Raw genomic sequence first — 115,343 nt, forward strand, 5'->3', positions numbered from 1 at the left:
CTAAAAATGTTGGTTTTACACCATTAATTGACATGGCTTATCAAGGTTTTGGCGCAGGTTTAGACGAAGATGCATACGGTTTACGTCTGATGGCTGAAACAGTCAAAGAAATGATTGTTTGTAGCTCATGTTCTAAAAACTTTGGTTTATACCGAGAACGTATTGGTGCTTGTACCATTATTGGTGAATCAAGCATTGCTGTGGATATTGCTAACTCTGTTTTACTTTACGTTGTACGCGTTATCTACTCTATGCCACCAGCACATGGTGCCGCTATAGTTGAAACTATCTTAAGCTCAGATGAGCTACGCAATGAGTGGTACGCTGAATTGAAAGAAATGCGTGATCGCATCAATGGCAACCGTACCTTAATTGTTGATAAGCTTATTGAAAATGGCGTTACACGTGACTTTAGCTTTATCAGTCGTCAAAAGGGTATGTTCTCTTTCTTAGGTCTTACGCCTGAGCAAGTTCAACAACTACAAGATGAATACAGCATTTATTTAGTCGGTTCTAGCCGTATGAGTATTGCTGGCATTGCCAATAGCAATGTTGATTACTTAGCAGAATCGATTGCTAAAGTGCTTTAGTACATTTTTAAAACCCATGCAGTTGCATGGTAAAAATCTGGCTGAGCTTTTTTTATTCTAATAGAGTAAAATAAGGTTCAGCCTTTTTTATTGGCTGTAATTTACTCCCAAGTTGGCTGATTAATGATTCCTCTTGGTACAACTTAATATGTGATTCAAGGAAACCCCTGTGATTGTTCCCGGTAATTTATTTATTCTTTCGGCGCCAAGTGGTGCAGGAAAATCAAGCCTTATCAATGCATTGCTAAAAACAGATAACCCAGCTTCTACACGAGCCATGCAGGTATCTATTTCTCATACCACCCGAGATGCCCGTCCAGGTGAAAATAATGGCGAACATTATCACTTTGTCAGCGTTGCTGAATTTAAAAAACAAATTAGCCTTAACGCTTTTTATGAATATGCAGAGGTCTTTGGTAACTATTACGGCACATCAGAAGCTGCGATTGATGCACAGCTTGCACAAGGTATTGATGTTTTTCTTGATATTGATTGGCAAGGCGCTCAACAAGTTCGGATGAAAAAGCCAGGCGTGACAACTATCTTTATTAGTCCCCCTTCTCGAGAAGAGTTGGAAAAACGCCTAAGAGGTCGTGGTCAAGACAGCGATGAAGTAATTGCTAGCCGCATGGCACAAGCACAAGCTGAATGTTCACATTATAATGAATTTGACTACGTCATTGTTAATGACGATTTCGATCAAGCATTGCTCGATCTTACTACTGTCGTCAATAATCAGCGCCTTAAATGTCGTCAACAAAGCATCGCGCAGCAAAGCTTATTTAGCAAATTACTGAACATTGAGACAGTAGAGCCGACAGAATAGGCAAAAATCTCTCTTGTTGTATAGGGTATCGCTTGCTTAATTAATGAGTGAGCAGTAAACTACGCAGCTATTTTATAAGTTATTTTATTAGTTGGAGTGCCCAGATGGCTCGCGTAACTGTTGAAGATGCCGTAGATAAAGTCGGCAATCGTTTTGATTTGGTGCTAGTTGCATCACGTCGTGCTCGTCAAATTGCAACGGGTGGAAAAGATCCATTGGTTGAAGTCGAAAATGACAAACCAACGGTAATTGCTTTGCGTGAAATCGAAGCTGGCTTAATTACTACAGACATTATGAATACTTCTGATCGTCAACAACAAATTCAGCAAGATACTGCTGAATTAGATGCTGTTGCAGCGATTGTTGGTGGTCAACAAGACGAATTAAGCTAATATAGATTCTTCTATTTTAAGAAGATATTCATGTAAGCTCTTAAAAGCGCGTGCCTCATTCTGCCTGATATCAGAAAATAGGTTACGCGTTTTTTTATTGCTTAAGTTTAATTTTTCCTTGTAAATAGAACCTAACGCCGCGTATTCTAGTGATAGCCTTCCCTCTAGCCCTTTTAATGCTTTCTGAAGCGTGCGTTTCGAGGTAATATTAGCAACATACTAGGGTATATACTCAAATTACCCCCACTTCCCCCTTCAATTTGGAGTTTTAGGTGTACTTATTTGAACCTTTAAAAGAACTTAGCTCTACTTATCTATCAAAAGTACAAATTGATTTACTCAAACACGCCTATATTGTTGCGCGTGATGCTCATGATGGTCAAATGCGATCTAGTGGAGATCCCTATATAACTCACCCAGTTGCTGTCGCCATTAACTTAGCTCAGATGAACTTAGACCATGAAACACTCATGGCCGCATTACTGCATGATGTTATTGAAGATACCGAAGTTACAAAAGACGAATTAGCTGAACTTTTTGGTCATACCGTCGCAGAGCTCGTTGAAGGCGTCAGTAAGCTCGACAAGCTAAAATTTGATAATAAAGAAGAAATGCAAGCAGAGAACTTTCGTAAGATGGTACTTGCTATGGTGCAAGATATTCGCGTTATTTTAATTAAACTTGCTGATCGTACGCATAACATGCGTACTTTAGGGGCACTGCGACCAGATAAGCGTCGTCGAATTGCCCGCGAAACATTAGAGATTTATGCGCCGATAGCTAATCGATTAGGTATTCATGATATAAAAAATGAATTAGAGTTACTCGGCTTTGAAGCACTCTATCCTATGCGCTCACGTGCACTAAAATCTGCCGTACAAAGTGCTCGAGGTAATCGTAAAGCGATTATTGATAACATTGAAAAAGAAATTGCCGCGCGCCTGGCCGAAAGCGGCATTGATGCGCAAATCATGGGCAGAGAAAAGCACCTCTACTCCATTTATCGTAAAATGCTTAATAAAGAATTAATGTTCAATGAAGTGATGGATATCTACGCTTTCCGCGTTATTGTGCATGATAAAATAGATAACTGTTACCGTGCTTTAGGCGCTATGCACAATCTCTATAAACCGATTGAAACGCGTTTTAAAGATTACATCGCAATCCCAAAAACCAATGGTTATCAATCATTACATACCTCGTTAATCGGTCCTCATGGTATTCCAGTTGAAATTCAAATTCGTACCCATGATATGGACCAAATGGCTGATAAAGGTGTTGCTGCTCATTGGTTATACAAACAAGATGGCGATAATACTGGCACTACGGCACAAATGAAAGCCCGCCGTTGGATGCAAAGTTTATTAGAGCTACAGCAAAGTGCAGGTAGCTCTTTTGAGTTTATTGAAAACGTAAAGTCTGATTTATTTCCTGAAGAGATTTATGTATTCACCCCTGACGGTCGAATTATTGAGCTGCCAATGGGGGCAACGGCAATTGATTTTGCTTATGCGGTGCACACTGATGTGGGTAATTCTTGTGTGGGTGTAAAAGTAGACCGTAAACCATTCCCGATGAGTCGACCTATTGACTCAGGCCAAACTATTGAAGTGATCACCTCAGCCTCAGCAAGACCAAATGCTACCTGGCTAAACTTCGTTGTTACCGCTAAAGCGCGCTTACAAATCAGAACGTATTTAAGAAGCTGTGAAAAAAATGAATCTCACGCGTTAGGTTTACGTTTATTAAGTCACGCGCTTGGTAAAACTAAACTTGAAGATTTGGCAAAAGAAAAAATCGATGAAGTTGTGCAAAAAAGTGGCAATGGTACTTTTGAAGAGTTATTGACCAACATAGGGTTAGGGAATGCCCTTAGTATCGGTATTGCTAGACAACTCACCGACGGTTTTACTGAAGATAACGAACCTACCACAAGTACTAAGGCCAAAATGCCTATCAAGGGTACTGAAGGTATGCTAGTGAGTTATGGTAAGTGTTGTCGCCCTATCCCAGGTGATGCCATTTTAGCTTATCTAAGCCCTGGTAAAGGTTTAATGGTACACCAACAAGGTTGTCGAAATATTAAAGGTCACGACCAAGGCAGCTTGTTCCCGGTAAAATGGGACAGGGATATCGATAAAGAGTTTATCGCTAAGTTACGGGTAGAAATCATTAACCATCAAGGCGCATTAGCATTATTAACTAACGCTGTAGCAAAATGTGGTTCTAATGTTCACAACTTAAATTCTGGTGAAAAAGAAGCTGGTTTATACGTTATAGATATGGAAATTACTTGTCGAGATCGTATTCATTTAGCAGATATTATTAGAAAAATTAAAGTCATGATTGATGTTCAACGCGTCATTCGAAACAAATAACAATTATTGCAGTAGTCCTCAAGGGCTCTTTAAAGATTACGACTAAAGGAAAAATTATGAAAAGCATTATCAGCACAGACAAAGCACCTAGCGCCATTGGCCCATATAGCCAAGCAGTAAAAGTAAATAATACAGTTTATTTATCAGGCCAAATTCCACTGGTTGCTGAAACAATGACGGTTGTTGAAGGTGGTTTTGCTGAGCAAGCAGAACAAGTATTTAAAAACCTAGTTGCAGTTTGTGAAGCAGCGGGTGGTAGCATTAACGATATGGTGAAAGTGAATATCTTTTTAACAGATTTGAGTAACTTCGCCACTGTTAACGATATTATGAGTCGTTATTTTAGCCAGCCTTACCCAGCAAGAGCGGCAATTCAGGTATCTAAATTACCTAAAGATGTTGAAATTGAAATTGACGGTGTTATGGAACTTCCTAGCGTTAACTAATGTATACCCATGTTACTTCAAAATGCCAAATTCAGCTGGAATTAGAAACGCCTTTAGGTGAGGCAGTGATTGAAGAGAATAGTTATTCTATTGTCGAAATCAATAACGTAGCATAAAGCGTTTCTAAACCAGCCCTGCGGGGATACCTGAGCAAAGCACGTTCATCGTTGCCACTCTTTTTAAGGGAACAACCCTTAATAAAAAGAGCCGCCTTGAACATGAGTCGCTCAGATATCCTGAAACTCGCATCTTGATGTATCAAGGGTATTGGCTTTATTAATACTATTTATAATCTTCTCTTAGCTTTATTAAAGGCCTAAGATTAATTATTTCAAAGATTAGCTTTTTACTTTTACAGAATTAACCAAAATGACTCCAGAAAGATTAGAACGCATTAATACCATGTTAGATACTCGCCAGCCAGACTTAACCGTTTGCATGGAAGGTGTCCACAAAACCCATAACTTAGCGGCAGTAGTTCGAACCTGTGATGCTATCGGTGTTAGTGACGTACATGCCGTTTGGAAAAGTGAAGAAGCAGAAGTACGTGGTGGTAGTGCTGCTGGAAGTCAAAACTGGATTGACGTGCATAGTCACCATAAAACAGCCGATGCCATTGCTGCATTAAAAGCCCAAGGCATGCAAGTTCTGGTGACTAATTTATCAGAAACTGCCGTTGATTTTAGAGAAATAGATTACACCCTTCCAACGGCTATTATTTTAGGCCAAGAAAAGTTTGGCGCATCTGATGTTGCGCTAGAGCTTGCTGATCAAGATATTGTTATTCCTATGGTTGGCATGGTGCAATCATTAAATGTGTCTGTTGCTTGCTCTGTCGTGCTTTATGAAGCACAACGTCAGCGTGTTGCAGCAGGTATGTATAATAAACCTCGCCTAAGTCATGAACGTCGTCAACGTACTTTGTTTGAAGGTGGTCATCCTATCTTTGCAGAGGCCTGCCAACGCAAGGGGTTACCTTACCCAGAGATTGATGAGGCAGGTCAAATTGTTGCTAATGAAGAGTGGTGGCAAAAAATGCAAATGAATAAAAGTGCATGGCAACACATTGATGACTAAGCACTAGGAACTGCTATATGGCACTGGAAGCATTAAGTCGATTATCACAAGTTCCCCTGAGTACCCTCAAGGGTGTCGGACCTAGTTTAGCGGATAAACTAGAGAAAATTGGCTTAATATCAGTACAAGATATGCTTTTTCATCTGCCTTTACGCTACGAAGATAAAACACGAGTTACCACTGTACGTGACTTATTAGTGGGTACTTCAACCAATATTATTGGTGAAATAACTGATAACCAAATCACTCACGGAAAACGCCGAATGTTGGTGGTTACTCTCCATGATGGTACTGGTAGTATCCAATTGTGCTTTTTCAGCTTCTCTGCCAGTCAAAAAAATAGCTTAGCTGTTGGCAAAACCATTCGCTGCTATGGTGAAGTAAAACGTGGGCCACGTGGTTACCAAATTGTTCACCCAGAGTATAAATCCCTTGATAATGATATCGCATTAACAGCCGTTGAAGATACATTAACACCTGTTTATCCTAGTACCGATGGCCTGAGGCAAGTATCTCTTCGTAGCTTAACCGAGCAGTCCTTAATTCGATTACAGCGAGGGCAAGTAGAGGAGTTATTACCAGGGGATATTTTCAACGAGCAATATTCTTTGAGTGAAGCGTTAACTATTATTCATCGGCCGCCACCCGACGTATCAGTTGAACAATTAGAACAAGGCCGTCATCCTGCTCAACAAAGATTAATTAAAGAAGAGTTACTTGCTCACAATTTAAGCATGCTTAAACTCAGACAAAACAGTGATGTGCATGATGCAGTATCACTATTGGGTGATGATAAAATTAATCAAAATTTCTTAGCTTCATTACCTTTCTCCCCCACGAATGCCCAAGCGCGCGTAGTCGATGAAATAAAAACTGATTTAGCAAAAGCCCAACCCATGATGCGTTTAGTTCAGGGCGATGTCGGCTCAGGAAAAACCTTAGTGGCAGCGCTGGCCGCTTTAACCGCCATTAGTCAGGGTTACCAAGTCGCATTGATGGCACCAACTGAGATTTTAGCCGAGCAGCATGCTATTAATTTTGCTAACTGGTTTGAACCACTTGATATTAATGTTGGCTGGCTCGCAGGTAAAACCAAAGCAAAAGCTAAACGACTCGCCCTTGAGCATATCGAAAGTGGTGAAATGCAAATGGTGATCGGCACACATGCCCTCTTTCAAGACGATGTGATCTTTAAAAACCTCGTCTTAGTGGTTATTGATGAACAGCATAAGTTTGGTGTGCATCAACGTCTGACATTACGTGAAAAAGGAATTTTCGAGAACAAATACCCTCATCAATTGATCATGACGGCAACCCCTATTCCGCGTACCTTAGCCATGACTGCTTATGCTGATTTAGATACCTCCGTTATTGACGAACTTCCTCCGGGTCGCACCCCAATAAATACGGTGGCTTTACCCGACTTACGCCGCGGAGATGTTATTGAACGGATACGCCAGGGTTGTGTCAACGATGGTCGACAAGCCTACTGGGTTTGCACCTTAATTGAAGAATCTGAAGTATTACAATGCCAAGCGGCTGAGGACACTGCGCTGTTATTGCAAGAGCAATTACCCGAATTAAAAGTGGGTTTAGTGCATGGCAGAATGAAGGCCATTGAAAAGCAGGAAATTATGGACTCTTTCAAAGCAGGTGATTTACACCTACTCATTGCCACCACGGTAATTGAAGTGGGTGTGGATGTGCCTAATTCCAGTTTAATGGTTATCGAAAATCCAGAGCGTTTAGGCTTAGCGCAACTGCATCAATTACGTGGCCGAGTTGGTCGTGGCTCTGTCGCCTCTTTTTGCGTGTTATTGTATAAAGCGCCTTTGTCAAAAACAGCGACTAAGCGCTTAGCCGTGTTACGTGAGAGTAATGATGGTTTTGTCATTGCAGAAAAGGATCTTGAAATCCGTGGCGCCGGAGAATTGCTCGGTACCCGACAAACAGGGCTTGCACTGCTGAAAATTGCAGATCTAGTACGAGATGGTTACCTAATACCCGAAATAAAACAGCAGGCATACTTATTATCGCGCCAGCAACCTGAATGTGCCCAAGCGCTAATACAGCGATGGTTGGGCAACAAAGAACGCTACACTAACGCTTAAGAAAAGCACATAAGACAAAAACGATAAACATAAAAAAACCACTCAACGCGTAAGCGTTTAGTGGTTTCTCTTTGCGGATATTCAGCGACTAGCTCAGGTCACCAAGAAAATTAGTGCGCTTCATCCCAATTATCACCACTACCTGCCTCAGCAATTAACGGCACACTGAGCTCTACGGCATTATTCATTAACGTGACTAACTTCTGCGTGCTTTCTTCAACGATATCTTGATGAATTTCAAAGATAAGTTCATCGTGAACCTGCATGGTCATTTTAATGCGATCATCATTTTGTTCAAGTAACCACTGGTCTACCGCTAACATGGCCTTTTTAATTATATCTGCAGCGGTACCTTGCATTGGCGCATTGATTGCTGCCCGTTCAGCAGCTTTTTTACGCATACCATTTTTAGCATTAATATCAGGTAGATATAATCGACGTCCGAACAAGGTTTCAACAAAACCCTGCTCACTCGCTTGTTGACGAGTGTCTTCCATATACGTTAATACCCCAGGGTAACGTTGAAAATACTTATCTTGATACTCTTGCGCTTGTTGGCGACCAATATGGAGTTGTTTGGCTAAACCAAATGCAGACATGCCGTAAATTAAACCAAAATTAATGGCCTTTGCACTGCGGCGCTGATCGGTAGTAACGTCATCAAGTTCAACGGCAAAAATTTCTGCTGCTGTTGCTCGATGGATATCTTTCCCTTCGCTAAAGGCGGTAACTAAGCCTTTATCATTCGACAGATGCGCCATGATACGTAATTCAATTTGAGAATAATCTATCGCAACTATTTTGTGATCTTTAGGTGCAATAAAGGCCTGACGAATTTTCCGTCCTTGCTCACTGCGAATTGGTATGTTCTGTAGGTTCGGATCGGTTGAAGATAAACGCCCAGTTGCCGTAACCGCTTGGTGGTAAGATGTATGTAAACGATTAGTTTTATCACTAACCATGAGAGGCAGCTTGTCAGTATAGGTCGACTTTAGTTTACTTAATCCTCGGTTTTCTAAAATAATCTTAGGTAAAGGGTAATCAAGTGCTAATTCCTGAAGCACCTCCTCTGCCGTAGACGGTGCACCTTTTGGTGTCTTTTTGATGACCGGGATTTTTAACTCTTCAAAAAGAATTTGCTGTAACTGCTTTGGTGATGACAGGTTAAAGCTTTTACCTGCTAAATTATGTGCTTCAATTTCTAGCTCAGCTAAGCGTTGTCCTATACTTAAACTCTGATCGGCTAAAATATCACTGTCAATCAATACACCTGTTTGCTCCATACGAGCCAGAACAGGTAAAAGCGGCATTTCAATGTCATTGAAAACACTTAACTGTGTGCTTGATTGCGCTAACGCAGGGAAAATAGCCTGATGTAATCGCAAGGTAATATCCGCATCTTCTGCGGCATAATGACCTGCTTTCTCAATATCAATTTGGTTAAAAGTCAGCTGTTTAGCACCTTTACCAGCAATATCTTCGAAATGCACGGTTTTATAATCAAGGTACTTCAGTGCTAATGCATCCATATTATGGCGAGTCGCCACACTGTTATAACAATAAGACTCAATCATGGTATCAAATTCAATGCCTTGCAAGGCAATATCATACTGGCTCAGTACATTAGTATCATACTTAAGATTTTGTCCAATTTTTTTAATCTTAGTGCTTTCAAGTAACGGTTTTAATTGTGCTAACACCCAGTCTTTATCGAGCTGTTCTGGGGCATCTTCATAATCATGGGTTAAAGGCACATAAGCTGCTTTTCCAAGTTCTATAGCAAACGACAAACCGACTAATTCAGCCTTCATATAATCAACACTAGTCGTTTCAGTATCGAAAGCAAATACTTCACTTTCTTGTAACTTTTTAAGCCACTGTTCAAAAAGTGATTTATCTAAAATAATATCATACTGGCTTTTTTCAACGTCAACCGCTGCAATAACCGCTGCTTGTTCATTTTCTGAGTTACCAGATGCAGAGGTTTTGCTATTCGTGCTACTTATTTCATTCCCACCATTAGTTAAATCGGCTAATAAGCGCTTTAATTCAAATTTTTGATACAGTTCAGTCAATGCTGGAATATCAGGCGCTTTCGGGCCCAATTCCGCGGCAGATTGCTCTAATTCAACATCACATTTAATGGTAGCTAATCGATAAGACAATGGTAACTGCTCTAAAGCATCTCGAAGATTCTCACCAATTTTACCCTTCACTTTATCTGCATTGGCGATAACCTGATCTAATGTGCCGTGTTCAGTTAACCACTTAACGGCGGTTTTAGGTCCGCACTTTACCACGCCAGGGATGTTATCAACTTTGTCGCCCATCAAAGCAAGGTAATCAATAATTTGGTCTGGTCGAACGCCAAATTTTTCACTAACCCCTGCAACATCCATTTCTACATCTGTCATGGTATTAATCAAACGAACATGCTCAGTCACTAACTGCGCCATATCTTTATCGCCCGTCGAAATAACAGTTTCGATACCTAGTTCATCCGCTTGCTTTGCCAAGGTACCAATAACATCATCCGCCTCAACGCCGGGAGTTACTATAAGGGGTAAGCCCATAGCAGTAATAATTTCATGCAAAGGAGCAATTTGACTACGTAAATCATCAGGCATGGGGGGGCGATTTGCTTTGTACTCAGGGTACATATCATTACGAAAGGTTTTCCCTTTAGCATCGAAAATAGCGATTATATTGCCAGTAGGGTAGTCTTTTTTCAGACTTCTCAACATGTTCAGTACACCAGTGATAGCACCGGTCGGTTGACCATCTGCAGTTGAAAGTGCTTGCAAATAGGGTACGTGATAGGCTCGAAATAAATACGATGAACCATCGACCAAAATTAAGGGAGATTTTGTGTTATCAGAGTCTTGAGTGGTTGCAGAAGTTGTCATATGAAATACGCGAAGCGACTAAATTAAGCTAAAGATGGCTAAGCATGCCACAAAGCGCAAGTAGGCTCCACTTTATCAGTACGCTTTCTTATTGCTGCTTGTGGATAACCTTGTGATCAAGTACGAAAAACAGCCAGAATTTTGCAGGTAGCAAATCTAGCTTTGTAGTTGTAGTTATTTGGATTCATTAAGAAAAAGCATGATATCTTTGCTTTTAAACTTGCAATGTTTTTATTTTAGTTATTTGTGGATAAATTTATTACCCAGCTATACCGCAGCTGTATAAAAAATCAACTAAAGAAAATATCGAGGTAAGAGATTATCAGAATTTGGCGTGATTACCAGCGCATTATTAAACTTTTTTTACCGATTTTTGACACTTTTAAATAACAAAAAAACATAAGCGAGTAAGGGCAATAGCTAGCAAGAGATCCACCAGTTGAGGAATTATTTCGACGGTGAAAATAATTATTTTCCGATGACAAAATAGATTTCGTTTCCCCTATTATCCTAAGAAAAGAGTGCATCAATATTTTTATCAAAACGACTTGCTCAAAGTTTAATTTAATAATAAGAAGTATTCTTATTTAGCTAGATTAGTATTTTTGTTATATTTATTTCTGAAATATCATATGGCCGTGTCATTTTCCGGTTCTTATACTAAATAAAGTGATTCAATATTATTAGTGTTAACTCGAATCATTGACAGTAAACTGGCCTCAAGCTATTTTTGGTTCTACCTAACCTTATTTAATTAAAGATTAACGAGCACTATTATGAAAAATTTTATTCAACTATCACTACTTACTTTGGCATTAAGCTCTGCATTACTAACCTCGAATCTAGTCAATGCTAATAATATGCCGCAATCAGAATCTCCAGCGAATGCCTCGGTGTATATTATTTCTCCCGCTGATGGTGCAACAGTAAAGGAAACATTTACGGTCACCTTTGGCTTAAAAGATATGGGTGTGTCTCCAGCGGGTATCGAGAAAAAACATACTGGCCATCATCATTTATTAATCGATAAAGACACACTTCCTGCCTTTGATATGCCTATGGGTGGCGATGTTCAGCACTTTGGCGGTGGACAAACACAAACAACGTTAACTTTGCCTAAAGGGCAGCATACATTACAACTTATTTTAGGTGATCATCATCATATTCCGCATAAACCTGCCGTTATTTCAAAAAAAATAACGATTACTGTAAAGTAGCATGCCACTTCGATTCGGTTGCTAATCTAACTGAAGGGTAGTTTTATCAGGATTTGCTAACATAGTAACTGTACGTATTGTTTATTACTGTTTACTTGCTAACAAGAAGTATGCAGTATATGCGCCTTGTAAACTTGCACCATGGAGTTTCCTAACAACGAATAACTTAAATAAGCAAACTCAGTATAATAAATAAGTTATTTGATAGAAAAAACAAAAGATTTAATAATATGTGTGACTCAGTATTAATAAAGGATTATCAATGAATTATATGCTATTGATTGCAACTCTGCTTCTCAACTTGCTTGTTTCTTCATGCGCAAGTATCACCAAACCACAACAAGATAAAGCTATTAATCAAGTATCTGAAGTTCCAATAAACTACAGTCTCTTTCCTAATATAGAAAACGAACAGTTAATTTCAGAAGATGTATTTTTTCTAACGCCGGCACAACAAAAAGAATTTCTTATCGCGGTTGATCAACATATTGCAAACGGCTTGGCCCCGCACAAGGCATTAAGTGAAGTGTTAGCAGAAAGATTAGCTAACTTCACCTACTACGGTGAAACTTATGATGCAACGACTGCGATTAGTTTAAACAAAGGTAACTGCATGAGCTTAGCGATTTTGACAACGGCTTACGCAAAATTACTAGGCCTTGATTTTTCGTATCGAAAAGTAAGCACTCTACCTGTATTTACTAAAAAAGATGATGTTATTTTGTCATCTTCACATGTACAAACAATAGTTTACGATCCCACTTTTATTAAAGATAAAAGTATATTATATCTATCAAGCCCTGCAGTAGTTATTGATTATTTCCCCAGTAAAAACCATCGCTCAGGTAGAAAATTTTCATTAGAAACCTTCCTCGCTATGTATTACAAAAATATTGCTGCCGATGCCTTAGCAGATAAAAATTTAAATAAATCATTCTTATATGCAAATAAGGCTTATCAATTAGATACTGAAAATATTGAAACAATTAACCTGTTAGCTGTTATTCACCGACGCTCAGGCGATCTACAAACAGCAGAGGCAATATATAAAACAGGCATGGACAAAGGACAAATTAATATAGCGCTATTAAGTAATTATATTATGTTACTTAAGTCTCAGCAGCGTATGGGTGAAGTTAACACCTTGCAAGAAAAACTAAACCAACTGGATGACCCCGATCCTTATCAATGGTTAGGAGAGGCTTATACTGCAAAAAGTATTGGCAACATGAAACAAGCAGAAATTTACTTTAAGAAAGCTTTGGAAAAAGCACCATACCTCAACCAAGCATATATGGGGCTTTACAAAATTTATGTCCAACAAAATAAACTAAGAAAGGCCCAAACAATGCTAGTGAAAGCATTAGAGTGGACCTATGAACTGGATGAAAGAAAACTATACAAATATAAGCTGTATAATATTAAACACCACATAGCCGCCAACCATTAACGGCATAATCATCAGCCTGTAATCTTGCCGCTAAAGTGTCACAAACTCTTCTGCCGACGTGGGATGAATAGCAATGGTATTATCAAAGTCGGCTTTTGTTGCACCCATTTTCATTGCCACAGCAAACCCTTGCAATAACTCATCACTACCAAAACCAATGCTATGTAAACCAACAACCTTCTCTGCACTACCAGCACAAATTAACTTCATTCGTGTAGGATCGCGATGCTCTTCTGTGATAGCTTGATAAAGAGCCGTGAATTGTGATTTATAAACGGTAATATTGTCCTCACCGTATTGTGCAATGGCTTCCTCTTCAGTTAAGCCAACAGTACCAATGACAGGATGGCTAAAGACAACGGTAGCAATGCCTGAGTAATCTAAATGCTCTTCTGGTTTATTATTAAATAGACGTTCACATAAACGACGACCTGCAGCAACAGCAACAGGCGTTAATTGTGCGCGGCCTGTGTTATCACCTACGGCATATATGCCGTCAACATTGGTATTTTGATACTTATCTGTTTCGATAAAACCGCGATCATTGGTAACAACACCCGTGGCAGCCAGGTTAATATTATCTGTCGCTGGCTCTCGACCAATTGCCCAGACCAAGGTGTCAACGGGTCCAATGCTTTTGCCATTAGTTAGATGAACAATTAATGTGCCGTCTACTAATTTTTCAATACGCTCTGGCGTACTATGATTATGTAATGTCGGACCATGTTTTGCCATTTGCTCAACTAAGGTATCACTCAGCATGTTATCAAAACCGCGCAAAGGTTTTTCTTTACGCACTAGTAAGTGAGATTTTGTACCTAAAGCATGAAAAACACCTGCTAATTCAACCGCGATATAACCAGCGCCAACGACAGCAACACTCTTTGGTTGCTCCGTTAAAGCAAAGAAACCATCAGAATCGATACCGTATTCGGCACCTTCAATATTAGGAAGCGTAGGGCGTCCGCCCGTAGCAATGGTAATATGATCAGCAGTGATTAACTCACCATTTACTTCAACGGTATTTTTATCAACAAATTTAGCAAAACCATCAATAACCGTTACTTCATTAGCATCAAAACCACGCTGATAAGCCGCATGTATACGTTCAATATAGGCTTCTCGGTTTGCAACTAATTTTGCCCAATCAAACTGAGGGCTGCCTTGAGATAAATATTGTGCAAAACCATAATCACTCGCATATTTCAATGCATCAGATATCTGTCCGGCATACCACATTGCTTTTTTAGGTACACAACCAACATTTACGCATGTACCACCAATATATTTGGCCTCAATAACAGCTGCTTTTTTACCTAATTTTGCCGCACGGTTAGCTGATGCTATACCACCACTTCCACCGCCAATAGCAAGATAATCAAAATGTTGTGTCATAGTTTCACTCATTAGTTAATGTATTGTTTACAGCCATGATACTTCAAAATTCGAGTTCATGGGTATAAATAGAATGTGGGCGCAAATGACACTTTATTCAAGTATCACAAATAATATTAATAACATTTTCAGGAATTAGCGCCTGCATTTATTGGATTAGCTACTAGATGGAACATATTCAGTTTTATCTATCAACAGGTTTTCCATAATTATCTTAGCAGGCCTTGGTTTACTATATAAATACCCTTGAATATAATGACATTGCTTTGCCACTAAGTAATTCAATTGGCCAGCCGTCTCAACACCTTCTGCAATACAATGCAGGTTAAGTCTTTTAGCTAAAACGAGCGTTGTATCAACAATTGCCTCATCGGCTTCATTGATGCCAATACCAGAAACAAAACTGCGATCTATTTTAATAATATCTAGCGGTAATTTTTTTAAATAGGACAATGATGAAAATCCCGTGCCAAAATCATCGAGCGCTAAGGTAATACCTAACGAAGATAACTTACGCATGGTGGTGATGGCATTTTCAGGTTGTAAAATGAGCGAACTCTCTGTGATTTCAAAACGTAATATAGCAGCAGGTAATTGATAGCGCGCCAATAATTTACTTATGAAAGAGACTATATCTGCTTCAACAAAATGTTGTACTGATAAGTTTATTGATACATAAAAGTCAGGTCTTATAGTGTGCCATTCTTTTAGATCTTTACATACTCGCTCAAGTGCCATCTCTGTCATCTTGATAATTAGATTTAGCTCTTCAGCTATTGCAATAAAATCGTTAGGAGGTACTAAATCCGTAGGCGTTTGCCAACGCATCAACATCTCAACGCCCACCGCTTTACCGGAATAAGCATCAATAATGGGCTGGTAGTGGTTAATAAATTCGTCATTTTTCACCGCTAATTTTAATGCTGACTCCAGATTCAAACGCTCCATGGCTTCAACATTCATTTGTGCTGTATAAAATTTAAAATTACCTTTACCAGCCTGTTTCGCATGGTACATAGCAACATCTGCATGGCGTAAAAGTTCGTCTGAGTTAATACCGTCATTTGGGTATAAAGCAATACCAACACTTGCACCAACACTGACTACATTTCCGTCTAAATCAATAGACTGACCGATAGTATCAATAACTTTTTCTGCTATCCGCCCTAATTTGTTTTCATTTGCAAAACTCTCTAGTAATACAACAAATTCGTCACCGCCAATACGTGCTACCGTATCATCAATACGTAATGCGCTCTTTAAGCGTTTAGTGATTTCTTGTAACAGTAAATCACCAAATTCATGCCCTAAGGAATCATTAACTTGTTTAAATCGGTCAAGATCAATAAAAAATACCGCTATCGAGGTATCTCGTCGATTGGAAAAGTCGATGGCATGTTTAATACGTTCAAGCAATAACGTACGATTAGGTAACCCGGTTAAGTGATCATAATTGGCTAACAACCGCAGTTCACTCTCTGCACTTTTCTGCGCACTAATATCCGTTAAAACAAATAAATAATGAAGAGCATTTGTGACAGAACTGAGCCCTACCGTGACATTGATAATAACGTGGTACTCATCCTTGTTAGCGGTCACGATCAACTCTTCCCCACGCCAATGTTCTCCTTCTTTTAACGACAGCATTAATTTACGATAAAAAATTCGCCGCTTCTGACTGACGCCTAAGAGCTTGTCACTAAAATCAAACTCTTCTTCAGGCCAGTCAAAAACAGCGCGCATTGACTGGTTAGCGGTAATCCTAGATATTTTTTCATCAATAATAAAAACCCAATCCTGAGTTTGTTGGAACGCATCACCATAATACTGTGCACGCTCTTCATTAGCGCGAGATTCGGTAATATTAGTATAAGATCCTGTCACCCTGACAGGCTTATTATTGGTGTCTACTGCAACAATTTTCCCTAAATCTTTATACCAGAACCACTGACCATCTGATGTTTTTAAACGATAAGTGCAAGAAAAATTATCTTTCAAATTGGCACTATTAATGAATAACTGCCAGCAATGAATAAAATTATCATAGTCTTCAGGGTGAATAAGCGCTGTATGCTCTTCTAAACTATAAAATAGTGCTTTTTCTCGGTAACCTAAATCTAAAGCAATACGTTTACCAAACATTAAATTTTCATCGGCCTGCCAATCCCATACTTCACTATTACTTCCCGTTAAGGCTAGTTGTAGGCGATTTTCTCGATATTTCACTTTCTCATGAATATCTAGTAACTCTTGCTGCTGAGTTTTACGATAACGATACCAAATCACCATCATTACCATTAGAGCGAGAAAGTACAATAATATCGCTAGTGGCGATCCCCAGGGAGGAAAGGCTACATTGAACTTAATGTTTACGGGCGATGAATATTCTCCGGTATAAGGAGATTTAGCTTGAATAGATAAGGTATGCTTACCTGAGGCGAGGCTTGGAAAGGTGACATGAGCTTCCCTACTTGCTGGGAAGTCAATAGTATCTTGTCCCGTTAAGCGATATTGATAGGTGATACTTTTCTCATTGCCATACGAGAAAGTAGAAAAATCAATACGGATTCCAACATCATCATGGTTAAGATTAATAACAGCATTATTTTCAATAACTAAGGGTAGGCTTAAATCTCGTGATAACACGCCTACAGCAGTTACGTTAACTTGAACATTTTCATTATGGTGTATTTCTTTCAGTTGTAAGGGATCAAAAATACTAATTCCCTCCATAGAACCATAAACAAATGAACCCTCGGCAAGTGATGCATATGCTCTAGCATTAAACTCAGTGGCGCCAAGGCCATTTTTACGAGTGAAATGATTTATATGTTGATTATCTGAGTCCAACATAAATATACCATTATGGCTAGAAAACCATATATCGCCAGAATCATCTGCCATGACACCATAAACATTATTTTCAATAATAGAGTTAGCTTTATGGTAAAAATATCTCTCTTTAAAATCAGGTAACGTTAAACCTATTAGACCTTTGCCACTGTAGCTCAACCAAAGTACTTGATTATTGCCAATGACCCAATTATCTATATAAACATTTTCACCCGCTAATACCCCTCCCAATTGATAAAGTTGTAAAAACTCTCGTGTATTGGCATTGAACCCCCATAGACCATCATTACTGGTGAGTAAAAACCAATGACTATTTGGTAATGAACCCAAGAAATATAATAAACGCTCAGGAGGAAACTGTGCGGTAATTTCATCCAGCGTATCAATTTGATACGTGGTTAGATTAATTTTAAAAAGGCCTTTTTCATTGGTTAACCATAGGAAATCCCCTTCCTTTAAGATATCAAATTGCTCTACTGCCAGCAGTTGATTAATTTCATCATTAAAAGGTAGAGGTATAATTTTGGCTTGTTTTTTATCAAATAACAGTACACCTTGGGCAGTAGAAACCAATAGCAGCTCTGGTGATAAAGTTAGCAATTTATGTATATGACTAGTCGTATAGATATTCTTAGAATCATCATTCACTAAAAGGGGGGTTACTCTTTGCTTAGCTAGATCAATTAAATTCAAACCATTTGAAGTCGCGACCCAAAGCAAATCCTTATTCACACTGTCTGGTAAAGCATGCCAAACTTCGTTATAACTCAAACTCGCAGGATTATTTTTTTTATAACTATAGTTTTTAACTAATTCTTTTTGAGGATCCCATTGGTAAGCTCCTACCGTATTTGAGCCAAGCCAGAAAATTCCACGGTTATCTTTAATCAGTGTTTTTATATTATCATCAGTAATATCATTAAAATAATCGCTAAAGCCAAACAGAAACTCACTATCGTTATTTGTTGTATTAATGGCGTATAAGCCTTTATCAGAGGCTACGTATAGTATTTCTCCATCAAGTAATGTCTGCCAGGGCGCCATATTTTCTATAAGTTGTTGGTAGCTTGATAATTGCGACTCTCCCTTGATATATGCCTTAATCTGCGCGACATTTATAGCAAAAAAACCATCGAAAGAGCCTAAATATAGGGTTTGGTTCTTGTCCGCATGTACGGTATATATATTATTAAATTCTTCTACATTCGAATGTTTGCTAAACTCAGTTGAGATTTTCGGTAACTTTCTCCAGAGCTTCCTCTCAATATCATAGGCAAACACGCCTATCTGAGAACTTATATACATGACACCATCATTCAATGCCATTTTATATAACCTGGAGTCCCCTGCAAATTCTGCCTCTAAATCTATTACTTGCTGATATTCTCCAGTAATTTGATTATAAACACCGAGTGTTTTTGAGGTTAACACCCAAATTTTATTATCATAATCATTAATTAAGTCAGTGATGTAATAATCAAAACCTTGTGTAATTTTTATTGGAATATGCTGGTATATATCTGTTTTGGGGTTATAACTGTATAGTTGTCGACCATCAACATTTAACCAAATCAAACCATTTTTATCTTCTAACAGATTGTATATAGCAACATTTTCAAAGCTATGTTTTGGTCCTGGCAGTTGCCTGACTTTATTGCCATCATAAATATTGACACCGTTTTCAGTGGCTAGCCAAATAAAACCGGTTTTGTCTTGTATAATCGAAGTAACGCTACCTTGCGATAAACCATCCTCAACAGATAGAAGTTCAAGGGAAAGGTTTTCTATTGCAGCATAACTTTTATGTGCGACTAAACCGCCAATAAAAATAACGCCTAAAAAAATGCTTAACGGTAATCGACAGGAAAGAAGTAATCTCTTAAGCATCATCACTCAACAACAGAATTAATTATCAGATTTTATAATGGTCACATAAAGTATAGTTTACGATGGCGTTGTGCAAACAAAAAACAATAAAAACATAAATGCTAACAAGCGGTTTACTTACGCTATACAATAAAATCACACTAATGAGTCATTGAGTAGAATGTAAACAGTGTGCTTTGATAACATCCTAGGATGAATATTTTATAACTATTGTTTTAATAACCTTGAATAAAGCCTACCTAGGTCTTACATCTCTTATAACATAAACTAATTTGTAAGCATTATGACCAATCCATTATTAGTACCTAGCGAATTACCTGCCTTTTCAAAAATTAAGCCTGAACATGTAAAACCTGCTGTTGAGCAATCCATTAGTGATTGTAAAAAAGTTATTGAGCAAGTTCTCACTAATAATGATGCCTTTACATGGGAGAATTTAGTACAACCTATTGATGAAGTGGATGATGTATTATCTAAACTTTGGTCGCCGGTTTCCCATATGAACTCAGTGATGAGTAGCGATGAGTTGCGTGATGCATATGAATCTTGCCTTCCCCTTTTATCTGAATATGGCACCTTTGTTGGTCAACATGAAGGTTTATATCAAGCCTACCTCAGCGTTAAAAACAGTCAACAATTCAACCAGCTTAATGTAGCGCAACAAAAAGTGATCACCAATGCCCTTCGCGATTTTAAACTATCAGGTATTGCTTTAAATAATGACGATAAGAAACGTTATGGTGAAATAGCAACCCGGTTATCGGAACTAAGTTCTAGTTTTAGCAATAACGTGCTCGATGCTACCCACGCTTTTAGTGTAACCATAGCCGATGCAAAAGAACTGACTGGCTTGCCTGATAGTGCTTTAGCGGCAGCAAAAGAACTCGCCACGGCAAAAGAGCAACAGGGCTTTACCTTTACTCTTGATATTCCAAGTTACCTGCCTGTAATGATGTATTGTGATAATGCAGATTTGCGAGAACAACTTTATACCGCATTTGTTACCCGCGCCTCAGATCAAGGGCCTAATGCAAATGAATTTGATAATAGCGCCATCATGGATGAGCTACTCAGTTTACGACATGAATTAGCTAACTTGCTTGATTTTGATAACTATGCCCAACACTCATTAGCCACTAAAATGGCAAAGAATACCAGTGAAGTAATGGCATTTCTTGAAAATTTAGCCATTAAATCACAATCCCAAGGTAAAAAAGATTTTAAAGAGTTAAACGACTTTGCGGCAAGTGAGTTTAACCAAGATAACCTACAGGCTTGGGATTTAGCGTATTACAGTGAAAAGTTAAAACAGAGTCGTTACGCTATTTCAGATGAACAATTACGCCCATACTTCCCTAAAGATAAAGTTGTTTCTGGTTTATTCGAAGTCGTTCATAAGCTTTTCGGCTTATCCATCAAACATCGAGAAGGCGTTGATGTTTGGCATGACGACGTTAACTTTTATGATGTCTTTGATAAAGTGGGTGAAAAGCGAGGCAGTTTTTACCTTGATCTATATGCCCGCGAGAAAAAACGTGGTGGTGCTTGGATGGATGACTGCGTTGGCAGAAGTCAGTTATCCGACGGCTCTATTCAATATCCAGTCGCCTATTTAACCTGCAACTTTAACGGGCCCGTAGGTAACCAACCAGCATTATTTACTCACGATGAAGTCGTTACCCTATTCCATGAGTTTGGTCATGGTATTCATCACATGTTAAGCCAAATAAACGCCAGCAGTGTTGCGGGCATTAATGGCGTTCCTTGGGATGCAGTAGAGCTTCCTAGTCAATTCCTAGAAAACTGGTGCTGGCAACCAGAAGCGCTTGCCTTTATTTCAAGCCATTTTGAAACGGGTAAGCCACTCCCTCAAGAAATGTTAACTAAAATGCTAGCGGCAAAAAATTTCCAATCGGCGATGCAAATGTTACGTCAGATTGAGTTCAGCATCTTTGATTTCACTATGCATGAAAGCTTTGATCCAAAAGCATCTAACAATGAGAAACATATTCAACAAGTGCTCGATAATGTTAGACATAAGTATGCTGTTGTAACTGCACCTGAATTTAATCGCTTTCAACATGGCTTTAGCCATATTTTTGGTGGTGGCTATTCAGCTGGCTACTATAGCTACAAGTGGGCAGAAGTATTATCAGCTGATGCATTCGGTTTATTTGAAGAACATGGTATTTTCGATGAAAAAACGGGTCAGTCATTTTTAACTAATATTTTAGAAAAAGGCGGCAGCGAAGAACCAAGTGAGTTATTTAAAAAATTCAGAGGCAGAGCACCAGAAATTGATGCGTTATTGCGTCACTCTGGCATCGAAGCTTAACTGAGTAAATTAGCCGTATGACACACGAATCATTTAAAGCATTATACCAGCGTGCCGCCGATCGAAAAGGCGGCAAACCGACACTTGAATTATTGCTAGGTAAAAGAATACTGGGAAAAAAATTACTTGATGATAACGCCGCAGAGCAAAGTATTATTCAACTCACGGATGACAGAGTGTTAGCAGCTTTTACCAAACAGATTTTTAAGTCTGGTTTTGTTTGGCGAGTTGTTGAGAATAAATGGCCTGACTTTGAGGAGCATTTTTTTAATTTTAATATCGAAAAAATGCTCATGATGCCTGAGGAAATGTTGGAACGAAAAGCGGCAGATCCCAAAATCATTCGTAATTACAATAAAGTCAAAACGATTAAAGCTAATGCACAAATGATTTTTGATGTCACATTAGACAAAAATATTAGCTTTGCACAGTTTATAAATGACTGGCCAAGTGAAGATATCATTGGCTTATGGGCTTATTTAAAAAAACATGGTCAACGCTTAGGTGGCAATACGGGCCCATACGCGCTTAGATTATTAGGCAAGGATACGTTTATCTTAAGCAGCGATGTTGAGGCTTATTTAAGAACACAGCAAGTCATTGACGGTGGTCTGCAAAGTAAAAAAAGCTTAACAGCTATACAGGCGTATTTTAACAAGTTGCAAAGAGAGAGTGGCTATAGCTTGACCCAGTTAAGCCGTCTCATTGCTTTTGCGAGTGGTGATAATTATGTGCAGATTGAGGGTTAAGTTATAAAGCATAGAGACAATACCAATAGAAAAGATTAACATATTACAAATCTGTAAATAGCATTAATGGAAGATAGCTGTGTTATTCAATTCTGCTGAATTTATTTTTCTATTCTTACCAATTAGTTTATTGCTGTTTTTTTATCTCGCTAAACGCAGGGGTAATGAGGCAGCAATAGCAGGTCTAGTTGCTTCTTCATTGTTCTTTTATGGCTGGTGGAACCCTAGTTATTTAATATTATTGTCAACTTCAATGGTACTCAACTACCAACTAGGTAAACACTTAGGTAGAAACAATAAGAAAAAATTACTTTTTGTGGGTATTTTCCTTAATTTAGCCGCAATCGCTTATTTTAAATATGCTGGCTTTATTGTTTTTAACTTAAATATCATCACTGGAGAAAATTGGGATCTCGGCAATATAATCCTACCTTTAGCTATTTCATTTTTTACTTTTCAACAAATAGCGTACTTAGTAGATTCATATAAAGGTATCACTAAAGAGTATAGTTTTCTGCATTACGCTTTATTTGTGTCATTCTTTCCGCAGTTAATTGCAGGACCAATTGTCCACCACAAAGATATGCTGCCACAATTTTCTAACATTGAACGATACCAAGTAAACAGTACCAACTTCAAAATTGGCTTAAGCATTTTTGCTATTGGTTTATTCAAAAAAACAGTATTAGCCGACGGCATTGCTATGTACGCCAATCCAATTTTTACGCTTGCAGATACAGGGGGCAACGTTGACCTATTTATGGCCTGGGGTGGCACATTAGCTTACACTTTTCAGCTATATTTTGATTTCTCTGGTTATTCTGACATGGCAATAGGTATTGCCCGTCTTTTTGGTATTATATTACCCCTTAATTTTTACTCTCCTTACAAAGCAGCCAATATTTCAGAATTCTGGCGCCGCTGGCATATTACCCTATCTCACTTTTTACGCGATTATGTTTATATTGCTTTAGGCGGCAATCGCAGCGGTAAAATTAAACGTTACAGTAACTTGTTTATTACTATGTTGCTTGGTGGTTTATGGCATGGTGCAGGTTGGAACTTTATTATTTGGGGAGCTTTGCACGGTAGCTATTTGATGATTAACCTTGGTTGGCAAGCGATGAAGCTCAAGTATTCTTTATTTATCACTGAAAGTAAGCTTTATATTTTTAGTGCTTGGCTGATTACATTTATTGCCGTTGTTATAGGTTGGGTCTTTTTTAGAGCCGTTACTTTGGATGGCGCACTGATCATAATTAAAGGTATGGTAGGCTTAAATGGTATTGAAATACCCAATGCCATTCTTGCCCGTACAGGCTCATTTGGCAGTTTTTTGCAGGCGCTTGGAGTAACCCCATCAAATGGAGGAAAAACATTTGTTATGACTTGGTTATGGAATTTTACTCTCTTAATCTTTGTCTTAACACTACCAAATATTCAAGATTTATTTTTCAAAAATAAAGGTACGTTGAATAAGTTTAACTATGAAAATCAAAGTGCTTTTTGGCCTATCAGACAGCTAATATTAGGGTTCTCGTGGACAGACACGCGTCGCTGGGCATTATTTTCAGGCGCTTGCTTAGCGTTAGGTATGTTAACTCTTTCTCAAGTTAGTGAATTCTTATACTTCCAATTTTAGGTCTTACTATAACAATGAAATATATCAGCACATACTTCACTAGTTTCGCTATCGTACTTTTTTCTATCGCTATATTTAATTGGTTTATCGACCCTTTTGGCATGTTTTGGTCACCGCAAATAGAAAGAATTAATCTAATAAAACCTGAAGCAGGTAAACGCTCACGTATTACTAAAGCCTATCAAGTGAATGAGATTAAACCTGATATTTTAATTGTTGGTAACTCACGTGTTGAAATGGGGTTGAGCCCAAATAATAAAAACTTTGACGGTAAAGTCGTTTACAATCAGGGCATGCCAGGGGCTGGTGTAGCCATGCAAGTAGATTATGCACTTGATGCTATCGCTAATAACGACACGATAGAGCAATTGTTTGTTAGCGTAGATTTCCTCGACTTTTTATTAAATGAAAAACAAGTACTCGATTTCAAAACAAAAAATAACCATCATGCACAAACCAATTATGATTTCAGATTAATTTCCCAAGATAAAAGCAATCTTGCTAACATTGACCGCTTGAAAGAAAAGTTAATGATGATATTTTCTCTTGATGCCTTTAGCGCTAGTATCAATACTATTTTTCAACAAAAAAGTTTGACGAGTAGTCTCAACCCTCTTGGTTTCAATAGCGCCCTTTCTTACGTTTCTATTATGAATAGTGAAGGAATAAAACCATTATTCAAACAAAAGCTAGATGAAATATCAGCTAGGTTAACAGGTAAATCATGGGTAATTAAAGTACAAGATACTGCCCCTTATTCACCTACATTTGCTCATTTAGGGAGATTAGCTAAGGTAGCTAAAGAAAAAAAAATACAAATTACTTTTTTTATCAACCCTTATCATTTCAGTTACCTACACACTATATCTGACAATAACCAGTGGCATAATTTTCAGGTATGGAAAAAAACGTTAGTTAGCTATCTTAGTGCTATGCAAGGAGATGAGTTCATTTTGTGGGATTTTAGCGGCGCAAGTGATTTTGTTAATGAAATTGTACCGATAGCTACCCCAAAACAACAAATGCAGTGGTTTTGGGAGCCTGCACACTATAAGAAAGAACTAGGAGATAAACTTTTAGCTCGTTTGTTTTTGAGAGCTGAAAACAGCAATGTTCACTTTGGTGTAAGATTAACGAGAGGAAATATTGAAGGCTTGCTAGAAAAAGATAAAGCAAGCCTCAAAAAACACCTAATACAGTGGAAAAAATTACAAACGTTGACTGAATAAATTAAGTCTTAGTCTGTTTTAAGAAAGCTCTGATAATCAAAGAAACTAGTCAGCTATTTATTATCAGCGGCTACACGACCATACTTATCTTCAAAGCGAACAATGTCATCTTCACCTAAATAGCTGCCTGACTGCACTTCAATCATTTCTAAAGGTAGTTTTCCTGGATTTTCTAGCGCATGAACAGCACCAACAGGAATATAGGCGGATTGGTTTTCAGTTAATAGCACAACTTTTTCATCTATCGTTACTTTCGCTGTTCCTGACACTATGATCCAGTGTTCAGCTCTGTGATGATGCATTTGCACTGATAGTTTAGCTCCTGGCTTTACAGTAATGCGTTTAACTTGGAAGCGTTCACCATTATCTACACTATCATACTTCCCCCAAGGGCGATAAACCTCTCGATGAATTACAGCTTCTGAACGCTGCTCTTTTTTAAGCTGCTCAACTATCTGTTTAACTTCTTGCACTTTATCTTTATTGGCAACAAGAACAGCATCTGGTGTATCAATAATAACCAAATTATCAACGCCAACCGTAGCAATCAGTTTATTTTGACTATGGATATAACTATTAGTTGTTTGCTGAGCGATTACGTCACCTTTCAAAACGTTTTTATCCGCATTTTGTGGGCAAACTTCCCAAAGAGCAGAATATGATCCAACATCACTCCAACCTGCATCTAGCGGAATAACCACGGCTGAGTCAGTTTTCTCCATTACTGCATAATCAATTGATTCACTAGCACAAGCCAAAAAATCTGTTATGTTTGGACGCAGAAAGTCAAGATCTTGTTTAACACCTTTCATCGCTTGCTGACAATGCTCTAAAATATCACCTCTATATTTAGCTAACTCTTCTAAATAGCGCGAAGCTTTAAATAAAAACATACCGCTATTCCAAAGGTAATCGCCAGAAGCTAAATAATCACTAGCAACTTGTGCGTTAGGTTTTTCTACGAACTTTGCCACGTCAAAAGTACTAGGCATTTCTTCACTGCCTTTTTTGATATAACCATATCCTGTTTCAGCGTGAGTCGGCACAATACCAAAGGTGACTAACTTTCCTTTCTGTGCAGCAATAGATGCTTGTTCAACAGATTGATGAAAAGCTTCAGTGTCTTGGATGACGTGATCTGCCGCTAATACTAACAACATCGCGTTTTCGTCTTTTTCTAAGGCATGAATTGCTGCTAATGCAACTGCTGGTGCGGTATTGCGTCCTTCGGGCTCGAGCAATATCGTACTTTTCTCTTGTGATAATTGTCTGACTTGCTCAGCAACTAAAAAACGATGCTCTTCATTACAAATAAATACTGGCTCACCACTGTTTTTGGGTAAGCGCAATAAGGTATCTTGCAACATACTACTATCATTAACGAGTGGTAAAAATTGCTTAGGAAAAAGGGCACGAGAAAGAGGCCAAAGGCGTGTGCCGCTACCGCCACACATAATTGCAGGGAAGATTTTTTCTGGGATCATGTTTATTCCGTATAAGTAAGGCAATGCTTAGATGATACTATAATATGCTAAGATCGCTTTCTTTGAAACCTTGAATATCAGATGGATAGCACAATAGCGCCCCCCATTAGCCTCTATATAGCATCCTTGAATTCTAACCTGCTTAAGGGCAAAGGTTTAGTCCAATTCCTTCAGGTGAATTGAAGCTAACCCAGCTCCATCTGTATTAATAAAGTAAGATAATCGTTCATTATGAAGCTGAATATACTCTGCCATACTCAAGTTATTAATAATCACACCAAAATCGTTTTCAATCTTCTGATTTTCATTGTTTAAAGCCAATGCAATTCGTTTTGCAATTAACTCGTTTACTTCTACGGAGAAATGGCTGCCATCGTACGTATTTTCAACTGTATGAGTTACATCGTTTGCTACCGAAAAATCAATAACCTGGCTTCCAGTTTGAACCAATTGATAAATACTCTGTAAATAGCTATTTAAAATCCCTTTCTTTCGCATATCTTCCATGTGCCAAACACTTAACGGTGGAATATAAAATATATTTTTTTCTGCCCCTATAACCAACAATAACTCATTATACTTATCATTTACTCCAGAAATAACTTTGCCTTCTACAGTTTGTACGAGAGGCTTGTTAGGATTAAATTTTGCAGTGGTATTAATAAAGACAGAAAAATTTTCATCGAACTCTCTTTCAAGAGGAGATAGTCCAGCAAAAAGACGCAGAGAATAGACTAAGGAATCCACCGTTAAATATGATTGCCAAAAGCTATCCGGGTAGGACCTTTTCTTAATAAACCTAGGTATGTTAGTACTTAGCGATGAAAAATAATTTTGCGGCTCAACAGCGATTATAGACGTTGATATAGAAAGGTTTAGAACAGAGTTTGCATAATCAGCATAGTCAGAGAATTCATTTATACGACCCGCTGAAAAAGCTAAATTAAAACATTTATTAGCATCAATTTTAGCTGCTGGAAGTATTGTTGCTCTTGAACTGCCAAAGATCAAACAGTCAACTGTATCCCTTTTTTTAATCAATTGGTTAATTTTCGTCAACCTTTCGTTAAAACCAAAATTTCTCTTAGTTACAGTATTCCCATTAAAGTACCACAAAGGATCAAATATAAGGTTAATTGTAAAAACAGAGGACAGAACCAATAAAACCGTGACAGTAAATAAGGCAAGACTCCGCAAAAAAGTTTTATTCATTAGCTTCTCAAAATTGGAAATATAAAAATTCACTGACTCTATTCATGTTTAAGACACACCATGCAAACAATATCCCACAACACATAGGGAATGTAGCATAGGCAAATGATTTACCAATTTTTTCAACTGATACGTGACTTGAAGACTCAATAGATTTTGGTAAGTTTATTGTGAATATTTTATTTATCATAGCTAAGCTATTAGGTAGATACTTACACGCGAAGAGTAGTGTAACTATCAATAATACCGCGCTATGCCCAGTATCCGAAGGTTTACCGTTGATAATTTGCAATATGGAAACACCCCACCCCTTAAAGTCAAAGATAAATGCTTTCCATATTTCGACGCGAGGAAAGGAATCAAAATTAACCATTCCTTTGAGAATAACAACTGCAACATCTACACTTTCAGCTCTGAAGAAAACCCAAGAAACAATTACCGAAATGAATGTTATAAACCAACAAATATTACTATAGAGACTTCCTGAGAAGCTAATATTCAACTTATTAAGCATAATTCGATATAGTTGATTTAAAATAAGGTAGGAGCCATGTAACCCTCCCCAAATTATAAAGGTCCATCCTGCACCATGCCAAAAGCCTCCAATTAACATAGTTAACAGTAGATTGGTATACCTTCTAGCAACACCATTTCGATTCCCTCCTAGTGCTATATAGAGGTAATCTCTTAAAAATGTAGATAAGGTAATATGCCAACGTCGCCAAAAATCTACGATACTAGTTGCTTTATATGGTGAGTTAAAATTAATCGGTAGCCTAATTCCCATCATCAATGCTAACCCTATAGCCATATCAGAATAGCCCGAAAAATCAAAATATAACTGGAAGGTGTATGCCAAAGCCCCTGTCCAAGCTAAGACTATATCAATGCTAGCGGCTTCTGTTGCTAAATTAAACACAGGAGAAGAGTACATCGCAATACTATCGGAAATAACCATTTTCTTGAATAAACCCAGAGTAAATATGCATAAGCCTATAAAAAACGGCTTTACAGCAAACTTAAAAACCTTCTCTGATTTAAACTGAGGCAATACGTTCTTGTGATGTACAATTGGACCTGCGATTAGCTGCGGAAAGAATGACACAAATAAAGCGTAATGTAGAAAGCTATGCTCTGATGTTTCAAAGCGATATGAATCAACTAAATAAGCTATTTGTTGAAATGTAAAAAACGAAATAGCTAAAGGTAACACTATTTTTTCTATGTAGATATTTGTACCTAACATAGCGTTACCTTGTTCGACAAAAAAGTTCATGTATTTAAAATAAACTAATGCGCCTAAGTTAATAACAATCCCCAAGCCAAGCAGAAATTTTCTAACTTTTAAAGATAATTTACTCTGCAGCTTTATTCCAAATGAATAGTTAAAAGCCATAGAGCCAATTATAAGTAGTAAATAGCTAGCTTCCCACCAACCATAAAAAAAGAGTGAGCTGAAAACTAACCAAGAAATTGGGTAGTCTTTCGACGGTGAATATTTCCCCAAAAGAAAATACACAATGAGTGTAATCGGAAGAAATAAGAAGAGAAATTCAGGGGAATTAAATAACAAAAATCTTCCTTAATATTTTGAGGGGAACTTCACTTATCGTGCTATAAATACATTGAGATCATCAAATAATGTATCAATTTTATTCAAGCTAACTTTAGTCTTAGCCAATTCATATAATGTGACAATTTTTTCTGGATCATCTGTCCATATAAATTCAATTTCACTGCTCAAAGCATTTAAAAATTCTGTTTGATGATTGTCAGTCAGCGCTACATTTGCAACAGATATAAAAGGCTTTTCTTTTCTGATACAGTCACTTGTACTCCCAGTGCCGCCATGACATATAATAAAGTCGGCATCATCGTAAAAACTTTGTAAACTATCTGCGTACCTAATGTACTCACAATTCTTAGGTTCATATTCTCCAGAACCTATTTGACACAGAACCTTTTCGCCAGTAAAAAAACCCTCTCCGACTAGTTTATCTATTTGCATTATTAATATGTCAAAGTTATAGGTCCCAACAGTTACAAAAATCAAAGTATTTTCCCTTTATAAATAGTTTTAGGATATTTATTCTTAATTTCTTTCCATTGAACATAAAAGCGATTAGCTAATTTCAGTCGATATATTATTTTACCTGTTCTTGATAAGTCACTTACCCTAGTTAAACTTTCAATAAATACACGCTTAGCACCTTGGCTAATAGACCAAATAAAAATGGGAATCGCCATTGAAGACGCAACAGAAATGATAATATCAGGCTTGACCTCTGAAACTATTTTTCTCGCGCTCCAAAAGCTTTTTAAGAAGTCTCTAATCCTTACCGAGATGCTTCTTGTTGAAAAGTGAGTGGTTTTAGGAATAATATAACACTTTGAGTCATCTAACTCTTTAAAAACTGATGTTGAGTCTTCAGCTGTAACGTAATAAAGCTCTACCGTTTCTATATTTAAGTTTCTGATTACTTGCTTCATTTGGCCTAAAAATCCACCTCCAGCTAAAATAACAAGTATTTTTTTCTTTTCAAAATTCATTTAGCTTCCAACTGCCTCAGCATATGTTTGTATAGACATTGATACCAAGTCTAAACCTTAGCACAGTTAGCCTTTTAATAAGTAGAATGCAGGCAAGATATTTAGAAAAATACGCCTAAAAATAAAAAAGTTGCCAACACTTTGTACAGCCTAAATACTTATTTTTTATAGTATGGTGCCCGCATTACTGACGTAATGATTCTGAAATTAACAAGCAAAATGTTGTACACATATGTTTTATAATGCAATCAAGATCAGTTTTATTATTTTCCTTACCCTTAGCTGAAGGTATGACACAACTAACTCAATCAAATCATCTATTCTCTCTTCTCAATTGAATCGCACCTTTAAACTTAAAAATAATAGCGATGGTCTTAAAAAGAAAAACTAAGACATAATGGATTGCCAAGTACAGTATTTATTGCTACCACCAAAAGGTGAATTTGTTCTAGTAGCAGCTTCTCCTGATGATAATTATATATTTGCTAGTTGGTTAGAAGGCTACACCTCAAAGGCATATTCTTTTTTCAATACAAAAGGATATGTATTTAACTGCTCAGAAAATATTAAAAAAAAAGCCTAAATGGGTTATATTGAGTCAATAAAAATAACATACAAGTTTTTTATACCTGCAATATCAATAAGGATGAAATGAATTTTTCCCAAATAGCCGCCAAATTTATGGTACACCATTCAACTCAGGATTACTGTTTATGCAGCCATGATCATTTTATATTCAAATATTTTTATAAAACAGGTAATTTAGTTAAGCTTTGTCAGCTTCAACCTATTAATAACAGTTTATTAGCTCGATTCAAAGATTGGTTAGCCCGCTCTTTTATTGCTCGCTCCCTCACTAATAATTTAGGAATTGGGCACGTTATTCAACTACCCTCTGGCACTATATTAGCTCTATATGGAAAAATATATAGATTTGACGGCAGTTCAAAATATGCCAAAATAACTTTCAACTATGCATCCAAAGGGATAGCTTCGCCTTTAAAAAGTGGTGTAGCTGTACACCCTACCTCTGGCAATGCCTATTTTGGCGAATATGTAAACGATTCTCGTACGGTAGTTAGAATATATAAAATCTATAATGATGGTAGAAACATGGAATGTTGCCATCAATTTATCAATGCCGAAATTAAACATATTCACGGAATATTTTGGGATAAATACAGAAAACGCTTATGGATAAGTACAGGAGATAAAGATACTGAGTCCAATTTATATTATACCGATGATGAATTTAACACCGTAGTAAAATATGCTGGCGGGAATCAAACTTGGCGGATGGTATCGATGGCAATTACACCACATAAGTTATACTGGGGCATGGATGCAGGAAAAGATGCGCCTGCCGATGCTTGCAATAAAATAATGAGTTTAGATATTCAAAGTAAGGATTTAAAGCCATTAGCTAACATTGGAAATCCCGCTTACCATATGATCAGAACGGTATCTGGACACATCTACATGGGGACAACCTATGAACCGGGCATGCAACAAGAAACGGAACATGCTGCAGCGCTATGGTTCTCAAAAACAGGTGAGAGTTGGGAAAAATTAAAGACTTTTCCTTATAAAGCTTCTCACCGGAAGGGATGTACAAAATACGCTTACTTATTTTTCCCTACAGGAGTTTCTCCCGATGATATGATAATGCTAACTCCTATTAATACCGTTCAACAAGAGTTTTCTATGATAAAATATTCGCTCAATTAGACATTGGCGAATAGATGTTTACACTTCACTTTGATACGTTTAGTGAATGTAATAATGCTAGGTTTTAAATCTGAGACTCGAAAAAGGGCATTATAAGATGCAGCACGAACAGGTTTGAAGTCATCGCTAGATTCTAACCGAGCAAGCTTATCAGCATAATGATCTTTCCAAATAACACTGCGGAAGGCTCTCTTTTTTGCTACACAGACTCCAAAATATTCCCCTATTTCTTGTAAAACATTGATGCCTGATAATGAGGCTATTTCATGCTGTAAATCGGTACGGCCCACTGTCGGTTCAATCATGATAAATTTATTTTTAATTGGATCTCTTTTATATTCCATTCCCATTAGCCCTGTAAAACCTACTTTTTTACAAAAGCTGAGTGTGATCTCTCTTAGTTCATCACTATACTCTGGAGCCGAAGTACAACTTGCCGTACCTCCTACCTTTAGAGGCCATGAACGTATTTTTCTACCGCAGAAACTTGTTACCTCATCTCCACTTTTTGAAATGAAGCAAAAGTAAAAATAAATATCACTATCCTCACCATTTATCCATTCTTGTAATATCATCCCAGGGTTAACAGGATATATTTCATGATATAGTTTACTGACTTGTTCTGCGCTCTCTACTTTATAACCTTTTTTGAATTGCTTTCCGTAAGCTATATTTTGTTCTAAAGGTTTAAATATACAAGGGAAGTTTAAAGTATCGAGTCTATTTAAATCCGCTATGTTATTAACAGTGAGTGATCTTGGGATAGGAGATCCTACTGATTCAGCTAATGCTTGAAAAGTTGATTTACTTTGCAGTTCCTCCGTATTTTTAGTGGGGATTAAATCAGTAATAAAATATTCATTTAATTGTTCAAGCTTAGTTGCAATTTTTGCCACACAAAGTTCTTCTGTTAACAACATCAAAGGTTTATGTTTTTGCTTGCTACCAAACTCTAAAAGCTGTTCAATAAAAGCGTCACTCGCTGTATTTTTTGATTCCCATCGACTACCATATTTAGAGTGCCATGCAGGCCCCTTTACATTATGACTAACGAGTAAAACGTCACAACAATCACCTAGTGCTCTTAAAGCACCTAGCGCATTTAATCCACTACCAACGACTAAAATATCACATTTACTAATACACATATTTTTCCCTGTTAATTCAAGCAAGTTCTTTTTCAGCTTCAACAATAGTGCTTGCAATGAAATTAATTTCATCTATTGAAACACCCACTAACGGTATCTCTAGCAAACCTGAGTCTGGAGAGCCGTTGTAAGGCTTAGAGCCTGATTGATAAGCAAAGCGCGTGATTATACCTCTTTGATTTAAGTAAGTAGCTAAATTATCAGGAGAGATGACATGACTACGCAAAACTAATCGAGTAAGAAAGCTATTTTCCAAACATAACTGCGGGGCACTTATAGACTTAAATTCACCAATAAGCTTTTTATAATAAACCAAGCTATTAATTATATTTTTCTTATTTTCGGTGAGCTTTTTATACTGTAATAAAGCAATTGCCGCATCTAAATTGGAGATATTAGTTATAGGGCTATAATAGTCCTTACGTTTATTCTTAAGCTTTGTGCTTATCCTACTTATATAATAATCAAGTTTCCTCCACACTCCTTGCAAAAGAAAATACATCACAAAGTGAACAAAGGCTGGCAACCTTGAGACACTGTGTTCTAAATTAGAGGTAAGTTGAGTTAACCTAGGCTGTAGGTTTTTATTGTTGCATAAAAGTATGCCACCGGAGGCTTTTACCCCTGTTGTTATTGTCTTAGATTGACTAAAACTGATTACTCCAGAATCTCCAAAAGTACCGAGCGTTTTCCCTTCGTGATACTCCCCAGCAGTCTGGGCTGCATCATCAATTAAGAAAACACTCCTTTTTTTACAAAGAGAACTTAAAGTGTCTATATCTGCAATCTTTCCATACATATGAACCATCAACACTGCTAAAGTTTGCTTACAAATAGAGGCTTCTACACTGCTTATATCAAGCAATAAGTCCTCGCCAACCTTAGCCTTAACCACCTTTAAGCCTGCACTCTCAATTATATCAATAACACTTTGACAAATATATTGAGGGATTATCACCTCGTTCGCGTCAATTTTTTTTTCTTTCATTGCTAATAGCGAAAAATAAATGCCTGCACGAGCTGAATTCAAAAAGGTTGCATGATTTAAATCGTAGGCTTTTGACAAAAAATGGCTTAACTTGCCCTGATAGTTGCCTAAAATACTTCGCCCAGTTATGAATAACCTTAAACTTAAAAGTATTTCCTTATAACCCCACTGAGCGACATGTAACTTTATTCTAGGCATTAGTTACTACCAGATTAAAAGGCCAACGATTTAATTTTTTTTCTGAAATACCTAGGTCAGTTAAAACACCTTTTAATAAAATAACACCATCGGTTCTGATATAAACAATCCATAAAAAGTAGGTAAGCATCCCTACTATGACTTTAAAGATCAGTGTAAGTAATACTGAGTCAAGTTGAAAAAAGGGTAAGATATAATGTTCGACGCCAAACAACATAAGCGCCATAGTAAGGCAGCCACTAAAAGGGGTTATAAATAATGCTAAATACTTAACTATTGGTAATTCAAAGTGTCTTTTAGCAAGCCAAAGTAAATACAAAACAAGGAAAGGGTAAGTAACAGCCAGTGCAATCGAAGCACCAATTATCCCAGATAAATTTGCGCCAACTATCACTGCAGATGGAATAATAATAGCACAAACAGTTGTATATCTAGCGGTAATATCTGCCCTACCTATTGAGATAAGTGCTTGTGTTAATAAAGGATCAATTGATTTAAATACCCCCATTATACAAAGTAATTGTAAAGGGACAATAACGGCATCCCATTGGCTCCCTAACAATATAGGTACTAATTCATTAGCCGTCAGCATTATCCCCACTAAAACAGGAAAAGTAATTAATGAAATACCTGCTGAAAGCTTTAAAAGTGCATTATTCAGTGCGGTGTAATTATCTTGCAGTTTAGCGAAAAGAGGGGATGCGACCTGGACAATTAAATTAGTAATATGTGCAGTAGGTAATTCTGCAATTGTTTGGGCCATAGAATACACACCTGTTGATTTTTCACCGGTAATTTTCCCAAGAATTAATGTTTGTGCATTGGTATATATATACCAAGTGACGCGTGAGTAAGTAACAGATACACCAAATTTCATTAGATCAAAGGCTTGAACAACATTACCTTTCCTATCTGGTAACCAGCCCGACAACCACATCAAACTAACTGTTTTGAATAGTTGAGCCGCTAATAGTCCATATACCAATGACCACGTTTTATATCCTAAATATGCTAATATTAAAGTGACAATGCATTGTAGTATGATAGAGATGAACTCTACGCCTGATATTATTTTAAAACGCATTTCTTTGACAAGTAATGCATCTGGAACAGACTTTATTGCACCTAACAAAAAACCGAGGGTTATTACTTGTAATAATGCTTCTATACTTGGATTTCCATAAAATTCCGCAGCCATGGAGGCACTAAAGAAAACGCATATATATAGAACGATACTGATGACAATGGCTATATAAAATACACCTGATAACTGTGCTTTTGTTACAACTTTTCTTTGTATAATTGCACTGCCAAGGCCTATATCATTAAAGAATCCAACAAAACCAGCAACAACCATTGCCATCGCCATTAATCCATAGTCTTCAGGCGAGAGTAGTCGGGCTAATATCAAAGTATTAACAAACGAAATTATCCGACCGGCACTTTTACCCAACCCTAGGAAAGCAATACCTCGCAACGTTTGTTTTTTTAAATCTGACATATTTACCTTTCCATGGAATTTAGTATATTAGCTAATTGCTTAGTTTTTTCATATCGAGAGTATTTTTCAATACCTTCACGCCCATTTATTTTCAAACTCATTAACTCTATTAATGCCTTTTCTAAATCAATACTATGAATCCCCATTGAACTCATCTCAACTTCTTTTAACAATAGCCCTGTAGCACCATTATTAGGAGTTAATGCTAAAATAGGCTTGTTTGTACGAATATATTCAAATAGCTTACCTGGTATTTGATTGTTAAATAAAGGCCCTTGAATAATCAATAGAGCACTCGCTTGCATCATTTCTTCTAAAGAATCTTTGTAAGTGATTGACGGTTTGAAAGCTACTAAATCAGTAATGTCTAACGAGGACAATACGCTTTCATATGGTCCTGCGCTAGATAGCCCTCGAAAAACCAACTCAAAATTACTCTTCGATATCTTTCCTTTTCTTTTAAGTATTGAAATGGCAGAAAAAATGGCTTGGGGATCTCTACCGCTTTCATAAACGGCACCACTGTGCAATAGACTAAAGAAGCCTTCCGTCTCATTTTGCTTTTGAGTTAAACTTGCGAAGTTACCCTCATCGTAGCCATTTTCTATCACATGAAAATTAGACAACTTAACATCTGGGTAAAGAGACTGATATAATGTTGAAGCTCTTTTTGTTGTAAATACAACTTTATCTGCATTTAACAGTGTCTTACGTTCAATTCGATGAGCAACAAAATCATAATTTTTTGCATTCTTATCATATCTACTTTGCAAAGGATCTCTATAATCAGCAATCCAAGGCAAACCACTCCACTTTGATAGTTTATAAGCTATATTATGTGTTGTAGACACAGGGTAAGTTGACCAAATAACATCCGGTTGAAGCTCTTGAATTATTTTTTTTCCTAATGGTACAGCCGTAAATTTCCACGTCCACCACCTATCAGGCACTTTCATTATGCTCAGATATTTACCTTTTATGGAAAAGTCTCGAGAGGCATTAAATGCAAAGCTTCTGAAAACATGTTTTATTTCAGGAGAGATCGTCTGGCTATGATCAACTGTATTATGCGCGCCCTCATTTACTGTTAAAATGATGGGTTCCCAACCAAAATCTTTAAGGTATTCTGCAAATTTCAACGTTCTTTGCACGCCGGCACTTTTACAGGGAGGGAAGTCCAGTGCAACCATTAATATTCTTTTTTTCGTCATTCTAGTGTGATTTCATCCTTACCTGTTCTAGGCATGGCATGGTCAGCGCACCAACATTACTAAACCTATTACGCTTCATGCCACATAAGTCTCTACTGACTTCACTCTTAACTTTTTTTATTGTCTTAATATTGCCATCAAATTCACTTTCATTATTCAATAAGACTTCTATCTTACCACCATCTCGACTCCTAATAGGACCATTTGAAAGGTTATTAAAAAGCTTCACAGAACTTGCTTTAAATCGTACATCAATGCCCAGAGTGTTAAATAACGAGTTATGAGAGATAGTGCTGTTACGTGCTCGATTTAGATAAATACCTACATCTTGACTACAATTTAATATAAGGTTATTTCGCATAACTCCATTACTATGCTCACTATCACAGTTCCCATCTCTGCAGAATGAAGGACCTGTGCCTCCCCCGCCAAAAGATAAGCCAATTCGAGTACTATTATCGTTAATAACAGAAGACTCACAATTCACAATATTGTTTTCAACTAAGCCATTATTTCCATTGCCTTTTAAAAATGCAGCGTAGCTTGTAAAATCTCCACCTAACTTGCTGTTATCACCAATATAGTTTTTGCGCATTATAGAGTCATTACCTGCAACAATATCCACTAATGTAACTGAGCTATGCGTTTCTCTAGCTGAAGTATTATAAATACTGTTAGATTCAATTAAAATATGGTCAGGGTATCTTCGATTAGGGATTTTTCCAGAAGAGTTTACTTTGATAGAAGAATTGAAATCAACTATCTCATTATTTCTAATAACTATATTCTTACTTCCTGCGAGGTGAAAAGCATGCTCACATCCCGAATGCTTAGCACACACGCCGGTAATTTTTAAATTTTCTACAATCCAATTATCTCCGGTGATCAAAAACCCTTCAAAGGAGTTCAAATTGATACTAACGTCACCAAACGCTTCTGCTGAAATTCGAATCGGATAAGAAGTCTGTCCAAAAGCTGATAAATACACGCGAGAATAATTGATATTATATTGGCCTGGTGAAAGAATGATATTATCCCCTGCTTCAGCATCTTTTATTGCATTGATAAAGTCCTTAGCGGTACTAACATGTATTTTTCTTAAATAATTTTGGGATACAAGCCTTCGATGATGTGTAATAACCCGTTCATCTAGTTCAGTATCTATAGCTGTGATCTTGGAATTCTCAAACGATGCACCAATGAGCTTTTGACTTAAAACCACATGAGGGACACTAAAATCTTCGCTAGAAATAAAATGTTCCGCAATGTAAGAGACTGGTTGAGCTAGCTTTTGAAACAGAGGAGATGATGTGTTTTCCAAAGAACTCACTACCCTTTTCATAAAAATATCTGCAGGTAAATCATATTGATTGTAAATATACGACCCTATAAATATCCCCAAAACTAAGCATATTGCTAACAACCAGTGAGCAACAACACCCATAACATAAAAATATCGCCCCACATAACCAATTAGTTTCTTCATCATTTATTTGTGAGCCTTTTCAGAGCTAACTTGTTGTACATTCCCTTTTTCTAGTAAATACTTATTGCAGACCTTGGGCAATGAGCCACATTGATACCATACGTTAATTCCTTCAATTTTTGGCAACACACTAGCTGAATTTTCAAATATGATTCCGACATTATCAATTTGAATGGCAACCCTACCTCTAGTCAGTTTGTGCTCAATTGTTCTGCTCTTACTAAACTCATCTATGCTTGGCCTATGGATACTATATAGCTGATGATGAGTTGAATCTGTGGGCAAGTTTATTTCAAAACGCCAACTAGGTGCCTTCTTTGATTTCCTTATACCCAATCCTTTATTAAAGTTTGCTCCATTAAATTGTGCTTCATCACCATCACTCTCTACATAGAATTTAAAGTCTTCTCCTCCTAGAATAGATACATCACTCATTTCACCTATTATTTCAGTGACTAAGTGAGCATTTAAATTCTTCGTTTTAATTATTCTACCTTGAGACTTACTGATACCATTATTTTTCACACCTTTTACCACTACCGCATTAGATACTTGTGGTTTGTTGACCGTATGATATAAGATTTTAGCCTGATACTGCGGATCAGTTGTTTTGATATCATCAAATACAATTAATACATCTTGCTTATGAAGGTAGAGGATTTGTCTTTTCACCTGACTAACTTTGCCATTTTCATCATTTTCATCAAACCAAGAACTATTATAGGCTTTCGTTAGATCCGAGTTTATATAAGAAATTGAGCCATTAGAATAGGAGCCTATAATCCTGCCTCCGGTTAACACTTTGCCCTGAGTTCTTTTTTTAAACCAATCATCAACACTTAAAATAGCACTACCCAAAGGCATGGTTATTCTTTGCCCTCCATCAGCAACATTAGCTCGACGACTTGTAGATATTGAATTGAGTTCATTATTTTTCTGAATTAATATAGTATTTTTTGCAACAGATCTAATGGCATAATTTAAACGATTATCCCCTGAATACTTTCCATACATACTGCTGTTCACAAGTAATGGTGCACTTTTAAACAAAGAAATATGCCCATTATCGTAATGACCATGATGAGTAAATGAATCGCCGCTTCGATAAGAAATAAATGTCTCTTTATCTTCCCAGTTTTGATGAATATAGGCTTGGCCAAAATAGTTTTTTCCAAAAATATCCATAAACGGTAATTCAGACCTATAATTTGTTTCTGATGATTCATTCAATAAATACTGACTATTAACATCTTTAAAGAGAGGCCAGCCCCAACGATAATCAGAAAAGTAATTCGCCCTCCCATGCTGTTTCGCAATGGAGTCAGACAATCCATAGAATATTTTCTTCTCTGTTAACTGCCCAATAAGATCTATTACACGACTAGTTTCGTCTTTTCTATCAATACGTGGGCCTTCATCTCCTAGCGGCTCAATAGTTAAGTCTGGGCGTGTCGCATATATATGCCATTTACCTATTCGAACCAGTAAACGATTCAACTTAGGATGCCAATAATCCTCTTCCATTCCATTTAAATATCCAGATATCGCAAGAACAATATAAAAAGCTCTAGAGTTCACCCAATAATTATAGCCTTCTGGCCAGGCCTCAGTGATACTAAGTGCTTCAATCATCGAATAAAAATGCGGGGCGGTAGCTGCCAGCAAATCATCAGAAACACTGTCAAGAGCCATTAATGTTATCCACATTTGAGCTGTTAACGTTGCCCTTCCGTGCCATAAAGATGGGCTAGAGCTATTTAATAATACAAGGTAGTGTTTTACAGCTTTTTCAAGTTTCTTATTTATTCGCGCCCTGTTTTCAGTAGAAAACTCTATCTGTGTTTTCAAGGAATCATAAACAAAGCCCAGCTCCCAACCAGTGCCATGATGACCGCTGGCATTAGGAAGTGTTAAAACAAAGTTATTAACATGCTCTTTTACGGATTTTAGTTTACCTGTGTCCTTGGTAAGGATTGCACAAGATGTAAGCCAGAGCATACGCTCTATTTTGCATGGGTTATATTTTTTAAGAAGGTCTTGGTTAAAATCAGAATGGTCAATCTTACCTTGTGTTAATTTACTAATCTGAGGAACCAAACGAGGGGATTGGGCTCTTAATTTTGGGAGAGAGTATCCTTGTATATTGTCTATAACAAAAGCACTATTGAGGAGGTAGTCTTCTAAATACTTATTATCTATTGATAATTTTTCACTCAGACGATAAGCAAACTGCGGTACTGTTAGGTCAAAATGTTTAGCAAATAGAATTACGCATAAAGCAAAGAAAAAGTGCAATACAATTCCACTAAAAATAAAATAAACCTGCCTAAACTTCACATTACTTCCTGTAATTCAATGCCAGACGTAAACAAAACTTTAATTCAGTTTCATCCCAGGGGGTAAATCGTTTAATTTTAAACCTGTCATTGGAAAAGTTTGTTAAAGTTCCCCAGTTTGTTGAAAAAGCAGCTTTAAAGCCTAGTTTTTTCACCATTTCAATATGTTTATCACCAAAGTCTTTTCTGTACAGGCCATTAGGAAAAGCAAAGTACTCAACTTTTTCCTGGATTATTTTTTCTAATATCAACTTGCTTTTTTGTATTTCAACAAAGGCGTCATCATCCTCTTCAAGTGACAAAATAGGATGCCTATGAGTGTGGGCGCCTATTGTCATACCCCCTAAGTGCATTTCTTTTATATATTCAGGTAAAAGAAAAATATTCTGATTTTCTTGCTCTAAATTAGTTTGTTTTTGCAAGAAAGATATTTCACGGTTTCTTTCTATTAAAGATTTATACTTTATTCGTTCAGTAAGCTCTGCAACTGTAGACTGCCTCGTTCGATAAGTATCAATATTATATAGTTTGTTATCCAAGGTTATCGTTGCCAATTGATTAGGCGCATTAAAAACGACACTCGCAATTTCATCTTCCCACAAAAAACCTTTTTCCAAGCCTTCCGTTGCAATGAAAAAGCAAGCGGATACTCCTTGATCTTTTAAAATATTATAGATGAAGTCATAACTATCCCTATAACCATCATCAACGGTAATTGTAACGGCTTTAGGAGGTAACTTATTTCTCTCACTTAACTCAATTGCTTCAGGTAAAGATAACACGACAAAATTTCTTTTCAGCCATAATACTTGTTTGCTAAATAGCTCTGTCGTTAGATGCAATGGCCTTAACAGATCTTTGTCATCTGTAACCCTGTGGTATGTAAGAACGTTTAGCGCATTATCTTCATATTTATTCCCTCCAATCCGGGAATAATAATCAACCAATTTTGTAAGCATCCCCCCTCCTTTTAGACTTAACGGACTTATCCTTAATCAACAACTGTTCAAGAGCAAAGATTAATGCCAATAGCGCATACAGCATATCAAAGTAAGCCAAGCTTACGCCTGCCCCTCCAGCACAGTATGCCACTAGAGAAACACGAAGCATTTTGGTTAAAGAAATAATACTTTCTGACTGCTCAGTACTTATAGCGAGCTTAACAATTTTTCCCGTTTTATTAAAAGCAACTAAGAGAATCATTAGAAAAATGAAAAGCCCTATATAGCCATGATCTCCTAACACTTGAAAGTAAATACTATGCGCAGCTTTATAGCCAATTCCCCCCATATGCGAAGTATCTATGATTTCATTATATGATCCTGCGGCATCATAACTATGCCAAATAAATGAAACTTGTCCTGCTTTGAAGCCACCTCCAGTAATAATATTATCATTAGCCATAAGGACAGCTTGTTTCCAAGCTAGCACTCTTCCTAAGAATGAAGCATCGGTTTTAACTGTCTCTATGGTATTCATCCTGCCCTCCCATTCAGGGGAGAGCAAACTACTGGAGAAAGATAAACCAATGACAAGCAGTAGCGTATATACTAATTTATGCTTGCTTTGGAACCAAAAGTACGCCCCAATAATAACTAAAGCGATTGTACCCCCTCTAGAAAAGGTGCCAATAATTGCGATAACATTTAATACAACCGCTGCATATAAACCTAATCTAATAAATTTATATTTGGAAATACCAGCTAAGTACACTAATAGTGGCAGCATCATATTAAATGCTAGCGCCAATTCATTTCGATCACCTAACACATGGCCAGCAAGGCCCCTAATTCTATGTGCTCCGCCACTTGATATATATTTTAATCCCTCTAAACAGCCATAGAACCCAACTGATAAAACTAACGCCCAAATTAGAACATTCATATGCAATCGAGTTCGGATCACCATGATAGAAAAAAAATAAAATAAGGATATTTTTAAAAACTCAAGCCATTGGGCCCAAACAAAATCAGGAATAGAAATAGTGTAAAAACTAGTAATCATAGTCCATAATAAAAAGATAAAAATTAAAAATGTTAATCCATCTCCTTTAAACGGTTCTTTTTCCTTCCATTTTATATAAGATATTGCAGCACAAAGTACAATGATCATATTGTATCTAAAGCTAGTCGCAAAATTATAAACCCAGCCATTGGGGAAATGCATAGCAACCCAAAGCCACATAGCAGCGCCAATAAATGGTTTTCTTAATACGGCATACATAATCAAAGGAAAAATAAATAAAAAGAATATATCTCTCATCGTAAATTCTCATTATCTTTTAGATCTTGTGCTGCTTTATTTTTCTCTACTTCTTCATCATCGGCTTTAATAGCCCAAAAACACAAAAAAACTACGGCACAAAGGTTTATCGCCCATAAAAAACTTTCCATGCTAACTAGCTACCTTACTTATGACATAGCGGAACTTACCAGATTTCTCTGCAGCAATTTCGGTCACAATTTCAACATCAACTACGACTTCCTCCCCCAAGCGTGCTTTAAAGCCAGAAACAATGTCATCTGTTATTTCTTTTGAGATACTGTTTCCTTTAGCTGGAACAATATCTACACGGGTATGTAATTTAGATTCTTGAATTATTTTAAATTCTTCAATTCCATCGAGTTCTCGCAAAATATAAATTAGTGCTAAACCATGCATCATAGTGCCATTAGCTGCGACGACAAAATCAGTTGTGCGCCCTTCAATATCTTTCAACACAGGTAAACCGCGACCACAGGCGCAAGATTTTGTATCTAAAGCCGCAATATCTCCGGTACGGTAACGAACAAAAGGGAAATCAGATGTTGCCATATGCGTTATCACTATTTCCCCTTTTTCGCCGTCAGCCACCACATTGCCATCCTTATCTATAATCTCAACAATCAAGTCCTCTGCCGAGATATGCATGCTACCGCTTGGGCATTGATGGGCAATAAAACCAGCGTCTCGGCTACCATAACCATTTGCGACTGGCGCGCCAAAGGCTTTCTCAATGACCTCACGTTGGTAAGGGTATAAACGCTCAGAAGTAACAAAAACAACCTTAATTCCCAGTTGTGTTAAGTCTATATTATGTGAAAGTGCGACTTTGGCAATCAAACTAAAAACTGATGGATAACCAAATAACATCTGTGGCTCAATGCCTTTAATTCTATCAATAAAACCTAATAGTTTACTTTCATCCACATCAAAAGCAGGAATCAGCGTCGAACGAAAAAGCTTATCTCGTAAAATACGTACTTTATCTTGTGCACCCAATTCTATAGGGGAGCCCCAAGCCACAATTTCTTTATCACCAATATCAACATCCCACCAACGGGTCGCTCGCCATTTCTCTGCAACGTCATGACTTACACGTTCATCTCCAAGTAAGAAAGTAAGCGGTGTTCCACTTGAACCACCTGTGGTGAACGAACTAACAGCGCCTGCTTGGTTAGATTTCAATGCGGAATAATTTTCACGTATCGTTGGTTTATCTAAAAATGGGAGCTTGTGTAAATCGGCGACCGACTTAATATCTGAAGAAGATAATCCCAGCTCATCAAAAAGTGCTTTGTAATAGGGTACATCTTCAATTATTTTGCCAATAAACAGTTGCAGACGCTCAGCTTGAGTCTGCATTATTTTTTCTGTTGGTAGCCACTGGCTCTTTTCTAACTGTGCTTTAATCGCGACAGTATCATGCTTCTTCAACCGTTCGTGAAGCGGAAAAAGTAACGTTGAGACTAACCTAGTGTATATCCCTGTCATGTGCTGTCGTGACCTTTTACTAATTATTTTACGCGATTATTGATGATCGATTCATCATAGCAAGCTTTTAACTTAAGCCAAACGTTTACCCAATAAAACTTTTTGATGGTATTTAAACCATTATCTATCAAGTTTTTTTGTAATACTGTACTGCGGAGTATGTCTAATACACCCTCTGCCATTTTTTGGTGATCGGCTATATTAACTAAAAGAGCATCATGTTGATGGGTAACTAATTTTGGGATACCACCAGCATCAGTCGTGACAACAGGCGTTGCGCATGCCAGAGCTTCAATTATAGAGTTTGGTGTATTATCTACGGTACTGGCATTAAGCATTATATCTGCCTGCTGATATAAGTTAGCCATCTCTTCTGGCCCTAAACGTCCGGTAAAGGTAACACTACCATCTAAATTTAATGTAGTTATAAGCGCTGTTAATGCCTGTTTTTCAGGTCCTGTACCAGCAATTGATAGATACGCTTGCGGATACTCTTTTTTTACTAATGCAAAAGCCCTAACGGTTGTGGCAACGTCATAGATGGCTTCTAAATTACGCGTCACTATCAAATGTGGTGATTTATTACTTACGGGTTTATCCGTCTGAAAAAATAACTTCTCATCTAACACATTTGGAATGACAGCAGATTCTTTGCCAAAATCATTAAAGACTTCTTGTAAAAATACCGATGGTACAATGATAGCTTGCGATTTTTTTAGCGTTAAATTAACCCAAAACCAAGATTTACTGAAAAAGTCAGCGGCATACCCCCCCCGATAGTTCACGATTACAGGTTTATTATAAAGGCGGCCCAAAAGAATGGCTGGTGCCGCAAATAAATGCCAAGACCACCCTGAATTTGCCATGATATGGATCACATCAGTATTTTTTAAACGCATCATTAAGGTAAATTTGTAACTTACTAAGCGGAATAACGCTCTTAATACCGGTATTTTCCCTACGAAAGCGGGCTTATAGTCTGGATTCGTTCTAATGACATCTACGGAGATATTCTCAGAACGCAAAAATTCCGCCAATTTTTTGGTTTGATTTGCCATGCCCCCTGCAGGTGGCGCTAATGGCCCAACAATAGTCACTTTCTTAAACTGGCTCATATAAACTACTTTTCAGTTAATTTTTCATAAAGTGGTAAGTAATTACTGACACTATTTCGCCAATTACGGACATTTTCCACATAACCACGGCCATTTGATATGACACTATTAAGCTTATTCTCATCTGCCAACAATTCAATCAATCGTTCCGCAAGTTCGGCGCTATCACTGGCTTTGAATAAAAAGCCCGTTTCATTATCTGTGATTAACTCTTTATGACCACCGACATCAGACGCAATGACTGGTTTACCTTGCGCCATTGCTTCTAACGGTTTTAATGGCGTCACTAAATCAGTTAAACGCATTGGTTTACGAGGGTAAACCAGCAAATCAACTAAGCTATAGTACTTTCCTACTTCGCTATGCGGTACTCGCCCAGTGAATATAACTTTACCTTCCAAACCTAATAGCGTTACTTGTTGCTTAAGGTTCTGCTCTTGCGGGCCACCTCCAACGAGTAATAAACGTGCCTTAGCATTTTTCGCCAATACCGCTGGCATAGCAGCAATAGCGAGGTCTAACCCTTCATAAGCGTAAAAAGAACCTAAAAAACCTAACACATCACAATCCGTTAGTTGTAGTTTTGCGGCTAAATCGGCATTATTGGTCTTATCTTGCGGTGTAATCACATCAAATTGTTCAATATTTACCGCATTGGCAATAACGGTAAATTTACTTTCATCGAAACCTCTCTTAATAAGATCCCCACGAAGGCCCTCACATATTGTTGTCACTGCACTGGCATTTTTAACAACATGAGTTTCCATTTTTCGGGTTAAACGATAACGTAAGTCGTCTTCTTTACAGGTGCCATGATCAACGGCCGCATCTTCCCAAAAGGCTCTAATTTCATAGACAACGGGTAAGCCTGACTTTCTTCCTGCTTTTAATGCGGCTAAACCATTTAATGCCGGAGAGTGTGCATGGATGACATCTGGTTTTTCAATGTCGATAACGTCTAGGATTCGTTTAACCATGGGGCCTATATATGACATCTGGTTCAAAACAGGGAGTTTTGACATTAACCCTGAAATAGGTGCACTACGATAAAATTTAAGCCCATCAACGTCTTCAATTTCAGCTTGGTCATTGCCATGCTTTGGACTCGTGACATGGCATGTTTCAATGCCTAAAGCATGCTGTTGCTTTAGTATTGATCTACTGCGAAAAGTATAACCACTATGTAGCGGGATTGAATGGTCAAATACATGTAAAACTTTCATAACTTTCAAACCCTTTATACTTCTTCAGCTTGTTTATAAAAAGAAGCAAACATCAACAATGTCCATAACGGCGCACTATATTCCTTGCGACCTGATTGATGATCATTCAACCATTTCTCAATCGTCTTCATATTAAATAAACCACTATTTTTCATTTGCTCACTTAATAACGCATCACGTAATTTTTGTTTTAACGGTCCTCTAAACCAATCAGATAATGGCACTCTAAAGCCCATCTTCTTTCGATAAAGTACATCATGCGGTAGATGCGGCTCCATGGCTTTTTTCAAAATGTATTTACCACAGCCGTTCTTAATTTTTAATTCTGTAGGTATTTTGGCGGTCCATTCGACAAACTTATGGTCTAAAAATGGCACTCGAACCTCTAGACTGTGCGCCATGCTAGCACGGTCAACCTTTGTTAAAATATCACCGACTAAATAGGTTTTAATATCTAGGTATTGAATGAGAGATAACGGATCATTACCATCAAAGTTTCCTTGATGCTCTCTAAAGACTTCAAGCGCGGTATATCCTTTTAGTTCTTGGTATAACTCATCTGAAAATAATGCTTTACGTTGTGCATCGTTTAATAGGGATACTCCATGAAAATACCCCTCTGCCGTATCCATTGCTAGTGATTGGAATGTTGTTTTAGCACGTAAAAATTGTGGTGCCCAATCAAGCTTAGGGTATAACTTACCTAAAGTGCCAAATAATGGTTTTCGAACTGCATAAGGTAAAATTGAACGCACTTTTTCTTCGTTCATCATTAAACCATATCGACGGTATCCCGCTAATAACTCATCGGCGCCATCACCTGATAAACAGACGGTGACCTTCTCACGTGCTAACTGACAGACTCTATAGGTTGGCATGGCAGAGCTATCGGCGTACGGTTCATCATATAAACCTGCTAATAAATCCACTAGTTCAAAGTCATCACTAGCAACTATTTGTTCTTGATGATCGGTCTTATAATCTTTGGCGACCATGCGAGCAAAATCAGTTTCATTGTAATCTTTTACATCAAAGCCAATGGAGCAGGTTGTGACAGCTTTCTTTGCTGCATCATCTGACTTATCGTTTGAAAGCTGTGACATCATGGCAACAACGGCACTTGAGTCAACACCACCCGATAAAAAAGAGCCTAATGGCACATCAGCATTCATATGGCTATCTACGGCACCCTTAAACTGCTCAACCATAGCTTCAAGATAGTCTTCTTCAGCCATTTCTACTTGCTGGGCGTAACTAACATCCCAGTATTGCTCAATTTTAGGGGCTTTATCGCCAACGTTAATCGTTAAATTATGTCCTGGGGGTAATTTAGCGACCTCTTGATAAATAGTATGCGGCTCTGCTGCATAACCCAGTGCAAAATATTGTTCAATAGCTTTTGCATCAATTTTTTTACTCAAACCCGGGATCAAAGTGATACTTTTCAGTTCAGAAGCAAAGTAAAGTGTGCCATCAATCATGGTATAGAATAATGGTTTGATACCTAAACGATCACGTGAAATAAACAAACTTTGCTGTGTTTTATGCCAAATAGCAAAAGTGAACATGCCTTGTAATTTATCAACACAAGCAGGGCCCCACTGCATATAAGCATGTAAAATAACTTCAGTATCACTGTGGTTATGAAAAATATGACCCAGTGCTTCAAGCTCAACACGTGTCTGCTTAAAGTTATACACCTCACCATTAAAAATCAGTACATATTCACCGTCATCACTTGCCATAGGCTGCTGACCTGACGATAAATCAATGATCGATAAACGTCTATGCCCTAGAGCCACATGTTCATCAAGATACTCTCCGCCCTCATCAGGTCCTCGATGAAATTGCGCTTGATTCATTTGTGATAATAACTGTTGGTCAACTACGGAGCCATTAACAGAGCTGTTTAATGAGCCATCGGCTGTATTCGCTGGTGAGAAATGTATAAAACCCGTTATACCGCACATTCTATTATGATCCTTTAACCAGTGCTTTATATTGCTGTAAATAAGCATGCACCATGTGTTTTTCATTAAAATTTTTCAATACTTTGGCACGGGCATTCTCACCGTGTTCAAGAATTAATTCGGGTTGATTTATATACCGTAATAAACCGTGTGCTAAAGCGGCGGAGTTACTTTTATCAACTAAAAATCCTTCTTTAGCATCTTCGACCACTTCAGGAACCCCGCCCACTCGTGTAGCGACTATCGGTGTTTTCGCCGACATAGCTTCCAAAATGGTCATAGGGATACCTTCTGCAATAGAAGATAAAACAAAAACATCAGTTTGCGCTAATATTTGCGCTATATCATCACGAGCACCAAGGAAATTCACAGTATCTAAGCCATTTTCTTCACAGTACTTTTCTAGTTTTTTACGTTGTTCACCATCACCAACGATAGCAAGTGCAGGCATTTTTTCACGGCCTATTTCTTGATTGATTATTGCAAAGGCTTTGAGCAAGTTAAGGTGATCTTTTACCGGTGAAATTCGAGCAACAATGGCAAATCGCAGTTGTTTGCTCACAGTTTTAGGCACATTAAAGCGCTCGGTGTTAATACCATTTTGAATAAGTAAGGCTTTCTTTGAGGGTATACCAACAGAGCCCACCAACCACCGATGTAAGTCCTCACTCACACTGACATATCTATGAATAAAGGATGACATCAGTTTTCGTAATAAATTATGTTTTTTATTTAAACCTTGCGGATCACTAATATCACGACCATGTTCCGCATGAATATGCCCCTTAACCCCTGCCAGCCATGAAATTGGGTGATACTCAATCGTCGCCAGATTATAGGTATGTAATATCGCAGGCTTTATTTTTTTTAAAAGTTTATAAAGCTTAAAATGAATGCCTAAATCACTGCCTTGTTTCTTACCTAAACAATAAACCTCAATTGGGTTATCTTCTGACTGAGAAAAATGATTCGCATCTGTTAATGAAATAATAATATGGTCAAAGTTTTCATCTTGCATTTGGTTAATACAATTAAGCATAACTCGCTCTAAGCCACCAATATCTAAACGGTAGATTAAATGAACGACTATCTTCTTATTATTCACTCATCTCACCTTTAAACTCATACTGGTTAAATGCTTGGGATAAATCGCTTTCAACCTGACTTAAGTCACTCTCTCCTGCAAACGACATAGCCCGCATTTCACTAAAGTCAGACTGACGAGACAAACTATTCCACGCTTGCATCAATTTAGCTTGATTATCGCTGACAGTATAAAAATCACCGACTTTATACTGATATAGGTAACTTCTTGGCTGGCCATCAATAGTGCGTAAATGTACTAACATGACAGGTTTATTATTAAGCACTAATTTTTTCTTGGCGACAATCGTCCAGCGGTCATAATCATGAGTGACATTTTGCCAAACAATTAACTCCCCTTTATTTTGTTTATTGCCGTATATAGCTTGGAAGACCTCTATACCTTGTTCGTTTCTTTGATAGACTTTCTCATAAGCGTCTTCAAAGCTAATCCCCCAAGATGAAGAGACCTCTGCCGTGATATTGTTTTCTTTTAAATTAACGCTCGGAATAGATTTTAATACAAAGAAAGTTAACAGCAATAATGGTAAACTCAACAGCGGTAATACAGCATACTTAGAAAATTTCATTTGAGCTTCAGAGCCCAACTTTTCATTATCAGAACCTTTTGTGGCTTGCGCCTTATCGGCAAAAAAGCCGCCAATCCAAAACATCAACATAATCACTACACCAAAAAATAACCAACCATAAATAAGGTGGTCAGCACCGGTGGCGTATTTCATGTCTGTGTAATATGCAATAGCAACAATGCCATAAGCACGAATACCATTTGCCAAAATAGGTAATGTAAGTGCAAATATTACAAACAATATCTTTTTATACGTTTTGTTATACGTTAAATAACTAAATAAAGTACCTACAGCAACTGAGGCAATTAAATATCGAATGCCAGAACAAGCTACCGCGACTTCAAACATTCCTGTGGGTATTTGAATATATAAACCGTCGACATAAACAGGAATACCATTAAGCTTGAGAAAAAAAACAGTAAACCAAGCCGTAACATCTTGCAACAATGGTATGAGGTTCTCACCCATAGGTACGGCAAAAAACAAATACATTAAAGGGAATTTATAATGCCAAGCTAATTTATTACCCATAACTAGCCAAATTAATAAAACTAATGACGTTACGGCAGAAAGTTGTCCTAAAACGTTGATATCAGCCGAATAGGCAAACAGCCACACAAATAATGAAGCAACTAATAAAGGCAGAGCAAGCCAACCAGGTCGTACTCTACTTTGCAAAAAGTTTTCTTTATCTCGCCAGACTAACCACAAACTAATGGGTAAAATGAAATACCCATGAGCAAAGGTATCAGAGGTCGACCAAATAGCTTCCATCGCTCGTAAAGTATCTTGGTAAACGACAACCCAAGCAAGTATTAGCACAGAAAACATTAACCATAACCGTTTGTCGGTTATGGCGAGGCAAGATGAAACTTTTCGCTCTACTTCGCTAGTTACTAGCATCACTGTCATCCTTTTTAGTAAAAAAACCTAATAATGGTTCCAAGGTTTGTGGCCAAGTAAACTGCTCTATGATCCACTCTCTACTCGTGAAGTTCTTTCTCTCTTTATTTGCTAAAAATGTTAAACAAGCTTTTGCATACACTTCAATATTATCAGTAATCACTACCGCTTCATTAGCTTCTGCATTAATACCTTCCATCGCCATCGGTGTAACAACAATAGCTTTATTCAACGACATTGCTTCAAGTACTTTATTTTGAATACCGCGCGCTATTTGTAATGGTGCTACAACACACTGTGATTGATTAATAAAAGGGCGAACATCATGTACACGTCCTGTTACTAATACACCTTGCTGTTTTTCCAACGCTATAACATCACTACTTGGGTTTCCACCTACAATACAAAAAACCGCTTCGGGATTTTTTGCTAAAACTAATGGCCACACATGTTCAGTAAACCATAATACTGCATCAATATTTGCCCAATAATCCATTGCACCAGTAAAGGCAATGAATGGTTGGCTTGGTACCAGTGTTTCTTGTTCAAATTGTTTTTCAGGGTCAAAAAAGTGTATGTCGACACCATTTAATAGCCCATGTACCTTATTTTTCTGTTCTAAGGCTTGTCGCTCACTGAATAATTGTGCTTCATCAGGAGAAACAAACAAACTATGGTCAAATTCAACACAAATATCATTTTCAACCTGTGCCAATAGACTGTATTCACGATTAAAGAACCAGTTGGCCAAGCCCGTCTTTTTCATTGCATATTGACGCCATTTATCGGAATCAATATCAACAAAATCAATAATTCGCTCCAATGATGAAAACTCAGCAACCTGCGAATTTCTATCTTGAACGTATTGCGCCATTGAAGAGCTATAAATAAATACTTTACTAATCTGATGCTGAGCAATAACTCGATGAGTCCATTGCTGCATTCGTTTATCGAAATAATACGGTAACGTTATAGGCTTATTCGTTAAAAAACCGGTTAAGCCTTTAATTTTTGAGAGTGTTTTATGCTGATCTAGATGAAAAATAGATGCGCAGTACTTTTGCAAACCTGAAACATATTGTTTATCAAATGGATCATCGATAAAACATCCTAAATGAACCTCATACTGCTCACTCAACTTTTTTAATATATTAAACGAACGGATTTTATCGCCTTTATTAGGCGGAAAAGGAATACGGTGACACAAGAACAACAACGGCTCTTTTTGAGGATAACGTTCTTTCTTCTTAGCATTGAGCTGTTCATTTGAGTGACTCATTAGCTTACCCTAGAAATTTAGATAAAAAAGGGCCAACTATTTGACTCACTTTTAGTGGTAATTTTTGCCACAACTCAATAAATAATTTGTATTTCGGGTTATTAGGACTAAGGTTTGGCAATTCAGTTGCGTTAACAAGGTGGTAATAATAATAAAGTGACTTTGGCTCCATGCCCCAGTTTTTCTTATATTTGTATGGGCCACTATCATTTTTACTACGGCCAAAGTCATACCAACGATAGCCTTTTTCACTCGCGCTACACATGACTTGGTAATACATATAATCGGCACTTTTAAGACCACGGGCACTGTCATTACCGCCACCATAATAAGGTAATACTTGCTCGTTAAAATAAAAATTCATCACTGCACTTGATAATTGCTCATCTTTACTCTTAATAACAGCAATATCAATATTATCGCCGAAAACATCCACCAAATTTTCAAAGTAGACTTTGCTAAAAATGGGAGTACCTAAGTTACGATAACTTGTTGACAATAAGTGGTAAAAATCTTGTAAGTTCTTATTACCTGTCTCGAGCGAAAAATTAAGTTCATTTTTGAGAGAGTGTCGGATTACAGCACGTTGTTTTTTCTTAATTGATGCGAGAATCTTTTCATTGTCTTCTGCTAATTCACAGCCAAAAGCACTGTGTGCTTGTTTTAACAGTAATGTTGAGTCTTGCTTCTCTTGATAACGCAGTTCTAAATAATCAACAGATAGTTTTTCCGCTAATAAACAAGCTTCTTGTTCTAATTGACGCACTAGTTCAGGGGAATCAGCAATAGCGCCGCCATAAACACAAAAAGGCGTTGAAACGAGTGCGTGACCAAATAACTTACTTTTAACCTCTACTAATGGTAAAACACCAGCAATACTGCCATCTAGCTCTATAAACAAAAAATAGCAATCATGGTTGAAGCTTTTTGATATCACTTGCTGCCAACCACTTAAATGGAAAAAACTCCCCTGTTGATGATTTTTTACATAATGGTCCCACGACGAAAATTCAGATGATGTGAGTTGTTTAATTGCATTATTAGTAATAGAAATATTATTCAAGTGTCCATTCTCTTTATATTTAACTTAAAGGTGAGCTCACCACAATCACACTATATGCCCGCTCCCCTTGAAGATGCTCGTTTCAGGAAATCTGAGCGAGCCATAATCAAGGCGCATTTTTTATTAAGGGTCATTCCATTAATAAAAAATGTAACGCAGAGTATGATTTGCTCAGCCTTCCCTAAAGGGCTTGTTTAGAAACGCTTTATGCTGCGTTATTGATTTCGACAATAGAATAACTATTCTTTTCAATCAATGCTTTGCCTAAAAGCGTTTTTAATTCCAGCTGAATCATGCATCTTCAAATCGAACGGGTATATCCGTTTCATGTTTACTTTTTATTCAAGTAAACACTTTTCATCGTGTCCCATTGGTAATCTTCTAACAATCGTACAACCTTACCCTCCATACGAGATAAGTTTAAATAATGACGAAGTCTAGACTTTATCGAGGCACCTGCAACTCTAGGCTGTTCTGGATCGATTTCCCATGGATGAAAATAGAAACTGTAAGGCTGCTGTTCTGTATTTAAGTAATTATCAATACGTCTTTTTGACAGCCAATAAGGGTAAAGGCGAAAATAGCCACCGCCACCAATACCTGTATTACGTTCACTTTTTCGAACTGTCGGTACCGGTATTTCAATGATGCCTTCATCTCGTTGATATTTAAAACGTGGCCAGTTAGGTACACCGTATAAGTCATGCTCAATGGGATAGGTGCTTGAACTATACTCAAAACCCAGTTCAGCTAGCGTCTTATATACCCAAGTATTATTATCATTAATAGAAAAGCTTGGTGCGCGATAACCAATAATGGCTTGCCCAGAGGTATCTTCAAGTACTTGCTTACTTTTTCTCACATCTGCTAGAAATTGCTCAGGGGTCATTTCAGTTGCTCGCTGATGGGCAAAACCATGGCTTGCTAATTCATGTCCTTGATCAACGATTGCTTTAATTAAATTCGGACAACGCTCTGCTACCCAACCTAAAGTAAAAAAGGTGCATTTAGCCTGCTTTTGTTCAAACAGTTCTAATAATCGATAAGTATTCGCCTCAACACGTAGTTCGAGGTTGTTCCAATCTGCTTTATCAATCGCTTTTTCAAAGGCTGAGACATGAAAATAATCTTCAACATCTACCGTTAGCGCCTGCCTACTCGGAAATGTAGTCATTTTATTTACGGTTTGCATTATCATTAACGTCCTTTACCAAACAACACAATCTCAACCGTGCGAATTAAGATTAATATGTCTAAAAGAAAGCTACGGTGCTTAATATAATACAAATCATATTTCAGTTTTTCTAAAGAATCAGCCTCTGTGGCGCCGTAAGGATATTTTAATTGCGCCCAACCCGTTAAACCCGGTTTAACATTATGACGTTCGTTATAATAAGGGACGTTTTTAATTAGGCTTTGCACAAATTGAGGGCGTTCGGGTCTTGGTCCAACAAAGCCCATATTGCCATGCAATACATTCCAAATTTGTGGTAGTTCATCAATTCGATATTTCCGTAAAAACTGGCCAACTTTTGTAATACGGTTATCATTTTCACTGGCCATTTGGGCGCCGTGCTTTTCTGCATCTAAATGCATACTACGAAATTTAATAATATTAAACGGTTCACCGTCTAACCCCACTCGCTCTTGCTTATAAAAAACTGGCGCATTAAAACCTTCTGTGATTTTCATGCATAACATAGTAATAAGCATCACGGGCCAAGTAAGCAATAATAAAACCAATGCCATTCCTGCGTTAAAGATCCAATCTAAGGTATTTCGTAAGTAATTATTAGAAGCAAAGCCATTTGAATAAATTACCCAGCTAGGGTAAATAAGGTTAACGGCGATTTGCCCAGTTTCCCGCTCAATGAAATCCAATATATCTATTATTTCAATACCGCGGATTTTGCAAGCAAATAACTCATCTACTGGTAAGTTATTTCTACGCTCGTCATTAGCGACAACTATCTCATCAATATCGTGCGCTAAAGTGTACTCAACTAATGATTCAGATAGATTTATTTTTGTTTCGCGCTGGATCCCATCAGGAGAGTCACCTTTCATAATAACAAAGCCATGCACGGAAAAATCTTGCCTATCGACATCACGTCTCATACGCCTTTCGATTATTGAAGCTCGTTGGCCAGAGCCTAAAACCAAAATATTACGTTTACCAAAACCAAAGAAGTCTATTTTAAAAGTAAAATAACGAGAAGTACTGACAAGAAAAACACTGAGTGAAGAAGCTATCGCTAATAGTTCTATTGGTAAATGATATGGCCCATAAAGAGGGTTAATAATGGTTGTTGCACAAAAGCCCACTGATACGCACATCAACATGCGTCGAAAAATCCCTCGAAAACTCTCTCGTAGTTTTGAGTTGTATAATCCCAGCGCTAAAGCACTTAATTGATTAAGCAACGCAAAGATGACTGCATAGAAAATTAAATAACTATCAGACACCACGATAAAATCAACAATTTGATATTCTCCGTTCAAATGAACAGCCAACAATAAAGCAGCAACAAATAAAATTTGCTCTATAATAATTAAAGATTTAGTACCTGTTGATAAATCACGAAATTTCGAACTAGACATAGCCGACTAGGTTCCCTTTAATTAAGAAATGCTAAATAACAAGTTTCTATTGACAAAACAGCTCCCATTCTAACAAAAAATACATTAAAGTTAACGGTTAATTTACACATGTTAATTATTATTGCTAAAAGACAATAAAATACCATACAATCACAAATAGTATTCAAATCAAATAGTATTCAAAAAGGTGTAAATTATGGATAATCGCTTTGCCAGCACAATAAAAGTTGGGTTGCTTTTACTAGTAACTTTTCTTTCAGGCTGTAGCTCACACAATACGTTACCTAGTGCAACTTTGCATCCTTCTAATACAGAAAATATAAACAGCTATAAATATTTAATTGGCTCTGGTGATGTACTTAATATTTTTGTTTGGCGCAATCCTGAAGTTTCAGGCTCATTTGTCGTGCGTCCAGATGGCATGATTACCACGTCATTAGTAGAAGATATCAAAGTCTCTGGTAAAACACCTACTGAATTAGCCCGTTCCATCGAAGAAATATTAGCAACGTATCTGCGTGATCCCATTGTAACGGTCACAGTTGAAAATTTTGTTGGACCTTTTAGTGAACAAGTTCGTGTTATTGGTGAGGCCGCACAACCTAGAGCAATTAATTATACTCAGCATATGACCTTACTCGATGTTATGATTCAAGTTGGTGGTTTAACTGAGTTTGCTGATGGTAACAATGCGGTATTAATACGTATTGAAAGTGGCAAACAAAAACAGTACCAAGTAATGATAGACCAGTTGCTTAAAGATGGAGAAATCAGTGCTAATGTTGATATGTTACCGGGCGATATTATTATAATTCCTGAAGCTTGGTTCTAACTTTCCATAGACTTAATACATCAAAATTTAGCGCAAAATTAAAGGGTAGTAATGCAAGATATATTTGAAGAGATGATTGATTATCTCAAAGGAATCTGGTTAAAACGTCGTTATATAATTATAGCAACTTGGCTTATTTGCCCTATTGGTTGGTATTTCGTTGCTTCTATGCCCAATGTGTATCAATCCGAAGCAAGAGTTTATGTTGATACTCAATCTTTATTACGCCCCTTACTGAAAGGATTAACCGTTGAAACCAATCCGAATACACAAATTCGTCTTATGGTAAAAACCTTGTTAAGCCGTCCTAATTTAGAACGTATCTCTCGAATGACAGACTTAGATGTTCAGGCTAGCAATAATACTCAATATGAAGCAATAATTAAAAACTTAAAAGATAACATAAAAATATCAGGGGTTGGTCGAGAAAACATTTATACCTTAAGTATTGAAGACAAAGACCCCGAAATGGCAAAAAACATTGTTCGCTCGGCATTAACGGTTTTCATTGAAAATACTTTGGGCGAAACTCGAAGTGACTCAGATAGCGCACAAAAATTCTTAAATGCTCAAATCAAAGATTATGAAAACCGCCTTTCAAATAGTGAAGCCAGATTGACAAGTTTCAAGCAAAAATATAGTGGCATTTTGCCAGATCAATCAGGTGGTTATTATGTAAAACTCAACGGCAATAAAGAGAAATTAAAAGCAATTGAACTAGAGCTATTAGAGAACAAAACTCGACTCGACTCTGCTAAAAAACAACTTGCTCAATCAATCATTACTGACTCAAACAGCGATAATAAAATCCAGAGTGAAAGTTCAATACGAACCACTTATGATGATCGTATAAATGAATTAGAAGTTCAGCTGGACGGTTTAAAACTGCGCTATACTGACAAACACCCAGACGTGATTGAAGTTAGTCGAAATTTAGATCATCTAAACAAGTTACGTAGTAATGAGATTGAAAAATACCTTGCACAAAATGATCAGAACACAGGCAGTTTAAAACGTTTAAGCGCAAATCCTGTTATTCAAGAAGTACAAATTCAAGTTAATCAACTAGAAAACTTGATTGCCTCACTCAATGTTAGAGCTGAGAATTACCGTCAACGTATTATCGAACTTGAAAATAGAGTGCATACTTTACCTGAAATAGAGGCTGAGTTGATTGCATTAAACCGTGGGTATGACATCACTAAAACTAAATATGAAGAGCTATTATCACGTAAAGAAACAGCGCAGCTAGCTCAACAAGCTGACGAAACGACTGATAAAATTCAATTTCGTGTCATTGACCCACCACGTAAAGCAACTAAACCATCAGGGCCAAAGCGTTATGTTTTATTTGGTGGAGTCACTCTTTTTGCCTTTGCTGTAGGCATTGGTATGTCATTATTAATGAGTCAATTAACACCAGTTGCAACCTCTACCGCTCAGTTAACTAAAATTACTGGCGTCCCCATTTTTGGTGTTATCTCTGCCAATGAAAATTTAGGCTTACATAAATGGCATCAGAAAAAAACATTAATTTTTATAGGTTCTAACCTGCTATTACTCTGCTTATTACTGTTATTTATTAGTTATTTTTTGTTTCCTAACATTATTCAAGCACCATTAAAAAGGATCTTTTAGGCATGAGTACCATTGAAAAAGCTTTAGCTAAACAAAAATTAGCTCAGCATGAAAAACTCGAGAATCCAACAGAATATCAAGCTAAAGCTGATAATAATATTCAGGATATAAGTAGTACTTCTGCGCATAAAAAAGTAAATATTAATAAAGATAAAATTATATTAAATGGTGACAGGTTAAATGAGCGTGGTTTTATTTACAGCCCTGATAGTGCTCATCATATTCAAGAAGAATTTCGTCATCTCAAGCGAAAATTACTGAACAATGCTTTTGGTTTAGCCTCTAAGACACTGCATAACAGTAACTTAATTATGGTAACCAGTTCTCATTCTAATGAAGGAAAGACTTATGTTGCTATTAACTTGGCTTTAAGTATCGCCCTTGAACAAAATAAAACTGTACTCTTAATAGATGCGGATGTATTGCGACCTAGTTTACATAGGGAGTTAGAGTTTGAGAGTAAAAAAGGCTTACTTGAATACCTACTTGCGGAAGTACCATCACTATCCGATATTATTTACAGTACTAATATTGATAATTTAAAGTTGGTTCCCGCTGGTAAACCCCATCATTTGACCAATGAGTTACTGGCTAGTGAACGTATGGAGAGCTTAGCTAAAGAACTAGCTGAGCGCTACCCAGACAGAATTGTTATTTTTGATTGCCCACCAATTATTGGTGTAACAGAAACACCGCTGTTATCTGATCTTGTTGGCCAGGCACTTGTTGTTGTCGAAGAGTCAAAAACTAAAACAGATGATGTTAAAACAGCGGTAAGTCAGCTAAATAGTGAAATTGCTTTAGGCTTGGTAATGAATAAGACCATTAGATCTAAAAAGGATGTTTATGGCTATTATGGATATGGCTATGGCAGAAAAAATCAGTAAACCTCAACTTAAGTTGCATTTTTTTGCCATCATGAGTTTATTTATTTCGGTCAGCTCTTTTGCAGGTGAATGGCAATTTAATCCTAGTTTAGGACTTACCGAAACATTCACCAATAATGTTGAATTAGATCGACTAAATAAACAATCAAGTTTAGTGAGTCAATTCATTATTGGTGCTGATGCGACTTATAACTCAAGAAAATTGCTGTTTTCATTTGCTGGTACTGAAACCCTTGCAGCCTATAGCCACGATAGTGAACTTAATGATGATTATCAAACGTTATACGCTGATACTTCCTATGCTCTTTGGCAAGACAAGTTAAAAGTCATTGCCAGCTCATCAATTACTAACGTCAGTCAAAATGAAACTGATAATAGTTTAGCTGACTTAGTCAGTGGTGATACTCTTCAACAACGTAACCATTCTGCCGGTTTACAATTTAACACCGCCAACAGTGATTATTCTCTATTCTCTTCCCTCATTTATAACATAGTTGAAACGGAAGATAATATAGGGGAAAGCAAAGGTCACACAGCGCTGATAAATAGTGTAAATGGCAATGCGGCTCGTTATGTTTTTTGGCAGATAGATGGTTCTTTTTCTAATAGAGAAAATAACGGATTTACCAGTGAAAATTATCAATTAGAAACCAAAATTGGTGCTATAACCCCCTATAAAATTAATCCTTTTATTCGAATATATAATGAAAGAGTAACGGGTACCTCGGCTGGCAGTAATCCTGATGCAATCCCTTCGTGGGGACCCGGTTTTCGCTATCAAGCAGCTAAGCATTTAATTATTGATGTATCATATAACTATATTAGAGACGATTCTCAAGCGAGTGATGACTATATTGCTGCTGATGTAGACTGGCAACCCTCTTCACGCACATCACTAAAGGCGGGATATTCTAAGCGTTTTTTTGGTGACTCTTATGAGTTAGACTTTTCTCATCGAACTCGGCGACTAACCAATAACATTTCTTATCACGAAACCATTGAAGTTTTTGATCGTAATAACTTTCAGCAAGTAAATAATAATATTTGGTGTCCTGTTACTGCAAGCGGTATTGATGATTGTTTACCGTTAGGTGAAACACCTAGTGATACTACTGGCTTTACAAGCGTACCTGTAAACTCGCTTGAACCTGTTGAGGATAACGAGTTTTCTTTGAACAAGCGCTTAGCTTGGACATCGTCGTTAGCCCTAGCACGCACTACCTTTACCTTTGATATTTCTAACCGAGAGAGAGAAAGCTTAAGTTCAGGTATTATTGATAATTATTTCGATGGTCGCTTTACCATTACACGGCGAATGAGTGCTAGAAGTGATTTTTCTATCTATGCTAACTACAGCAAAAATGTTTTTGATAAAAGCAATCCTGAAGGGGCTAGGCAAGAAGATATCTATAAAACACTATCCACCACATACAATAGAAGTCTCGCATCATCACTTAATGCTTTTTTAACGCTGCGATATCTTGATAGACAATCCAATATAGAGCGCTACAATTACACAGAAGCACGTGTTTCCATTAATTTAACAAAAGATTTCTAACATGTATGAAAGTTATTATGGTTTTAGTGAACGACCTTTTCAATTAAGTCCTGATCCCCGTTTTTTCTTTGCAACTAATCATCATCAACGTGCTTTATCATATTTGCAATATGGCTTAGACCAAGGTGAAGGTTTTATAGTTATTACTGGGCCTATCGGTACAGGCAAAACCACAATAGCTCGTAACTTATTGGCAAATATTGCTGATGAAAATATTGTTGCCGCGCAATTAGTTACGACAAAGTTAGCACCTGAAGAGTTACTCGATCTCGTTGCTGCTGAGTTTAAAATAACAGTTACGGGTAGCAGCAAGGCAGATGTCCTGCAAAGTATTGAAAAGTTCTTAATAAATTTAAATAAACAAGGTAAGCGTGCTTTATTGTTGGTCGATGAAGCTCAAAACCTCCCTGTTGAAACCGTAGAAGAACTGCGAATGCTGTCAAACTTCCAGCTAGACAGTAAACCGCTTATTCAAAGTTTTCTATTAGGCCAAGAAGAATTAAAAACAATTATTTCTGCCCCCGACATGGAGCAGTTTAGACAGCGTATTATAGCCTCTGCTCACTTAAAACCACTTAATGCTGAAGAAGTTAAAAACTATATTAATCATAGATTAGCGCAAGCTAATTGTAATAAAGAAGCATTATTTTCAGATGAAGCATTTCAGCTTATCTTTGAAAAAACACTGGGCGTGCCGAGAAAAATAAATATCTTTGTTGATCGTTTATTATTATTTGGTTTTCTTGAAGAGTTAACTAACATTGACTGCAATGCCATCAATGAAGTTGCCAAGGAAATGTCTGTTGAACTTACCGGGTCTTTAAGTAGCAATGCCCTTGAAGATATTAATACCTCTCAACCATTAGTTATAAACTCAACAGAACATGTTGAAAATATTAAAAATGTTCTACGTGAAGTGGAAGAAATATTAGAAAGCTCAATTCAACAGAAGGTTAAAATGACGCGCTATGTTGATAAACTTTTAAAGCAAAAAAATCGTGAATTTGCTGAGTTACAAAGTAAAACTGCTGAGAGTGATTAATACCCATCTCATTAAATTATTGCCCACTTGTGCTGGTTAACATAGCCCAAGGCTGCGTTGCTCTCAATCGAGCGCCTTGATTTATTTTTCCTTCGCACCACAAGATAACAAGCTTAATGGGACGGGTATCACTACCAGTAGTTTTATAGTGATACCCATCGTATTAAACGTTAATCCCAATCCTATACTTTTCAATCAAAGAATAAAGCGTCGGTCTAGTAATACCTAATAACTCCGACGTTTTTGACATATTCCCATCGGTAAGTGCATAGGCTTTTTGAATAGCTATCGTTTCTGCTTGTTCCCGCACAGTACGTAAATTTAGTGACAGTTCATACTCAGCATTTTCTTTATCGAAAAACCCCAAATCAAAAGCCGTTACTTGAGTGCTGGTGCTCATAATAACAGACGATTTCACTTTATTTTGTAACTCTCTAATGTTTCCAGGCCATTTATGGTTTCGTAAACCATATAAAGCATCATCAGCAAATGATTTTGCACTTCGTTTATATTCAGCAGCATATTGCTGTAAAAAGAAATTAGCTAAAATGAGTACGTCTTCATCACGATCACGCAAGGGTGGTATATTTAAAGTAATTTCAGTAATACGATAAAAAAGATCCTCACGGAAGGATTTTTCTGAAACCATCACTTCTAGGTTTTGGTTTGTTGCACAGATGACACGGACATCAACAGGTATCTCTTTTCTCCCACCTAAGCGCTCTATGACCTTTTCTTGTAAAAATCGTAATAATTTCGCTTGTAAGTGATAAGGCATATCACCAATTTCATCTAAAAATAAGGTGCCACCTTGTGCACACTCTATTTTACCTAAAGTAGTCTTATGTGCGCCTGTAAAAGCACCTTTTTCAAAGCCAAATAACTCACTTTCCAGCAAGTTTTCAGGAATGGAGGCACAGTTAATTGCGATAAAAGGTGCATCACTACGATCACTCACTTTATGAATAGCTTTAGCAGTGACTTCTTTGCCAGTTCCGCTTTCACCAAGGAGTAACGCAGTAATCTCTGTAGGGGCGATACGTTGCACCATAAGGCGCAACCTATCAATGCTTTCACTACTGCCTATAATACCCGTATCACAGCCTACAATAGACTTCATGCTGCGGTTATCTGTTTCTAATGTCGCTAAACTAAAAGCACGAGACACTATGACGTTGATAACATCGGCATCGACTGGTTTTTGGTAAAAGTCATAAGCACCCATTTCGATTGCTTTTAACGCATGAGTTCTGTCATCGTTACCGGTAATAACAATGACTTTAGTATGAGGAGAAATTTCCAATATTTCTTTTAATGCCGCTAAACCTTCACTAGCATTAGCGGCATCAGGCGGTAGGCCTAAGTCTAATGTGACCACTTTAGGTTCGTGACGACGTACAGCCGCAATAGCACTCTCTCGAGTATCAGCGAGCACGACTTCATAGTCAGCTAAACTCCACTTAAGTTGTTTTTGTATACCTAAATCATCATCAACAATTAATAACTTTTCCATAACAAAGCCATATCCTTTCTTTTTATTCTTCTCTAATCATTATTATCACAAGGAATTACCAGTGTAAAAATACTACCTTCATTTTCAAAGCTAGTCACTTGCATGGTACCACCTATACTTTCAACAAACTGCTTAGCTTCGTATACGCCAATACCCATGCCCGCATTTCCTTTGGTAGTATCAAAAGGTTTAAACAAGCGGTCTTTGATAAAGTTCATCGACATACCACAACCATTATCAACAATAGCTATATGTAAATTGTCGCTTATCTTTTCCGCACTTATTTTAACCCAGCCACTTTCATTTGTCGCTTCTTGCGCGTTCTGTAATAAGTGATTTAATACAGAGAAAAGTGTTTCTTCATCAATTGAAATCATGCTATCAATAGCTAATTGTGCGCTAATATGCGGTAGTTGTATATTGCGCTGTTCAACGACCCGCTGTATGAGCACCTGTACATCTGTACTTTTTTTTGTTGACTCAACCACTTGCTTATTTCGTAACTGTGTTAAGACTTTATCAAGTCGTGCCGTTGCTGAATCTATAGTGTCAAAAACATCATCAATAAATGCCGGATTGTCACGGTGTCTTTTAGCATTACTATTGATTAACGCCAGCTGCGCTTGAATATTTTTTAAATCATGAACTAAAAAAGCGGACATGCGATTAAAAGCATCAAACTGTTTAGACTCAGCCAAACTCTCATTGGCTTCGTTCAGTGATAAGTAATTACTAAGTTGTTTAGAAATGGAAAAAAGTAAATCCCTATCTTCCCAGTTCAATAGCCCTTGCTCTTCAGGGAGAGCTAACAAGAAAAAGCCATAAACAGATTTATTCATGAATATGGGGATAATTATATCAATATTTTTTTGCTGACATGCTCTGGCATCTAACACTAGACCAGGATAGCTTTCCTCAACCATAGCTAATTCTCTGATATCAATGATCCAACCATGTTGTTGGCAAAACTGATCTACCGCAACTAAAAAATGGAGTTCATTTTGCTCTAGTTGAAAATTTTGCTGATAAAGAGGTTGGTACTGACTCGGTGTGAGCTTTTTGATTAACGCACCTTGATGAATATTTAACGATGAACAAATGATATGAGTCGCAGTGTGATAGCAATCATTATTTTCACCAATTTCGAGTTGTTCAATTGATTTGAGCCATTCAACACGATAATCATATTTATTAGCGAAGAAGTGTTTAGTGATAAAAACCTTAACTTCTCTACGTAAGCTCTCAGTTATTAATAAAGCGGCTAAAACACTGCCTCCTAAAATAATAAATGCGATGCTTATCACATCGCCCCAAGCACCGCCAAAATAATTAATAGCATAACCAGCGATAGCCAACAAAAGTAAATATAAGCCAGAAATAAGCAACATAGAGCTATAAAAAACGACTTCTCGCGAAACAAAAACATCGACTGACCAATCTTTAATTCGCCGAGTACTGACTAATATTAATGGCATACCTATAGCAGCAATAAACCCACGTGCATACCAGTAAGAGAAGTCTAACTGGTTAACCAAAGCCGCTTGGGCAAAAAGCACAAAATCAAAAACAGTCATCATGCCTAAGGCGATAATTAATGACCAAATAGCCCATTTAACTTTAACATCAGCATTTCGGTATAACTGTTCCAGTAATACTAGTAACCAAAGGTTAAGTAATAAAAATAATGAGAATAGGAACTTCACGCTATCAGGCAATAATAAAGCAGCTCCCCAACACAACACGGATAAACTACTAAATATTTGTAAGTACTTTTTAACTTTGGGGTGTGAAATAAGTTCTTTCACCGTTGTAATATTTGCTTGTGTGCAAATAATCAGAATTGACCAAACTGCTAGCTTAAAAGTCTCTATCGCCATAACTATAAGCAATGAAAATTCTTTTTTAGGCTGTAATGCAGCAGCGAGAGAGGAAGAAAAAACTAAAAAGGCAGCGAGTAAGACTAAACTCCCCGCTAGGGTTTTATTACGTGCAGCTAAAAGTAATAATATAAATACTGCATAAGCACAGGATGCTAAAAAATAACCTGAGGTGCCAATTACTTCCATTTATCTCAACCCTACTATAGTTGCCACATAAACTAGTCACTCCATTTTGTCCCTACAAAGCAGACACTGTATATCCGTCGGCAAACTTAAAAGTGATTAATCGCTTAGTGATAATTAAAATTATTATATAGTAATTCATCATGATGTCTTGGTTTTATTGGCCTGCTTTGACCATAAAACCACTTAATCAGGTTTTTTTCCTGTTGTTTTCCCCGTAAAGAGTTCTGTTAAAATTGGTACCAATAAGAAACTTGAAAGCGCAGAGATGCATAAACCAGAAATAAGTACCACACCAAGAGGCTGCCATAAACTACCGCCGTATAACGTCAATGGAATTAATCCACCAATGGTCGTTAGCGTGGTTAACAATATAGGGGTAAACCGTACGGTACTCGCGCGCAGTATCGCCGAACGCTTGTCAAAGCCTAAGCGCAAATTAACATTGGTACTATCAATCAAAATAATGGCATTATTTACCACAATACCAAACAAACTGATCAAGCCAACAAAGGCCATCATAGAAAATGATAATCCCGTTAAATACAACCCTATAATTGAGCCTGCCATAGCAAAGGGTATGGAACTAAAAATAATCATTGGCTGTAAAATAGATTTAAACTGCAACACCAATACGGCAAAGATCCCCATCGCCGTAATCAGCATCACTTGCGTAAGGCCAGCAAAAGCCTTCTGTCGAGATTCTTCTTCACCACCTAAGGTAAAATGCATGCCTGCGGGTAAATCATACTGCTCAAGATAACTTACCAATTGCTCGGTAATTTCACCAACAGAGAACCCCGTTTCAACATCAGCAGATACTTTAGCCATGCGTAACTTCTGATAATGAAAAAAGTCACTGCCCCCCTTTTGAAGCTCCATGGTAGCAAGCTGCTCTAGCGGAATTGACACACCGCGATTATTGCTAATTTCAATCGCAGACAAACTCTCAATATTAGGGTGCTTTTGGAGAATCAAAATCGGGTAATCTTCGCCATTAATATCATTAAATTGACCAATAGTCGTTCCAGACAACAGAGTACTAATGGTTTTGTCTAACCGCTCAACACTCACTCCACTTAATGCCGCTTGCTGGTAGTCAATGGTCAGTGCTAACTCAGTATTTGCCATGCCGATAGGATTGTCGATATTGACAACACCTGATAATTCTCGCATTTTTGCTGACAGATCATTAGCCACTTGCTCTAAATCAGTTAGCGACTCACTCAATAACCTAATGGCAATAACCTGATCAGTTACCGGTCCTTGAGTAAACTCTTTAACGGTAATTTCCGCCTGTTGCCAACTTTTAAAATCATCACGTAAACGTTTTACTAACGAGGTGACTTCATCCGCTTGGTAATCTTTTAATACCAGTAACGCTTGCCCTAAACGAATCATGCCGCGTTTTGGCACTTCATTATAATAAATACGTGGATTGGAATTACCAATATTTAACGCCACTTTATCAACCAACTCATACTGCTTAACATGCCGTCGTACTTGCTGGAGTACCTCGTCGGTATACGCTAAAGATGAATTAGCTGGCGTAGTTACATTAATTAATAACATCGGCTTTTCGGCTTTGGGAAATAAACTTACGCCAACTTGCCCAAACAATGAAAACATTGCCACCAACATCAGTAAACTCACGACAATAACACCAGCTTTATAACGCATTAAAACCGTTAAAGTATTGCTATAAGTCTGTTCAGCAAACTTATTAGCGTAATGTTGTAAGGTATTAAATTTAACCTTTTCAGGTTTAGCACCTTTCTCGATAACAACCAGTAATTTACTGGCTAAAAGTGGCGTTAATGTCAATGCGACTAATAATGAGGCAAATAAGACTAACACCACAGTAACTGGCATTGAGCGAATAAAGTCACCAGTGCTGCTCTGAATCATCAGCATGGGCAAGAAGGCTAACATCGTGGTGATAGTACCACTGGCAATAGCCCAGGCAACTTTACTGGTGCCTGATGCCGCAGCTTCCTTTATATCGGTACCAAGCTTACTTTCTCGATGAACACTCTCAGTGACCACAATGGCGTTATCAACTAATAAACCTAGCGCAATAATTAAACCCACGATCGACATTTGCTGCAAACCATAACCACTAAAATCAAGCCAACCAATCGCCATTAAGAATGAAATAGGAATAGCAAGGATCACCACTAAAGCTTCTCTAATGCCTAAAAACAACAAAGCCATCAACCCAACTATGACTAAACCCTGCGTTAAATTATCAAAAAAACCATTAACACGTACATTGACACTATCGGCTTGTTGAAATAGCTTAGCCAATTTAACCCCACTGGGTAAACTCTGTTCAAATTCCTCAATTTCTTGATTTATTTGATCAGTTAATACAAATATATTAGTTTTTTCGCGCTGCTCTATTGTGATAAATATCGCAGGAGTATCATCAAAATAAGCTAAATAGCTCGGCTCGGCATCAGTAAAGCTAATCGTTGCAATATCTTTAACGGTTAACACACCGTTCGCACTGGCCATGTTGCTGTTACTAATAACAGTATTTTCAATCTCTACTAACTGCGTGAAGTTTCCACTGGCTTTAACATTAAAACGCCGTGTGCTGGCATCTACAAAACCAGGGGTGATATTTAATGCTCGACCTTGCAGTACTTGAGTAATGTCAGTAAGTGCTAGACCATAGTGTTTTAATAACGGTAGCTTGATATCTATCGCAACAATTTGCCGTGGATATCCCCAAATACTTGCCTTACGGACACTGGCTATCGTTTCAAGCCGTTTTTCCAATAACTTGGCATGCAATTCCATTGTTTTATAGTTAGTAGGCTCAGACCACAAAGCCAACTGCATAATAGCAACGCTGCTTGGGGTTGCTTTTAAAACCAGTAATTCAGCGACGCCTGCGGGTAACCTTGGTCTTACGGTTGATACTGCCTGCTTTACTTTATTAAACGCAGTTTCACCATCTGTACCGTAAAGAAAATCGATGGTAATTCTAACCGCGCCATTATGAATTTTTGCTTCAATTTTCTTAATATTTTCAATATCAGATATTTCTTGTTCAAGTGGATCAACAACTAAGGTTTCAATATCACTGGGTGAAGCGCCCGGATAAACCACTTCAATTAAGGTGACCGGTAAGTCAAACTGAGGGTCTTCTGAGCGAGGCATATGTAAATAAGACACCACACCGACTAAAACCAACAACAAAAATATCGTTAAAGTAAACTGTGCATTGTCTATCGCTAATCGAGGGAGTTTCATTAGTTATTTCCCTTTACCGATTTTCATTAAACGGCTTACCGTTAATTAACGCTAGGTGTTGCCAGCCTTGAGTGACTATAGTTAAAGGACGTGAGTTATCTTGGGCAGTCAAATAAATGTATTCATTAGTAAGCCCTTTAATAGAAAAGGCTTGTTGGTGATAATTATCAGAAACAGTAGAGCTGGTATCTAATACCATCACTAACGCCCTACCTTGATCATCAACACTGTTAAGGGCTTCCAGCGGTAATCGATAATTAAACTCATCAGTGATAACATCAACTGATACACGCGCTAACTGCCCAACAACAACTTGATTCACAGTTAAGCCGTCTAATAATATTTCAATAGTAAAGAGATGACTTTGTTGATCTGCAATAGCAGGAATTTTACTTATCGTGCCACTAACTAAACCCAATTGCGATAAATTAACCTCAATTTTTTGCTGCAGATTTACTAGATTGACTTCTTCAGCAGTTAACGCAACACGCACCACTAAATTATGGTCACTCGCCGCTAGTTGTAATGCAGTTTTATTGGGGCTTTGCAGCTCTCCTAACTCAGTATGTCGAGCAAGTACTACTCCATCAAAGGGTGCTATTAACTGCGCTTTAGTGAGGTTATATTGGGCTATTTTATGGCGGGCACGCGTCGTTTCAACTGAGGTTATCGCATCGTCTAATGCTTGTTCTGAGCTTAGGTTTTTACTAAGCAGCGTATTAATACGTTTAATTTCACGTTTTGCTTGTAATAAGCGTGCATAACTGGAATTTTTTTCTGCGGTAAGCTCTTCATTATCAAGCTGTGCCAATAACTGCCCTCTGGTAAAGCTCTCACCTTCATCAACATTAAGTTCTTCAAGATAGCCACTACTTTTAAAAGATAAATTTAATGTTCTCTTAAACATTAACTTACCCGTACGGTTAATTTTTTTAACAACAGGTTCAGCTTTAATCCTTTTAGTTTCAAGTTGTTGCGCATAAATAGGCACACTCGATAACAAACTAGTAAAGCATAGAAAAGAAAGTAATCTAAAAAGACGAGGTTTCATTTTAAGAGTTTAGCCGAAAATTTATTAAAAGATTCATAACTTTAGGCAGTTTTGATAGTAAAGTACATATTTATTAATAATAAGATAAACATACGTTTTTCAGATCAAGTAAACGAGCTAATTAATGAGCTTGTGATTAAATGATAAACCGTTTTTTTTGCGCAAATCAAGCGGTAAACTCAAGCTGCGCAGAAGACATTCTAATATCGACATTTATTTGAAGTTAGAAATTAAAAGCCAAGCCAATCACAGTGCCATGAGTGACGGTGTCATAAGCAAAATATCCCTGCTGCCCAGTATTACCTTCTTCAAAGTCGACCCAAGTCGCTTTATATTTAAGGTCCAAAGTCATTAACTCACTAATTTTGTACATAACGCCACTCTGAACAGATGAAGTAAAATCAGAACCAAGGCCAAAACCACCGATATCGGCTTGAGCCAAAAACGTCCATTTATCGTCGATATTGCTTATCCACCTAACACCAACAACAGGATCCACCCAATCAGACTCAACCTCTTTTTCAAAGTTGTTTTCAGGGCGAATAACAAAATCAAGCGTCACATCAATATCGTTATCCCACCAGCGAACGCCAGCAAAGTAATCAAGAAATCCATCATTTAATTTATTGCGATATAATGCCTGAAGCTCAAGTACACCTTGTCGTACGCTAACATCGGTAGAATTGCCATTGGTATTTGTTTTATTCCCTCCAAGGTCCATAAAACCATAATCAAACACAAGCCCCCAACCAGAATCATGATGAGCTTCAAAATGAACCATAGCCGCAGCGTCCAAGTTATCCAATATGGTACCAAAATCAACAGCCACATCAGCTTCATTAGTGCGACCTATAGTTGCATCACCATCAATAGAAGTGACCATTAAATAAGGCTCTAATTGATAACTCCATTCATCGGCAAATGCGCTTGCAGAATAGGTGCTTAAAGCTGAGAGTAGTAAACTTAATAAAACGTTATTTTTCATCTTATTTCCCTTTTATTTTTGATCCTAAAATTTACTTAATGTTGAGTTTTTCCATATAAAGTAGACTCAATTGGTTAATATTGATGTTAATAAGTATTAGGTATTAGATCAATGATATAACGCGTTTTGCCAAAAGATTTAATCCCCAATTCGCGTTATAGATAATAAAAGTTTTATGAGATGTCTGAAGTGCTTTTTACAATAAGCTCAGAAGAGCAACAGTGAAGAACGGTAGATAAAGTAGCCAGAGCAAAGCCACTCTGGCTATTAGGGTCAGTTGATCTTTCGCGATTAAATTTTGTTCGCCTTTTTTAAAGGGAAAAAGCGTTTTAATCGCGGCGAGTAGTGTGTAGCCTAGTCACTCTAAGCAAATACTACTCAACAATGAGTAAGACGCTTTTAGCCGAATCCTTCGGACAGCGTTTGTTGGTCATTTTGACGGCGTTATCGCCTTTTTATGTGACGCGATATGGGTGTCGCTTATTAGACAATGCAGGAGCATATTGTCCTGAAAAACCACATGACAAAAGCTCTGTCTTGTATAAATACCCAACAAACCGCTGTAAAAACAACCTCGAAAGTTCAACAGGCCCTAAGCACTATTAAATTGCAGCGCAACCTTTCAGCATTAATGCAGTATTAACACCTGTTTTTACCATACCAAAATAACTGGCAGTATCAGAGCTATCAAAGTTACTACTATCAATGCCCACCATGTCAGTAATTTGCTGTAATGCGGGGAAAGAATTTCTGTCTTTGTCGTAAGCATCAAAAGTCATTTCAATTTTATCGCAGGTAAACATGTTAGCCATGCCATCAGATGAGGCATTTTTAATAGCATTACTCGTCTGACACCCCGCTAATAATGCAACAGATAAAGCCACAATACTGATATTGATTGTTTTCATCATTTTATGACTCAGCAATGGGTAATAATGTTATCTCAACACGACGGTTAAGTTCACGACCACCCGCTGTTTGATTGTTTGCTACAGGCTGCCCTTCACCGAAACCAACTACCTCTAAACGATCACTAAGAATTTTTTGACCTCGTAAGTAATTAGATACCGAGCTCGCACGTTCTTCAGATAGCTTTTGGTTATACTGAGCAGAACCGCTAGAGTCTGTATGACCTGAAACTACAACAAGTGTTTTGTTATATTCTTCAAGCACTAAGGCAACAGAATTTAACACACCGGTAAAGCTAGCGTTGATATTAGAGCTATTAGAAGCAAAGGTAATATTACCCGGCATGATTAAATTAATTTTATCTCCATCACGTTGAATACTTACGCCACTTTCTCGTAATTGCTTGCGTAATTTAGCTTCTTGAGAGTCCATATAAAAGCCAATACCACCACCAATGGCAGCACCACCAGCAGCGGCAGCAAGAATACGTTTATTGCGTGTATTACTGTCTTCATCTTTATTGCTTATATAAGCGACAACGGCTGCTAGGCCGGCCCCCGTTGATGCGCCTATAGCAGTTTTACTGGTTTTACTCTCTCCTGTATATGGATCGAATGTTGTACAAGCTTGTAACAGTAGTAGGGCTGAAACGGTGGTAATAATTTTTTTCATGAAGGTTTCCTTTTGGCCTAATTGCTTATATGAAGCGATGGCTATTATAAATTGCGGTATTGCTACAAACGGTATCATTACGGTTATGCTTTTTCATAGGTATTTCAAGGCACAAAAAAACCCGATGAGTTGTCGGGTTTAAATATTTACTAAAACGAACATACCCATACAAACTAACTTCAGAGCTGTAGGTATTACATTCCTGTTTCTCAAAAGTACGACTAGTGTTATGTTTTGTACTATTGCTTTTAAAACAACTCTAAATGGTCCACCCGACAGGAGTCGAACCTGTGACCTATGCCTCCGGAGGGCATCGCTCTATCCAGCTGAGCTACGGGTGGAAATAAGAAATGGCATTCTATAAAAAGCCTCGAGCGAATACCAGCACTTAATTCTTTTTGTCAGCAATTTTAATAAAATTCGTAGGGTGACTTAAGAGACTCGCTGACAATAATCATCATTGTCTTCTACATACCGTTGAGCTTGTTTAATGGAGCCAAAATAATAAGTTAGTAACTTGCTGCGTTTCTCACGGATTCTGATTGGAAAATCAAGTTGTTCAACAACTTCAAGCCAAGTTTTAACTAGGGCTAATGGTGGTAATTCTTGCATATTTTCATCCTTGAAAGTAATAACTAATAGCACTCTACGTCAATTGATTAGGTAAATCAAAGTGCATTAACCAACACGTTATCAAAGCGAATGAACTAGAAGTAATATCTAAGGCTAACGTATACACTCAGCGGGTAGGCGCCAAATTCAGAGCCCAAGGCATAATCGACACCTGCATCACTCACATCATACTGCAAGGTATTTCCGTGACTTATATATAAGCCAAAATCAGAGTACAAATTATCACTCCAACTGGTTTCACTACTAAAAGATAAGAACACTGAACTATCATTGATATTATAAAAAGCACTGGCGCTAACAGACATCAAAGGTGAAGCTAACCAGGTTAATGCGGGTATAAGATAATGTTCACCATAGAGATAAACGCCAGCTTTCTGGTAGGGCGCTTGTGTCGAAAATTTGATGTAATCATCTACATTGTTAGTGCCTGCGCCGTTATAGTGATACTCGATCATAAGAATTACATCTTCATTTAAGGCATAGTCTGAGCCAATTGAAGAACGCCAATAGTTATCAGTGTAACCAGTTAAGGGCAGGGTGTTAGTCGCAACGTTATCTACGGTGATATTTTCTAGAGAATTATTGCTTTGTTGCCAGTCCATATAGGCGGCCTCAAACCAAAAACCAAAATCACCAATTGAACGCTCAATACCACCACCAAGTAACCAGGCATCATCAAGTAGGATAGCAATTACTTCTATATCATTACCTTGAATAGAGTTTTTACCTCGTAAAAAAGCGGCACTGTTCTGTTTTTTGCCATCCTCACCGATTACTAACCCCATATCTATCACGGCAAAGTCACCAACATCAACTTTATATCGAATTGCATCAATACCAACACGATACTCTTGGTTAAGTGTTTGAATAGCAAAAGGGATAAATATATCTGTTGGATTGGTGAAGCGAGCAGAGCCAAATGATAATACCTGTCGACCAATGGTTAAATCGCCGAATTGATTACTGTATTGGTAGTTGAATCGATCAAGGTTTTGTAAAATTACGCCATGGCTACCCACCTCATTCAAAACAGCATCTAAATCTTTATAACGATATTGATTACTCGCCGACGAAACGGTGCCACCAATAACGCCTAGGCTTCCCTCCGTATAGTATTTAGCTATAGTACTATCAGAGAAATATAATGGCTGTATTTCGTAATGTATTTCAATATTGCCTTTACTTGAAGACAAATAAGATGCCATTAATCGTAGTGCATTTTGTGATTGAAAGTTGCCGGCAATACTTTGAACTTGAGTTTGAACACTCATATTTTCAATAGTGATGCTGTCTTGTGCTAATGCATAACTTTTCATGTATCCGCTAAAGGTAAAACTATCTGCATAGCTGCGGGTAGGCAACACGATAGCGCTAAGTAGCGTTAGCACGAATAAAATGTTAGCGGGTAACCTATACATTAGTTTTTGCGCTCATCATCAACAATACAACCATCGACCAAACGAATAATACGTTTAGCTCGTTCCATTATCTTTGGATCATGGGTTGAAAAGACAAAGGTCATATGTTGCTGTTCATTTAATTCTTTCATCATATCAAGCAAATCAGCACCTGTTTTCGAGTCTAGGTTAGCTGTAGGTTCATCCGCTAAAATAATACTAGGCTTTGATACCATAGCTCTTGCAACGGCAACGCGTTGCTGTTGCCCTCCTGATAATTCAGCCGGGCGACGATCTCCCAAGCCTTCTAAACCCACCGCATGCATCAGCTTATCTACACGTTTATTTCGTTCTGCTGTCGATACGCCTTGTAGTAACATAATATACTCAATATTTTCTCGAGCACTTAACACAGGTATCAAGTTATATGCTTGAAAAATAAAACCAATATGATCACGCCTAAAGTCTGACAACTCGGTACCTGTCATTCGGTTAATGTTTTTATTATCTAGAAACACATCCCCTGAACTTGGGTTATCTAAGCCACCAATTAATTGTAATAAGGTTGATTTACCAGAGCCAGACGGGCCTATTATTGCGGTAAATTCACCGCGTTCTATCGTGATATTGGCATCTGTCAACGCTTTCACTAACGTATCATCTTGGCCAAACTCTCGGCACAAATGAGTCGTTTTAATAACAGTATTTTGGCTAGGTATCGCTTTATTAGTGACGTCAGCAATATATTCTTGAGTTGTCATTATAATCACTTCCTTTTATCTCAAAAATTAATTCTCTATTAACTATCAATTATACAATTAGAGGGTTTTTCGCATGGCAAATGAAGGCTGTAAACGCGCCGCATGAAAAGCAGGGTAAAGACTCGCAATAAGAGTAACAACTAATGTCGCGATCCCCATGATGGTAAAACTGCTGGCGTCGAGTATTAAATAGATGGGTTCATTTAACGTCATACCTGACATCTCTAATTCAGAGTAATCGATGCCGACAATAGAACCCCAATAGCACAAAATAAAAGCCATTAATAAACCAACAGTTACACTTAATAATCCAATAAAAAAACCTTCCAGCATTATTTGATAAAAGAGTTGCTTAGTCCGTGTCCCTATCACTAATAAAATACCAAACTCTGTGTGTCGCTCAAAAATAGACATAAACATGGTATTTATTAACCCTAAACAAACCAGCACATACATGATGATTGAAACAATTAGTGTCGAATACTTAGCCATCGCCAACATACTACTTAATTGGGGCACTAATTTTTGCCAACTTAACGTTTCTATTTGATTATTATTAAGTGTTTGCCAAAAAGGTAAGGTATCGTCTTGAGCTTGGTGTAAATGCTGTAAACGTAGCGCCACTTCATGCACACCCGTAATGTTTAATAATTGCTGCCCTTGCGATAAATTAATAAAAGCTAGGCCAATGTCCATGCTTCTTTCATTAAAACTAAACAAGCCTGAAACACGAAACAATGCTTGAGATAAATTGCCATCGTGAGCTTCTGAAACAGTAATAACAACCCGGTCACCTAAATTAATTTCTAATAAATCAGCAAGTTGTTCACCTATGATAATTTCCCCCTCAAGGCCTGATAAGTATTCCCCTTGAGTTACCGCTAGTTTTAACTTGCTTACTTGCGCTTCTTTTATTGCATCAACACCATAAACAATAGCTGAGGCAACATTTTCGGAAGAGGAGGTCATCGCGCCTGCTAACACCCTAGGAGCGAAGGCTTGAATGGCTGAAGTGGTGTTAAGTTGCTGATAGAGCATTGTGGTATCTTCGATGTATAAATCTATATCGTTTGCCTCACGAAAGCCTACTCGATGGATTTGTCCTTCGCCTAAAAAGGTTTGCGTGCTGATTTTCACCATAGTTTCAACCATGCCTCTGACAAAAGCATCGGTAAATAATATGGCCGCTAAGCTACATGAAATGAGCAATACAGTTAATAATGTTCTACGCGTGTTTCGAAAGAGACTACGCTTGGCTAAACGTGCAATTAACGTGCGTTGACTGCTATTCTTTTGAGTTGAGATAGCTTGATCGATAATCGTCGATGAGCCATTGTTATCGAGTTTAACTGAATTGGCAGAGTTGGACGACTTAGGTGTTTGTGTTGCCATAATTATACCAAGTCCATTAAGTTATTTCCCACTCAGCGAGAATTAAAAGGCTTAGATACAAGGCATTGATTGAAGAGAATGGTTATTCAGGAGAATATGCTCCTGCATTCTCTACTTAGCTGCATCCATGCAGCGTCCTTGTCAAAATCAATAACCCTGTATGTAAGCCTTTACTTTTTATTAGGTACTCGCCCTTGGGAGCTTGTCAGAAAAGCAATAACTGCACAAATTTGTTAGATATAGAATGACTATACTAGCACAAATTTTATTTGTTATAGTTCTTCTGACATAGCTCTGAGGTGGGAATAAATTTAATTGAATTGGTATTAACCTTAAACCGCCTGTAATGCTTTTAACGGTGATATTTTAGCTGCCCGAATAGCAGGAATAAAGCTGACCATCAAGGTACTACTAATAACAACAATTGAAGGCAGCAATACGACAAACCAGCTCACCTCACCTAGCATGGTATCAAATATAATACCGCCCATATCGATTGGCTCTGGCATAGAAATACCAACACTTGCCAACCAAAAACAAATCGGTAGTGCGAGTACTAATCCAATCAAACAACTGATCATAGCTAACACAAAAGACTCTAACATTATTAAGGTAAAAACGGCTAAAGGCCTTGTACCTATGGCCTTTAAAACACCAAACTCACGAGTTCGCTCAAGGGTGCCCATTAAAATAGTATTTAAAACACCAATTGAAACGATAAATATTATTATGCCCATAGAGACATAACTGCCTTTTTTATCCGCTTGCATACTCTTATAAAAAGAAGATTCAACCACTTGCCATGGATCGACGCTTAAGTCTTTATTGTTAAACCTCGATTGAGTGTTAGCCGCGAATTCCCTCGCTTTATTTTGATTCGATAAAATTAATGCTAATTCATGAACTTTACTGCTGTCATCTGGCATTGATAAAAACGCTCGCATGGCCGATAAGCTAATATAAACATTCATGCGTTCATATGAGCTCGCATCCCCAACAATAGCAACGACCTCAAATATATCATTGGCGATAGAACCATCAATACCTTGAGATATGAGTACAAGTTCGTCACCAACTGAAAGCTGTAAATTTTTAGCTAGGCTAAAGCCAATCATAGCGGGAAAATAAACGGGCTGATGTGTTTCTTTAATCCGCGGATTTATTAAATAGTGTCCTTGCTTAACTTTCTTTTCTAATCGTGTGGTTCTAGCTTCCCGTTTTGGATCTATACCAATAACCTGAGCAGGAAAGGTTTTCTGCTTGCCGTATGCTAAAGAGGGACTATAAATTCTCGGAGCAACACCTAATACCAAGGGGTGTTGTGCTAATTGCATTATGATTTCGTCTGCATGATTGATCGTTTTATAGAGAGAAGGGCGCTCAAGATAGTTTTCTTTATGAATTTGCACATGACCGGTATGATCTTGGGTAAATATATTAATAATGTTGCTATAACTTCCCTCTGACATAGACAGAGTTAAGCAAAGCAAAAAAAAGCCACCTCCCATGCTCAATAACGTTAACAATGAGCGGCGCCGATTACGTAATATGTTCCTAAAGGCAAGTTTAACTATCAGCATAGGCATTTACATTTATCATTAAAAATAAGATATAAAACAATCTATAAAGTGATTAAAAACGCGTTTGCAAATTGCGTAATGTGAAAACATTATCACCCAAATCAACATCAAATTCGGCTTCAACATATTCAATAATCGTTTTATGGCCTGTTTTATTTAAAGGAATCATCGTCATAACTGCTGGCATTTTCTTACCTGAGAAATCCTTTATATTACTAAAGACCATAGTGCGCACCTTTGCACCTTTTTCATTGTAATAACTCTGCTCCAACGGTAATAATGTTTTTTGATTCACAATAAATTCAATTTTTCCCCATACAGTCACAGTCTCTTCTTTGGGGACTAAGATTAAACGGTAATTATCACCTTCAATACTTTTAGATACTTGGTATTCTTCAACCAATGAGACTTCACGCACCAAGTCATCATTGGTAAAATCAGAGCCCATCCATGAGCCCATCATCATTGATGGCGGTACTTTAATAACCTTGTTAATTTTAGGAAAAAAATTCCACATCTCTTTATCTTTTTTCAAGGTAGCCACACCACGATCTTTTCTTGGTGATAACACCCGAATAAAAGTATCGTCCATACCAATGGTCCAACTCTTCATTGCTAAGGTACGCTGCCAATTAGGCGTGATAATTTGCATTTTCATCAATGAAATTGAGCTGTTAGAGCGAAATAACTCGTCCATTTTTTTTAGTAATGTGGCGGCATCATTATCGGCAAAACATGAATAACTGGGTAAATAGAGTATGAATGAAAAGAGTAGGGGTAATATAAACTTCCACATAAACTAATCCTTACGGTTATTTGTCGCTTTAATTAATAGCAATTCCATTAACTTATCGCTGAGAGTGAAAACAAAATAATGGACTTAGTATTACTATACCAAGTTAATGCAAAAGGCAGGGTAATTTTAGGTATTTCTTACATTTTTACACAAAAAAACCAACACTCGGCTGGTTTTGTATAACGCAAAGAACGAAACAGCTCTTAGTTAATCTTGGCTAAGATCTCTTCAAGTTTCGCTATATTTTCATAAGAGATAACTAACTTGCCTTTGCCTTTACTGTTGTGGCTAATGGCAACTTTAGCACCAATTTTATCTGCTAAACCTTGTTCCAACTCTATGGTCTCAATAGCTTTCTCAACTTTCTCTTTTTCGGCTACAGGATTTTGAATCTTCTTAATTAAACTTTCAGTTTCTCGAACTGTCAACTCTTTCGTTGCAACTGTTTGCGCGGCTGACGTTTGTACATCGCCTTCTAATGCTAATAAAGCACGGGCATGACCCATTTCAATATCACCATTTTCTAGTAAGTTTTTTACTTCATCATTTAATTTATTTAAACGTAATAAATTACTTACTGCTGTACGTGATTTTCCAACAGCAATAGCTACTTCTTCATGGGTTAAATCAAATTCCATTAATAAGCGTTCTAGAGCTATAGCTTCTTCCATTGCATTAAGATCTTCACGTTGAATATTCTCTATTAGTGCAATAGCAACTGCTGATTCATCCGGCACGTTTTTCACTAAACACGGGATCATATCAAGCTGAGCTAACTTAGCTGCGCGCCATCGACGTTCTCCAGCGATAATTTCATACTGATCCTCATCAACCAAACGTACGACAATCGGCTGAATAATGCCTTGCGATTGAATCGACAATGACAACTCTTCAAGTCCTGCATCAGACATTTCACGACGTGGTTGATATTTACCTGGGATTAATTGAGTAATAGGTAATTTAATCAATTCATTATCTGTCGACTTTACACTATTGTTTACTTCAGTCGTTTCAATTTGCTTTTCCACCGATGGGGCCGCTGGTGATAATAAGGCATCGAGACCTCGACCTAAGCGACTAGCGCCTTTACGTTTTGCTGTACTCATAATTTTCCTTTGTGCTAGCTGGCAACATTGGCATTAGCTTGTGGAGATTTTTTAGCATAATCATTTTTTCGTAATACTTCACCAGCAAGCGCTAAATAAGCCTTGGCACCCGTTGAAGACTTATCGTAATACATGGCAGGGGTACCAAAACTAGGCGCTTCAGCTAAACGAACATTTCTTGGAATGACACTTCGATAAACTTTATCGCCAAAATGACGTTTTAATTGCTCTGATACATCATTAGCTAAGCGATTTCGAGGATCATACATAGTACGAAGAATGCCTTCAATATGTAATTTATCATTCACTACTGATGTTAGCTTAGTAATGGTGTCCATTAATGCAGTTAAGCCCTCTAATGCATAATATTCACATTGCATTGGCACTAAAACGGAGTCTGATGCTGTCATTGCGTTAACAGTAAGCATGTTCAATGATGGTGGACAATCTATGATGATAAAGTCATAAAAGTCTTTTACTGGCGCTAAAGCCATTTTTAACCTTTGTTCACGGGCATAAACTTCCATGAGTTTTATTTCTGCTGCCGTAACATCAGCATTAGCAGAAATTAAATGATAAAGACCTGACGTTTCTTTAACAACAACGTCTTCAACACTCTGTTCTTCAACTAATAATTCATAACAAGTCGCGTGAACTTGATATTTATCAACACCACTTGCCATGGTGGCATTACCTTGCGGATCTAAATCGATTAATAAAACTTTGCGTTTTGTTGCCGCCAATGAGGCAGCCAAATTAACCGCGGTAGTGGTTTTACCCACACCACCTTTTTGGTTTGCAATTGCTATTATTTTTCCCACAAGCACCTCTATTGTTTTTTTTTCTAGTGCAACTTCTTCAGCACGAGCACGTGGCGTTCGCCAACTAAGTTGGGTACGGTTATTTCATGGCTATCTACTAGAGTAATATTTTCAGGTAATTGTGAGATCTCATCCTGAGGATATTGCCCTTTGAGTGCAAAAAATCGTCCTTGCTCAGTGGTAACTAAGTGTTTACACCAGCTTACCATATCATTAAGAGAAGAAAAGGCACGACTTAATACGCCATCAAAAGGTTGTTCACCTTGATACTCTTCAACCCTTGCTTTTACTGGTGTTACATTGGTTAATTTTAATTGAAAAACGACTTGTCTAAGAAAAGTAATACGCTTACCTAAACTGTCGAGTAAAACAAAGTTTCTTTCTGGGTATAAGATGGCCAAAGGGATGCCAGGTAGACCTGGACCGGTACCAACATCAATAAAGTTTTTGCCTTCAAGCACTTCACCGACCATTAAACTATCCATAATATGCTTTACTAGCATGTCACTTGGATCGCGAACAGAAGTTAGGTTATACGCTTTATTCCATTTGTTCAATAATTCAACATATTGAACAAGTAAATCGATTTGTTCTTGAGATACGACAAGCTGAGTTTTATTAATCAGTGTCGATAATTGCTGTGTTAACGTCATTTTTATTTAGACGAGCCAGCTAATTAGCGGCTCGCCCCTACCTATTGCTTTTACGCTAATTTACGTAAAAGACCGTGTTTTTTTAAGTAGACTAATAATAACGAAATTGCCGCCGGAGTAATACCAGAAATTCTTGAAGCTTTACCAATAGTTTCTGGACGTGCACTTTTTAGCTTGGCAACAACTTCATTAGACAAGCCTGAAATTTGCTGATAGTCAAAATCTATGGGGATCAAAGTATCTTCATTACGTTTTTTCTTGGCTATTTCATCAACCTGACGATCTATATAACCAGCATACTTAGTTTGAATTTCAATTTGTTCTGCAGCTTGCTTATCAGTTAGTGCAGGACCTAAGCCTTCAATGTTCATTAGATCACTATATTTTACTTCAGGACGGCGTATTAGCTCTTCTAAATTGGCCTCTTTACTCATTGGCGTTTTCAGTAAAGTATTTATTTGATCAATCTTTACATGATCCTTTTGTACCCAAGTTGATCGTAAACGTTGACGCTCAACTTCTATGTTTTCCATTTTTTCGTTAAATCGCTTCCAACGTGCATCATCGACTAAACCAACTTCACGGCCTCTCTCGGTTAGACGAATATCAGCATTATCTTCACGAAGTAATAAACGATATTCTGCGCGAGAGGTAAACATACGGTAAGGTTCTTTTGTACCCAAGGTCGCTAAATCATCAATTAGCACGCCCATGTATCCTTGATCTCGACCAATGATGAATTCATCACGCTCTTTTACTCTATTGGCTGCGTTGGTTGCTGCAATAAGCCCTTGAGCACCGGCTTCTTCATAACCGGTAGTACCATTAATTTGTCCGGCAAAATATAAATTTTGAACAAATTTACTTTCTAAGCTTTGCTTGAGATCACGAGGATCAAAGTAATCATATTCAATGGCATAACCAGGACGCGTAATAAAGGCGTTTTCAAAACCTTTTATTGAACGTACTAAATTCATTTGTACATCAAAAGGTAAGCTAGTTGAAATACCATTAGGGTACACTTCATGTGTTGTTAAACCTTCTGGTTCAACAAATATTTGATGTGATGTTTTATCTGCAAAGCGTGTTATTTTATCTTCAATCGATGGGCAGTATCTTGGCCCTACACCTTCAATGACGCCAGTATACATAGGCGATCTATCTAATCCATCACGAATATGCTGATGGGTTTGTTCGTTGGTATGTGTGATATAACAAGATATTTGTTCAGGATGATCTGCTTGTGATCCCATGAATGAAAAGACAGGGCGAGGTGAATCTCCCGGCTGTTCTTCCATGACTGAAAAATCTAAAGATCTTGCATCAAGTCTTGGTGGTGTCCCCGTTTTTAAACGATCCATTCTAAAAGGCATATCACGCATTTTCGCAGCTAAATTAATACTTGCAGGATCACCCGCACGTCCACCTTGATAGTTATTTAAGCCAATGTGAATCTGTCCTGCAAGGAAGGTACCAACCGTTAATACTACTGTCTTGCCTTTAAATTTAAGACCCATTTGTGTTGAAACACCAACAACACGATCATTTTCTAAGATCAAGTCATCACATGGCTGTTGAAAAATAGTAAGATTTTCTTGGTTTTCCAGTACATTACGTACAAATGATCGATAAAGTATTCGATCGGCTTGAGCACGAGTTGCACGTACTGCTGGACCTTTGCTTGAGTTCAATGTTCTAAATTGAATGGCACTGTGATCAATCGCTGTTGCCATTAATCCACCAAGCGCGTCAATTTCTTTAACCAAATGGCCTTTGCCGATGCCGCCAATTGCAGGGTTACATGACATTTGACCTAGGGTGTCAATGTTATGAGTTAACAATAACGTTTTGCAGCCCATACGTGCAGCTGCAAGTGAGGCCTCGGTTCCCGCATGACCACCACCAACAACAATTACGTCATAAGACTCTTGATACCACATAAAATCACAATCCTGCTTGGTTAAATTCGTTAAAGTTTTTATTTAAAAAGTATTTACAAAATTTGCAACACTCAAAAATTAGGGAACGTATTTTAACGCTTTTTTCTCTTCAAGGATACGATCAAATGTGTAAAAAAGATCGGAGTGGATCCTTAATATATAAAAAGAGATCTTTAAAGAGATCTTATAGTTATTACTTATTAAGATCCTATTTTTCTGTGGGTAAGTCATTTTTTCTTTTATATATTAATAGGTAACAGCAATAACAACTTTGTGATCAAACATTGATCAATAGACGAATAAGCCTTGATCAAAACAGTTAGTTATACACAGGACATTTAATAATGTTTTTAATCAACTGAATAATAATAGAAAATTAACGGGTTGCTAACTATTTTATCCACATAAGTTAAAAAACAGATCGTAATCTGTTGATAACTTATGGGTAAGTGATCGCGCTAGATCTAAAGTAGATCTTTATTTGCACTGATCCACTGTTGAGCAAGATCTTCTGGATCGATATCTTCTGACATATCAAAGGTCTTTAGAGATGTTATCTCATTGCAACTCATTGATATTAATAGTTTTGATATGTCTTCTGCCGCTTTGCAAAAAGTATCGTAACTAGAATCCCCGATCCCTATGGTTAAAAATCTAACCGTGGATAGATCTTGATCACATTTACATAGATCACTAACAAATTGTTTGATGTTGTCAGGATAGTCGCCTGCACCATGTGTTGAGGTACAAACGATCCAAATAGGACTTTTAGTTAAATCACTGTTGATATTTTGTTCGTTATTTGCCTTGAAAGTGTTGTTGAGTATGGTCTGAAGATCAGGCTTTAGGTGAATATCAACGTGATGATCAAGCTTAGTTAAGGTTTCTTCACAGGCTTCGGCTACATACTCGGTGCCACCAAGCATGCTACCAACAATGATTTGAATTGAGCTCATAGGCTTCTCTTTTTAATGAAATTGGGCGGTTTTTAATGATAATAATGACTTTGGTATTGTATTACTTAAGTTCTATTTGGATAAACAAATAGTTTGTTTTTTATAAAATATAGGACGTAGATCAAGTTGAGTTGAGTTTGCTTTATAGGGGAGTTTACACGCTTATAGGGAAATAATGGCTTAATAATGCGGTATTATGACTAAAGATTTTTCATATATTTACTTAGAAAATATCGCTGTAGAGATTGATAAAAGTATTTGCTGTAGAGAGAAGGCGTGATTAAGCTGTCACGCTTTCCCTTCATTAGAAACTATTGAGCAGTGATTATTTACCTATACAGAAAGAACTGAAAATTTTACCTAAAAGATCATCACTGGTGAACTCTCCCGTGATCTGATCTAATTCTTGCTGACAAATACGTAGCTCTTCAGCTAATATTTCACCAGCGACATAAGACTCAAGTTGGTCTAATCCGGTGAGTAAATGCTGATGAGCATTTTCTAAAGCAACCAAATGACGCCTTCTTGCCATAAACCCGCCCTCAGTGCCACCTTGGTAGCCCATAATGCTTTTTAAGTGCTCTTTTAGGCTATCAACGCCTTCACCTGTTTTAGCTGACAAGGTAATAATGGCGTGTTGAGTACCATCATTGTCAGTAAACTCGGTGAAACCTGTTTTGGCACTAATAACATCGGCTTTGTTTCTTATTAGCGTAAGGCCTATATTCTCTGGTAATTCGGCAAAAAACTCAGGGTAGTAATCTTTAATGTTTTGCTCATCTTGTAAAATACTGTGATCTTTACTGGCATCAACCATTAATAAAACACGATCTGCTTGATTGATTTCTTGCCAGGCACGCTCAATACCTATTTTCTCTACAACATCATCGCTGTCCCGTAATCCTGCGGTATCTATTATGTGTAACGGCATGCCATCTATATGAATTTGTTCGGCGAGTACATCACGAGTTGTTCCGGCAATATCGGTAACTATGGCTGTTTGCTTACCACTTAATGCATTGAGTAGGCTAGATTTTCCTGCATTAGGTCGACCCGCAATGACTACACGCATGCCTTCACGAATAATGCTTCCTTGACGTGCTTGTTTACGAACATCTTCTACCTTGCTGATAATGGCTTTTAGATCAGTAACTATTTTTTTATCGGCTAGAAAATCAATTTCCTCTTCAGGAAAATCTATCGCGGCTTCGACATACATACGTAAGTGAATAATACTTTCTACCATTTCATGAACAAGTTTAGAAAAGTCACCTTGCAAAGAGTGCAGGGCAGAGCGTGCAGCTTGCTCTGAACTGGAATTAATCAAATCTGCAATGGCTTCTGCTTGGGTTAAATCGAGTTTATCATTCAGAAAAGCCTGCTCGCTGAATTCACCTGGCTTCGCCATGATAACTTTAGGTTGTGCAAGTATTGCCTTCAGTAACATATCTAAAATGACGGGACCACCATGACCCTGAAATTCAATAACATCTTCACCAGTGAAAGAGTTTGGCGCTTTAAAATATAATGCTAATCCTTGATCAAGCACCTGTGCATTATCTGCAGATGAACTATCGTAAAAAGGCAGATATTCTGCTTTTCTTACCTCGGGTAGTTTACCTAAAATAGCTTGAGCAACATTTTTAGCTTCTGGGCCTGATACTCTAATAATACCGACGCCACCACGACCAGGTGCGGTAGCTTGTGCGGCGATTGTTGTTGTTTGAGAAATAGAAGTCATAGCGAGGTAATTTATTCAAAAAGTGGTTGATGATTATTTTACTTTATTTCATGAGCAATACCAATCGGACTAATTTATTGATTAGCTACCAAGAATTAGCAGGTTTATAGACAAGGAATTTCGACGTGTGATGGGCATAGATGGTTAGCTGTTCATTCGATAATAATAAAAAAGGCGGTTACTGGTAAAACAGTAACCGCCTTTCAATTTATTTTTCTGTTAACTATTTACAGTTATTAAGCCACTTTTTCCGCTTTTTTCTTGGCAATGCCTGCAAAAATAACTTTCATTTGTACGATTGAAATTAAGTTACTTACTAACCAGTAAAGTACTAAACCTGATGGGAACCAAGCCATGAATATTGAGAATACAACTGGCATGTATTGCATTATTTTTTGTTGCATTGGATCTTGAATCGTCATTGGTTGCATTTTTTGCATAACATACATACTTATCCCCATAAGTACTGGTAATACAAAGAATGGGTCCATTGCTGATAAATCTTGAATCCAAAAGACAAATGGTGCATGACGTAATTCAACACTTTCTAAGAATACCCAGTAAAGAGCTAAGAAAATTGGCATTTGTAGTAATAGAGGTAAACAACCACCAGCAGGGTTTACCTTTTCTTTACGATACATTTCCATCGTCGCTTGAGACATTTTTTGTCTGTCATCACCAAAACGCTCTTTTAGCTGTGCCATTTTAGGTGCTAAGTCACGCATTTTAGCCATTGAGGTATATTGCGCTTTAGTTAATGGATACATACCACCTTTAACGATTAAGGTGATGATGATAATAGCTACACCCCAGTTAACAACAAAACTTTGAATGGTAATTAGCAACCAAAATAATGGTTGGCTGATCATAAATAAGAAACCGTAATCTATGGTTAAATCTAGGTTGGGTGCTATGGTCTCTAATACTTCTTGGTCTTTAGGACCAACATAAAATATTGCTGATGTTGAACCTTGCTTCCCAGCGTCAATAATTACCGCTGGAGCTTTAAAGCCAATAACCGCTTCAAAGTTATTGCTGTATGTTGTATAAATTTGGTTACTATCTTTTGCACTTGGCACCCAAGCAGAAACGAAGTAATGCTCAAGCATTGCAACCCAGCCACCTGCTGTAACTTTATTTAAGTTTGCTTCTTCAATATCTTCAAAATCGTATTTTTCGTAACGTTCTTCTGTTGTTGAGTATGCTGCACCACGATAAGTTGGTAGCATGCCACCGCCTGACTCTACAACAGTTGATTGTTTAAGTTGACCGTACATTTGCACTGAAACACTGTTGCCTGTGTTGTTATCAATTAAGTAATCAACATTAACGCTATAGCTGTTATTTTTAAAAGTGAAACGCTTAGTGACTGACATACCACTAACATCATGGAACACTAAATCGACAACTAAATTGTCATTTGTTAATTCGTAATTACTTTGCGCACTGCTATAGATTGGACGACCTTTGATCATTCGATCAATACCGTTGGCACCGGTTAAGCCACTTTGTGCAATATATTTTTGATTACCATTTTGCAAAATAGTGAAAGGAATATCGTTACCTTGCTCAGTATCAAATTTTCTTAACTTAGCTTCTACGATGTCACCACCTTGACTATTAATCTTTAAGATTAATGTATCAGTGGTTACTGTAATTAATTTGGCAGAAGTATTGGTTGATTTTTGTGAGCTTATTTGGGCATCTGAAGATTCAGGCACGAAGTCTGCGCTGGCATTTTCAACTGACTGGTTTTGGCTAATACTTGATTGCTCAGGAATTACGGCATTTTGTTGTTGCCATTGACTAAACAGTAAGTAGGTAACAACCATAAGCGCAATAAAAAGTAGACTGCGTTGGGATTCCATAAAATTTACTTCTCTTCTTTTGTTGGCAAGGGATTATTTTCCCAAGCATAAGTTAAATTTGATAAGTGCGTGGCATATTAATATAGGTTAGCGTGATCACCTACTATCTTTTAGTCTAGGTAAGCTATTTACTCTTTTTTATTGGTGGTACTGGATCATCACCGCCATCATTGAGTGGATGACACCTTAATATACGTTTGCTTGCTAACCAACCACCTTTTATAACACCAAAGCGGCTAACGGCTTCGGTTGCATAGGCCGAGCAACTTGGAGTAAATCTACAATTAGAGCCTAGTAATGGACTTAAAAAGCGTTGATAGCCTTTTATTCCCGTTATTACTAGTTTTTGTGGCGCTGAATTATTTTTCGCCATATTTTTTCTAATTCCTGATTTATCGCCTTATTATCAAGCTGATCAATACCAGATTTAACCATGACGACTATATCTATTGCAGGTAGATTATCTTGATTTAAGCGAAAGCTTTCTCGGACTTGTCTTTTTACACGATTACGCTGTACAGCAAGTTTGACTCGTTTTTTGGCAATAGCTAAGCCTAAACGATTTTTAGCAACTGTATTATGTCTATCGGAGACGAGAGTATGAGGTTTTGGTGTTACTAATAAAGTAAAGTGGCGAGAGCCAAAGCGGATAGGTTTAGAAAAAACAGCTTGAAAATGACCGGGAGTCAACAGACGTGACTCCCGATTAAATTTGTAAGTAGCCATAATCAGGCTACCTTATATCAAAAATTGTAAACAAGATTTGATACTATGCGCTAAGACGTGCACGGCCTTTGGCACGACGACGAGCTATAACAGCACGTCCGTTTTTAGTTGCCATACGAGCACGGAATCCGTGGTTACGCTTACGCTTCAATACGCTAGGTTGAAATGTTCTTTTCATTACACTAATCCGTCGGTTGTTGTTGCCCTGGCAAAACAGCCTATTGAGCACACATGTCTAAAAAATGAGGCCGAATATTAAAGCTTGTTAGGGGAATTGTCAATGATTTATGTTAGCTATTTTAACGAAGATCCTTACTTTTCATTAGAGGATCATTATGATCTTCATTGGAAATGCCAATGATATTCACAGTTTTAACACATTAGTGTTTTATTCTCTTAATAACTAATTCAGTTAAATGTTGCTTTAAAGTAAATTATTCTAATAATTAGTATACTTTTTTTTGTTCCTGTTCTTTGTTTTTATCTTTATTTAATAACCGTTTAACTTTATTTCATTAAAAAATAATTAGAATAGTCAAAAGTCAATATTGCACTTGTGGATAACTCAATAGATAATAGGCATCAGAAAAATAATAGCCTAGTTACTACTGGAGTTTTGGTTGGATCATTCCCCTTGGCAAAGATGCCTATCTGTTCTACAAGAAGAATTGCCTGCTCAGCAGTTTAGTATGTGGATCCGACCTTTACAATGCGTCATAAATGATAATGTTATGACACTCTATGCTCCTAACCGTTTTGTTTTAGACTGGGTTAGAGATAAATATGTAAATCGTATCAACGAACTGCTTACTCTTAATGAATCAAGTAATCCATTATTACTTCGATTTGATGTGGGTAGTAAACCGGTAATTGATAATACCGTTACTAATAGTTCAGTGGGTAAAAGTACGAGTGGTAATGAAGCTTTGTTTGCCAAAGCAGCTTCAACACCGAAAGTAACTGAACCTGAAAGTAATATTCCAAAGAAAACCAATGTCCGGTTAAATTACACTTTTGATAATTTTGTCGAAGGTAAATCTAACCAGCTTGCTCGAGCAGCAGCCTCACAAGTGGCAGATAATCCTGGTACTGCATACAACCCATTATTCATATACGGTGGTACTGGTTTAGGTAAAACGCATTTATTACATGCTGTTGGTAATGGAATTTTACTCAATAAACCTAATGCTAAAATTGCTTATATGCATTCCGAGCGTTTTGTACAAGATATGGTAAGAGCATTACAAAATAATGCTATGGAAAAATTTAAACAATATTATCGTAGTGTTGATGCGCTACTTATTGATGATATTCAATTCTTTGCAGGTAAAGAGCGAACTCAGGAAGAATTCTTCCACACGTTTAATGCTTTACTTGAAGGAAATCAGCAGGTTATATTGACCAGTGACCGATATCCAAAAGAAATTAATGGCGTAGATGATAGATTGAAATCTCGATTTGGTTGGGGCTTAACATTAGCAATAGAGCCACCAGAACTTGAAACTCGTGTTGCGATACTAAAACGTAAAGCTCAAGAAAGTCAGATTAATTTAGCCGATGAAGTTGCATTTTTTATTGCTAAACGACTCCGTTCTAACGTTCGTGAGTTGGAAGGGGCATTAAACCGTGTTATTGCTAATGCTAACTTTACAGGTCGTGCAATAACCATCGATTTTGTCCGTGAAGCTTTACGAGATTTACTCGCCTTACAAGACAAGCTTGTTACTATTGATAATATTCAACGGACGGTTGCCGAATATTATAAAATTAAAATAGCAGATCTATTGTCAAAACGACGGAACCGATCGGTTGCGAGACCTCGCCAAATAGCCATGGCTTTATCTAAAGAATTAACCAACCATAGCTTGCCTGAGATTGGTGATGCTTTTGGTGGTCGGGACCATACCACCGTTTTGCATGCCTGCCGTAAAGTGAAGTCTTTACGTGAAGAAACGCATGATATTAAAGAAGATTATTCAAACTTAATCAGAACACTTTCATCTTAATTATTAATAATAAAAATAGCACTTAAGCAGGTACCAAAATGAAGTTTTCACTGAATAGGGAATTACTACTTAAACCATTATTGTTGGTTTCTGGCGCAGTTGAACGTAAAAGCACTTTGCCAATTCTAAGTAATATACTTTTTGAAGTTAGTGGACATTCACTTACGTTGACGGCCACAGACTTAGAACTTGAAATGGTTGCTTATGCTGAAATTCAGAATCAAGGTGACGATGGTAAGATTACTATTCCGGCTCGTAAACTGTTAGATATATGTAAAAGCCTACCGGAAAGCTCTTTGATTACTTTTGAAGTTATTGATGAAACTATTAAGTTATCTTCAGGTCGAAGCAGATATTCACTTTCTACATTACCCGCTGTAGATTTTCCAAATATTGAAGAGTGGAAAGGGGATGTTGAATTTCAATTATTAAAATCTGAGTTTTTGCGCTTAATTGAGAGCACTCACTTCTCGATGGCTAACCAAGATGTTCGTTATTATTTGAATGGTATGTCAATAGAAAGTGAGGGAAATGAAATTCGTTCAGTCGCTACTGATGGTCATCGGCTTGCTATTTGTAAAATATCAAATGAAACTTTAGCATTGCCTGCTAGACAAGTTATTGTTCCTCGTAAAGGGATACTTGAAATCATTCGTCTTCTCGCTCCTGTTGATGAGACTGTACAAGTGTTTCTAGGCTCCAATCATATTCGCATTATTGATAATGAATTTTCTTTTACCAGTAAATTAGTTGACGGTCGATTTCCTGATTACAGAAGAGTATTACCACGAAATGGTGATAAAGTTTTTGAAACGAATAAAGATGCACTTAAACAAGTTTTATCTCGTGCCTCTATTTTATCAAATGAAAAGTTTAAAGGGGTTCGTTTAAATTTCTCTGATACCAACTTGAAAATTACGGCCAATAACCCAGAACAAGAACAAGCAGAAGAAGAAATTGAAATTCATTTTCCTTATGGTGAGCTCGAGATCGGCTTTAACGTTAGTTATGTGCTTGATGTGTTGAGTGCTATTAAAGATGAAAATGTTAAATTTACTTTAGCAGATGCAAACAGTAGTGTAGTCATCGAAGGCAGTAGCAATGGCGAAGCGCTTTATGTTGTTATGCCTATGCGTTTATAAACTTCATTATTATAGTTATTAGGTACTTTTTTTTCTGATGAGTGTTGCCAGGCTTACAACGTCTAACTTTAGAAACTTGTCAGCTGCTGCTATTGATTTTCACCCTAAGTTTAACTTTTTTATTGGTGATAATGGCAGTGGAAAAAGTAGCTTACTTGAAGCTATATTTTTTTTGGCGCATGGTAAATCATTTCGAACGAGTAAAGCTGAGCATATTGCTCGTTATGATACTGTTAACTTTGTCGTTAGCATTAAAGATGTAAATGACTTACAACTCGGATTAAGTAAGGATTTGCAGACGGGCGTTACGCTTATTAAAATTAATGGAGAGCGCCATGCTCGTTTATCTGATCTTGCTAAAAATATTGCGGTTCAGATAGTCACTCCAGAAAGTTTTAAATTATTTTTTGGCGGGCCAAAAGAGCGCCGACGTTTTGTTGAGTTAGGAATGTTTCACGTGAAACATGATTCAACTAAGCAATGGCGAGAATTTAATAGGGTCCTGAAACAACGAAACGCTTGTTTACGGCAAAATTTAAATAAAGAAACGTTTGCTTATTGGACGAAATTATTTTGTCAACTATCTGAAGATATAGCAGAGGTAAGAGCTCAATATATAAAAGGTCTAATATCTGAATTACCATTTTGGTTAGATATTTTATTACCTAATATTGCTGACAAAGTTACTGTTCAATATTTGCAGGGCTGGCCGCAAAAAAAGAGTTTAATAGATGCATTGAACGATAGCCAAGAAAGAGAACAAGCTTTTGGTTATAGTATTTACGGTGCACACAAATTTGATGTTAAATTTCTTATAGCCAAACAAGCTTTGGAAAGCCAGCTTTCAAGGGGACAGCAGAAGTTGTTTTTATTGGCATTAACTTTTGCACAAGCTAAATTAATTGCAAGAGTTAATCGAGTAAAACCAATTTTACTTATCGATGATATAGGCGCAGAATTAGATGTTAATTCTAGAAACTCTTTGTCACGTGCTTTAAGTATTTTGGATTGCCAAGTTGTTATCACGGCAATAGAAGAAGGTGTATTACAACCTTTTATTAGTGACACATTTGTTACTGATAAAGAGAGTAGTAATAAAACAAAATATCATATGTTTCACGTGAAACAAGGTGGTATATTACCTGTGAATAATTCAGTTAAGATTGAGTAGGCTAAAACTATGACAGTAGAAAATGAATATGGATCGTCCAGTATTAAGGTACTAAAAGGACTTGATGCAGTACGAAAAAGACCTGGTATGTATATAGGTGACACGGATGATGGCACTGGTTTACATCATATGGTTTTTGAGGTTTTAGATAACTCAATCGATGAAGCTTTAGCAGGACACTGTTCTGATATTATAGTAACAATCCATTTAGATGGTTCAGTTTCTGTAAAGGATGATGGTCGAGGTATTCCAACAGAAATTCATCCTGAAGAAGGTGTTTCTGCGGCTGAAGTTATCATGACAGTGTTACATGCTGGAGGAAAATTTGGTGGTGAGGACTCAGGTTATAAAGTATCTGGTGGTCTTCACGGTGTTGGTATTTCAGTGGTTAATGCGTTAAGCGAAAAGCTAAAACTCAACATACGTCGCGATGGAAAATTATATGAACAGTTCTATCATATAGGTGAGCCAGAAGCTCCACTTGCCGAAGTGGGTGCAAGCGATAAAACGGGAACTGAAGTTCGTTTTTGGCCAAGTTCAGATACATTTTCAGATGTATTGTTTCACTACGATATTTTAGTTAAGCGCATTCGTGAATTATCATTTTTGAACTCGGGCGTATCAATTCGTTTAATTGATGAACGTGAAGAAGGTAAAGAAGAACACTTCCATTATGATGGTGGTATTCAAGCGTTTGTTGATTATTTAAATACCAATAAAACTGCAGTAAATGAAGAAATATTTTATTTCGATTTAGCGCGTGAAGATGGCATTGTTGTTGAAGTTGCGATGCAATGGAATGATGGTTTCCAAGAGAATATTTTCTGTTTCACCAATAACATCCCTCAGCGTGATGGTGGTACTCATTTAAGTGGTTTTAGAACAGCACTAACAAGAACGCTTAACTCTTACATGACTAAAGAAGGTCTTAATAAGAGTAAAAAAGGTGGCTCTACGGAAACGAGTGCAACAGGTGATGATGCACGTGAAGGTTTAACCGCGGTAATTTCGGTGAAAGTACCTGATCCTAAATTCTCCTCTCAGACCAAAGACAAACTTGTTTCTTCTGAAGTTAAAACGGCTGTAGAACAAGCAATGGGTGAAAAACTAGGTGAATACTTGCTAGAGAATCCAGCTGTCGCTAAAACCATTATTATGAAGATAGTTGATGCAGCGAGAGCACGTGAAGCTGCTCGTAAAGCTCGTGAAATGACTCGTCGCAAAGGTGTATTAGATATTGCCGGTTTACCTGGTAAGCTCGCAGATTGTCAGGAAAAAGATCCTGCGTTATCTGAAATATATATTGTGGAAGGGGACTCTGCTGGTGGTTCAGCCAAGCAGGGACGTAACCGTAAAAACCAAGCGATATTACCACTTAAAGGTAAGATTCTTAACGTAGAAAAAGCGCGTTTTGACAAAATGATATCTTCTCAGGAAGTTGGAACCTTAATCACAGCGCTCGGTTGTGGTATTGGCCGTGATGAATATAACCCTGAAAAACTTCGTTATCATAGTATTATTATCATGACCGATGCCGATGTCGATGGCTCTCACATTCGAACCTTGTTATTGACTTTCTTTTATCGTCAAATGCCAGAAATCATGGAGCGAGGACATATCTTTATCGCACAGCCACCACTTTACAAAGTGAAGAAAGGTAAACAAGAGCGATATATTAAAGATGATGAAGGCCTAACAGAATACTTAACAACACTAGCACTGGATAATGCCGCTATTCATGTTAATGAAGGTGCTCCTGCTATTTCAGGTGTGGCTTTAGAACAGTTAGTAAATCAATTTCGAAATACTAAGGATATAATCAAACGCGTATCTAGACAGATACCAGCGGATATCTTGGAGAAAATGATATATAGCTCTACGATCACAGCTGATGATTTTTCTGATGAAGCTAAAGTGAGTGAGTGGGCAAAAGACCTTATTACTCAACTTGAAAATCAAGATGGTAATGGCTCAATCTATAAAGTTGAAGTGCAGCATAATCAAGAGCGTAATATCTATTTCCCTAACTTCATTGTTAGAAAGCATGGTATCGATAAAGAGTATCACTGTAGTTATGAATTCTTACAATCGAAAGAATTTGCAACAATTATGTCATTAAATGCAGCAATCAATGGTTTGATGGAAGAGGGTTCATACGTTAAACGTGGTGAAAAAATTAACCCTGTAACAAACTTTGAAGATGCATTAGAGTGGCTGATGGCTGAGTCAAAGCGTGGTCAATACATTCAGCGTTATAAAGGGTTGGGTGAGATGAACCCTGAGCAACTTTGGGAAACAACTATGGATCCTGAAACTCGTCGTATGCTGCGCGTAACAATTGAAGATGCTATTGCAGCAGACCAATTGTTTACTACGCTAATGGGGGATCATGTTGAGCCTCGCAGAGACTTTATCGAAAGTAATGCCTTAAAAGTTTCAAACCTTGATATATAGTTTTTTTTAGCACTTATTAAAATGCCCGGTCTTCAAATCCGGGCATTTTTGTAGAATAACTACTCTAAAAATGGTTATAATTAATAAGCCGAATAAGATGGCAAAGCATATGAAAGATTTTTATATTCTTTGCTCAGTTAAACCAGACAAAAGTGAATTTGAACACCATGACAACTTACAATAGTAAAACTTTTCAAGGCTTAATTTTGCAATTGCAAGATTATTGGTCACGTCAAGGTTGTGCAATCGTACAGCCTCTTGATATGGAAGTTGGGGCCGGTACTTTCCACCCAATGACTTTTTTACGCTCAATAGGTCCTGAGCCGATTAACAGTGCATATGTGCAACCTTGCCGTCGTCCTACGGATGGTCGTTATGGTGATAACCCAAATCGCTTACAACATTATTATCAGTTTCAAGTAATGCTAAAGCCGTCACCTAAAAATATTCAAGAGCTTTATCTGAATTCGTTAAAAGAGTTAGGTGTAGATCCACTTGTTCATGACATACGTTTCGTAGAAGATAACTGGGAATCTCCAACATTAGGTGCTTGGGGGTTAGGTTGGGAAATATGGTTAAATGGAATGGAGATTTCTCAATTTACCTATTTCCAACAAGTGGGCGGTTTAGAGTGTACGCCTGTGACTGGTGAAATTACTTACGGGTTAGAGCGCTTGGCAATGTACATCCAAAATGTGGATAGTATCTATGATCTTGTTTGGACTGATGGTCCATTAGGTACAGTATATTATCGTGATATTTTCCATCAAAATGAAGTAGAGCAATCGACTTATAATTTTGAATATGCCGATGTTGATGCACTATTTACTCAATTTGATCAGTGTGAAAAAGATAGTCAAAAATTGATAGAAGCCAATTTACCGTTACCAGCTTATGAGCAAGTAATGAAAGCATCACATGCATTTAATTTACTTGATGCTCGCCATGCAATATCAGTAACTGAACGTCAACGTTATATTCTACGTGTTCGCACTTTATCGAAAGCTGTTGCTGAAGCTTTCTACCAAAAACGAGAAGAACTCGGTTTTCCAATGTGTAAGAATAATGAGGCTAGTGCAAATGAAATACTAGCGAAAGGAGATAAATAATGACTACGGAAACACTCCTTATTGAGCTTGGTACTGAAGAGTTACCACCTAAATCATTAAAAACATTAGCAACGGCTTTTTATGACAACATAAAGAACCAACTTGATAGCCATAATTTAGCGTATAGCGATATTAAATGGTTTGCAACACCTCGTCGTTTTGCGGTTCAAGTTATTGATTTAGCTAAAAAACAAGAAGATAAAATAGTCGAAAAACGCGGCCCAGCTGTAAATGTAGCTTTTGATGACGCTGGCAATGCGAGTAAAGCGGCACAAGGTTGGGCAAGATCGAATGGTATAGAAGTTGCTCAAGCCGAGCGCTTAGTTACTGACAAAGGTGAATGGTTACTCCATCGCGCTACGGTAACTGGCAAAGCCGTTGTTGAACTGGTACCGGATATGGTAACAATAGCACTAAATAAACTGCCTATTGCTAAACCTATGCGTTGGGGAGCTGAACGCACTCAATTTATTCGTCCAGTACAAACGTTAACTATGCTTTTGGGTAGTGATATTATTGCGGGAGAGGCCCTTGGGGTGAGCTCAAGTAATCAAGTACAAGGTCATCGTTTTCATCATGAAGGTTTAGTGAGCATTAACCATGCAAATGATTACCAAGCTGAATTAGCTAAAGCCTATGTAGAAGTCGACTTTAATGAAAGACAAAATAAAATTGTTGCACAAATAAAGCAAGCAGCTGATGAGATGAATGCGGTAGCGTTAATTGATGAAGAGTTACTTGACGAAGTGACGGCACTAGTTGAGTGGCCAGTTACTTTGGTTGGAACCTTTGATGAAGATTTCTTGAATGTTCCGGCAGAGCCGTTAATCTATTCGATGAAAGATCATCAGAAATATTTTCCGGTCAATGATAAAAACGGTCAATTAATCAATAAGTTTATTTTTGTTGCTAACATAGAGTCTAAAGATCCAAGTGCGGTTATTTTTGGTAATGAAAAAGTAATTCGTCCTCGTTTAGCAGATGCTGAATTTTTCTTTAAAACAGATAAAAAACAAAGTTTAGAATCAAGGTTAGTAAGTCTTGAGTCCGTTTTATTTCAAAAACAACTAGGTACATTGAAGGCAAAATCTGAACGTATTGCAATGTTATCTCAATTTATTGCTGAGCAATTAAACGAGAATGCGCAAGATGCATATCGTGCTGGTTTATTAAGTAAAACAGACCTGATGTCTGATATGGTTCTAGAGTTTCCACAAGTACAAGGTACCATGGGTAAGTATTATGCATTGCATGATGGTGAGAATGAAAATATTGCACAAGCACTGGAAGATCAATATCGCCCACGCTTTGCAGGTGACTCTTTACCTGAAGCTAATATTGGCTGTGCAGTTGCCATTAGTGACAAGATAGACAGCTTAGTAGGTATCTTTGGTATTAAACAAGCACCTAAGGGTGATAAAGACCCATTTGCTTTACGAAGAGCTGCTATTGGTAGTATTCGTATTATTATTGAAAAACAGCTTGATTTAGACCTTGCTGCGCTAATAAACAAAAGTATTGAATTATTTGGCGATAAATTGGTTAACGACAATACAGCCAATGAAGTTCTTGAGTTTGTAATGGGGCGTTTCCGAGCTTTTTATCAAGAACAAGGGATTAGCGTTGATGTTATTCAAGCGGTATTGGCTAAAAAGCCAAGTGCGCCATTAGATTTTGAAAAACGTATCAAAGCAGTAACTTTCTTTGGTGAATTACCTGAAGCTGCGACACTTGCCGCTGCTAATAAGCGTGTAGGTAATATCTTAGCTAAATTTGATGGTGAACTTTACCAGTCATTCAATACTGATTTAGCAACAGAGCAAGCCGAGCTTGATTTAGCTAAAATTTACCAAGAAATAAACGTGAAAGTAGCGCCGTTGATGGCTGAAAAGAATTACCAAGCAGCACTTTCCGAATTGGCTCAGCTGAAAGCGCCTATTGATACTTTCTTTGATAGTGTTATGGTCATGAGTGATGATGATGCGGTGAAAGTTAACCGTTTAACCTTACTCAATGAAATTAGAAATAGCTTCTTTGCCATTGCTGATATATCTGTTTTGCAGTAAAAAATAAGCTAGCAATAAAATAAAAAAGGTCATGGCAACATGGCCTTTTTTTATGCCCAAAATTTGAGTACTAAAAATTTAATAAATGACATTCAAAATTTGAGCTAGATCAACAACAAGAACATAAATAGGCGTAAGGTGAATGTAAGGGGATTTATAAATACCGACCAATAAGGAGCTGGTTATGCCTAGCCAAGAGATAACGATATTATTAGAAGATAAGTTAATACAATTAACAAAGCGAATTACTGCGATAGAGGCTGACTTTCATAAAGGTAGATCACAAGATTTTTCTGAACAAGCAACAGAAACCGAAAATGATGGTGTGTTAGATGAAATTCATCACGAAGCGAAGTTAGAGTTAAGCCTCGTTAAATCAGCCTTAAAACGGATATCTGATGGTTTATATGGTAATTGCATAGAGTGCGATGAACCGATTAACCCAGACAGACTATCGGCACTACCTTATACAACTAAATGCATTAAGTGCGCTATTTAATAAAACAATACCAATTTGATTAAATTTATTCCCTACTCAGAGCTACATTAGCGTGCTTAGAACAAGCAAAATTTTTTAAACATAGTTATTCTATATTTTATTAATTCTGTGATGTTATCAGTTTTGCTAATTAGCTGCTAAAGGGCGAGTTTAAAAGATCCACATGCAGCGTTATTGGTTTTGACAATAGAGTAACTATTATCTTCAATCAATGCCTTGCCTTTAAGCCTTTTAATTCTCGCTGAGTGGGAAGTAACTTAATCAACTTGGTATAACAATTACTTTTGGAGAAAAATATGACATTAGAGAAACATGATTTACATCACGAATTTCCAGATTTAAAGGATGAGATACGTCACCTAAAAATCAATGATAAGCACTTTGCGCGATTATTTACTGAATATCATGAAGTTGATCACGAAGTTAATCGAATAGAGCAGGGTGTAGAAAACACAAGTGATGAGTATTTAGAAGGCAAAAAGAAGCAAAGACTTAAGTTAAAAGATAAGTTGTTTGTTATGTTGAAAAAAGCACAAATTCCAGCGTGATTTTTGTTGAAGATTAACATAAATATCCCCAATACTTTATGGATTGGGGATTTTTTTTGGTAAAAATAAATGATGTTTAGATATCATAAATGTCTAGAAAAAAACGATTTGAGCGAGGAAGATAATAATTAGCGTAATCAACAGAAAATGCAATTGCAGTAGCTTTTCCACGTAACTCCTGATGAGGAACAAAACCGTAAACTCGAGAATCAGCGCTGTGTCGACGGTTATCTCCTAATACTAAATAATGACCGGCAGGAACTGTTACGGGAGAAAAATTGCTGAGTTGGTTACTAGCAGAGTTATCAATGTTGATTGAGTGTGTAATATTGTCGATTTTTTCTGTTGAAGTCGTGATTTCTTTGGCATTGACTTGGTGAATATAGCTCTGTGAATCTTTATAGGATAAGCGCTGCCCGTTTATCATAATAACCTCATTATGCATCTCAACCATATCACCAGGTAAGCCTATGACACGCTTAATCAACCTTAAATTTGCAGCTTCAGACTCAAAGACAATAATCTCACCACGTTTAGGCGTAGCAACTGAAAGTAATGACACATCAGTAAAGGGTAAGCGGACATCATAGGCCATTTTATTAACAATGATACGATCGCCTTCCTGAATTGTGGGTTTCATTGATCCTGTGGGAACAGAATACCAGTCGGCAACAGCACTCCTAAAAACTGACATCAACAGGATGAAAAGGAGAAATTTTTTGTTACTATGTAAAAAAGAAAGGAATTTTTTATTACTAAACTTGGTCATCATATATTGCTCCATAGCTAATAACTGTCACTAGGTATGTATGGCAATAAAACAAAGTGAAAGTTCCACGGAGAAATACTTACTTACACATGTTAATTCTTTTTAATAACATATAAAAAAGGTAGTGTATCTGTTTGTATAGCCAATAACTCATGTTCCATAAAGCGGCAAAAGCTTGGTATGTCTCTCGCAGTAGATGGGTCATCACATTTTATTAGCAATGTTTCACCGCTAGCAATTTTTCTAATATTCATGCGCACCATCATCACAGGTTCTGGACAACGTAGGCCAATGGCATCAAGTGTATGATCAGTTTGTTGAAAAATAGAAGTCGTCATTAGCTATACAGTGTAAAGTTAGTTTATCAATAATTATACCTTGTTTAGGTCTTTCAACATAAGAAATAAAGCGAGATCAAGGTATAAAAAAATGGCTTTAGCTATACTCAATTAATCGAAATAACTTAGTAGGTTATCTCCTAAAAATTTATATTACCGACTCCAGAGGTACCAGTGAAAAGTATTCTAAAGGTTATGTTACTGTCAATTTGTGCACTTACACCAATGACGAGTGTGCGAGCAACAGAGAGTTTGCAAATATTGACCGATGTTGGACAACAAAGAATATTCTTAACAGCTGAAAAATTATTAGCAAAAAGTAATTCGCAACAATATCAAAGCTTATATAACCAGTTGTATTACTACCCTTTACAGCCTTACCTAGATCAACGTAGATTAATGGAAAACATGCGGTTATCTTCAGCAGGGGAAATTGCCAGTTTTTTAGAAAAATATCAGCATTCACCGTTAGACTGGCCATTACGAAAAGCCTGGTTAACATTTTTAGCCAAAAAAAATAAAGGTGCACTTTTCCTCGAGTTTTATCAAAGTACTGACAATGATGTGTTGACTTGTCACAAACTCAACTTTTCTTTAGAAGCAGGTCTTCCGGCCAGTGTTGTCCTACCCCAAGTAACAAAATTATGGTTGGTAGGTAAATCTTTACATAAAGTTTGTGACCCGGTAATTAAGCTGTGGCAACAAGCCGGTTATAGAACTGATGACATTGTCTGGCAACGTATTGGTTTAGCTGCAGATGGTGGAAAACATACCTTAATTCCATATTTAACAAATTTATTGCCAACAGATCAGCAATATTTGGGGCGATTATGGCATCAAGTGAGACGTGATCCGGCAAATGTAACGAGACAATATAAGTTTATTAATAAATCGACAAAAGAAAGTCAAATATATACATATGGTATTAAACGCTTAATTTGGCGTGATCCTGATAAAGCATTAGCCAGCTTTAACAAAGTGCAAGAAGAATTTACTTTCTCAACAAAACAATATCAGCAAATAGTGGCAAAGTTTGCCGTCGCTTTAGCAAGTAAAAACCATCCTAAAGCGAGAGCTTGGCTAGAAAAGTTGGACCCGCTGAATGTAGATAGCAATATCATGCAGTGGCAATTAACAGAAGTATTAAAGCAGCAAAATTGGCAATTGGTTTTGCAAGAGTTGGCAAGCATGCCGGAAAAATATAAAACAAAATTGCAGTGGCGTTACTGGTATGCAAGGGCATTGATCGAAACGGATGACTTAGAGCATGGCCAAGATGTTATGAATGAATTATCAAGTAAACGTCATTATTATGGGTTTTTGGCGGCAAGTTATTTAGAAACTCCTGTTAGTCTACAAGACAGTCCGTTAGCAATCAGTAGTCAGGAGAAAAAAGCAATATTGTTATATCCTTCAGCAAAGCGGGCATTTGAATTTTACTATTTAGGCCGTTATGTCAAAGCACGAAGAGAGTGGCGCTATTGGCTTACACAGCTTAATAAGCGTGAAAAATTAGTTGCGGCAAAACTCGCTAATGAAAATGGCTGGTTTGATCGGGCAATATTCACTTTGTCACAAGTTGGTTATATGGATGATGTTGAATTGAGGTTTCCAAAGGCCTTTGATAAGAAAATTAATCAGCATGCTAAGAAGCAAGAGATTAACCCTGCTTGGGCCTTTGCCATTGCGAGGAGAGAAAGCTCGTTTATGACAGACGCAAGTTCACCGGTAGGCGCAAAAGGGTTAATGCAGCTTATGCCTAAGACTGCAAAGCAATTAAAGCGAGGTAATGTTAGTCGACAGTATTTGTTCAATGCGGATAATAATATAAAATTAGGAACAAAGTATTTACGTAACCTTTTGGATAAAAATAAAGGGAATCAGGTTCTTGCTACCGCTTCGTACAATGCAGGGCCTTATAGAGTAAAACGCTGGTTAAAGGACAGTCATGCTATGCCTGCGGATATTTGGATAGAAACAATTCCTTTTAAAGAGACCCGTAATTACGTAAAAAGCGTCTTAGCGTATCAAGAGATTTATCAGCATATACCTGGGCAAGTCAGTCAAGTTTTTGAGCAAGTTATCAATATGAGCATTGGTGATTAATTGATTAAGAGTTAGTTAAAGGCTTTAGCCTCTTTGCAAAGTTATATGCACAAACTTAGCACATTTTAAATGGAGCATTCTCTTGTCAATGGCATGGCTTTTTGGGGATATGCTATCATGAGTGAAATTTTTTGATGGCCGTTTTTCGGAGACAGAATACATGACAACACTTCATACTAAGTTGGCTAGCCAATATCCAGCCCATATTGCCCAATTGCAACAGATGACTAAATCAGTACTTTCACGTGAAAATCTAGAAGGTTTAGTTATTCATTCAGGACAGGAAATTAAGGCTTTTCTAGATGATAACTGCTACCCGTTCAAAGTAAATCCTCACTTCAAATATTGGCTACCATTAATTGATATTCCAAACTCTTGGTTAGTGGTCAATGGTGAAGACAAACCAACACTCATTTACTATCAACCTGTAGATTTCTGGCATAAGGTAACACCTTTAGCAGAAAGTTATTGGGGTGAGCTTTTTACTATCAAAATATTAACTAATGCAAGTGAGGTAGATAAGTTATTACCTTATGATAAAAAGGGCTTTGCTTATATTGGTAGTCACTTTGAAGTCGCAACAGCACTGGGGTTTGAAGCTATTAATCCTGAAGCATTACTTAATTACATTCATTACCATCGTGGTTATAAGAGTAAATATGAACACGAATGTCTTCGCCAATCGAATGCTTTAGCAGTAAAAGCACATCAAGCAGCCCGTAATGCCTTTTTACAAGGTGATAGTGAATACGATATTCAACATGCGTATCTTAAGTCTATAGGTTACGGTACGAATGACACACCATACGGTAATATTGTTGCCTTAAATAAAAATTGCTCCATTTTGCACTACATGTCTTTGGATAAGATGGCACCACAAGTACATCAATCATTTCTCATTGATGCCGGTGCTAATTTTAATGGTTATTCTGCAGATATTACCCGTACCTATTCATATAAAAATGATAAATTTGCTGAATTGATTGCCCGTATGGATAAGCTGATGCTTAATGCCGTCGCAGGATTAAAGCCAGGGGTGAGTTATGTTGATCTTCATATAGAAACACATAGAGCCATAGGTCAGGTATTGCGTGATTTTAACTTTATCAATGTTGATGCTGATACGGCTGTAGAATCAGGTATCATTTCAACATTTTTCCCACATGGTTTAGGTCATCATTTAGGTTTACAAGTACATGATGTTGGTGGTTTTATGGCTGATGAACGTGGAACCCATGTTAATACGCCAGCAGCACATCCATTTTTACGAACGTCACGTATGATAGAAGCAAACCAAGTTTTTACTATTGAGCCTGGTTTATATTTCATTGATTCATTATTAGCAGACTTAAAAACATCGGCTAATGGCGATCAAGTTAACTGGCAAAATGTGGATGAAATGCGTTGTTTTGGTGGTATTCGCATAGAAGATAATATTATTGTTCATCAGTCACATAATGAGAATATGACTAGAGATTTAGGCTTAAGTTAGGGTCTGTTGACCTTTCATTTTAGTCTCTGTTATAGGCTAATTGTTAAGTTAACAAGACAAAAGAGTGCTATGTAGTCACTCTACTATAATGATTTTCAACGCTGTTAAGTTGAAAATTAGCCATCGCCCTTCGGGTTGCCTTGAAAAAGCGTCATTCTTTGTTGCTTCATTCGCATTTGGAACAAGCAAATATTGAATGAAGCGCCTCGATTGCCATCTTATTCAAGTGCAACAGAGTTACAAACTGAAAGATCAACAAACCCTATTTCAGAGAAGTAAAATTTATTGTGACAAAATCCTACGCTATAGCGGTTAATGATGTTGAAGAGGAAAGCATTGTTAGCCGTAGTCGATTTATTTGCTATCTTCGTCCTTGTGACAATATTGCACAAGCTAAGGCTATGTTAAAAGAGCTGCAGCAACTTCACCCGCAAGCGAGTCATCATTGTTCTGCTTTTCTGACAAAAGCGGCCGATGATAGTCAAGGTTACGGGTTTTCTGATGATGGAGAACCGACAGGCACCGCGGGAAAACCAATGTTATTGGCATTACAAGGGGGTGGCATAGGCCAAGTTTGCGCAATTGTTGTTCGATATTTTGGGGGAACTAAATTAGGAACTGGTGGTTTACAAAGAGCTTATGGTGGTAGTGTTCGCCAAGCATTAGCATTTTTACAGTCAAAAATTAAAATAGCTATGGTGCATAAAACCTTAGCATGTCAATATAGCCAAATAGATGATGTTTTGCATTTGCTTAGGCAAATTGAAGGTAAAGTTGTCACTCAGGATTATCAACAAACAGTCATTTTTCGACTCGCGATTCCAATAGAAAAATTGGGTTTAATGCAGGATAAGTTACATACATTGTCTTCAGGACAATTAAAGTTGACTACTATCGAATAATAAATCGAATAAGAAAAATAAAACGTGCAATATAAAAATATTATCCGAATTTTAGGCTTATTGGTTGGGTTACTTAGTGTGACCATGTTGCCTCCTGCGTTAATTTCACTAATCTACCGCGATGGTGGTGGTTTACCCTTTATTCTGGCTTTTCTATGGTGTATTTGTACCGGTTTTTTAGCTTGGTATCCAAACCGTCTCGAAAAAACAGACCTGAAAGCCAGAGAGGGCTTTTTAATTGTTGTACTCTTTTGGTTTGTATTAGCTAGTTTTTCCGCTATTCCTTTGATGTTATTAGAACAACCCAATCTGTCCACTGCAGATGCTTTTTTTGAATCCTTTTCAGGGTTAACTACAACAGGGGCAACGATTTTAAATCATATTGATGATTTACCTCACGCAGTCTTGTGGTACCGTCAACAACTACAGTGGTTAGGTGGTATGGGGATAATAGTATTAGCCGTTGCCGTACTGCCTATGCTTGGTATCGGTGGAATGCAGCTATATCGTGCGGAAACTCCAGGGCCAGTAAAAGACTCTAAAATGACCCCCCGAATTGCTGATACGGCAAAGCATTTATGGTACATCTATTTAGGGTTAACTATTGCTTGTGCTTTAGCATATTGGCTTGCTGGCATGTCAGGGTTTGATGCTATTTGCCATGCTTTTTCAACGATTGCTATTGGTGGTTTTTCTACCCATGATGCCAGTATGGGCTATTTTAATAGTCCAACCATTAACTTAGTGTGTGTGACATTTCTACTGATTGCAGGGGTGAACTTTGCTTTGCATTATGCCGCAGTGCAAAGTCGATCGATAAAGAGTTATTTCTATGATCCTGAGTTTAAGGTATTTATTGGTATTCAAATTGTACTGACTTTAATTTGTTTTATCGTGCTCTTAACTACAGGTACCTACCAAGATGCTGATCAAGCATTAGACCAAGCATTATTCCAGTCTGTTTCTATTAGTACGACAGCGGGGTTTGCCACGACTTCTTTTGCGGATTGGCCAACGTTATTGCCCATGCTACTTATTTTTTCAAGTTTCATTGGTGGTTGTGCAGGTAGTACCGGTGGTGGTATGAAGGTAGTACGGGTAGTCTTATTATATTTACAAGGGTTGCGTGAATTAAACAAGCTGGTACATCCCAAAGCCATTTTTAGTATTAAACTAGGTCGAAAAGTGTTGCCTGATCGTGTTGTTGAAGCGGTATGGGGGTTCTTTTCTGCATACGCAGCTGTGTTTGTGATTTGTATGTTATTGCTATTGGCTGCTGGCATGGATGATATTACGGCCTTTACCGCTGTAGCTGCCTGTATTAATAATCTTGGTCCAGGGTTAGGGGAGGTTGCGGCAAACTTTTCTTCGATTAACGATATGAGTAAGTGGGTATTAATCATGGCTATGTTGTTTGGTCGTCTAGAAATATTTACCTTGCTTGTTCTATTTACGCCTGCCTTCTGGCGTTCATAAATCGTATATAGCTAAATATCTATATACGATTTCATTACTCTTCTAACTACAATCTTAACTGGTTAATTACCATTTATAACTGAGTGCTACCCAGCCTTGAGTATCTGAACTTGTCGTCTCTGGATTTACTTGTGCGACACCATAATTAATGGCTATATTGGTTAACCCAGTAAAACCAAAGTCATTATTCAGTGACCCTTTTACACCGTAGCTATCAATAACCTCCTGCTCTGCCATTTTATGGCGAGTATAAAAAATCTCGATAAACCTTACGGGTATATAGGCTTGATAAGCTTGATAGTCATTACCCACTTGACGATAAAACGCTAATTCAGGGGCTAATTGTTTATTGAGATGCGCTTTTTCTTGAATTAGTGTTGAAGCGTAACCACCTAAACTGAGGATTTCACCAGCATCTTCTGAACGTTGTGCCCACAAATAATTAAAACCTAAAGTAAAGCCGTGTATATGCGCGTTCAAGTTTACTAGACCATTACTACCAGTATAACTACCGTTATTACCATTAACTTCTGCTAGATCATCTTGGGCTGAAATCAGTTGAGCATTTATTGTTTGAGCTATCCCCCAGCTCTGTTGATCGTGTGACCAACTTTGTTCAATACCGAGAGAGAAAGACAGGCTAGAAAAATCAACATGCTGGCTGCTTTCAAATTGTGATGCTTGTGCTTGTGCAAATACATCGATAGTCAGGGTTTCTTTGCTATAGGGATAACGAGCTTCAAGTAATAGTCCTTGTTCCGTTATTTTACTTAAGTTTAATGCATCACTATCTTGTTTATCTGTTTTCAAGTCAAAGACATAACCATGGGCTAGTAATTTTATTGGCCAACCTTGCCAACGGACAGCACCAGATGCACCAGAGATAATGTTTTTGAATATATCTTGGCTTGCATTAACTTGCCAATCAAAACGAGAAAGTATATCTCCGGATTTATAACCAATTTCTAACATACTACTGCTAGCTGAATAAATACTCTCAGCGATTGTTATTGTCCCTTGTTGTGGACCAATACCATAGGGCGATTGTCTGCCAATACTTTCATCAACTACTATAGTTGCTTCAGGTAGTTTTAACTTGTCAGCCAAATGAACCGTCATTGCTGAGGTTGTTGTGGTGCTTGTTATTATCTGCTTATTGGCCTTATTTAAATCAAGCTGATAAATATCGGGCCCTTGTGCATTAATCGCCATATGAAGCAGTTCACTATCTGCTTTTACCATAGGCCAAGTAATAACTTGTTCTCCAGACGTCAAAGCGGATAAAACTTTATTTGAAAAATCATATTTGTATAGGCGTGTTGCACTTTCTAAGCCAGCAACAAAATACAGTGATTGACCATCTTTAGACCATTCAGGGAAAGAAAGAAATTGATAGTGTTTAGGCAAAGGTATAATTTGCGTTTGTTCACTATCAAACTGGCGTACGTTTAATTGCCATTTATTGTTTAGGCTTGAGCTAATATAAGCAAAACTAGTGGAAGGGGAGTCATCAATAGTTGGTCTCAGTCGAGGAAAATCGTAAACTTTCTCAAGGCTTGGTGGTGTTAGCTCTTCAATGACTTCACCTAAGGAACCAGGGGCTAAATTTATTTTTACTAATTGTGAGTTACCAAATCGACTGCGCTCAGCAACAATAAATTGTCCATCGTTACTAATATCAAATCGACGGATGTTTGCACTTCTTGTCAGTTGTTTTATTGTGTCTGTTGGTAAGTGCCAAGAAAAGAGATCTTGATGGTAGTTGTTTTTCTTCGATAAGCTACTAGAGCCATAAATAATGGTATTATTATCAAGCCAACGTGGATTTTTTATACCTCGATTGTTTCGTTGATTTAAGGTGTATGCTACTTCTCGTTTAAAAACATTGGGCGCTTTATCCGCAATATCTTGTGGGTCATCAGCTAATAATTTTTCGGATTTTTTTGCAAACTCTTCTATGCTTTTTGTGTTTTCACCTGTGTTATAGATAGTTAACTGGGTGGAATTACCTTTTTCTGTTCGTTGAGTTTCAACAACAGCAAGGTGATCACCGTTGGGACTTAAACTTGGACCACTGGTATAACCGGTTAAATCTAACCATAATTTTGAACGATTATCCTCGTTACTTTGCGCTGTTAATTGAACTTCGTGTTGCATTGCTTTAAAGGTGTATTCAGCAATAAAGCGTTGATAAAGGTTTTTCGCTGTATCTGGAAATACACCTTGGAATGCCATTTCAAAGTCACGTTGTTCAACCGCAGACCAACGAGTCCAAACAGAATCAAGTGTCTCTTCGCCGTAGTTATCTTCTAACCATTTTAAATAGCGTACACCAACAAGATAGGCCATAGAGCCAGACATGAAACTATCATCGCCTGCATTCAATTGGTCATAACTAGGCAAAGCACCTTGTCGAGCAAATTGCTGAATGATTGCTTCCACTTGATTATTAAATAATCTGCCTCGACCGGTCAGTTTGGATTCGAGCAATGTGGCATAACCTTCACTTACCCAACGCTCTTCATTGATTTGTGAAGCATCATAAATATCATACCAGTTAGCTAAATTATTACGCCATGTACTTCGGCTTTTCTGTCCCAAATGCACAAGGTGAACATATTCATGCAGCACTAATAGTTGTTGCCAACCGGTAGAGTTAGCAATAATAGTGTCTGATTGAGGGGGGGTGGCAAAGAAAGCCATATAAGGTCGATGACTTAGCGGTAAGGCAAAGCCATTAGCTGCATTGTAAGGATCAACGATATAAGCATCGACTTTTTCTGTAAGGATACGACCTTGTTGTTCTTTAATAAGTTGGCGAACAACTTCCATCTCTCTTGCACTTGATAAGGCCCATCGACGGTATTCAGGGGTGAAATGAACGCGAAAATTTTCAGTTTCAAAAGTTTGCCAGTTTTGAGTACTATCAACAAGCTCAGCTTGGCTATTAAAAGCTATACTGCTTAATGCTAGCGTGATGGCCGTGAGTACTTTAGATACTTTCATAAAATTCCTTGTAAATTATTAGCTTTTTATACGAACAAGGAAGATTATTACAGCTAATCAATTGCAGGATAAGTGGTTAGCTGTAAATAATTATGTCAAAGAGGAGAGGTTGAAGTCATTAACATGCAAAGAGTATTACGTTAGGTAAAGTTAACAATGAATTTAGAAGTAAATAGCACTAACTTGAAAAAGTTTCTCTATGTCACAAATATAGCGTTTATTAACTAAAAATAAAATGACGTGATCTTCTTCGTTAATCAAGGTATTTGAGTGCGCAATCAATACTTCATTTCCACGAACAACTGCACCAATTGTTGCGCCAGGCGGTAGTTTTATATTCTTGATTGCACGGCCAACGACCTTTGATGATTTTTCATCACCTTTAGCAACAATTTCAATAGCTTCAGCAGCACCACCGCGCAAACTATAAACATTATCAATAGCACCGCGTCTGACATGTGTTAATAGTGCAGAAATAGTGGCTTGCTGTGGCGATATGGCAATATCAATGGTACTGCCATGCACTAAATCAATATAAGCATCACGCTGAATAAGTACCATAGTTTTACGCACGCCAAGTTTTTTAGCGAGCAGTGATGACATGATATTGGCTTCATCATCATTCGTTACCGCGATAAAAATATCAAACTGATCAATGTTTTCTTCAGTAAGTAATTCTTGATCAGAAGAATCTCCAGCGAAAACCAATGTTTCATTGAGCTCTGAAGTTAATTGCTCAGCCCGTTTTGGCGAACGTTCAATGAGTTTTACTAGATGGTTTTTTTCTAAAATCTGGGCTAAACCAGCGCCAATATTACCACCGCCAGCAATCATAATTCGTTTATAAGCCGATTCAAGTTTTTGTAATTCATTCATCACCGCTCGAATATGTATACTGGCAGCGATAAAGAACACTTCATCATCGGCTTCAATAACTGTAGTACCCAGAGGGCGAATTGGTTTACCGTTTCGGTAAATAGCAGCGACACGAGTATCTACATTAGGAATATGATCTCTTAGTGTTGACAGTGCATGGCCAACAAGTAAACCACCATAGTATGCTTTGACGGCAACTAAACTTACTTTTCCATTGGCAAATTCTAAGACTTGCAAAGCACCCGGATAATCAATTAGGCGCGCAATATCTCGCGTTACTAACTCTTCAGGGGCAATTATATGATCCACTGGAATATGCTTTTTATGGAAAAGCTGTTCTGAATATTTCAATATTTGATTTGAGCGTATTCGGGCAATCTTTTTTGGGGTATTAAAGAGTGAAGAGCATATTTGACAGGTGATCATATTAGTAGCGTCATCACTGGTTACGGCAATAACCATATCAGCATCTTCCGCGCCAGCGCCTTTTAAAACGTCAGGGTGACCGCCTTGCCCAGTAACAACTTGTAAGTCCATTTTATCTTGTAGTTCACGAAGTTTTTCATTATCTACGTCGACGACTGAAATATCGTTGTTTTCACCAACCAGGTTTTCGGCTAATGTTCCGCCAACTTGTCCTGCACCCACTATGATTATTTTCATGTGCTACTTTTCTGCTTCTATTATTTGAGTTTCAACAATTTGGCGTAATAAAAGCCATCCATGTTTTCAGCATCAGGTAATAATTGCCAACCGATTGCATTTTCATCAGTATCTGCGTTATTACGGGTAATGGCAATTAATTGTGCATTTTGATTTTGTTCAATAAATCTTGATATTTGCTGACAGTTTTCTTCAGGCAAAATACTACAAGTAGCATAAAGTAAGGTACCCCCTGGTTTGAGCAATGACCAGATATTATCAAGAATTTTCTGCTGCAACACGACTAACTTATCAATATCATCGGCTTTACGTAGCCATTTTATATCGGGGTGGCGGCGAATAACACCCGTACCAGAACAGGGTGCGTCAAGTAGTATGCGGTCAAATTGTTCACCTGACCACCACTCTTGAGTTGCAGCATCCGCAGTAATGACTTCTGCCGTTAAGTTTAGACGTTTTAAATTTTCATGAACCCGTACTAGGCGACTTTCTTCAATATCAATTGCTATCATCGAAGCAATATCTGGGGTTTGCTCAATAATATGACAAGTTTTACCGCCAGGTGCTGCGCAACAATCAAGTACGACATCATTTGGCTGACAATCTAACAAGCGTGCAGCTTGCTGTGCTGCGCCATCTTGAATCGACACCCATCCGTCTTCAAAGCCTGGTAGTTTAGCGACATCAACTGGTTTAGTCAGGCAAATTGCTTGGGAATTTGGCTCGATGTATGCAATATCAATTTTCGCTTCCATAAGCAAAACTTGATAATGTTCACTTGTGTGGTGTTGCTGATTGACACGTAACCACATCGGAGGCTTCTCTTGATTAGCGTTAAGTATATTCTGCCATTCTTCAGGATAGCCTTGTTGTATTTTTTTAATAAACCAACTCGGATGATTATATTTTATTGGCTCAGGTAAGATTTTTTCAGCCTGATTTCCTTGTTTACTCTCGGCCTCTAACGTACGCAGAAACCCTCTAAGTACGGCATTGACAAGTGCTTTCATATGCCGGTTTTTTAACGTACTTGTTGCCGATACGGTTTCACTTACTGCTGCGTGATCAGGAATACGCATATATCTTATTTGATAAACCCCCACAAGCAGTAAAAAATGAAAAACGCGTTGCTTTCCTTTAAGTGGTTTTTGCATTAAGTGGCGAACATCGTTTTCTAATTCAGGAAGATAGCGGAGTACACCGTAGCAAATCTCCTGAAGTAAACCTTTATCCTTACCTATCAACTTATCTTGTTGTTTTGGTAGTTCATCACTTAAGCTTCGTCCTTGATCTATAACGGCGTAACAACATTTTGCTGCAAGCGCTCTAATATTAATTGTCATTTTTCTCTTAACCAAGCGTGTTTATAGAGCTGCCAACAACGAACCAGTCGCTGCGACCATTAAGAATATCTTTCACGGGCAATGCTTTTTTTCCCGGAAGTTGAAGTACTTCTAAGCGTAATGAGCCTTTAGTAGTTGCAACCTGTATACCTTCTTTGTCAGCCTTTAGTATTGTGCCTGGAGCAGCAGTGCCTTGATATTCTTGCACTGATGCTTGCCAAATGCGTAATTTGTGTTGCTTACTTTCAGATTCTGTCAAGGTGAAATGTGAAACTGGCCAAGGGATATAAGCGCGAACTTTTCGGTGCAACTCGTTAGCACTGAGTTGCCAGTTAAGTTCGGCTTCGGTTTTATCAAGCTTATGGGCATAAGTGGCGAGTTCATTATCTTGAACAATATTATGGGCACTTGCTTGATAATTAGGCTCAGCCATAATTGTTAATGTTTCAACTAAGGCCGTGGGACCTAAGTTAGCAAGTTTTTCATAAAGACTGGCACTGGTATCTGTCGTTTCTATTTTGCACTCAGCGGTTAATATCATGTCTCCAGTATCTAACCCTTTATCCATTTGCATAATGGTGACACCCGTTTTCTTATCTCCTGCTTCAAGTGAACGTTGAATTGGTGCAGCACCTCGCCATTTAGGAAGAATCGAACCATGCACATTAATACAGCCTAAACGCGGAGTGTTTAAAATGACTTCAGGTAACAGCAACCCATAAGCAACAACAACCATAATATCAGCATCATATTTTGCTAATTGTTGTTGGTCTTTTTCGCTTTTAAAGTTTACCGGCTGTTCAACAATAATGTTGTGTTCTAATGCGAGTAATTTGGTTGCACAAGCGGTTAGCTTTTTACCACGACCAGCAGGTTTATCTGGCGGACAATAAACTGCGACAACATTATGTTCAGAGCTAATTAATGCTGCTAGGTGTTGGGCTGCAAATTCAGGAGTACCTGCAAAAATGATATTAAGTGGAGTGACCAAAGGAATTCCTATTATTTAAGGTTTGTAAGCACTTACTTATTGCTTGTTGTCGAATTTAGCTTCTTTTTCAAGCTTCTTTTGAATGCGTTGACGCTTGAGAGGAGATAGGTAATCAACAAATAAAACACCTTTTAAGTGGTCAAGTTCATGTTGTATACAAATGCTTTGCAATTCAGTGGCGTTTAAAGTGAACTCATTACCATGGCGATCAAGTGCTTTAACGGTACAGGCATCATGACGATCTACTTTGGCATAAGTCCCTGGAACAGATAAACACCCCTCTTCATTAATCGACGTTTCATTACTTGTGGCAGTAATTTCTGGGTTGATAAATATAATGGGTTGATCATTATTTTCAGAGGTATCCATGACCACAATACGTTGATGAATATCTACTTGGGTAGCTGCGAGACCGACACCTTTCTCTTCGTACATAGTTGCCAGCATATCGTCTATAATTGTAGCCGTAGCATCTGTAATTTTAGCAACGGGCTGCGCTTTTGTTCTTAAACGCGGATCAGGAAAACGTAAAACAGTTAAAATAGTCATATTTTATAAAAGAATTAGCGATAATTAATCTAGAATGTTATGTTTTAATTATATACCCAAGTAACTGTAACTGAAACCTGCATTTTTAAGTCACTCGATATAACTAATAATTATAGTGCGTTACAGCAGTATGCACGAAAAGGAATGGGCT

General features: G+C 37.5%; 90 protein-coding genes and 1 tRNA gene (1 of these 91 running past the window's edge). 33 read left to right on the forward strand and 58 right to left on the reverse strand.

Annotation, left to right across the window (positions count from 1 at the left end):
* The 7 genes from ND2E_RS16950 to recG form a co-directional block, all read left to right on the forward strand.
* Nucleotides 1-590 carry the final stretch of an amino acid aminotransferase gene (locus tag ND2E_RS16950; protein ID WP_033092598.1) on the forward strand. Its footprint begins 601 nt before the window's first position, so the window shows 590 of its 1,191 coding nt (coding positions 602-1,191); its start codon lies beyond the left edge, outside the window; the stop codon is at nt 588-590.
* A 169-nt stretch (nt 591-759) separates the two neighbouring features.
* The gene (gene gmk, locus ND2E_RS16945) at nt 760-1,416 is read left to right on the forward strand and encodes a guanylate kinase (RefSeq protein ID WP_223303535.1); all 657 of its coding nucleotides are present in this window, start codon (nt 760-762) and stop codon (nt 1,414-1,416) included.
* A 104-nt stretch (nt 1,417-1,520) separates the two neighbouring features.
* Nucleotides 1,521-1,808 (forward strand): DNA-directed RNA polymerase subunit omega, encoded by a 288-nt coding sequence (gene rpoZ / locus ND2E_RS16940; RefSeq protein ID WP_033092599.1) that lies wholly within the window; start codon nt 1,521-1,523, stop codon nt 1,806-1,808.
* Between the two features lie 272 nt (nt 1,809-2,080).
* Nucleotides 2,081-4,186, forward strand: coding sequence for a bifunctional GTP diphosphokinase/guanosine-3',5'-bis pyrophosphate 3'-pyrophosphohydrolase (gene spoT / locus ND2E_RS16935; protein WP_033092600.1), 2,106 nt, complete (start codon nt 2,081-2,083; stop codon nt 4,184-4,186).
* A gap of 53 nt (nt 4,187-4,239) precedes the next feature.
* Nucleotides 4,240-4,632, forward strand: a complete 393-nt coding sequence (locus ND2E_RS16930) for a RidA family protein (protein ID WP_190277802.1) — start codon at nt 4,240-4,242, stop codon at nt 4,630-4,632.
* 369 nt (nt 4,633-5,001) lie between these two features.
* Nucleotides 5,002-5,709, forward strand: a complete 708-nt coding sequence (gene trmH, locus ND2E_RS16925; RefSeq protein WP_033092602.1) for a tRNA (guanosine(18)-2'-O)-methyltransferase TrmH — start codon at nt 5,002-5,004, stop codon at nt 5,707-5,709.
* 17 nt (nt 5,710-5,726) lie between these two features.
* The gene (gene recG, locus ND2E_RS16920) at nt 5,727-7,820 is read left to right on the forward strand and encodes an ATP-dependent DNA helicase RecG (RefSeq protein WP_033092603.1); all 2,094 of its coding nucleotides are present in this window, start codon (nt 5,727-5,729) and stop codon (nt 7,818-7,820) included.
* A gap of 110 nt (nt 7,821-7,930) precedes the next feature.
* Here recG and polA read toward each other — a convergent pair whose 3' ends face one another.
* Nucleotides 7,931-10,726 carry a DNA polymerase I gene (gene polA / locus ND2E_RS16915; RefSeq protein WP_033092604.1) on the reverse strand — a complete coding sequence of 932 codons (2,796 nt, stop codon included), beginning with the start codon at nt 10,724-10,726 and terminating at the stop codon, nt 7,931-7,933.
* Between the two features lie 776 nt (nt 10,727-11,502).
* On the opposite strand from polA, the gene ND2E_RS16910 reads away from it, so the two are divergent.
* Both ND2E_RS16910 and ND2E_RS16905 read left to right on the forward strand, forming a co-directional pair.
* The gene (locus ND2E_RS16910; protein WP_081961966.1) at nt 11,503-11,943 is read left to right on the forward strand and encodes a DUF4399 domain-containing protein; all 441 of its coding nucleotides are present in this window, start codon (nt 11,503-11,505) and stop codon (nt 11,941-11,943) included.
* 262 nt (nt 11,944-12,205) lie between these two features.
* Nucleotides 12,206-13,393: a tetratricopeptide repeat protein gene (locus ND2E_RS16905; RefSeq protein WP_033092605.1), complete on the forward strand. Its 1,188-nt coding sequence runs from the start codon at nt 12,206-12,208 to the stop codon at nt 13,391-13,393.
* Between the two features lie 30 nt (nt 13,394-13,423).
* Here the strand turns inward: ND2E_RS16905 and gorA are convergent, their stop codons facing one another.
* Entirely contained in the window at nt 13,424-14,788 is a 1,365-nt protein-coding gene (gene gorA, locus ND2E_RS16900; protein ID WP_033092606.1) for a glutathione-disulfide reductase, read from the reverse strand.
* A gap of 156 nt (nt 14,789-14,944) precedes the next feature.
* Nucleotides 14,945-19,531, reverse strand: a complete 4,587-nt coding sequence (locus ND2E_RS16895; protein ID WP_223303536.1) for an EAL domain-containing protein — start codon at nt 19,529-19,531, stop codon at nt 14,945-14,947.
* A gap of 280 nt (nt 19,532-19,811) precedes the next feature.
* Here ND2E_RS16895 and prlC point away from each other — a divergent pair, with 280 nt between their 5' ends.
* The 4 genes from prlC to ND2E_RS16875 all read left to right on the forward strand — a co-directional run bounded on the left by prlC (nt 19,812) and on the right by ND2E_RS16875 (nt 25,483).
* Nucleotides 19,812-21,863: an oligopeptidase A gene (prlC, locus tag ND2E_RS16890; RefSeq protein ID WP_033092608.1), complete on the forward strand. Its 2,052-nt coding sequence runs from the start codon at nt 19,812-19,814 to the stop codon at nt 21,861-21,863.
* A gap of 17 nt (nt 21,864-21,880) precedes the next feature.
* A complete protein-coding gene (locus tag ND2E_RS16885; protein WP_033092609.1) occupies nt 21,881-22,612 on the forward strand; it encodes a DNA-3-methyladenine glycosylase I in 732 nt (243 codons plus the stop codon).
* 79 nt (nt 22,613-22,691) lie between these two features.
* Nucleotides 22,692-24,254 (forward strand): MBOAT family O-acyltransferase, encoded by a 1,563-nt coding sequence (locus ND2E_RS16880; RefSeq protein WP_033092610.1) that lies wholly within the window; start codon nt 22,692-22,694, stop codon nt 24,252-24,254.
* 14 nt (nt 24,255-24,268) lie between these two features.
* Entirely contained in the window at nt 24,269-25,483 is a 1,215-nt protein-coding gene (locus ND2E_RS16875) for a hypothetical protein (protein ID WP_033092611.1), read from the forward strand.
* Nucleotides 25,484-25,536: 53 nt separating this feature from the next.
* Here the strand turns inward: ND2E_RS16875 and ND2E_RS16870 are convergent, their stop codons facing one another.
* From ND2E_RS16870 to ND2E_RS22320, 5 genes are all read right to left on the reverse strand, one after another.
* Nucleotides 25,537-26,967, reverse strand: a complete 1,431-nt coding sequence (locus ND2E_RS16870; RefSeq protein WP_033092612.1) for a mannose-1-phosphate guanylyltransferase/mannose-6-phosphate isomerase — start codon at nt 26,965-26,967, stop codon at nt 25,537-25,539.
* A 156-nt stretch (nt 26,968-27,123) separates the two neighbouring features.
* On the reverse strand, nt 27,124-28,179 hold the full coding sequence (locus ND2E_RS16865; RefSeq protein ID WP_150113706.1) for a hypothetical protein: 1,056 nt from the start codon (nt 28,177-28,179) through the stop codon (nt 27,124-27,126).
* 7 nt (nt 28,180-28,186) lie between these two features.
* On the reverse strand, nt 28,187-29,752 hold the full coding sequence (locus tag ND2E_RS16860; protein WP_033092614.1) for an MBOAT family O-acyltransferase: 1,566 nt from the start codon (nt 29,750-29,752) through the stop codon (nt 28,187-28,189).
* A gap of 33 nt (nt 29,753-29,785) precedes the next feature.
* Nucleotides 29,786-30,232 (reverse strand): glycosyltransferase, encoded by a 447-nt coding sequence (locus ND2E_RS22315; RefSeq protein ID WP_052056245.1) that lies wholly within the window; start codon nt 30,230-30,232, stop codon nt 29,786-29,788.
* A complete protein-coding gene (locus ND2E_RS22320) occupies nt 30,229-30,729 on the reverse strand; it encodes a glycosyltransferase family protein (RefSeq protein WP_052056246.1) in 501 nt (166 codons plus the stop codon). Before ND2E_RS22320 ends, ND2E_RS22315 begins: the two co-directional genes overlap by 4 nt.
* Nucleotides 30,730-31,126: 397 nt before the next feature.
* Here ND2E_RS22320 and ND2E_RS23045 point away from each other — a divergent pair, with 397 nt between their 5' ends.
* Both ND2E_RS23045 and ND2E_RS16850 read left to right on the forward strand, forming a co-directional pair.
* Nucleotides 31,127-31,312, forward strand: a complete 186-nt coding sequence (locus ND2E_RS23045; protein ID WP_033092615.1) for a hypothetical protein — start codon at nt 31,127-31,129, stop codon at nt 31,310-31,312.
* A gap of 68 nt (nt 31,313-31,380) precedes the next feature.
* A complete protein-coding gene (locus tag ND2E_RS16850) occupies nt 31,381-32,457 on the forward strand; it encodes a hypothetical protein (RefSeq protein WP_033092616.1) in 1,077 nt (358 codons plus the stop codon).
* Here ND2E_RS16850 and ND2E_RS0121245 read toward each other — a convergent pair.
* The 19 genes from ND2E_RS0121245 to ND2E_RS16775 form a co-directional block, all read right to left on the reverse strand.
* Complete coding sequence (locus ND2E_RS0121245; RefSeq protein ID WP_052056247.1) at nt 32,454-33,677, reverse strand: carboxylate--amine ligase; 1,224 nt, start codon at nt 33,675-33,677, stop codon at nt 32,454-32,456. The genes ND2E_RS16850 and ND2E_RS0121245 overlap by 4 nt on opposite strands.
* Nucleotides 33,622-34,791, reverse strand: a complete 1,170-nt coding sequence (locus tag ND2E_RS16845) for a DegT/DnrJ/EryC1/StrS family aminotransferase (RefSeq protein WP_033092617.1) — start codon at nt 34,789-34,791, stop codon at nt 33,622-33,624. Before ND2E_RS16845 ends, ND2E_RS0121245 begins: the two co-directional genes overlap by 56 nt.
* Nucleotides 34,784-36,292, reverse strand: coding sequence for a lipopolysaccharide biosynthesis protein (locus tag ND2E_RS16840; protein ID WP_033092618.1), 1,509 nt, complete (start codon nt 36,290-36,292; stop codon nt 34,784-34,786). Before ND2E_RS16840 ends, ND2E_RS16845 begins: the two co-directional genes overlap by 8 nt.
* A gap of 2 nt (nt 36,293-36,294) precedes the next feature.
* Nucleotides 36,295-37,503: a glycosyltransferase gene (locus ND2E_RS16835; RefSeq protein ID WP_033092619.1), complete on the reverse strand. Its 1,209-nt coding sequence runs from the start codon at nt 37,501-37,503 to the stop codon at nt 36,295-36,297.
* A gap of 1 nt (nt 37,504) precedes the next feature.
* Nucleotides 37,505-38,992, reverse strand: coding sequence for a right-handed parallel beta-helix repeat-containing protein (locus ND2E_RS22325; protein WP_052056249.1), 1,488 nt, complete (start codon nt 38,990-38,992; stop codon nt 37,505-37,507).
* Entirely contained in the window at nt 38,993-41,326 is a 2,334-nt protein-coding gene (locus ND2E_RS16830; RefSeq protein WP_033092620.1) for a hypothetical protein, read from the reverse strand.
* 1 nt (nt 41,327) lies between these two features.
* Entirely contained in the window at nt 41,328-42,284 is a 957-nt protein-coding gene (locus ND2E_RS16825) for a polysaccharide deacetylase family protein (RefSeq protein ID WP_033092621.1), read from the reverse strand.
* Nucleotides 42,265-43,587 (reverse strand): putative O-glycosylation ligase, exosortase A system-associated, encoded by a 1,323-nt coding sequence (locus ND2E_RS16820; protein WP_033092622.1) that lies wholly within the window; start codon nt 43,585-43,587, stop codon nt 42,265-42,267. The genes ND2E_RS16825 and ND2E_RS16820 overlap by 20 nt, the downstream gene beginning before the upstream one ends.
* Nucleotides 43,584-43,718, reverse strand: a complete 135-nt coding sequence (locus tag ND2E_RS23470) for a hypothetical protein (protein ID WP_263281872.1) — start codon at nt 43,716-43,718, stop codon at nt 43,584-43,586. The genes ND2E_RS16820 and ND2E_RS23470 overlap by 4 nt, the downstream gene beginning before the upstream one ends.
* A gap of 1 nt (nt 43,719) precedes the next feature.
* The gene (locus tag ND2E_RS16815) at nt 43,720-45,078 is read right to left on the reverse strand and encodes a phenylacetate--CoA ligase family protein (protein WP_033092623.1); all 1,359 of its coding nucleotides are present in this window, start codon (nt 45,076-45,078) and stop codon (nt 43,720-43,722) included.
* 23 nt (nt 45,079-45,101) lie between these two features.
* A complete protein-coding gene (locus ND2E_RS16810) occupies nt 45,102-46,193 on the reverse strand; it encodes a glycosyltransferase family 4 protein (RefSeq protein ID WP_033092624.1) in 1,092 nt (363 codons plus the stop codon).
* A 5-nt stretch (nt 46,194-46,198) separates the two neighbouring features.
* The gene (locus tag ND2E_RS16805) at nt 46,199-47,416 is read right to left on the reverse strand and encodes a TIGR04063 family PEP-CTERM/XrtA system glycosyltransferase (protein WP_033092625.1); all 1,218 of its coding nucleotides are present in this window, start codon (nt 47,414-47,416) and stop codon (nt 46,199-46,201) included.
* Between the two features lie 14 nt (nt 47,417-47,430).
* Complete coding sequence (locus ND2E_RS16800; RefSeq protein WP_033092626.1) at nt 47,431-49,386, reverse strand: XrtA/PEP-CTERM system amidotransferase; 1,956 nt, start codon at nt 49,384-49,386, stop codon at nt 47,431-47,433.
* Nucleotides 49,387-49,390: 4 nt separating this feature from the next.
* Nucleotides 49,391-50,491: a TIGR03088 family PEP-CTERM/XrtA system glycosyltransferase gene (locus ND2E_RS16795; RefSeq protein ID WP_033092627.1), complete on the reverse strand. Its 1,101-nt coding sequence runs from the start codon at nt 50,489-50,491 to the stop codon at nt 49,391-49,393.
* Complete coding sequence (gene xrtA, locus ND2E_RS22330; protein ID WP_052056250.1) at nt 50,484-51,962, reverse strand: exosortase A; 1,479 nt, start codon at nt 51,960-51,962, stop codon at nt 50,484-50,486. Before xrtA ends, ND2E_RS16795 begins: the two co-directional genes overlap by 8 nt.
* Nucleotides 51,949-53,241, reverse strand: a complete 1,293-nt coding sequence (locus tag ND2E_RS16790) for a TIGR03087 family PEP-CTERM/XrtA system glycosyltransferase (RefSeq protein ID WP_052056251.1) — start codon at nt 53,239-53,241, stop codon at nt 51,949-51,951. Before ND2E_RS16790 ends, xrtA begins: the two co-directional genes overlap by 14 nt.
* A gap of 4 nt (nt 53,242-53,245) precedes the next feature.
* Nucleotides 53,246-54,304, reverse strand: a complete 1,059-nt coding sequence (locus ND2E_RS16785; protein ID WP_223303537.1) for a FemAB family XrtA/PEP-CTERM system-associated protein — start codon at nt 54,302-54,304, stop codon at nt 53,246-53,248.
* Between the two features lie 331 nt (nt 54,305-54,635).
* Nucleotides 54,636-55,496 (reverse strand): XrtA system polysaccharide deacetylase, encoded by an 861-nt coding sequence (locus ND2E_RS16780; RefSeq protein ID WP_033092760.1) that lies wholly within the window; start codon nt 55,494-55,496, stop codon nt 54,636-54,638.
* A gap of 5 nt (nt 55,497-55,501) precedes the next feature.
* Complete coding sequence (locus tag ND2E_RS16775) at nt 55,502-56,905, reverse strand: TIGR03013 family XrtA/PEP-CTERM system glycosyltransferase (RefSeq protein ID WP_033092628.1); 1,404 nt, start codon at nt 56,903-56,905, stop codon at nt 55,502-55,504.
* Between the two features lie 196 nt (nt 56,906-57,101).
* On the opposite strand from ND2E_RS16775, the gene ND2E_RS16770 reads away from it, so the two are divergent.
* Genes ND2E_RS16770 through ND2E_RS16750 form a run of 5 tightly spaced genes read left to right on the forward strand, consistent with a single transcriptional unit; the run spans nt 57,102 to nt 62,862 of the window.
* Nucleotides 57,102-57,737, forward strand: coding sequence for an XrtA/PEP-CTERM system exopolysaccharide export protein (locus ND2E_RS16770; RefSeq protein WP_033092629.1), 636 nt, complete (start codon nt 57,102-57,104; stop codon nt 57,735-57,737).
* Nucleotides 57,738-57,788: 51 nt separating this feature from the next.
* A complete protein-coding gene (locus tag ND2E_RS16765; RefSeq protein WP_033092630.1) occupies nt 57,789-59,375 on the forward strand; it encodes an XrtA system polysaccharide chain length determinant in 1,587 nt (528 codons plus the stop codon).
* A gap of 2 nt (nt 59,376-59,377) precedes the next feature.
* Complete coding sequence (locus ND2E_RS16760; RefSeq protein ID WP_033092631.1) at nt 59,378-60,262, forward strand: XrtA-associated tyrosine autokinase; 885 nt, start codon at nt 59,378-59,380, stop codon at nt 60,260-60,262.
* On the forward strand, nt 60,222-61,820 hold the full coding sequence (locus tag ND2E_RS16755) for a TIGR03016 family PEP-CTERM system-associated outer membrane protein (RefSeq protein WP_033092632.1): 1,599 nt from the start codon (nt 60,222-60,224) through the stop codon (nt 61,818-61,820). Before ND2E_RS16760 ends, ND2E_RS16755 begins: the two co-directional genes overlap by 41 nt.
* 1 nt (nt 61,821) lies before the next feature.
* Nucleotides 61,822-62,862: an XrtA/PEP-CTERM system-associated ATPase gene (locus tag ND2E_RS16750; protein WP_033092633.1), complete on the forward strand. Its 1,041-nt coding sequence runs from the start codon at nt 61,822-61,824 to the stop codon at nt 62,860-62,862.
* A 163-nt stretch (nt 62,863-63,025) separates the two neighbouring features.
* Here ND2E_RS16750 and prsR read toward each other — a convergent pair whose 3' ends face one another.
* The 5 genes from prsR to ND2E_RS16725 form a co-directional block, all read right to left on the reverse strand.
* Nucleotides 63,026-64,375 (reverse strand): PEP-CTERM-box response regulator transcription factor, encoded by a 1,350-nt coding sequence (prsR, locus tag ND2E_RS16745; RefSeq protein WP_033092634.1) that lies wholly within the window; start codon nt 64,373-64,375, stop codon nt 63,026-63,028.
* A gap of 32 nt (nt 64,376-64,407) precedes the next feature.
* Nucleotides 64,408-66,441, reverse strand: a complete 2,034-nt coding sequence (prsK, locus tag ND2E_RS16740; RefSeq protein WP_033092635.1) for an XrtA/PEP-CTERM system histidine kinase PrsK — start codon at nt 66,439-66,441, stop codon at nt 64,408-64,410.
* 183 nt (nt 66,442-66,624) lie between these two features.
* On the reverse strand, nt 66,625-69,699 hold the full coding sequence (locus tag ND2E_RS16735) for an efflux RND transporter permease subunit (protein ID WP_033092636.1): 3,075 nt from the start codon (nt 69,697-69,699) through the stop codon (nt 66,625-66,627).
* Between the two features lie 13 nt (nt 69,700-69,712).
* Nucleotides 69,713-70,750: an efflux RND transporter periplasmic adaptor subunit gene (locus tag ND2E_RS16730; protein ID WP_033092637.1), complete on the reverse strand. Its 1,038-nt coding sequence runs from the start codon at nt 70,748-70,750 to the stop codon at nt 69,713-69,715.
* A 223-nt stretch (nt 70,751-70,973) separates the two neighbouring features.
* Entirely contained in the window at nt 70,974-71,735 is a 762-nt protein-coding gene (locus tag ND2E_RS16725; RefSeq protein ID WP_033092638.1) for a hypothetical protein, read from the reverse strand.
* A 345-nt stretch (nt 71,736-72,080) separates the two neighbouring features.
* Between ND2E_RS16725 and ND2E_RS22625 the strand changes: the two genes are divergently transcribed.
* Complete coding sequence (locus ND2E_RS22625) at nt 72,081-72,341, forward strand: hypothetical protein (RefSeq protein WP_081961968.1); 261 nt, start codon at nt 72,081-72,083, stop codon at nt 72,339-72,341.
* Here the strand turns inward: ND2E_RS22625 and ND2E_RS16720 are convergent.
* The 19 genes from ND2E_RS16720 to rpmH all read right to left on the reverse strand — a co-directional run bounded on the left by ND2E_RS16720 (nt 72,338) and on the right by rpmH (nt 89,864).
* Nucleotides 72,338-72,646 (reverse strand): hypothetical protein, encoded by a 309-nt coding sequence (locus ND2E_RS16720; RefSeq protein ID WP_033092639.1) that lies wholly within the window; start codon nt 72,644-72,646, stop codon nt 72,338-72,340. The two genes, ND2E_RS22625 and ND2E_RS16720, sit on opposite strands and share 4 nt — an antisense overlap.
* Before the next feature lies 1 nt (nt 72,647).
* On the reverse strand, nt 72,648-73,316 hold the full coding sequence (locus tag ND2E_RS16715; protein WP_033092640.1) for an OmpA family protein: 669 nt from the start codon (nt 73,314-73,316) through the stop codon (nt 72,648-72,650).
* A 264-nt stretch (nt 73,317-73,580) separates the two neighbouring features.
* Nucleotides 73,581-73,657, reverse strand: a tRNA-Arg gene (locus tag ND2E_RS16710).
* A 91-nt stretch (nt 73,658-73,748) separates the two neighbouring features.
* Nucleotides 73,749-73,928, reverse strand: a complete 180-nt coding sequence (locus ND2E_RS16705) for a hypothetical protein (protein WP_033092641.1) — start codon at nt 73,926-73,928, stop codon at nt 73,749-73,751.
* A gap of 95 nt (nt 73,929-74,023) precedes the next feature.
* Nucleotides 74,024-75,265, reverse strand: a complete 1,242-nt coding sequence (locus ND2E_RS16700) for a hypothetical protein (RefSeq protein WP_150113707.1) — start codon at nt 75,263-75,265, stop codon at nt 74,024-74,026.
* Between the two features lie 101 nt (nt 75,266-75,366).
* Nucleotides 75,367-76,107: an ABC transporter ATP-binding protein gene (locus ND2E_RS16695; protein ID WP_052056252.1), complete on the reverse strand. Its 741-nt coding sequence runs from the start codon at nt 76,105-76,107 to the stop codon at nt 75,367-75,369.
* A gap of 57 nt (nt 76,108-76,164) precedes the next feature.
* A complete protein-coding gene (locus tag ND2E_RS16690) occupies nt 76,165-77,499 on the reverse strand; it encodes an ABC transporter permease (protein WP_033092643.1) in 1,335 nt (444 codons plus the stop codon).
* A 332-nt stretch (nt 77,500-77,831) separates the two neighbouring features.
* Nucleotides 77,832-79,079: an ABC transporter permease gene (locus tag ND2E_RS16685; protein WP_033092762.1), complete on the reverse strand. Its 1,248-nt coding sequence runs from the start codon at nt 79,077-79,079 to the stop codon at nt 77,832-77,834.
* Nucleotides 79,080-79,131: 52 nt separating this feature from the next.
* Complete coding sequence (locus ND2E_RS16680) at nt 79,132-79,875, reverse strand: outer membrane lipoprotein-sorting protein (RefSeq protein WP_033092644.1); 744 nt, start codon at nt 79,873-79,875, stop codon at nt 79,132-79,134.
* A gap of 203 nt (nt 79,876-80,078) precedes the next feature.
* Complete coding sequence (locus ND2E_RS16675; RefSeq protein WP_033092645.1) at nt 80,079-80,981, reverse strand: ParB/RepB/Spo0J family partition protein; 903 nt, start codon at nt 80,979-80,981, stop codon at nt 80,079-80,081.
* 14 nt (nt 80,982-80,995) lie between these two features.
* Nucleotides 80,996-81,802 (reverse strand): ParA family protein, encoded by an 807-nt coding sequence (locus ND2E_RS16670; RefSeq protein ID WP_033092646.1) that lies wholly within the window; start codon nt 81,800-81,802, stop codon nt 80,996-80,998.
* Nucleotides 81,803-81,825: 23 nt separating this feature from the next.
* On the reverse strand, nt 81,826-82,455 hold the full coding sequence (gene rsmG, locus ND2E_RS16665; protein ID WP_033092647.1) for a 16S rRNA (guanine(527)-N(7))-methyltransferase RsmG: 630 nt from the start codon (nt 82,453-82,455) through the stop codon (nt 81,826-81,828).
* Between the two features lie 50 nt (nt 82,456-82,505).
* Complete coding sequence (gene mnmG / locus ND2E_RS16660; protein WP_033092648.1) at nt 82,506-84,395, reverse strand: tRNA uridine-5-carboxymethylaminomethyl(34) synthesis enzyme MnmG; 1,890 nt, start codon at nt 84,393-84,395, stop codon at nt 82,506-82,508.
* Between the two features lie 464 nt (nt 84,396-84,859).
* A complete protein-coding gene (locus ND2E_RS16655; protein WP_033092649.1) occupies nt 84,860-85,351 on the reverse strand; it encodes a flavodoxin domain-containing protein in 492 nt (163 codons plus the stop codon).
* A gap of 325 nt (nt 85,352-85,676) precedes the next feature.
* Nucleotides 85,677-87,092, reverse strand: coding sequence for a tRNA uridine-5-carboxymethylaminomethyl(34) synthesis GTPase MnmE (gene mnmE / locus ND2E_RS16650; protein ID WP_033092650.1), 1,416 nt, complete (start codon nt 87,090-87,092; stop codon nt 85,677-85,679).
* 236 nt (nt 87,093-87,328) lie between these two features.
* On the reverse strand, nt 87,329-88,960 hold the full coding sequence (gene yidC / locus ND2E_RS16645; protein ID WP_033092651.1) for a membrane protein insertase YidC: 1,632 nt from the start codon (nt 88,958-88,960) through the stop codon (nt 87,329-87,331).
* 124 nt (nt 88,961-89,084) lie between these two features.
* The gene (gene yidD, locus ND2E_RS16640; protein WP_033092652.1) at nt 89,085-89,333 is read right to left on the reverse strand and encodes a membrane protein insertion efficiency factor YidD; all 249 of its coding nucleotides are present in this window, start codon (nt 89,331-89,333) and stop codon (nt 89,085-89,087) included.
* Nucleotides 89,300-89,686, reverse strand: coding sequence for a ribonuclease P protein component (gene rnpA, locus ND2E_RS16635; protein WP_033092653.1), 387 nt, complete (start codon nt 89,684-89,686; stop codon nt 89,300-89,302). The genes yidD and rnpA overlap by 34 nt, the downstream gene beginning before the upstream one ends.
* Before the next feature lie 43 nt (nt 89,687-89,729).
* Nucleotides 89,730-89,864 (reverse strand): 50S ribosomal protein L34, encoded by a 135-nt coding sequence (gene rpmH, locus ND2E_RS16630; protein WP_011045771.1) that lies wholly within the window; start codon nt 89,862-89,864, stop codon nt 89,730-89,732.
* Between the two features lie 442 nt (nt 89,865-90,306).
* On the opposite strand from rpmH, the gene dnaA reads away from it, so the two are divergent.
* The 8 genes from dnaA (at nt 90,307) to ND2E_RS16590 (ending at nt 100,681) form a co-directional block, all read left to right on the forward strand.
* On the forward strand, nt 90,307-91,692 hold the full coding sequence (gene dnaA, locus ND2E_RS16625; protein WP_150113708.1) for a chromosomal replication initiator protein DnaA: 1,386 nt from the start codon (nt 90,307-90,309) through the stop codon (nt 91,690-91,692).
* A 38-nt stretch (nt 91,693-91,730) separates the two neighbouring features.
* Complete coding sequence (dnaN, locus tag ND2E_RS16620; RefSeq protein ID WP_033092655.1) at nt 91,731-92,834, forward strand: DNA polymerase III subunit beta; 1,104 nt, start codon at nt 91,731-91,733, stop codon at nt 92,832-92,834.
* A 37-nt stretch (nt 92,835-92,871) separates the two neighbouring features.
* Nucleotides 92,872-94,005 carry a DNA replication/repair protein RecF gene (gene recF, locus ND2E_RS16615; protein WP_033092656.1) on the forward strand — a complete coding sequence of 378 codons (1,134 nt, stop codon included), beginning with the start codon at nt 92,872-92,874 and terminating at the stop codon, nt 94,003-94,005.
* 9 nt (nt 94,006-94,014) lie between these two features.
* The gene (gene gyrB / locus ND2E_RS16610) at nt 94,015-96,459 is read left to right on the forward strand and encodes a DNA topoisomerase (ATP-hydrolyzing) subunit B (RefSeq protein WP_033092657.1); all 2,445 of its coding nucleotides are present in this window, start codon (nt 94,015-94,017) and stop codon (nt 96,457-96,459) included.
* A gap of 167 nt (nt 96,460-96,626) precedes the next feature.
* Nucleotides 96,627-97,568, forward strand: coding sequence for a glycine--tRNA ligase subunit alpha (glyQ, locus tag ND2E_RS16605; protein ID WP_033092658.1), 942 nt, complete (start codon nt 96,627-96,629; stop codon nt 97,566-97,568).
* Nucleotides 97,568-99,634, forward strand: coding sequence for a glycine--tRNA ligase subunit beta (gene glyS, locus ND2E_RS16600; protein ID WP_033092659.1), 2,067 nt, complete (start codon nt 97,568-97,570; stop codon nt 99,632-99,634). The genes glyQ and glyS overlap by 1 nt, the downstream gene beginning before the upstream one ends.
* A gap of 184 nt (nt 99,635-99,818) precedes the next feature.
* A complete protein-coding gene (locus ND2E_RS16595) occupies nt 99,819-100,133 on the forward strand; it encodes a TraR/DksA family transcriptional regulator (protein WP_033092660.1) in 315 nt (104 codons plus the stop codon).
* A gap of 296 nt (nt 100,134-100,429) precedes the next feature.
* A complete protein-coding gene (locus ND2E_RS16590; RefSeq protein ID WP_033092661.1) occupies nt 100,430-100,681 on the forward strand; it encodes a YdcH family protein in 252 nt (83 codons plus the stop codon).
* Nucleotides 100,682-100,757: 76 nt separating this feature from the next.
* Here ND2E_RS16590 and lepB read toward each other — a convergent pair whose 3' ends face one another.
* On the reverse strand, nt 100,758-101,450 hold the full coding sequence (gene lepB / locus ND2E_RS16585; RefSeq protein ID WP_033092763.1) for a signal peptidase I: 693 nt from the start codon (nt 101,448-101,450) through the stop codon (nt 100,758-100,760).
* Between the two features lie 92 nt (nt 101,451-101,542).
* On the reverse strand, nt 101,543-101,788 hold the full coding sequence (gene tusA, locus ND2E_RS16580) for a sulfurtransferase TusA (protein WP_033092662.1): 246 nt from the start codon (nt 101,786-101,788) through the stop codon (nt 101,543-101,545).
* 174 nt (nt 101,789-101,962) lie between these two features.
* Between tusA and ND2E_RS16575 the strand changes: the two genes are divergently transcribed.
* The 4 genes from ND2E_RS16575 (at nt 101,963) to ND2E_RS16560 (ending at nt 107,764) form a co-directional block, all read left to right on the forward strand.
* The gene (locus ND2E_RS16575) at nt 101,963-103,894 is read left to right on the forward strand and encodes a transglycosylase SLT domain-containing protein (protein ID WP_052056253.1); all 1,932 of its coding nucleotides are present in this window, start codon (nt 101,963-101,965) and stop codon (nt 103,892-103,894) included.
* A gap of 160 nt (nt 103,895-104,054) precedes the next feature.
* Nucleotides 104,055-105,386, forward strand: coding sequence for a Xaa-Pro dipeptidase (gene pepQ / locus ND2E_RS16570; protein ID WP_033092664.1), 1,332 nt, complete (start codon nt 104,055-104,057; stop codon nt 105,384-105,386).
* Nucleotides 105,387-105,673: 287 nt separating this feature from the next.
* Nucleotides 105,674-106,288, forward strand: a complete 615-nt coding sequence (locus ND2E_RS16565; RefSeq protein ID WP_052056254.1) for a YigZ family protein — start codon at nt 105,674-105,676, stop codon at nt 106,286-106,288.
* A 24-nt stretch (nt 106,289-106,312) separates the two neighbouring features.
* Entirely contained in the window at nt 106,313-107,764 is a 1,452-nt protein-coding gene (locus ND2E_RS16560) for a TrkH family potassium uptake protein (RefSeq protein WP_033092665.1), read from the forward strand.
* Between the two features lie 66 nt (nt 107,765-107,830).
* Here ND2E_RS16560 and ND2E_RS16555 read toward each other — a convergent pair whose 3' ends face one another.
* From ND2E_RS16555 to def, 5 genes are all read right to left on the reverse strand, one after another.
* A complete protein-coding gene (locus tag ND2E_RS16555) occupies nt 107,831-110,770 on the reverse strand; it encodes a TolB family protein (RefSeq protein ID WP_033092666.1) in 2,940 nt (979 codons plus the stop codon).
* Between the two features lie 162 nt (nt 110,771-110,932).
* Nucleotides 110,933-112,309 (reverse strand): Trk system potassium transporter TrkA, encoded by a 1,377-nt coding sequence (gene trkA / locus ND2E_RS16550; protein WP_033092667.1) that lies wholly within the window; start codon nt 112,307-112,309, stop codon nt 110,933-110,935.
* A gap of 20 nt (nt 112,310-112,329) precedes the next feature.
* Nucleotides 112,330-113,652 (reverse strand): 16S rRNA (cytosine(967)-C(5))-methyltransferase RsmB, encoded by a 1,323-nt coding sequence (gene rsmB / locus ND2E_RS16545; protein WP_033092668.1) that lies wholly within the window; start codon nt 113,650-113,652, stop codon nt 112,330-112,332.
* A 7-nt stretch (nt 113,653-113,659) separates the two neighbouring features.
* Entirely contained in the window at nt 113,660-114,643 is a 984-nt protein-coding gene (gene fmt / locus ND2E_RS16540) for a methionyl-tRNA formyltransferase (RefSeq protein WP_033092669.1), read from the reverse strand.
* Nucleotides 114,644-114,679: 36 nt separating this feature from the next.
* Nucleotides 114,680-115,192, reverse strand: a complete 513-nt coding sequence (gene def / locus ND2E_RS16535; RefSeq protein ID WP_033092670.1) for a peptide deformylase — start codon at nt 115,190-115,192, stop codon at nt 114,680-114,682.
* Nucleotides 115,193-115,343: the final 151 nt, after the last annotated feature.

The sequence above is a fragment of the Colwellia psychrerythraea genome (genome assembly GCF_000764225.1).
In the GTDB taxonomy this organism is placed as follows: Bacteria; Pseudomonadota; Gammaproteobacteria; order Enterobacterales; family Alteromonadaceae; genus Colwellia; species Colwellia psychrerythraea_D.

Excerpts from the sequence above, each read along its gene's own strand:
- ND2E_RS16715 (WP_033092640.1), bottom strand. The coding sequence starts at position 73,316 with ATGAAAAAAATTATTACCACCGTTTCAGCCCTACTACTGTTACAAGCT.
- rsmG (WP_033092647.1), bottom strand. The coding sequence starts at position 82,455 with ATGACGTTAACACAGCAATTATCGACACTGATTAATAAAACTCAGCTT.
- ND2E_RS23470 (WP_263281872.1), bottom strand. The coding sequence starts at position 43,718 with ATGGAAAGTTTTTTATGGGCGATAAACCTTTGTGCCGTAGTTTTTTTG.
- prlC (WP_033092608.1), top strand. The coding sequence starts at position 19,812 with ATGACCAATCCATTATTAGTACCTAGCGAATTACCTGCCTTTTCAAAA.
- ND2E_RS16555 (WP_033092666.1), bottom strand. The coding sequence starts at position 110,770 with ATGAAAGTATCTAAAGTACTCACGGCCATCACGCTAGCATTAAGCAGT.
- trkA (WP_033092667.1), bottom strand. The coding sequence starts at position 112,309 with ATGAAAATAATCATAGTGGGTGCAGGACAAGTTGGCGGAACATTAGCC.
- ND2E_RS16595 (WP_033092660.1), top strand. The coding sequence starts at position 99,819 with ATGCCTAGCCAAGAGATAACGATATTATTAGAAGATAAGTTAATACAA.
- ND2E_RS16770 (WP_033092629.1), top strand. The coding sequence starts at position 57,102 with ATGGATAATCGCTTTGCCAGCACAATAAAAGTTGGGTTGCTTTTACTA.
- ND2E_RS16835 (WP_033092619.1), bottom strand. The coding sequence starts at position 37,503 with ATGACGAAAAAAAGAATATTAATGGTTGCACTGGACTTCCCTCCCTGT.
- ND2E_RS16720 (WP_033092639.1), bottom strand. The coding sequence starts at position 72,646 with ATGATGAAAACAATCAATATCAGTATTGTGGCTTTATCTGTTGCATTA.
- ND2E_RS16755 (WP_033092632.1), top strand. The coding sequence starts at position 60,222 with ATGGCTATTATGGATATGGCTATGGCAGAAAAAATCAGTAAACCTCAA.
- gyrB (WP_033092657.1), top strand. The coding sequence starts at position 94,015 with ATGACAGTAGAAAATGAATATGGATCGTCCAGTATTAAGGTACTAAAA.
- ND2E_RS16865 (WP_150113706.1), bottom strand. The coding sequence starts at position 28,179 with ATGAATAAAACTTTTTTGCGGAGTCTTGCCTTATTTACTGTCACGGTT.
- rsmB (WP_033092668.1), bottom strand. The coding sequence starts at position 113,652 with ATGACAATTAATATTAGAGCGCTTGCAGCAAAATGTTGTTACGCCGTT.
- ND2E_RS16735 (WP_033092636.1), bottom strand. The coding sequence starts at position 69,699 with ATGAAACTCCCTCGATTAGCGATAGACAATGCACAGTTTACTTTAACG.
- ND2E_RS16800 (WP_033092626.1), bottom strand. The coding sequence starts at position 49,386 with ATGTGCGGTATAACGGGTTTTATACATTTCTCACCAGCGAATACAGCC.
- prsR (WP_033092634.1), bottom strand. The coding sequence starts at position 64,375 with ATGGAAAAGTTATTAATTGTTGATGATGATTTAGGTATACAAAAACAA.
- mnmG (WP_033092648.1), bottom strand. The coding sequence starts at position 84,395 with ATGTGGTATCAAGAGTCTTATGACGTAATTGTTGTTGGTGGTGGTCAT.
- ND2E_RS16695 (WP_052056252.1), bottom strand. The coding sequence starts at position 76,107 with ATGACAACTCAAGAATATATTGCTGACGTCACTAATAAAGCGATACCT.
- ND2E_RS16705 (WP_033092641.1), bottom strand. The coding sequence starts at position 73,928 with ATGCAAGAATTACCACCATTAGCCCTAGTTAAAACTTGGCTTGAAGTT.
- ND2E_RS16845 (WP_033092617.1), bottom strand. The coding sequence starts at position 34,791 with ATGCCTAGAATAAAGTTACATGTCGCTCAGTGGGGTTATAAGGAAATA.
- def (WP_033092670.1), bottom strand. The coding sequence starts at position 115,192 with ATGACTATTTTAACTGTTTTACGTTTTCCTGATCCGCGTTTAAGAACA.
- ND2E_RS22320 (WP_052056246.1), bottom strand. The coding sequence starts at position 30,729 with ATGAATTTTGAAAAGAAAAAAATACTTGTTATTTTAGCTGGAGGTGGA.
- ND2E_RS16590 (WP_033092661.1), top strand. The coding sequence starts at position 100,430 with ATGACATTAGAGAAACATGATTTACATCACGAATTTCCAGATTTAAAG.
- glyS (WP_033092659.1), top strand. The coding sequence starts at position 97,568 with ATGACTACGGAAACACTCCTTATTGAGCTTGGTACTGAAGAGTTACCA.
- ND2E_RS16700 (WP_150113707.1), bottom strand. The coding sequence starts at position 75,265 with ATGAAAAGTTATGCATTAGCACAAGACAGCATCACTATTGAAAATATG.
- ND2E_RS16760 (WP_033092631.1), top strand. The coding sequence starts at position 59,378 with ATGAGTACCATTGAAAAAGCTTTAGCTAAACAAAAATTAGCTCAGCAT.
- ND2E_RS16885 (WP_033092609.1), top strand. The coding sequence starts at position 21,881 with ATGACACACGAATCATTTAAAGCATTATACCAGCGTGCCGCCGATCGA.
- recG (WP_033092603.1), top strand. The coding sequence starts at position 5,727 with ATGGCACTGGAAGCATTAAGTCGATTATCACAAGTTCCCCTGAGTACC.
- ND2E_RS16895 (WP_223303536.1), bottom strand. The coding sequence starts at position 19,531 with ATGATGCTTAAGAGATTACTTCTTTCCTGTCGATTACCGTTAAGCATT.
- glyQ (WP_033092658.1), top strand. The coding sequence starts at position 96,627 with ATGACAACTTACAATAGTAAAACTTTTCAAGGCTTAATTTTGCAATTG.
- ND2E_RS16680 (WP_033092644.1), bottom strand. The coding sequence starts at position 79,875 with ATGTGGAAGTTTATATTACCCCTACTCTTTTCATTCATACTCTATTTA.
- rpmH (WP_011045771.1), bottom strand. The coding sequence starts at position 89,864 with ATGAAAAGAACATTTCAACCTAGCGTATTGAAGCGTAAGCGTAACCAC.
- ND2E_RS16815 (WP_033092623.1), bottom strand. The coding sequence starts at position 45,078 with ATGACAGGGATATACACTAGGTTAGTCTCAACGTTACTTTTTCCGCTT.
- ND2E_RS16850 (WP_033092616.1), top strand. The coding sequence starts at position 31,381 with ATGAATTTTTCCCAAATAGCCGCCAAATTTATGGTACACCATTCAACT.
- rpoZ (WP_033092599.1), top strand. The coding sequence starts at position 1,521 with ATGGCTCGCGTAACTGTTGAAGATGCCGTAGATAAAGTCGGCAATCGT.
- ND2E_RS16805 (WP_033092625.1), bottom strand. The coding sequence starts at position 47,416 with ATGAAAGTTTTACATGTATTTGACCATTCAATCCCGCTACATAGTGGT.
- ND2E_RS16875 (WP_033092611.1), top strand. The coding sequence starts at position 24,269 with ATGAAATATATCAGCACATACTTCACTAGTTTCGCTATCGTACTTTTT.
- yidC (WP_033092651.1), bottom strand. The coding sequence starts at position 88,960 with ATGGAATCCCAACGCAGTCTACTTTTTATTGCGCTTATGGTTGTTACC.
- lepB (WP_033092763.1), bottom strand. The coding sequence starts at position 101,450 with ATGACCAAGTTTAGTAATAAAAAATTCCTTTCTTTTTTACATAGTAAC.
- pepQ (WP_033092664.1), top strand. The coding sequence starts at position 104,055 with ATGACAACACTTCATACTAAGTTGGCTAGCCAATATCCAGCCCATATT.
- ND2E_RS16905 (WP_033092605.1), top strand. The coding sequence starts at position 12,206 with ATGAATTATATGCTATTGATTGCAACTCTGCTTCTCAACTTGCTTGTT.
- tusA (WP_033092662.1), bottom strand. The coding sequence starts at position 101,788 with ATGACGACTTCTATTTTTCAACAAACTGATCATACACTTGATGCCATT.
- ND2E_RS16870 (WP_033092612.1), bottom strand. The coding sequence starts at position 26,967 with ATGATCCCAGAAAAAATCTTCCCTGCAATTATGTGTGGCGGTAGCGGC.
- ND2E_RS16750 (WP_033092633.1), top strand. The coding sequence starts at position 61,822 with ATGTATGAAAGTTATTATGGTTTTAGTGAACGACCTTTTCAATTAAGT.
- prsK (WP_033092635.1), bottom strand. The coding sequence starts at position 66,441 with ATGGAAGTAATTGGCACCTCAGGTTATTTTTTAGCATCCTGTGCTTAT.
- ND2E_RS16820 (WP_033092622.1), bottom strand. The coding sequence starts at position 43,587 with ATGAGAGATATATTCTTTTTATTTATTTTTCCTTTGATTATGTATGCC.
- polA (WP_033092604.1), bottom strand. The coding sequence starts at position 10,726 with ATGACAACTTCTGCAACCACTCAAGACTCTGATAACACAAAATCTCCC.
- ND2E_RS16655 (WP_033092649.1), bottom strand. The coding sequence starts at position 85,351 with ATGAGCTCAATTCAAATCATTGTTGGTAGCATGCTTGGTGGCACCGAG.
- ND2E_RS16730 (WP_033092637.1), bottom strand. The coding sequence starts at position 70,750 with ATGAAACCTCGTCTTTTTAGATTACTTTCTTTTCTATGCTTTACTAGT.
- ND2E_RS16840 (WP_033092618.1), bottom strand. The coding sequence starts at position 36,292 with ATGTCAGATTTAAAAAAACAAACGTTGCGAGGTATTGCTTTCCTAGGG.
- ND2E_RS16765 (WP_033092630.1), top strand. The coding sequence starts at position 57,789 with ATGCAAGATATATTTGAAGAGATGATTGATTATCTCAAAGGAATCTGG.
- ND2E_RS23045 (WP_033092615.1), top strand. The coding sequence starts at position 31,127 with ATGGATTGCCAAGTACAGTATTTATTGCTACCACCAAAAGGTGAATTT.
- ND2E_RS22325 (WP_052056249.1), bottom strand. The coding sequence starts at position 38,992 with ATGATGAAGAAACTAATTGGTTATGTGGGGCGATATTTTTATGTTATG.
- gorA (WP_033092606.1), bottom strand. The coding sequence starts at position 14,788 with ATGACACAACATTTTGATTATCTTGCTATTGGCGGTGGAAGTGGTGGT.
- trmH (WP_033092602.1), top strand. The coding sequence starts at position 5,002 with ATGACTCCAGAAAGATTAGAACGCATTAATACCATGTTAGATACTCGC.
- dnaN (WP_033092655.1), top strand. The coding sequence starts at position 91,731 with ATGAAGTTTTCACTGAATAGGGAATTACTACTTAAACCATTATTGTTG.
- xrtA (WP_052056250.1), bottom strand. The coding sequence starts at position 51,962 with ATGCTAGTAACTAGCGAAGTAGAGCGAAAAGTTTCATCTTGCCTCGCC.
- ND2E_RS16780 (WP_033092760.1), bottom strand. The coding sequence starts at position 55,496 with ATGCAAACCGTAAATAAAATGACTACATTTCCGAGTAGGCAGGCGCTA.
- ND2E_RS16825 (WP_033092621.1), bottom strand. The coding sequence starts at position 42,284 with ATGCTTACAAAATTGGTTGATTATTATTCCCGGATTGGAGGGAATAAA.
- recF (WP_033092656.1), top strand. The coding sequence starts at position 92,872 with ATGAGTGTTGCCAGGCTTACAACGTCTAACTTTAGAAACTTGTCAGCT.
- ND2E_RS16690 (WP_033092643.1), bottom strand. The coding sequence starts at position 77,499 with ATGGCAACACAAACACCTAAGTCGTCCAACTCTGCCAATTCAGTTAAA.
- ND2E_RS16685 (WP_033092762.1), bottom strand. The coding sequence starts at position 79,079 with ATGCTGATAGTTAAACTTGCCTTTAGGAACATATTACGTAATCGGCGC.
- ND2E_RS16810 (WP_033092624.1), bottom strand. The coding sequence starts at position 46,193 with ATGAGCCAGTTTAAGAAAGTGACTATTGTTGGGCCATTAGCGCCACCT.
- ND2E_RS0121245 (WP_052056247.1), bottom strand. The coding sequence starts at position 33,677 with ATGAAATTAATTTCATTGCAAGCACTATTGTTGAAGCTGAAAAAGAAC.
- ND2E_RS16790 (WP_052056251.1), bottom strand. The coding sequence starts at position 53,241 with ATGAGTCACTCAAATGAACAGCTCAATGCTAAGAAGAAAGAACGTTAT.
- rnpA (WP_033092653.1), bottom strand. The coding sequence starts at position 89,686 with ATGGCTACTTACAAATTTAATCGGGAGTCACGTCTGTTGACTCCCGGT.
- mnmE (WP_033092650.1), bottom strand. The coding sequence starts at position 87,092 with ATGACTTCTATTTCTCAAACAACAACAATCGCCGCACAAGCTACCGCA.
- ND2E_RS16725 (WP_033092638.1), bottom strand. The coding sequence starts at position 71,735 with ATGAAAAATAACGTTTTATTAAGTTTACTACTCTCAGCTTTAAGCACC.
- ND2E_RS16910 (WP_081961966.1), top strand. The coding sequence starts at position 11,503 with ATGAAAAATTTTATTCAACTATCACTACTTACTTTGGCATTAAGCTCT.
- ND2E_RS16775 (WP_033092628.1), bottom strand. The coding sequence starts at position 56,905 with ATGTCTAGTTCGAAATTTCGTGATTTATCAACAGGTACTAAATCTTTA.
- yidD (WP_033092652.1), bottom strand. The coding sequence starts at position 89,333 with ATGGCGAAAAATAATTCAGCGCCACAAAAACTAGTAATAACGGGAATA.
- ND2E_RS16675 (WP_033092645.1), bottom strand. The coding sequence starts at position 80,981 with ATGAGTACAGCAAAACGTAAAGGCGCTAGTCGCTTAGGTCGAGGTCTC.